This is a genomic window from Staphylococcus sp. GDY8P126P, from assembly GCF_017891965.1.
GTDB lineage: Bacteria > Bacillota > Bacilli > Staphylococcales > Staphylococcaceae > Staphylococcus > Staphylococcus saprophyticus.
This window is the reverse complement of record NZ_JAESKG010000004.1, coordinates 115,344-223,700: the sequence shown is the minus strand read 5'-3', so window position 1 is coordinate 223,700 and position 108,357 is coordinate 115,344. Positions and strand designations below refer to the sequence as shown.

The window sequence follows — 108,357 nt, the reverse complement described above, 5'->3', positions numbered from 1 at the left end:
TTCAGTTTTCAATGTTCATTTAAATAGTTGCTTCATTACTATATCATTTTTGTTGACAACTTGTCAACAAAAAATTAATATTTTTTAAATGAGTAATTAACATTACTTTAATAATATTAAATTATTATTAAGATTATTTCAAGTATATTTTTTACACTTTTTATAATTTCTTTAAATAATGTTGTTGCCGTTTTTGACGACTTTTAAATAATATCAATTCCTCAATGGAAAGTCAATATTTAATTTAAGATTTTGTGATTTCTTTCGTTCACTTATTTAGTAGCAATTGTTTGCCACAAGAAACAATTCTACCACCATTTAAAAAAATTGCAATAAAAAAATGGATAGAAATTAAAATAATCTCTATCCATTACTGAAATGACTTATTTTGTCGTTTTATCAATGATTTGTTGTGCCATGGATTGATAGATTTCACCGAGTCGATCATCAGCTTGATAAATTGAAGGTGCAAAGTCTTTTGGATTCCAAGATGGTTGTTCTAACGGGAGATGTCCTAGCAAGTCAGTTTGTAGTTCTTCTGCAAGTTTTTCTCCGCCACCAGTACCGAATACATATTCTTTATTCCCTGTTTCTTTACTTTGGAAATAAGACATATTTTCGATTACACCTAGAATAGAATGTTCTGTATGTTTAGCCATTGCACCAGCACGGGCTGCGACAAATGCTGCTGTTGGATGTGGCGTTGTCACTATAATTTCCTTACTTGAAGGTAGCATCGTATGAACATCTAATGCAATATCTCCTGTGCCTGGAGGTAGATCTAAGATAAGGTAGTCTAAATCTCCCCATCTAACTTCTACAAAGAAATTAGTTAACATTTTACCTAGCATGGGTCCTCTCCAAATCACTGGTGCATTCTCTTCTACAAAGAATGCCATTGAGATCACTTTCACACCATGACGTTCTACGGGAATGATTTCTTTGCCTTGTACACCTGGTTTCTCATCAATTCCCATCATATCTGGAACACTAAAACCGTAGATATCAGCATCTACTAAGCCTACTTTTTTACCTTCACGCGCTAATGATACTGCTAGATTAACAGCGACTGTTGATTTACCAACGCCCCCTTTACCAGAAGCAATAGCGATAAATTCTACTGGATTATCTTTTGAAAGTAATCCTTCAATGGTTTGATTTTCGTTTTCGCCAGAGCCACGATATTGCTCAACAACATCACTCGGCAATTCTTCAAATCTGATGCCAACCGTGTTTGCTCCATTTTCCTTTAATACTTCTACAATAGCCATTTGCAAATCTAATTGCGGTTGTCCACCTAATTGCGCCATTGCTACTTTAACACTAACGTGTTCTATCTCTTCTTTAATAGTAACTTCTACTATTCCATCTGTTTCTTTTAATGGTACATCTATTATTGGATCTTTTAATTCTCCAACAAGTTCTTTAACTTGCGCTATCGTTAACACAAAGCGTCCCCCTCTTATTTAAATATCAATTATATTTTAACAAACAAAACTAACATTTGCTTTAAATAGCTTAATTTAAGTATAAATATAATTTGTTCAATAAAAAAGCAGTTAGCTCAATCTATTCTTAATATTAGAATAATAAGCTAACTACTTTCACTTTAGATTAATGTATTTAAGTTGTTTGGAATTCAAAATATGCAATATCTTCCTTATGTTTAAGAATATAATGTTCACTTACATTATTTATTTTTTTGATTTAAATTTTTACTATCCGGATAAAATATTTCTTTACAGATGAATAATACGCCAATAATTAATACAATTACCCAAAAGTCGATGTCGATATAGGTATAATGTATGTGCACTATAAAATAAAACAACAATGTAGTTACTGAAAACGTAATTAATTGAAAGGTAAGTCCTTGAAAGTAAGGATTTTCAGGTAATTTTTTTCTAAAATAATCCATTAAATTTTCTACAATGAATAAATTGAAATAGCCTAATACAATATAACTACCATAATATATCAAGTTATCGTAAAAACTTTTATTATAACCAAAATATGCAAGATGAAAGTAGATTAAAATTCTACTTAATCCGTATAAACCAAATCCTAAAAAAGTTAAAAAAATCGCACCAGAAATAATAAATACAGAAAGCACAATAAGCGTTGTTAATAAATATCTTAAATATTTCATAGCTTACTGTCCTCCCTTTCTTAATCAATCATTGACTATATAAACATATATTTTCTTATATGTGATATGAATGCATTATATATCTTACCATTATAACTTTATATGACCAAACGACAGAAATTCAACCTACTATATTATCATTTGTTATTCATTTTAAACAAAAACACTTAGCAATGTTAAAACATGTTAAGTTAATGTATCTTGTTTTCGATATGTGATGGACCATAATATTATAAGTATAAACAAGATGACAAAGCTCAAAATTACAATGTTATGAATATGCAAACCAATAATTGGAATAGATAACGCATAGACATAGCCCATAATTGTCGATCCGACTGAATTACCCAGGCTCTTAGTCAAAGTGTATAATGACATCATACGCTTCATATTTTTAGGAGAGGTTTCTTCTTGTGTGATAACACTATTTTTAGTATAAACTGTACCAAAGCTTATACCTGCTAATAACAAACTACAAGCAATAAAAATTGGAGAGTTAGTTCCTATAAATACTAAAATGCCACAAAGCATTAAACATGTAAATGCAAATATATATAATGCCTTCCTAGTCATTTTTGCTTCTATTTTATCTAAATTAAAATTCAATACTAGCCACGCAAACGAAATTGGAAAAATAACAAACCCACTTTGTAATGGAGATAAGCCAAGATCTTCTTGTAAATAAATTGGCATATAGAGGTTATAACCCATAAGTATAGTTGCATATGCAAAATCAGTAAAAAATATTAAAACAATTGTTTTATTAAATTCTTGCACTGGTATAAAAGGTGTTTTTATTGTCTTTTCATTTCTATATAACACAACACCGACAACCGTAGCTAATATGATTGAAATGATATTTAAATAAATATTGGCTGTATACATCACTGCAAATATTAAAAAGAATACAAAAGTATAAAATAACGATAAGCCTTTTACATCTAATTTAGCACTAGTTGATGTACTTTCATTCTCGAAATGAAATGTAATCACTACAAGTATGATTGCAATAATTGAAATTGGAATATTCACGAAGAATAGCCAATGCCATGTAGCAAACTCTAAAATACCGCCACCTAAAACAGGTCCTATAATACTGGATATCCCCCATACACTTCCAACGATTCCCATGATTTTATAGCGTAAAGGTATCTCAAATGCCAGTTTTGGGACAATTTGGCTTAATGCCATCATGACACCTGCACCCAATCCTTGAATAAAGCGAGAGATGATTAACATGGTAAATGTGTCACTTAGCCCTGAAAATAAACTTCCTATTGTAAATAACATAAGCCCTAATAATGTAATATATATAATTTTAGTACGATCTAACAATTCCCCAACAATCGGGTTTGCAATAACAATTGCAATAAAATACACAGCAAATATCAATGAAATAGATGACGTTACGTTTAAATCATTTTTTATAGTTGGCAATGCTAAGGAAACGATTGAAGTTTCTATTGCAGACATAAACATAATTAATATTAACGCAATAATAATGCCTAATGATTTTATATTCATATATAACTTCCTAACCCTTAAATTTTCTAACAATATCAATATCTACTTAACCATTATTTATTTATAAGTTCAACACATTTTTCAAAAACGCTCTTCAGTGCATACAACATTTAAACATGCCATAAAAAAAGCTGCTAACAATGTCAATGAACACTGTTAACAACTTTAATTATCTTACATAAAATACATGATAGCTACAAAGTGAAATACGGATGCAACTACAATGAAGAAATGCCATATCATATGAAAATACGGACGGTTTTTTTGAGCATAAAACCAAGCTCCTATTGTATAGGCAAGTCCACCAAACAATATAAATAACATAAATAGTAAAGATGAATCAAAAATAATTGTTGGCAAAAATAGTACACCAATCCATCCCATAACTAAATACATAATCAAACTTAACTTATGATTAACATTTTTTGCTAACGATTTGTAAAGAATGCCCCAGATTGTAATGCCCCACAAGACAACCATGCTAGACCAGCCAATCCAACCACCGACCAAAGTAAGACATATCGGTGTATAAGTACCTGCAATCGCGACATAAATCATACTATGATCGATTATTCTTAATATGAATTTATGTGATGATTGATTTGGCATGGCATGATATACCGTTGATGAGATAAACATTAAAAAAATACTTATTACATAAACAGAGACACTAAAGGCACCTAACACACCATATTCAAGAAAACTATGTATCGCTGCATAAGGCAATGCACATAATGCTATAAAAGCAGCCACTCCATGTGATACTGAGTTGCCAATTTCTTCCCCAAAAGTCAGGGGAATAATATCTTTAAATGTTTTAACCAGTTTATTATCTTCAGCTTCTACTGAATGAGACATGAGTGTAACCACCTTTTTATATCATATTCATGCGTTTTAAATCAGCCGTAGCCGTTTCAACACTATCTTTACCTTCTTTATTCTTAAGTGGAGAGAATTCTTTCTCTCTAGGTACCTGTAATGTTACAAAACTATGCGCATATTGGAAGATATCAAAATAAAATAGTTCAAACTTTAATGTCGGTAGTTCAATTACACCAAAGTCTTCATCTAATTGTTTTAAGTTTTTAATCGCTAAATGATATGGTAAGTCGTAATCAACAACATTATTGATAAACGCCAGTTTAAATGAGTGGATTCCAATATTAGCATTGTTAAACTCATTAGCTATTTCTGGATCTAATTCTGAATATTCTAGAACCGTGTCTTTTTGATTCGCATTGACTAACCTACCAACACTTTCCCCATCCTTGGGTTGTATGGACTTAGTAGTGATGTCCATACTTTTCTGAAATGTGTATCCTGCAAATAATGGATCTAATACTTTAACTAACACATTATCAATATTATTTAAGAAAATATATTCGACGCCATTTTCAGTCATTTCATCTAAATAACCTGATTTTGCTAATGATTTAAATACACCACCATTACCGTTTGGCGTTTCAAGAATATTACTATCCACATCCAATACCAGTTTACCCTCTTCTGACAAAGCGACAATATTATCTTGCATAAAGAAGTGTACATGATCTCTGTCGTAACCAAAATAATTTTTCGACTCGAAATATAGTTGTGTTTCTTTATCATTAATTTTACTTGTCATAATATACCAGTCGATATACTGACCTGTTTGTTCTTTTAATGCCAATAATTGTTTCGCTTGAATTTCAAACAAACTCGTATCTTCAATTTCAAATGAACCTTTTGGACCTTTGTAGCCTAACCTTGTCCCTTGACCACCAGCCATTAATAAAACTGCAAATTTGCCTTTTTTAATCGCATCAAGTCCAATTTTTTCATATTGTTCGATTTCATCAACTGTAAATTCGCTTTTCACGTCATATTTGACTTCATTAACAGAAGAAACATCATCAATTACCTTTTTATTCAAGTATAAATCATTATATAAATTTCTAATATCAGCTAAATTTAATGATTCAAGTTTTTCAGATAAGTGTTCTTTCTCATTTGAACTCATTAATTTTTCAAACTCAATGAGATGTTCTTGATTAAACTTTTCTAGCGTTTTCTTATCTAACATGCTCTCTCTCCTTAATATCCATTTAATCAGATATAATTTATACCTTTTTTATAATATGGATATATCATTTCACTATATGTACTTTATATTATTATGATTCTTAGGACAACCATAATTATAACCAATTCAAGAATAGATTATTAAAAAATGGATGAAAAATCACATAAATTGCGCCAATGGTCAATGCACTTGCCAATGAGATATCAACTAGCCCACCAGTTTTAAATACAACTAGGAATTTCACATTAATTGGTATCGGATAAAATAACTTAACACCTCTTGGCGTTAGCATATCTAGTATAACATGTGAAAGCAATCCTAGAATAATCGTAACTAAATAGTATGATGGCGTTTGTATGACATATAGTAAACAAACAATAATTGCGATGAATAACAATGAATGTGTGAATGTCCTGTGCCCAAATATCATTCTAATGAAAAAACTAATCAGTTTAAATCGTCTTCCTATCTTGCTTTGGGTATGACAAATATCAGGTACTAAACTTGATATGACTGCAAGCGTAATAACTGTAATCGAAGTAAACAAATCTGTATGAAAATATTCTATAGTTAAAGCCCCGACTAATAAGCCGCATGATGCATGTGTTTTACCTGTCATTTTCACTTCTCCTTATCATTAATATTTTAGCATAATCACACGATTAATGCGAACATACTTTCGTAAAAACATATGAGTATAACCTTTTTCAAAAAAGTATCACACAATCGCTTGAAAACGATTGCAATATATTGTATGATATATCTACAAATTATTTAAAGGATGTGTTCGAGTTATGGCAATGACAGTAAAAAAAGATAATAATGAAGTAAGAATTCAGTGGAGAGTTGCAGATATCAAAATTCCAACAAGTGAAATTAAGAACATTTCACAAGATCAAAATATCCATGAAGTACCAAAACTCGATAGAGATAAAGTTTCGAGAATCGGTTCTACATTTGGAAAAACGAACCGCGTTATCATCGATACTGATGACCATGAATACATTATTTATACGCAAAATGATCAAAAAGTTTATAATGAAGTTACCAAGTAATTCATATAATAACTTCACTTAAATAAAATTAATAAAAAGAGGTATAACGAGTAAATTTAAATTTTACTCGTTATACCTCTTTTCTTCTATAACAAATGACCTAATGAGATTTTCACTTTGCTATAAATAGCTTGAACCATTTACCGCCTTTCAATTGTAATCTGCTCGCTAATTAATAAGCGTTCTCAATTACCTTCTTAAATCAACAATGCTATAATATATTTATATTAATGAAAGAAGGTGTGCAGCATGTACGTTGTAACAAATCGAATCGATGTTAAAAAAGGCTTCGCAGAAAAAATGGCATCAAAGTTTACTCAAGGTGGTAAAATCCAAGAATTAGAAGGCTTCCAAAAAGTTGAAGTTTGGCTTATTGATGATGAAGCAGATTACGATCAAATGTATATCAATACTTGGTGGGATTCTGAAGATGACTTTAAAGGTTGGTTGAAGAGCGATGCTTTCAAAGAAGCACATGAAGGTAAATCAAAAACTAAAAGTGACGATTCACCTATCCTAGGTAATAAAGTAGTTAAAGCAAATGTGATTTCAGAGCTCTCATAACTCTGACGTTATATTAGCGATACCAGTACCGGTAGTTTTTACAGTTCATACATTATATGACAAATTAAAAATAACCATAAAGTATCTATATTGATAGATTGCTTTATGGCTTTTTGTATGACAATACTTTAGTAATACAATGTGATATTTAATCTGTAAAGGCGCCTATTAATTGAAATATAAATGTGCCATCAATGAAATAATAGGTAACGCAATGATCGTTCTAATTAAGAAAATAACGAAAAGCTTAAAAATACTCACAGGTATCTTTGATCCTAAGATCACACCGCCTACTTCTGATAAGTATATTAATTGAGTAATACTTAATGCACCAACTACAAATAAAGTAATATCATTACCTACACCTTCAATTAAAATAGATGGTAAAAACATATCGGCAAATCCAATTAATACAGTCTCTGAGGCTTGTACAGCTTCAGGAATTTGTAGTAATTCTAAAAATGGTACAAATGGTTTACCAATAATTGAAAATAAAGGCGTATATGTCGCGATAATTGTAGCTAATGTCCCTACACTCATGACTACTGGCAAAATAACGAACCACATATCAATCACTGTTTTAAAACCTGATTTGAAAAATAATCTAAAACCAGGTGCTTTAATACCAGTTTCTGTAGCCATGTCAAATCCATGTCTTAATGGCGTTTTGTTTTCTGGTAGCTGCTCAGTTCTCATTTCCTCAGAAACTTCTTTTGCATATTCATCTTTAATAGATTTTAAAGGCCAAATCCTTGGTAAAATAAATGCACACACTAAACAAGAAATAATAACCGTTAAATAAAAATAAAAGAAATGGTTTTGCATGTGCACAGTTTCTGCAACAACAATTGCAAAGGTAAGAGATACAACACTAAATGTAGTTGCAATCACTGTTGCTTCACGTCTTGAGTAGAATCCTTCTTCATATTGTCTACTTGTAATTAAGACACCTACCGTACCATCACCAATAAAAGATGCTAAATTATCTACTGTAGAACGACCCGGCAATGTGAATAATGGTCTCATAATAGGTCTAAATACTGGTCCTAGTAATTCCAATAATCCATATTCCATAAGCAATGGTAAGAATAGTGCAGCAAAGAAAAATACCGTAACCAACGTCGGTAGTAAACTTTCAAATACAAGACCACCTGTGTCTGCAGAATATATGACTTCAGTGCCGACTTTTAAATATGTAATCCATACAAATACAACTGCTAATATTCTCAAAATGAGCCATCCGATTTTAACATTAAATGCGTTGTACATTAATCCTTCCGGTGCTAATTTATTTTTCAGTACTGTAGAACATAATACAGATAAAATACCTGATAGTGTAATAATAATCACAATAATTAAAGGCATTGCACCTCCGATAGTGTCTTTCAAAAGTCCAGCTAAAAATGCAACAGGTAAAGTTGTTTGTTTTTCACCATCTTCAGTCACGCTTATTGGCATTAAGAATAAAATTATGCCAATTAAAGACATGATAATAAACTTAAGTCGACCACGTACAATCTGGGCTTTACTATATTGATTCACTCTATTCACCCCTTAGGTGTATTAATTTGATTTTATTTTTAAAAAACAACAGCTATAATTATAACGTATAATGTATAAATATGTAAATCGGTAATTTTTGTCTATTTACTGTCATTTTAAAAAAGTAGAATCGATTCTATAAGCATAGAATTAATTCTACTTTAAATGAAAGCGATTACTTTTGCAATTTACATCCTATTTCTTTACTTAATTTAAATTAAATTTTTCTTAATAAAAATAAAAAGTATGGTACACCTACAATTGCCACAATCACCCCTACTGGAATATCAAGGGGCGGATGGACGCCTCTTGCAATGCAATCACTGATTGAAAGGAGTAAAGCCCCAATCAACCCTGACATTAGCGTAATATGAATGTGTTTATGACCTACAATTCTTCTTGCAATATGCGGCGCTATCAATCCTAGAAAACTCAATCCACCCACAATTGAAATAGATGCACCGGCTAAAATGACAGCTAATAATAGAAGAATCATTTTAATTTTTTTCACTTTTGTCCCTAATGCCGTTGCAATATCATCACCTAATGACAAAATATCGAGTTGATGACAATAATATAGAATAATCGGAAGTGCGATGATAAACCAAGGCAAAATAACCCAAACATTCATCATACTGTGACCATACAAACTACCTGTTAACCAAACTAATGCCGTATTTGCATCCATTGGATTTCGAATTAATAAATATTGCACAATTGCTGTACAAATCGCACCAATTGCTAAACCTATAAGTGCAAGTTTTGAGCCTTGAACATTAAACTTAGATATCAATACAGTTAATATGATACTAATACACAATGCTCCTGCAAACGAACCAAAAGGTAGTATGAACAACGGTGCAGAAGGAAACAACATAATAATTGTTACAGCAGATAAACTGGCACCTTTTGTAATACCAATAACATCTGGAGACGCTAGGGCATTTCTCACGACACCTTGTATCAATGAGCCAGATATTGCTAAACTACTACCAACAATTATTGCTAGAAACATTCGAGGTATTCTATATTCATTTAAAATAAAGTTATCATGATTAAATAAACTTTTAACCGCTTCAATTGGATTCATAAATACAGCACCGATAGACAATGATGCGATTGCAGAAATTATTAACAAAACTGTTACGATGCTATAACGCAAAGTTAATTTACCCATCATAATCTATCAACTCCTTTAATTGTTATTAATAAGAAGTATAGTGCGCCTACAAATGAAGTCACGATACCAACTGGTGATTCAAATGGAAAAGCAATTAATCGACTTAAAACATCAGATAACAATAGTAAATCTGCACCAATCACCATTGTCAGTGGAACCATTAATCTATAATCTGCACGTATATAGTGTTTTACAATATGAGGTACAATTAATCCTACAAATCCAATTGGTCCTGCAATTGAAACGGATGCCCCTGCAAGTACAATGACCAATAAACCAGTGGCTATTCTTACTAATTTAACATTTTGTCCTAAAGACGTAGCTAAATCTTCACCAAGTTCCATGATTGTTAGTTGCTTAGCAATCGCAATGGCCCCTATAAATGCGAGCACAAACCATGGTATGACACCTATAATTTGTGGCCATTGTATTGTAGATAATGAACCCACAAGCCAAAACATTACCGTTGAAGTTGCATCTTCATTTAAAAGGATAATGCCTTGAGTCAAGCTAGAAAAAAATAGATGGATTGCCATACCAGCTAGTGCTAGTTTAACTGGCGTCATGCCCTTAGTGGATCCAGATAGAAAATATACTGTAAGTCCGCCTATAAATGCGCCTATAAATGCAAGTATTGTTGCGAATTCAGATAAAGCAGGTACAATCATAGTGATAAAGACGATAACAAATGAAGCACCGGCATTCACACCAAAAATTTGAGGTGATGCCAATGGGTTTCTCGTCATTGCCTGCATTAACAGACCTGCTACACCCAGGGCAGCACCAATGAATAAGGCTGCCAACATGCGTGGCATACGCACATTATGTATTAAAAATGTTTGTTTCGTGTCGGTATGATGCCATATGTAATCCATGAAATCGTTAAACGTAATATGCGACGACCCAACACTTAAATTGAAGTATATAATGACAAAAAGCGCACACACACTCACAATAAATGTGAGTGCTGTGCGTTTTCTTGTTTTTTTCTCTATTAATTTGGTTGGGTCAATGCTATTTGATTTAGTCATTTACCTGTCACCCTACTTTTGTTGATTATCCTTTTTTTCCTCTTTAGAAATATCTACTAGTTGCTTAGCAATTTCCTCAGAAGAAATAATGCCACGTGCACGTGCCCATGTATTTCGATCTACTACAGAAACACGATTATTTTTCACTGCATCTAAATCTTGCCAAACTGGATCGTTTTCTTGTTTTTTAAGATTTGGATCGTTTTCACCTTTGTCTGCCATAATAAACATACGTCCAGGATTAATATCTGACAGTACTTCGGCATTTAATTGTAAGTAAGGTCCTTTTAAGTATTTAGATAAGTTATCTGTTTTTGTTTTATTTAATGCATTATTAAAGCCTAATTCTTTTAATAATTGACCTACGTATGTGTTTTCAGGATGTGCAAGTAGTCCTGATTTCGCTACTACTGCAGGTAACACGGATTGTTTTTTATCCATAGTAATTTCTTTACTATATTTATCCATTAATTCATCGTGTTCTTTAAGTCTTTCTTTACCTTTATCTTCTTTACCGACTGCTTTAGCAATTGTTTTAAAGGCTTCTATATTATCTTTATAATCACTATCAAAGCTTGGTAACATAATCGTTGGTGCAATTTTTTCTAAATCTTTTTGAATACCTTTATGTCTATTCGTATCTGCAATAATGACATCCGGTTTTTGGTTGCTGATTTCTTCTAAGTTTGGTTGTTTACGTGCGCCTACAGATGTATAATCACCAATTTCTTTTCGTATTGGTTTCAAAATTCTATTCTTGTCACCATCATCAGCTACGCCTACTGGTTTCACATTTAAAGCAGCTAATGCATCAACAAATGAGAATTCAAGTGCAACAACACGTTTAGGATCTTTGGCAACTTTAGTAGTACCTCCATCATGTTTAATCGTCACACCCTCTTTATTGTCATCACCTTTATCCGATTTACTCGAATCATTATCACTGACACTACCACAGGCAGCCAGTATGACTAGTGTTAAAGTTAAAAACAGGATACCCATAATTTTATAACTATGTTTCATCGTTTTCACTCCTTAGATATGTATAATTACATATTTAATTCTATTGATAATGATTATCGGTGTCAATAAAAACTTTTAGTCTTTTTATTAAAGCTTAAAACGATTTGATTTTTCAACATTAAAATTGTTACACAAATTTTCTATGATCTCATCGTGATGATAAGCTTTTTTTAAATTAACCATATACATACTATGGGCTAATGCTTTATAACCTAAACTGAATTGTATTTTATCACCTACTTGATAGTAATCTTGATTCAATAAATCAAGCATGACATGATCACTCGTAGCACCTGCAATGCTTATATGGTGATGTAACGGTTGGATATCTTCAACAGCTGTATCTAAATTTCCTATATCCACAATCGCTTGTAAGTATTGATGTCCGGTAGCAATATTCATTCGAGGTTTAATTTCTACAATTTCCGCTTCTAAGGTTATTGCATTTTGATATAAAGAAGCTATGGATTGATTTGTTGTTGTTTCTACACCTCTAAATAAAGTTTCACCTATTCTTAACTCATTAATTCTGCCAAAATCTCTATAAAGCATTTGGGGAATCATACTCGAATTGCCACCTGAAATAATTGAAAATTTCATATTTGTCTCACGTTCCACTGAATCTACAAATTGATTGATTAAAGCCACATCTTCTTCTGTAGGTATGACTGATTGAAAACACATAAAATTAAACGCAAGACCAACGATTAACACATGGTGCATGTACAAAATTTCATTAATATAATCAATGATGTCATAGGTAAGAATGCCCTCTCGACCGTCTTTCCAATCTACCATCAACAATATTTTATGTTTTGTACCTTTTTCCCTAGCGATATCATTTAATCGTCGAATCGTTGTTATTTCAGTTTGGATACTGATATCCGTTTGCTGCACGACATCGTTTAATTCGCTTCGACTTGGCGTCCTAATCATCATAAAAGATAGATCTTCATTTTTACTTTTAGTAATGTTCTCAATACGGGCATCTGCAAAGTGTGTCAATCCGATTTCTTTGAGTGTTTCTACAATTCTATTATCACCACCAACACACTTAATTACGGGTGTAAATCGTATATGATTTTGATTAAAAATAGACGATAGCACTTGAGCATTGTATTTTATTTTTGATAAATTTATTTTTACTTGCGCCATACGTTACACCTCTTTATATATCGGATTCCTCAAATCTATTGTTACATATTGTTTCACTTTGCTTTCCATTCTCATTCTTAATAAAGCTTTAACAGTAATTGTCGGCCCAAATAGCACATTTCTTAATTTTTGGGCATGTGGTTTATGGGGATCAATTGCTTGTTCTACAATTTCACTTACAATCTCAAATAGCTGTGTTTCTTCAACCCCATCATATTGAGAAAAATGATGAATCAGTTCCGCAATTTGATTTTGAATTACAGCATGTTGAAATTTAGCAATGACTGATTCTATATTTTCTGCTATTAAACTTTTATTTGTAAGCGTGATATTGGGCAATTTTTGTTGTAATGTTGATAAATCAATTCTTGAACCACCTAAATCTCTAATAATAAATTGCATTTGATAATTAGGACCTAAATTAACAATTGTATTTTGCATATGTGCTTCTAACGCAATACCATAATCTTGTATATAGGCTACTAAAGGATCAATCAATGTTTTGGTATAAACACTGAGAAATTTCTTAATCGTACCCTCTGTAATTTCATCATTAATCCAATTCAAATAACTATCTACTGTTATTTGGTTATCAACTGGATTTCTATTAACTAAACTCGCTGTCACTATAGTTGTACCATTATCAGCCAAATAGGGTTGATGTCTGACAATACAAGCCAAATGACGTGCAATATCAGGCTCCGTCTTAGCATGAATACCAAACGGCTCCATAGAAACATGCAGTTGAGGATATATATCTAGCATATCCTGTAATTCATAACTGAGTTTAGGCCCATCTACCGTTGTCACACTAGACACTGTACGTACTGCACTTGTGGCTTGTACATCAACTGGTAACTTGATATGGTAAGGTTTCCCTATTAATTGCATCGTTCTAAATGATAGTGTTGCTTTTGCTTCAACTTCAAAAGGTGTTGGTAATAAATACTTAGATTCAATCCATTCTGCAAATTGATGCGGAATAACCTTTTCATACTGCCAAGGGTGTACAAACATTAAACTATAATCATTTAATTCCAAGTCGTGAACATCCAAGAAGGCTTTTAATTTATAACGATATTCAGGAACAATCTCATCTAAAATGAAGTCCGTATCGTTTTCCATAGATGTTATGACACAATGTTGTTTATGTATAAGCATGATTGGCAAACCAATTATTTTTTCAAATTCTGGTGCATATTGTTTAATCTCTGCTTCTGATAAAGGTAACTTCGTCTTTGATAAAGGGTGTGTTGGATGACCTTCGATGACAAGACTTTCTGAATAACTTAAGTCATTAATTTGTTCAGTATCTGCCATATGTTGAAGCCATGAAAAGAAATTAATTGTTTCAGGCATTTTTGAAAATTTAAGTGTTGCATGAATTAGCGATTGTCTATGATTAAAGTGTTCATACGTTAATGCGAACCCTTCTCTACTGGATAGCAATTCTTCAGTTAATCTTTGACTAATTGGAATATCAAAATGAGTATCCAGTACAGTTAAAAGTTGTTCTAATGAAGCAATCTCAGTCTCTACTTTACCTTTGATATAGGAGATAGCACCATAAAATTCATATCTTTCCATAGCACTCTTTCTAGATTTTTGTAATTTCAACACTTGGCCATGAATTTGCAATTCAACAAAATGCTCATACTCGTTAAAAAACATGTTTTCAGGAAAAATTTGTTCTTTAATAATTGCATTAAAAATACGATATTGTACATTTCTATCTGCTAACTGCCACGTTTGATGCATCATGCAATACTGCCTCCATTTTTTCTTTGTCTACTAATCACACTAAATACGAATGCGATGATAAATGTACTTATACCCATGATGACGAAAGTTTCAATAATCCCGATAAATTCTGCCAAGAAACTCATGACCATTGCGCCTAAAGGAATCATTCCTCTGTCCATCATTACGACGCTGAGTATTTTACCTCTATGTTCTGCTTTCACTCGATGTTGGAAGTAAATTCTATTTGTAGTGCGTGCCCATTGGCTAAAAAGACCTATAAAGAATATAGATGTAAATAACAACCAAGTTTGACTGCTAATTGTACAAAGCAGTGATACTCCGAATAAAATCGAACTCACGTAATACATTTTCACCATTGATACTTTCTCTAAAATATTAGGTAAAATCATGGTTGCAATAATACCACCTATCGCACAACACGTCATAGCACTCCCAAAAATAGTCACTTGGTTGGGAAATGTTTTATCCGTTAATACTGGTAATAACGTTGTATAGGTAAATCCAGTTGCCATAATCAATAATGACGTCACAAAGATTCTAGATCCTTCTAAATTTTCTTTAAAATATGTCATCACATACTTTATGCTTACATCTGTATTTTCCTTAGCTATTATATGCTCACTAAAGTTCAATGGCAAACAAAGTATGAGTGATACAAGATAGCAAAACGCTTGAACGCCAAAACTTATTTCTGCATTGTAAGTAGCCATGATAAAACCTGCGATGGCGGGTCCAATCGATCTACAAATATTAATAATAAATGAGTGATAAGCAACAGCCTGAGTCGTCGTTAATCTTTGAGTTAAATCTGGTAGCACTGCTTGACGTACTGGTGTTTCTATAGCGCTCATTATTCCCCGCCCAAGCGCATAAATTAAAAATACAACAATAGGTAGTTTTGCATGTTGAAATGTTAAAATACATAGTATAGTAGTTAATATGCAAGACGCTGATACAGTTATTTTTAAAAGATTACCTTTTTCATATTTATCTGCCAAACTGCCCGCCCATACACTTATGAGCAAAATGGGTACGAGTCGGAAAAAATTAATTAATCCGAGATAAATTGCGTTATGATATAAAGTAAATACATACCAATTCAGCGTAATTTGTCCAATCCAGTTCCCTAAAAACAGTAAGAATGAACTTGGAAAAAAATACTTTGCCATGTAATTCCTCCTGTTTTTTTAATTGATAATAATTATCATTATCGATAATATGGATTATACAAATATCTTATACGTTTGTAAAATAATTTTTTTAGAGGTGCATTATGAATTCCAAAATAAACGACAACAATTTAATTAATAAACTTACTAATGATGAACAATACGCGCTGTCTTATATACAATCTGTAAACCCTTCTTGGGCAGAGGTATTTAATTCTATATTATTAGAAAGTCGAGATAAAATTTCACAAAGATTGATAACTTCAATGCATCGGGAGAATTTAGTTAATTGCCGAGATTACAGTGAAATCATTGATACTAAACAGTTATCTTTCACAATAGCTACACCACATACGAAAGTATTAACAATTTCATTCCCACATGCACAAAGAAAGTTATATGCGCCTATTTTAGGACAACATGCCTTCGACAGAATTAATGTGACAGGGCCATTTTATTTTGAACAAAATAATGAATATCATCGTATATTACATCCAAGTGAAATATTATCGTGTATTTTATTAGAAGCACCTCACTTAGATAATGAGGCAAGTATGCAGTTCAAAGAAGATATGGATAATAGCGTAGCTAATATGGCCATAGCATTAAGTTATCAGGCGTATACACTGACTGATGATAGCGAACCATTGTGTGAACTCATTTACGCATCGGCCGATCCGTATTTAAGGTCTGAGCAAGCAGTTGTCGAAGGTCATCCATTACATCCAGGTGCCAAATTACGTAAAGGTATGACACCTGAAACTGCAATTGCTTATTCTTCTGAATTTGCAAATAACATCAAATTGCAATTTATATTAATTCATAAAAATATCGCTAAAACACATGCTTTAAATAATAATTATAATGACTTAGTCTACAATTGCTTTGATGGTTTACATGATTCAGCAGTTAAAATACTCGGTAATGACAAAGTTGATAATTACTACGCGATGGCTGTACATCCATGGCAATATGATGAAATTTTAAAACAAGATTATATTCAAGAACTTGAAAAAGGACTCATTATCCCTGTTGACTACGAATTAGATTATTTTGCAGGTTTATCATTTAGGACGCTGATGCCTGAATTACCAGAAACATTACCACATATCAAGTTATCCACTAATGTTCACATTACTGGTGAAATTCGTACTTTATCTGAACAGACAACAATTAATGGGCCACAAGTTACAAGAATATTAAATAATATTAAAAGCACAGATAGTCTCTTTAAAAATATTAAGGCAGATACGATTGATGAGCTCGCAAGTATACATTTTTATAATCCGCAAGACGCCGAATCGATACAAACCATTAAAAGTGAACAATTAGGTACACTATTTCGTGAAAACATTTATAAATCTATTCAAAGCAATACCATACCGATGATTCCATCAAGTCTTGTTGCTAACTATATCAATAATAGTGAAACACCTATATGGACATTAATTAAAAAATACAAAAAAGCACATCAATTCGAGAGTTATGATGAGGCGAGTATCCAATGGATGCAATCGTATGCTCAAGCATTAATAGATTTAGCATTACCGTTATATGTAAAATATGGCATCGCTTTAGAAGCTCACTTACAAAATTCAATTGCGACATTTAAACATGATGGTTCTATAGATAAGCTCTATATTAGGGATTTTGAGGGTTTACGTATTGATGAGCACTATCTAAATAGCATGGGTTATTCTACCGATACATTTCATGAAAAGTCATTAATATTAACTGATCAATCTCAAACCGTATTTAACAAAGTCTTCTATTCAAGTATCCAAAATCATCTCGGTGAACTCATCGTATCCATAGCTCAGGCTAGTGAAAGTAAAGACTTGGAGACTTCAATTTGGTCTATGATTAGCAATATGCTTCATGAAAAACTTCAAGTAATCTCACAAACTATGGATGATACGACTAGAATCAAATCAATTAAATCCATTTTATTTGCTTCGAAAATTGATTATAAATGTGTAACGACAATGAGATTAGAAGATGAAGCAGACTATTATACGTACATCAAAGTCGATAACCCACTTTACCGTCCGCTAGATTAAAGTAAAAATAGATTGAATGAATGCGTTTATATTAATTTTAAATACGAAAAAAGTACCGATAAAGCCTAGGCTTTATCGGTACTTTTATTAGATTCTCAATTAATTATTGTAAACCTTTGTCCTCATTGTTTGAGCTTTGGTTTTTTTCATTTTTTTGAGACCATTCTTTTTTAGTCATTACATCTTCAACGCGCATATTAACTTCAACTACGTCAAGACCAGTAATATATTTAACTTGTTCTTTAACTAAGTCAGTTACTTTACGGAAGATTTTTGGAGCTGATTCGCCATATTCTAAAACAACTTTTAAGTCAACAGCAGCTTGTTTTTCACCAACTTCAACACTAACACCTTGTGTTACATTGTTGCTGCTACCGAATGAGCTAGAAATGTTGTCGACAAATCCGCCTTTCATTTCTAAAATACCACTAACTTCACGTGCTGCAATACCAGCAATTTTTTCAATTACTTCATCAGAAAATGATAATTTATTAGTGAACTCAGGTTGTTGATTTTGTTGCTCTTGTCTTTGTTCTTGTTCTTTCTCATTTACACCTGTTTGGTTGTCATAAGCTTGTTTAGCTTTGTTGTTATCTACTGCCATAATACATTCTCCTTTGTTAAATAAAATTTATTTTATAAATACTTAATAATCACTACTACTTTGTTAAATAAAATTTATTTTATAAATACTTAATAATCACTACTACTTTGTTACATCATTTTAATAGATTAACTCCATCGATTAAGGAAATTTAAAAAGTCTTGCTTACGGTCTTTAATGTACCCGATTCCTATTCCAATCAAACATAATACTAAAATTAAAATTGTACTCCAAAAACCTAAAGTTAGGAATAAAATCGCAATGATTAAGAATGTCAAGAAGCCGATAATTCTCCATTTAAAAGTTTTGAAAAAATCAACCACTTCTTGTGTAGAATCTTGTCCATTTTGGTTATTATTGTTAGCCATGATAACCCTCCCTTACAACACACGTTTGCCTGAAGTTTTTTGATCTCTAACGTTAACCTCTAATTTTGAAACAGGTAATTCTGTAAAATGCTCAACATTTTGCTTGATGTCATTTCTAATTTCTTCTGTTAAAGATTTAACCTGAACATCACCAGGAACAAAGAAATCTGCTTTTAAAGCAATGTGAGATTTCTTCTTCTTGTTATAAAGTTTTGCAATGACGTTTGGTTGACGTATTTGATCATATTGTGTAAGTGTATCGTAAGCTGATTTTTCAACCGCTTTTCTAGATACATAAATATGACCATCTTCAAAATCTTTATAAAGTCCAGGTTTTCTATACGTAGGTTTAAACAAGCTGAATACTAAAATGAGACCAATAATAATAAGTAATGCGGCTAATCCAATAAGTGTTGGTTCAAACCAGTTAAACTGAGTAAAATAATCTTGATACTGAGTTATTCTGGAATCTTTTATATACATAAAGAGTAAAAAGCCAACAATTACTACGATTAAAAGACCAAGGATAAAATTCTTAAGTCGTTTCACCTCGTATGACACCTCCTATGCTTTGATAATATGTACTTGTCATACAGAATACATACCCTTAAAAAAATTCTTAAAAACATTTTTATTGAATTTTATTTTTAACAATTTTGACAAAACAAATTGAGACTCACTATTAAATTTTGCTTATTTACTATTTTGTTCAAATTTATCTTCCTGATTTGCTTTACGATATTGTAAAAGCTTATCATCTGAAATCATTAATTTATTACTAGGCCTTGGTTTTTCAATAGATAATGATTTAAAAAGTGACCAAATCATAAATATAATAACAATCGAGAATGGCAAGGCTGCGATGATTAATAAGTTCTGAATAGATTGCGTGCCGCCAGTATAAATCATAATCATAGCGAATAATGCTAAAATAATGCCCCAACTTAATTTAACAAAACCTGAAGGATTGATACTGCCCTTCGAACTAAGCATACCTAAAACATACGTAGCTGAGTCAGCTGAAGTTACAAAGAAAATCATAATAACGACTAATGTCACTATACTGAGTACAAACCCTAATGGAAAATGTTCTAACGTCGCAAATGTCGCTGTTTCGGTTGCTTCTTTTGCAATATTGGCAATTCCATTTTGTTGTAAATAGATGGCAGACGCACCAAAGACTGCAAAAAATAAGAAACAAACAACTGCTGGTACAAATAGTACCCCCAGTACAAATTCTTTAATCGTTCTACCTCTAGAAACACGTGCAATAAATATACCTACAAATGGTGCCCATGAAATCCACCATGCCCAATAGAATATCGTCCATTGTTGTAGCCATTGGAATTTTTCTCCGCCTGCTTGTGGGATACGTAAACTCATATTAAAGAAATTCGCAATGTAGTCTCCCAATGAATTGGTAAACGTATTTAAAATATTCAATGTTGGTCCAACACAAAATAGAACAAGTAATACAATAAAAGCTAAAATCATATTGATATTACTTAGATTTTTGATCCCTTTATCAATACCAGACCACGCTGACCATGTGAATAATACGGTTGCTATCACAATAATAATGACTTGTGTTACAAAATTCGACGGAATATCGAATAAGAAATGCAAGCCTTCATTGATTTGTAAAGCACCAAATCCCAATGTTGCTGCAACACCTGTAACTGTGGCAATGATAGCTAAGACATCTATCGAACCACCTATAGGTCCTCTCATCATTTTAGTTCCTAAAATAGGTGTTAGTGTAGCACTTACTAAACCTGGATAACCTTTATGAAAATTAAAATAAGCAAATACAAGTCCAACTATGCCATATACAGCCCAAGCATGAACGCCCCAATGGAAAAATGAGAATTGCATAGCTTCATTTATGGCGGTTTGTGTACCTGCCTTATGTAACGGTGTTAAAGTGAATGCATGGCTAATAGGTTCTGCAGTTGTCCAAAATACTAAACCGATACCCATACCTGCACTAAATAACATGGCAAACCATGATTTTAAAGAGAATTCAGGATCTTCTCCTTCTTTCCCTAAAGTAATAGATGAATACCTTGAAAATAATAAATAAACACAAACAATCAAAATAAATAATACAAGTAATAAATAATACCAGCCAAAATTGACTGCAATAAAATTCGTAATATTTTGCGTAACTATTTCAAGTTGCTTAGGTAAAACTGCACCATACACCACAAATAGCGTACAGATTAGTAATGCTACCCAAAATACCAATGTTAATTTATTTAGACGCATATCAAATTTACACACTCCCTATACTTTATGTATGATACATACCCTATCTTTTTGCATATATTCGTATACAGCGAACAGTGTTACAGATAATTAAACATTAATAATCACGCTTCAAAATTAAAAAAACATCTTTTAAATTAACCATTGCTAAGTGGCCTAATTTAAAAGATGTTTATAATACGTTTATATTGCATGTTTAAATAAAATGACTTTGTTTACACTTATAGTTTAATAACCAGTTTGCCTATCATTCCTTGGTTTTCAAGTTTAACATGCGCCTCGTATAAATGATCGACAGTTAAACCTTCAATCACTTCTGTAACAGTTGGTTTATAAATACCCGCTTCGATTTTTTCAGTTATATCTGTTAAATAATCACGATGTATTTGCATATCTTCTGTTTCATGAATTGGACGGGCTGACATGAATTCATGTGTGAATGTAATACTTTTAGGTTTGAGTAAGTTTAAATCTTGCTTATTGTTAAAGGCTACAATCGTAACTATCGTGCCTCTAGGTTTTACTAATTCAATCATCTTTTCATAGTACATATCCGTATCAAATGTACAGAAGATATAATCTACTTCACTTATTTCATATTTCTTGAATTCTTCAGCTAAATCATTTTTATGGTTAAGTACAATGTCTGCACCCATATCTTTGGACCAATTAATTGTTTCTTCACGTGATGCTGTTGTAATAACATTTAAACCGTAATGCTTTGCGATTTGCGTAGCGATACTTCCTACACCGCCTGCACCATTAATAATTAAGATAGATTTACCTTTGTTTTCTTCTGGATTAAATGAAATTTTAAAAACATCAAATAATGTTTCATATGCTGTAAGTCCTGTTAAAGGCAAGCTTGCCGCTTCTACATTTGATATATTCTTTGGTTTTTTAGCAACTAATCGTTCATCTACTAATTGCAAAACTTGGTTAGACCCTTGATATTTTGGAGATCCAGAATAATATACCTCATCACCAACATTAAAATGGCTTACATCTGGTCCTACCGCCTCAACAATACCTACACCATCATAGCCCAATATGCGTGGTGCATGCTCTACTGGTGTTTTTCTTATTTTTGTATCTACCGGATTCACACTGATTGTTTTAACACGAACCAGTAATTCATATTGCTTTGGTTGTGGCGTTTCAGTATCAAACTCGTAAAATAAATTACCTTCATCTAAATTAAAATTTTTATCTGCACCGATCGCTTTCATAACATGCATCTCCTTAATAATTAGTTATTATCCGAAACTTGAACGACTTGTTTACCAAAGTTATCACCTGTAAATAAGTTTCTAAAGGCTTCTGGTACATTATCGAATCCTTCCATTACTGAAGTTTTTGTTTTAATCTTATCTTCTTGTACCCATTGCGCAAGTTTTTTACTTGCATTAGCAAAATCATCGGCATAATTTGCCACGATAAAGCCTTGCATTAAGGCCTGTGATTTAATAATAATTGGCTGAATACGTGGGCCATATTCTATTTCTGTATTATTGTAACCTGAAATAGCACCGCACACAGGTATACGTGCAAATTGATTTAAGTGTTTCATTGCTTCATCTCCGACAGTACCGCCAACATTTTCAAAGTAAACATCTACACCATTAGGTACTGCTTTGGACAGTGCTTCTGAAAAGTTATCTGCTTTATAGTCAACAGCCTCATCAAATCCTAAAGAGTCAGTTAAATAGTTCGTTTTTTCTTTGCCACCAGCAATCCCCACTACGTGTGCGCCTTTTAATTTAGCTATCTGACCCACTACTGAACCTACCGCACCTGAAGCGGCTGATACTACAACCGTTTCTCCTTCTTGGGGTTGTCCAATTTTTAATAAACCATGATATGCCGTTTGTCCCGTCATACCTAGTACACTTAGATATAAATATAAAGGGATATTCGTTTGCGTAACCTTAATGGCATGCTTTGCTTTTACATTCACAACTTTTTGCCAAGGGAAAGTACCTGTAACAATGTCACCTTTATTGAACCCATCCGCATTGGATTCAGTTACTTTACCAACGATGTGACCATTCATTGCTTCATTTAATTGGAATGGTGTAATATATGATTTACTATCATCCATTCGACCTCTCATGTATGGATCTACTGAAATATAGAGCGTCTCAATTTGTATTTCTTCACTATCTGGCATACCAACTTCAACTGTTTCATACTTGAATACATCATTAGAAGGAATACCTTCTGGTCTTTTGGCTAATACGATTCTTTCTGTTTTCATTATATTGCCTCCATTCACTCTTTTCTTATATTCTATAGAGATAGTTTTGTTCTATCAATCAAATCGCTTATTTAGACTTATCCGCTCATGTTATGATTTGGCTATATTATACAAATTAAACTTAATATTGAAGATAGGGGAAATCTATTGTGAAACTAAGTATATTAGATTATGTTCCAATATTTGAAGGACGTAGTGCAACCGACGCAATCAATCACGCTGTAGCTTTAGCACAATTATCCGAACAATTAGGTTATCAACGTTATTGGATTGCAGAACATCACCAAGTATTGTCTGTTGCTTCTAGCGCACCTGAAATGCTAATGATGTCTTTATTAGAAAATACGACATCGATTAAAATTGGCAGTGGCGGTATCATGTTGCCTCACTATAGTGCCTATAAAGTCGCTGAAATATTTAAAGTTATGGAAGCACGCCATCCAAACCGTGTAAACATAGGTACTGGTCATTCTCCAAGTTATAAAAATGTCAATCAAGCACTAAATGAATTTAAATCAGAGCAACCTGACTACTTAACGCAAATTAAAGATTTAATACATTATTTTAATGATGACACAGATAGTAACCACCGTTATAAGGATTTACGTGCCACACCGATAATAGAAACCAAACCGGATATGTTCATCTTAGGTACAAGTAAAACAAGCGCTACACTTGCGGCTAAACAAGGGCTCTCTTTTGTCATTGCGAACATGGGGCAAAATAAAAATCAAATACAATCAGTGATTAATCATTATCGTTGGTTGTTCAAACAATATCACCCAGCAAAACAGTCATATGTAATTATGTCTTCTTTCGTCATAACAGCTACCGACGCAAGTCAGCGTGAGTCATTAGCACATGCTTTTCATCTATGGTTATTGCGAATTAACTACTTGGATCAACCTAAATTTTATCCATCGACCTCTTATGCAGCACAACGAAAATATTCGTCCCGCGAATTAGAAAAAATAGAACAACATCAAAATAGAGTTATCGTAGGTTCTCCAGATGAAGTCATCTCAAAATTAAAATTAATGATGACAGATTTTGATATTGACGAAATCATGATTCAACCACACGTATTTGGTGAAGAAAATCGTAAATCATTATTAAATTTATTATCTCAAGCTAATGCTTAAATAAGCCAGTGCTACCAACATGATGATTGGGTAGACACTGGCTTATTTTGTTAATGCTTTTCATTTCCCCATAAAAATGTGTTGATTTTATCTATGACAGTTTGATTATCATGTAATTCACTATGTTCTGCTTGAGGACCCGTCACTTTAAAGGTTTCATAACTTGCTATGTAATCTCCTAGTAAATATTCCAACGATTTTGAAGATACATTTGTTACACGTCCATCTGAATGTGTGCCATCGCCAATATCACCATAAATATTTAACACATGAGCATCTTTAGGATATTCATGCTTCATTGGTAATATATCTTTATAATCTTTTAACATTAAATTAGGTTTTCCTTGATTGTTCAATGTTATATTTAAATCTAAACCATTGATGTCTACTTCGCCGTTAAAATTTCCTGCTAAACTAACTTGTTTATTTAGTTTTGGTAAATGCAGATCATCACCATAATTCAACATATAATAACTGAAAGATTGATTACCCATGGAGTGTGCTACAAAATTAAATTTATTAAAATGATACTGTGCCATGGTCGCAATGATGACATTTCGAATCCACTGTGCATTTTTGTTTAAATCTTTATTTGTATTATCTTCTAAAATAATGTCAATGATTGGATTTTTCGCATTAAAATTTAAATCCCCTTCAAATGTCACCATTCCATTTCGAGATACCCTTGCCCTAACAACATCTTTTTCATTATCTAATTGGTAAGCAGCGTTCACTAATAACTTCATTGAGTTTCCTGTACCTGCATAACCATGTAAATAAAACGTGGGTATATGACTACGATCGTTATGACTAATTTTTCTATTGTCGTTAAATTTAAAAATTGAAATTGTAATGATGACAAATAAAATAATCATCATTACGATAGTTGTATATATCGCTGTTCTCTTTTTCATATTCGTACTCCAAATTAAAAAATTGTGTACTACTATTATAGATTAAATGACTCAAATAAGCATCATTTAGTAGTCATTGTGATATCTATAATAAATAAAAAAAGCTCCAGCTTATGCTGGAGCTTTAAAACGATGATTAATTTGAACACAAATTGCTGTTGCAACTCGTGTAGCAAATCTGTAAGCGAACAATAGATTCGCAACAGTTTCGGTAATATTAACGTTTTGAGAATTGTGGTGAACGACGAGCTTTTTTAAGACCTGGTTTTTTACGTTCTTTCATACGTGGGTCACGAGTAAGTAATCCAGCGCGTTTTAAAGAACCTCTGTATTCAGGATCAGCTTCTAATAATGCACGAGAAATTCCGTGACGGATTGCTTGAGCTTGTCCAGTAAATCCTCCACCTTGAACGTTAACTAATACATCATAGTTACCTTTAGTTTCTGTTACATCGAATGCTTGGTTAATGTCTAAAATTAATGATTCGAATGGTAAATAGCTACGTACATCGCGACCGTTTACAGTAATATTACCTTCGCCTGGTACTAAACGTACACGTGCTACTGAGTTTTTACGACGGCCTGTGCCTCTATATTCAACTTGTGCCAATGTAATTTCCTCCTTTTAATTAACCACGTAACTCGTAGTTTTCTGGTTGTTGTGCAGCGTGTGGATGTTCAGCGCCACCATATACAAATAATTTTTTACCTTGTTTTTCACCTAAACGAGTGCTTGGTAACATTCCTTTAATTGAATTTTCAAGTAAACGTTCTGGGTTATTCGCTTTTAACTCACCAGCTGAAATTGATTTAATTCCGCCTGGGTGGTTAGAGTGACGATAGTACATTTTATCGCGCTCTTTATTACCAGTGAAATGGATTTTTGAAGCGTTGATGACGATTACGTAATCACCTGTATCAACGTGTGGTGTATAAGTTACTTTATTTTTACCGCGTAAAATAGCTGCTACTTCTGATGATAAACGACCAAATGTTTTACCTTCAGCATCAATAACATACCATTTGCGCTCAATGTTTGATTCATTAGCCATAAATGTTTGACGCATATAATTGTCCTCCTAGAATGAATAAATGTTTCTCGTTTAATAGTTTATACTTTTTAAAACTTAGATTTCATTTATTTTATTAATTGTTTGTTTCTACGTGCTTCTATATCGTGTTACACAATAAGATTCCGGGGCTTATCGTGGGTGATATAAAACAATACCGTTAGTAATCGTATAATTTTTCTGTCGTTTTGTCAATCTAATTTAAAGATTTTGTGATGATTTTTTTTGATGTATTTTTATATTATTACCAAAGTCTTGAATTAATTCATTGGGTATTAAATAAATCTTCTCTAAGTACAATCCTTCAGCCGGCGCGGTAAAGGGAACTTGATTACGATCTCTTGCTTCTAATAACTGTGGGACCTCTTGTGGTTCTCTCTTGCCTTTACCCACTTCTATTAAAAATGCAATTAACACACGTACCATATTATATAGGAATCCAGAGCCTGTGACAATATAGTCAAAGCCACTTTCTGTCTTTTCTATGCGACTTTCATATAATGTTCTTATCTTACTTTCAACCTCAGTCTTCTGAGAACAAAAGCCTGTGAAATCATGTGTTCCTATAAAATGTTGCGCTGCCATATTCATCTTTTCAATATCTAACTGTTCAGGCACATAAGTTTTTAATCCACAAAGAAATGGATCTTTATGGGCTGATTGATAAATCTTATAACGGTAAGATTTTCCAACGCAATCATATCTACAATGAAAATCATCATTAACAAAAGAAACATCATTGACATAAATATCATCTGGTAGCGCACGGTTCATTGCATATTGCCATTGCTGTTCTGGAATATTTAATTCTGTATCAAAATGAAAATACTGTTCAATCGCATGTACGCCTCTGTCGGTTCTACTACTTGGATGTATTCTTACCTCATGCTTATGCATGCGTTTTAATATCTTTTCAAATTGCTGTTGAATGGTTCTTCCGTGTTGCTGAATTTGGAAACCAAGAAACTGGCTCCCTTGGTATGAAATATTAACTAAGACTCGCATCTGTTATTACACTCCTAAATATTTTAAACCAAATAATATAATGGCAATGGGTATAATCAAAATTAATGTAATTGTATCCTTAAACTGCCACTCTAATCTGCGATAGCTGGTACGTATTTTTTGAGTATCGTACCCTCTTACTTCCATGGCTATAGCTAAATCTTCTGCTCTTTGGAAAGCTGAAATAAATAATGGGATAAGTAAGGGTATAAATGCTTTGATTCTGTTAATAAGTCCACCTGAACTTATTTCTGAACCACGTGATTTTTGCGCTAAAATAATTTTATCTAATTCATTCATTAATGTTGGTATAAATCTAAGTGCAATGGACATCATCATACTCAATTGATGTACTGGTATTTTAACAATTTTAAGCGGTGATAATAATCGTTCAAACGCATCAGTCAAATCTATCGGACTTGTACTTAAGGTCATAATCGTTGATATCATGATAATAAACATCAGTCTAAGTACAATATAGATACCTTCTAGAATACCCTGTATATCTATAGAAATAAATCCTATTTCAAATATGCGTGAACCACCTTTAGTTAGAAATAAATGCATAAGAAAGGTAAATATTAAAAATATCCATATTGGTGTTAATCCCTTAATTAAGAACCAAAATTTTATATGTGCTAATTTCATAATGCTAATTATCAAAATAAATAACCATAAATATGTTCCAAATGAGTGTGCAAAAAATATTAACACAATAAATAAAAATACAAATATTAATTTAACTCTAGGATCCAAATGATGGATAATTGTATTTAAAGGAAGATAGCGTCCAATTATAAACTTATCTTTCATCTTCTTGCCACTCCTTATACATATCAATAAATTCATCTTCTGTTAATGCTATTTTATTGAAATAATATTGATATTTATCCTCAATATCTCTTTGCAATTTTACAACATCTGGAACATCTAAATGCAATTGATTAACATAATTCGTATCACTAAACAACTTTCTAGGTGAGCATGCTTCGACGAGTTGACCTTGTTTCATTATTTTTATTTCATCCACATATTTTGCAACATCATTCATTTCGTGTGTCACAAGTATGATTGTTTTATTTTGTTCTACTTGCAGTTTTTTAATCATTTTCATTATTTGATCTCTACTTTTTGGATCAAGTCCAGCCGTAGGTTCATCTAATATAACGATATCTGGATCCATAGCCAATATAGATGTTATAGCAATTTTTCGCATCTGACCACCAGACATCTGAAAAGGTGATTGCTGCAATATATCTCTACTAAAACCAAAATCGATTAATAGCTTATATGCACGTGCTTTTACTTCATCTATAGGCATATTAAAGTTTTTTGGACCAAACAATATTTCTCTTTCTACTGAATCTTCAAAGAGTTGTGATTCAGGAAATTGGAACACAACACCGATACGCTTACGAATTTGTTTCAATACTTTATCCTTAGTTTTATGGGTAATGGTTATATCATCGATTTGCAATTTACCGGTAGAAGGTTTAAGTAAACCATTAAAATGCTGGATTAATGTCGATTTACCAGAACCAGTTTGACCTATGACTGCGTAATATTTCCCTTGCTGAAATGTAGTTTCAATATCCCTTAAAGCTACATGTTCAAATGGGGTGCCCTTTTGATATACATAACTTACTTGATTAAATTTGACTGTCATATTTTTTTTACCAGCCCTTCATAAGTTATAAAATCCGTGCTCCCCAACAAAGTACGTGCCATGCGAATAGAAAAAGGTAAATCTAATCCAATTTCCGTCAGACCGTCTCCATCATTAAATACATGTTGCGGCTTACCTGTTTGATATACTTCACCATCATTTAAGACAACTAAATAATCTGCTTCTGCAGCTTCAGTTAAGTCATGTGTAATAGAAATGATTGTAACCTCTTTTTCTTCTTTCAAGCGATGGATTAAACTAATAAGTTCTTTTCTTCCTGCTGGATCTAACATAGACGTTGCCTCATCCAATATAATTACATCTGTATTTAATGCAAGAACACCAGCAATTGCAACCCGTTGTTTTTGACCACCAGAGAGTGACTGTGGCTCATAATCTGCTCTATCTAACATTTCAACGTCTTCCAACGCTTTGGGCACTATACGTTGCATATCGTCATATGAGACGCTATTATTTTCAAGTCCAAAAGCGACATCGAACGCTACTGTAGAACCCACAAACTGATTTTCTGGATTTTGAAAGACAATGCCTATATGCTGTCTCAAATCACTCAAATTTTGTTGGTTAATACATTGATTACGAAAATAAATATGCCCATCACTAGGTTTTTCAATACCGACCATTAATTTTGCAATCGTAGATTTACCAGAACCATTATGACCAACAATTGAAGTCCATTTCCCTTTTGGAATGCCAAAAGATACATCATTTAACGCAAGTGGCTCATCACTATTATATTTAAATCTAACATGGTTAAATGTAATAATATTGTCATGCGTATCCATATCTCTAGCCTCCCAATTAATCATAACGTTTTTTATATACCTTATCTATTTTACATGAAAAGGTAATCTAAAGAAAGTTTAGATAGTTAATCATTGTGACAAAATCAATCCGTATTCTAATTTAAAAACGTGTTTATGTTCCAATAATTAATGTTTACTATTGCTCCGCAATTGCATAAGACCCCCTAAATTCCTTTGGAATTATGGTTCAGTCGATTACTATTGCTCCGCAATTGCATAAGACCCCCTAAATTCCTTTGGAATTAAGGGGGTCTAATAATATAAAAAAGCGCGCACCCCATCATCATTTTTGAGTTCACGCTTTAAAGTTTTATTTAGTTTTGATGGGGTACTCTGAGCTAGACAATATTTGTATGTGGCAAACATTATCGTTGCACTCATTTGCTTTATATATAGTAGTACATGTATTTAAATTAAACTAATTCAATAATTACTGATTCAGCACCATCGCCGCGACGAGGACCTACTTTAAGAATACGAGTGTAACCGCCTTGACGTTCTGTATAACGTTCAGCAACTTCACCGAATAATTTTTGTAATGCAGTTTGTACTGTTTCATCTTCGTTTAAGATTTCAACATTACGTAAAGTTTTAGCTGCTTGACGACGTGAAGCTAAATCGCCTTTTTTACCTAAAGTGATTAATTTTTCAACAACACTACGTAATTCTTTTGCACGCGCTTCTGTAGTTTCAACACGTTCACTAACGATAAGTGAAGTAGCTAAGTCACGTAACATCGCTTTACGTTGATCAGAAGTACGACCTAATTTTCTGTAACCCATGAGTTAACCTCCTTTATATTAATCTTCTTTTCTTAAACCTAAACCTAGGTCTTCAAGTTTATACTTAACTTCTTCTAAAGATTTACGACCTAAATTACGTACTTTCATCATATCTGCTTCAGATTTATCAGCTAATTCTTGAACAGAGTTGATACCTGCACGTTTTAAGCAATTGTATGAACGTACTGATAAGTCTAATTCTTCAATAGACATTTCAAGTACTTTTTCTTTTTGATCCTCTTCTTTTTCAATCATGATTTCAGCATTTTGTGCTTGATCAGTTAATCCAACGAAGATATTCAAGTGTTCAGTTAAGATTTTTGCAGCTAATGAAACTGACTCTTGTGGTGTGATTGAACCATTTGTCCAAACATCCAATGTCAATTTATCAAAATCACTACTTTGACCCACACGTGTGTTTTCTACAGTGTAGTTAACACGTTCAACTGGAGAATAAAGTGAGTCGACTGGAATTACACCAATTGGTAAATCACTAGTTTTGTTTTGTTCTGCTAATGCGTAACCTCTACCCTTGTTAGCAACTAGACGGATTTTTAAATGTCCACCTTTTGAAACTGTTGCAATTTTAATCTCAGGATTTAAAATTTCAACATCACTATCATGAGTAATGTCACTTGCAGTTACATCGCCTTCATCTTTAACATCAATTTCTAAAGTTTTATCTTCTTCAGAATAGATTTTCAATGCTAGTTTTTTGATGTTCATAATAATTGTAGATACATCTTCAACGACATTGTCTATTGCTGAGAATTCGTGTAATACGCCTTCGATCTCAATGTACTTAACGGCTGCACCTGGTAATGAAGATAGTAGGATACGACGTAAGGAGTTTCCTAGTGTAGTACCGTAGCCACGTTCTAGTGGTTCAACAACGAACTTACCGAATTTAGCATCTTCACTAATTTCAATTGTTTCAATTCTAGGTTTTTCGATTTCAATCATTTACAAATATCCTCCTTGTTTACGTCGATTGATTTTTACTGTATTTCTCAGTGACCTGCGACAATAACAATAAAATTATACGCGACGACGTTTTGGCGGACGACAACCATTATGTGGTACTGGAGTAACGTCACGGATTGCAGTTACTTCTAATCCAGCTGATTGTAACGCACGGATAGCTGATTCACGACCAGGACCTGGACCTTTTACAGTAACTTCAACAGATTTTAAACCATGTTCCATAGCTGTTTTTGAAGCAGTTTCTGATGCCATTTGAGCTGCAAATGGAGTTGATTTTTTTGAACCTTTAAATCCTAATGCACCTGCTGATGACCATGATAACGCATTACCAAATTCATCAGTAATAGTTACGATTGTATTATTGAATGTTGAACGGATGTGTGCCACACCATTTTCAATATTCTTTTTCACTCTACGTTTACGAGATACTTGTTTACGTGCCATTTAAATTTTGCCTCCTTTACCTATTATTTTTTCTTGTTAGCTACAGTTTTAACTGGGCCTTTACGAGTACGAGCATTGTTTTTTGTTTTTTGTCCGCGAACTGGTAATCCACGACGGTGACGGATACCACGGTATGATGAGATTTCCATTAAACGTTTAATGTTTAAGTTTTGCTCACGACGTAAGTCACCTTCTACTTTATAGTTGTCAACAACTTCACGGATACGACCTAATTCATCATCAGTTAAATCTTTAACGCGTGTTTCTGGTGATACGTTAGCTTCTTCAGCAATTTTGTTAGCTGTAGTAGTACCGATACCGTACACATAAGTTAATGAAATAACAATACGTTTTTCACGTGGAATATCTACTCCTGCAATACGTGCCATAATTATTTACACCTCTCTTTATTAACCTTGTCTTTGTTTATGTTTTGGGTTGCTACAAATTACCATTACTTTACCTTTACGTTTAATGACTTTACATTTTTCGCAAATTGGTTTTACTGATGGTCTTACTTTCATTTTTAAACCTCCCTATATTATGGAGTGACGATTATTTATAACGATACGTAATTCTTCCGCGTGTTAAATCATACGGAGACATTTCTACTGTTACTTTGTCGCCAGGTAGAATACGAATATAATTCATTCTAATTTTACCACTTACGTGAGCTAAAATTTCATGACCATTTTCTAATTCTACTTTAAACATTGCATTTGGTAAAGTATCTAATACAGTACCTTCTAATTCAATTACATCTTGTTTAGCCATTAATTAACTTCCCCCTTTATGAAATAGTCGGTTATCGTCAAAAATCAACTCTAACCATACGTGTCTATAAGTGTTGTTAATCAGTTTAACAAATATAATGAATTACGTAATCGCATTGTCACTCTTATTTAATTATACCTTTGACATTACATAGACCGTACAAAGTTGATCTTATTTTAAATCTTCTAAGATATCAATGACGTCGTTTGTAACGACTTTAATATCTCTAGAACCATCAATGTTTTTCAAAACATTTTTATTATCATAGAATTCTAAGATAGGTTTAGATTGTTTTACATTGACGTTTAAACGATTAGCAACTGTTTCTGGGTTGTCATCTTCACGTTGATATAATTTACCACCGTCAAGATCACAAATACCATCAACTTTTGGAGGATTGAATACAAGATGATAAGTTGTTCCGCATTTCTCACAGATTCTACGACCAGTGAGGCGGTTCATTAATTCTTCTTCAGGTACCTCTATATTGATAACAGCATCAATTTCTCTATCTAATTCTTTCATGATATTACTTAATGCTTCAGCTTGTTCAATAGTACGAGGAAAGCCGTCAAGTAAGAATCCTTTTTTCGCATCGTCTTCAGATATTCTATCTTTAACGATACCCACAGTAACTTCATCAGGGACTAATTCTCCACGATCCATGTACGATTTAGCTTCTTTACCTAAATCCGTTTCATCTTTAATCGCTTTTCTGAACATGTCACCAGTAGATATGTGTGGAATTGGGAATTTCTTAACAATTTCACTCGCTTGAGTTCCTTTACCTGCACCAGGTAAACCCATTAAAATGATATTCATAAATGCCCTCCTACAATTTATCTACCACCAAAGCCTCTATAATCTTTTTGGCTCACTTGAGCTTCTAGACTTTTCATTGTTTCAATCGCTACACCAATTACAATTAGTAAGCTCGTACCACCAACCTGAATAGACTGTGGTAAGCTCATTACTTTCGTTGCAATAATTGGCAGAATCGCTATTACAGCTAAGAATATTGATCCGACAAAAGTTAAACGATAGAGAACTCTAGTAATATATTTTTTGGTTTGTTCGCCAGGTCTAATACCTGGAACATAACTTCCTTGTTTCTTCAGGTTATCTGCCATCTTTTCAGGATTAACTTGTACAAATGCATAGAAGTAAGCAAATGCTATGATGAGTACAACGTACACAATCATACCAATGTTATTCGATGGATTTGCCACGTCTGATACCTTTTGCGCCCAACTTGCGTCAGGGAAAAACAATGTCAATGTTCTTGGTAACAAGAAGAATGCCATTGCAAAGATAACTGGGATAACACCTGCAGAGTTAACTTTCAAAGGTAAATATGTTGCTTGTGAACCTAATCGTTGTGCTGATTGTTTCTTCGCATATTGAATTGGAATTTTACGAATAGCTTGTAGTACATATATTGCACCAACCGTTAATAATATCATTCCAATAATTAAGCCAATTACTTTCAACCAAGCCATAGAAGTATCATCTTGGCCAACAAAGGCCTGTTGATAAAACTGGATTAGTGATGAAGGTAATGAAGACAAAATACCAGCGAAGATGATAATGGAAATACCATTACCAACACCGAATTGAGTGATTTGTTCACCTAACCATATTAAGAATGCTGTTCCAGCTGTTAAAACAACAGCGATTAATAAATAACTAAGAATCGATTGATCCATGATCAATTGACCTTTTAAATAATTATTAAATTGGAAAGCCATCCCAATAGATTGGATAAAAGCAAGTACAATAGCAAAATAACGCGTTACGTTATTAAGTTTCTTTCTACCTGCATCACCTTGTTTTGCCCACTCTGAAAACTTCGGAACAATATCCATTTGTAATAACTGCATTACGATTGACGCAGTAATATAAGGCATTATACCCATGGCAAAGATAGAAAAGTTCTTCAAGGCTCCGCCACCAAATGTATTTAACAAGTCAGTGACACCTTGAGAACCTTGTTGACTGTCAAAAGCAGCTGGGTTAACACCAGGTGCTGGAATATAAGTACCTATTTTAAAAATAACTAACATTGCGAGAGTAAAAAAGATCTTGTTACGAACTTCTTTTGTTTTAAAGAAGCTCACAAGCGTTTCAAACATTAGATCACCTCGTGTGCTCCGCCTTTTGCATCAATAGCTTCTGCTGCAGATGCAGAGAATTTGCTAGCTTTAACTGTTAGTTTTTTATCAAGAGAACCAGTACCTAGTATTTTAATACCAGATTTTTCACTCTTAACTACACCAGATTCTACTAATAAAGCAGGAGTTACTTCAGTACCATCTTCAAATTTATTAAGTTGGTCTAAGTTAACAATAGCATATTCTTTACGGTTGATGTTAGTAAAACCTCGTTTTGGTAAGCGACGGAATAATGGTAATTGTCCACCTTCGAAGCCTGGTCTTACACTACCACCTGAACGCGCTTTTTGTCCTTTTTGTCCACGACCACTAGTTTTACCGTTACCAGTAGCTGCACCACGTCCAACGCGGTTACGAACTTTACGAGAACCTTCTGCTGGTTTTAACTCATGTAATTTCATATCGGCACCTCCTTAAAATTATTTTTCTTCTACTGTCACTAAGTGACTTACTTTGTTGATTTGCCCACGAATAGCAGGGTTATCTTCAACAACTACTGAAGAGTTTGTTTTTTTCAAACCTAAAGCTTCAACAGTTTTACGTTGTGTTTCTGGACGACCTATAACACTACGAGTGAGGGTAATTTGTAATTTAGCCATAACTTATTTTCCCTCCTTAATTGTATAATTCTTCTACTGATTTGCCGCGTAATTTCGCAACATCTTCAGCATTTTTAAGGTTTTTTAATCCATTGATTGTAGCACGAACCATGTTAATTGGTGTATTTGAACCTAAAGATTTACTTAAGATATCAGTGATACCCGCTAATTCTAATACCGCACGAACAGGGCCACCTGCGATTACACCAGTACCTGGTGCAGCTGGTTTCATAAATACACTGCCTGAACTGAAACGTCCAGTAATTGTGTGAGGTGTTGTACCTTCAACACGTGGAACTACAACTAAATCTTTTTTAGCTGCTTCAACTGCTTTTTTGATTGCTTCAGGTACCTCTTGTGCTTTACCAGTACCGAAACCAACGCGACCGTTCTTATCTCCAACTACTACTAATGCAGTGAAACGGAAACGACGACCACCTTTTACAACTTTCGCAACACGGTTAATTGTAACAACGCGTTCTTCAAATTCTTTCGCTTCTTCTCTACGAGCCATGTAAATGTCCCTCCTTTAAATTAAAATTCTAAACCATTTTCACGAGCTGCATCTGCTAAGGCTTTAACACGGCCATGGTATAAATATCCTCCACGGTCAAATACAATTGTTTTTACGCCTTTTTCGCTAGCTCTTTTAGCTACAGTTTCGCCAACTTTAGCTGATAATTCAACTTTTGATCCAGATTCATTTGCTAAATCTTTTTCTTGAGTTGAAGCTTGTGCTAATGTTTTACCATTTACATCATCAATGACTTGTGCATAGATGTGTTTATTTGAACGATAGATGTTCAAACGTGGTTTTTCTGCTGTGCCAGCTAATTTATTACGTACACGCGCATGTCTTTTAAGACGCACTTTGTTTTTATCAATTTTGCTGATCATCTTAATACTCCTTTCTTCTGAAAGTTATTTATTATTTACCAGTTTTACCTTCTTTACGGCGAACGTATTCACCTTGGTAACGAATTCCTTTACCTTTATAAGGTTCTGGAGGTCTTACTGAACGAATGTTTGAAGCGATTGCTCCAACTTGTTCTTTAGAAATACCAGCAACAGTTACTGTTGTGTTTTTCTCAACACCGAAAGTAATACCATCATCAGCTTTAATTTCAACTGGGTGAGAGTAACCAACGTTTAAAATTAAGTCATTACCTTGCATTTGAGCACGGTAACCAACACCAACAAGTTCAAGTGTTTTTTGGTATCCTTCTTTAACACCTTGTATCATATTGTTAATTAAAGCACGAGTTGTACCATGTACTGTTCTATCATCTTTAGAATCAGTTGGTCTTACAACTTCTAAAGTGCTTTCGTCTTGTTTATATGTCATTCTTTCATTCATTGTTCTTGATAATTCACCTTTAGGACCTTTAACAGTGATTGTGTTACCTTCAACACTTACTGTTACGTCGCTAGGGATGTCAATAATTTTTTTACCAACACGACTCATGTTATCGCACCTCCTTATTATTTATTATTACCAAATGTAACCTAGGATTTCTCCACCGATGTTACGTTTTCTAGCTTCTTTATCAGTTACAACACCTTCAGAAGTTGAAACTAATGCAATACCTAAACCATTAAGTACTTTAGGTACTTCGTTAGCTTTAGCATATACACGTAAACCAGGTTTTGAAATACGTTTTAAACCAGTGATAACACGTTCATTGTTTTGACCATATTTAAGGAATAAACGGATAACCCCTTGTTTATCGTCTTCAACGTATTCTACGTTTTTAATGAAACCTTCACTTTTTAAAATTTCAGCAATTTCTTTTTTAATGTTTGAAGCAGGTAATTCTAACTTATCGTGACGCACCATGTTTGCGTTTCTTACACGAGTTAGCATATCTGCAATTGGATCGTTGATTGTCATTGATTGTTGCCTCCTTTCAGACTATTTTCTATTACCAGCTAGCTTTACGAACGCCAGGGATTTGGCCTTTATAAGCTAATTCACGGAAACAAATACGGCATAATTTAAATTTACGATATACAGAATGTGGACGACCACAGCGTTCACAACGAGTATACTCACGTACTTGGAACTTTTGTTTTTTTTGTTGCTTAGCAACCATTGAAGTTTTAGCCACTTAATTAGCCTCCTTTAGAGATTATTTGTGAAATGGCATACCGAATTGTGATAACAATTCACGAGCTTCCTCGTCAGTGTTAGCAGTCGTTACGATAACGATATCCATTCCTCGTACTTTATTTACTCGGTCATAGTCAATTTCTGGGAAAATTAATTGTTCTTTAACACCTAAAGTGTAGTTACCTCTACCATCGAATGCAGTTTTAGATACACCTTGGAAGTCACGTACACGTGGAAGTGAAACAGCAATTAATTTATCTAAAAAGTCATACATTCTTTCACCACGTAGTGTTACTTTCGCACCGATAGGCATACCTTCACGTAAACGGAATGTTGCTACTGATTTTTTAGCTTTTGTAATTAATGGTTTTTGACCAGTGATAGCTTGTAATTCTTCTACAGCATCATCTAATACTTTAGTATTTTGAACAGCGTCACCGACACCCATATTTACAACGATTTTTTCTATTTTTGGAACTTCCATTACTGAACTGTAGTCAAATTGCTTAACTAAGTTTTGAGTAACTTCAGAATTGAATTTTTCTTTTAAACGGTTCACAGTGGATCCTCCTTTCAATTAATTATTAATTATTAGATTTGATTTCTTCGCCAGATTTTTTAGCGATACGAACTTTTTTACCATCTACGAATTTATGACCTACGCGTGTTGGTTCATTCGTTTTAGGGTCTAATAACTGTACATTAGAAACATGGATTGCTGCCTCTGTTTCTAAGATTCCACCTTCAGGATTAAATTGAGTTGGTTTTTGGTGCTTTTTAATTATATTGACACCTTCCACAACGACACGGTCTTTTTTAGGTTCAGTTGAAACAACTTTACCTTCTTTACCTTTGTCTTTACCTGCGATAACTTTTACGTTGTCACCTTTTTTGATATGCATGTGTGGCACCTCCTTAAATTTATATATTTATAAATGTTTTATTAAAGTACTTCTGGAGCTAATGATACAATTTTCATGAAGTTGCCTTCACGTAATTCACGAGCAACAGGTCCAAAAATACGAGTACCACGTGGGCCTTTGTCGTCACGAATGATGACACATGCATTTTCATCAAATTTGATATATGAACCATCGTTACGGCGTACACCTGATTTAGTACGAACTACAACAGCTTTTACTACTTCACCTTTTTTGACAACGCCACCTGGTGTAGCATTTTTAACACTTACAACGATAACGTCACCAATGTTAGCTGTTTTACGACCAGATCCACCTAATACTTTAATTGTAAGAACTTCACGCGCACCAGAGTTATCTGCTACTTTTAATCGTGTTTCTTGTTGGATCATGAGTTAAACCTCCTTTATCTTCACTATTTAATTAAATAATTACTGATTCTTCAACAATTTCTACCAAACGGAAACGTTTAGTTGCTGATAAAGGACGAGTCTCTTGTATCTTAACTGTGTCCCCTAATTTAGCTGAGTTGTTTTCATCATGAGTTTTGTATTTTTTAGAGTATTTTACTCGTTTACCATATAACTTGTGTGTTTTGTATGTTTCAACAAGTACAGTTATCGTTTTATCCATTTTATCGGAAACGACTCTACCTACATAAACTTTACGATTATTTCTTTCGCTCACTTTAGTAACCTCCTCTTTCAATTGAATTATTGATTCGCTTTACCTTGTTCAATTTCTCTTTCACGAGCAACAGTTTTTAGACGTGCAATCGTTTTTCTTACTGTGCGAATACGTGCAGTTTCCTCTAATTGACCTGTAGCTAACTGAAAGCGTAGGTTAAAAAGCTCTTCTTTTGAAGATTTGATTTGTTCTTCGATTTCTGAAGTGGTTAAGTCTCTAATTTCCTTAGCTTTCATTTGTTTCACCACCCAATTCTTCACGTTTTACAAACTTAGTTTTAACTGGAAGTTTGTGACTTGCTAAACGTAATGCTTCACGCGCAACTTCTTCGTTTACGCCTGCGATTTCAAATAAAATTCTACCTGGTTTTGCTACTGCAATCCAACCTTCTACTGCACCTTTACCAGCACCCATACGTACTTCTAAAGGTTTTTGAGTGTAAGGTGTATGTGGGAAGATTTTAATCCAAACTTTCCCGCCACGTTTCATGAAACGAGTCATTGCAATACGAGCTGATTCGATTTGACGAGATGTGATCCAAGACGTTGTAGTTGCTTGTAAACCATACTCACCAAATGTTACATAGTTACCGCCTTTAGAACGACCAGTAGTTTTAGGACGATGTTGACGACGATATTTTACACGTTTTGGTAGTAACATTACTATTTTCCTCCTTCACTAGTGTTCTTAGTAGGAAGAACTTCTCCACGATAAATCCATACTTTGACACCTAATTTACCGTAAGTAGTGTCAGCTTCTGCATGTGCATAACCAATGTCAGCACGTAGTGTATGAAGTGGAACAGTTCCTTCTGAATATTGTTCAGCACGAGCGATGTCAGCTCCGCCTAAACGACCTGAAACTTGTGTTTTGATACCTTTGGCACCAATTTTCATTGCTCTTGTAATAGCTTGTTTTTGTACACGACGGAATGAAGCACGGTTTTCTAATTGGCGTGCAATATTCTCAGCAACTAATTTAGCATCTAAATCAACTTTTTTGATTTCGATAACGTTGATGTGTACTTTTTTGTTTGTTAATGAGTTTAATTTGTTACGTAATTTTTCAATTTCTGAACCGCCTTTACCGATAACCATACCTGGTTTACCAGTATGAATAGCGATGTTGATACGATTAGCAGCACGTTCAATTTCAACGTGTGAAACTGATGCTTCTTGTAATGCGTTATCAATATACTTACGGATTTTTAAATCTTCGTGTAATAATGATGCGAAGTCTTTTTCTGCATACCATTTAGCTTCCCAATCACGGATTACACCAACACGAAGTCCGATTGGATTAATTTTTTGACCCACAGTGTACCCTCCTTAAAAAATATATTAAGCTTCTTTAGCTTCTTCTTTACCGTCACTTACGACGATTGTAATGTGGCTTGTACGTTTGTTAATTGCACTTGCACGACCTTGTGCACGTGGACGGAAACGTTTTAATGTTGGTCCTTCATTAGCATAAGCTTCTTTAACTATTAATTCATCAGTGTTCATGTCATAGTTATGTTCAGCATTAGCTAAAGCGGACATTAATAATTTTTCTACTACTGGTGATGAAGCTTTGTTTTTTAATTTTAAAATTGCAATAGCTTCTCCAGCGCTCTTACCTCTAATTAGATCTAATACTAATCTAACTTTACGAGGTGCGATTCTTATTGTTTTAGCAACCGCTTTTGCTTCCATTCGAATTTCCTCCTCTACCTGTTAGAAATTATCTTCTAGTTTTTTTGTCGTCTGCAGCGTGTCCTTTGAAAGTACGAGTTGGTGCGAATTCTCCTAATTTATGACCAACCATATCTTCTGTTACGAATACAGGCACATGTTTACGTCCATCATATACAGCGAATGTATGTCCGATAAAATCAGGGAAAATAGTTGAACGACGTGACCAAGTTTTGATTACTTGTTTTTTCTCGCTTCCGCTTTGAGCTTCAACTTTTTTCTTTAGATGATCGTCAGCGAAAGGTCCTTTTTTAATACTACGAGCCATAGTGGCGCCTCCCTTCTTATTGTGTGCGTGCAGCTATTAAGCCGCACACGCAAATAAGTTATTTTTATTTTTTCTTACGTCCACGAACGATAAGTTTGTCTGAAGATTTTTTACCACGACGAGTTTTCTTACCAAGCGTAGGTTTACCCCAAGGTGACATTGGAGATGGTCTACCGATAGGTGCACGACCTTCACCACCACCGTGTGGGTGATCGTTAGGGTTCATTACAGAACCACGAACTGTTGGGCGAATGCCTTTCCATCTAGAACGTCCTGCTTTACCAACGTTTACAAGTTCATGTTGGATGTTACCAACTTGACCAATAGTAGCACGGCAAGTTGAAAGAATCATACGTACTTCGCCAGATCTTAATCTGATTAATACATATTTACCTTCTTTACCAAGTACTTGTGCACTAGCACCAGCTGAACGAGCAATTTGTCCACCTTTACCAGGTTTTAACTCGATGTTATGGATTACTGTACCTACTGGAATGAATTGTAATGGTAATGCATTACCTACTTTAATATCTGCTTCTTCACCGCTTTCAAGAACTTGACCTACTTTTAGGTTTTTTGGAGCGATGATATAGCGTTTTTCACCATCAGCATAAACTAATAACGCAATGTTTGCTGAACGGTTTGGATCATATTGTATTGAATCAACTTTAGCATTGATCCCATCTTTATTACGTTTGAAGTCAATAACACGGTATTGACGTTTGTGTCCTCCACCGTGGTGGCGAACTGTCAATTTACCTTGGTTATTTCGTCCCGCTTTTTTCGGTAGCGGTTGTAATAATGACTTTTCAGGTGTAGTTTTCGTGATTTCAGCGAAATCTAAACTAGTCATATTACGACGACCATTAGTAATTGGCTTATATTTTTTTAGAGCCATTGTCGTTTACCTCCTTATTGGTAATGTTTTTTAGTTGAAAAGATCGATTGATCCTTCTTTTAATTTAACGATTGCTACGCGTCTTTTGTTTGTATAGCCTTGGTAACGGCCCATACGTTTTTTCTTTGGTTTGTAGTTAATGATGTTTACATTATCAACTTTTACATCAAAGATTTCTTCAACAGCGATTTTAACTTGTGTTTTATTAGCACGAGTATCAACGTCGAATGTGTATTTGTCTTCAGCCATAGCAGCTGAAGATTTTTCAGTGATTACGGGGCGCTTAAGAACGTCTCTTGCTTCCATTATCCGAGCACCTCCTCAACTTTTTTAGCAGCTGATTCTGTAATTACTACACTGTCAGCGCTTGTGATATCTAGAACGTTTAAACCTTGAGCTGTAGTTACTTGAACACCAGGGATGTTACGTGCTGATAAAGCAACATTCACATCTTCAGATTCTGTTACTACTAATACTTTTTTAGGTTGTTCTAAATTAGAAAGTACAGTTTTGAACTCTTTTGTTTTTGGAGCATCTAGGTTTAATGCATCAACAACAGTTAAGCCTTTCTCTTGTACTTTGAAAGATAATGCTGAGCGTAATGCTAAACGGCGCATTTTCTTAGGCATTTTGTATGAGTAGCTTCTTGGTGTTGGTCCGAATACGATACCACCACCACGCCATTGTGGAGCACGGATTGTACCTTGACGCGCACGTCCTGTACCTTTTTGTCTCCATGGTTTACGTCCACCACCACGTACTGCTGAACGGTTCTTAACAGCGTGAGTACCTTGGCGTAATGAAGCACGTTGTAAGTTAATTGCTTCAAAAAGAACGTTGTTGTTTGGTTCGATTGCAAATACTGCATCGCTTAGTTCAACTGAACCTGATTTAGTTCCATCTACTTTTAATACATCATAATTAGCCATTATGCAATTCCTCCTTTCGTTGTATATTATTTATTACCTTTGATTGATGATGTGATTTCTACAAATCCTTTTTTAGGACCAGGTACATTACCTTTTACTAAAATAACATTGTTTTCAGCGTCAATTTGTACAACTTCTAAGTTTTGAACTGTTACAGTGTTACCGCCCATACGTCCAGGCATTTTTTGTCCTTTAAAGACTCTTGAAGCATCTGATGCCATACCTACAGAACCTGGGGCTCTGTGGAAATGAGAACCATGTGACATTGGACCACGTGCTTGATTATGACGTTTAATGGCACCTTGGAAACCTTTACCTTTAGATACGCCTGTTACATCAATTACGTCTCCAGCTTCAAATGTATTAACTGAGACTTCTTGACCTACTTCGTATTCATCAACATTAACGTTTCTGAATTCACGAATGAAGCGCTTAGGTGCTGTGCCTGCTTTTTTAGCATGTCCTTCAGCTGGTTTGTTAGCATATTTGCTTGATCTGCTATCTTTTTTATAAGCTTGTTTGTCTTCATAGCCTACTTGGATAGCGTTATATCCATCAATCTCTTCAGATTTCTTTTGTAATACAACGTTTTGGCTTGCTTCTACTACTGTTACAGGGATTAAATCACCGTTTTCTCCGAAAACTTGTGTCATCCCGATTTTTCTTCCTAAGATTCCTTTGGTCATCGAAAGTCCACCTCCTAATTTTTTCTATTATAATTTGATTTCGATGTCTACGCCAGATGGTAAGTTTAAGCCCATAAGAGCATCAACTGTTTTTGGTGTAGGGTTAACAATATCGATTAAACGTTTATGAGTACGTTGTTCGAATTGCTCACGTGAATCTTTATCCTTATGCACGGCACGAATAACAGTATAAACTGATCTTTCAGTCGGTAACGGAATTGGTCCAGAAACATCTGCACCAGAACGTTTCGCTGTTTCAACAATTTTTTCTGCTGATTGATCGATTACTCTGTGATCATAAGCTTTTAATCTGATTCTGATTTTTTGTTTTGCCATAATTTTCCCTCCTTATATCGTCTACATTTAAGTGATAGACTTCTCCACGAAAACTATCTCACACAGCGCCATGGCAAAGCGGCCGGGTGTGTCAGTAACCTTTCGCTTCATCGCGTGTTCTTAAAGTCCAACATTAGATATGATACATGATAAACAGTGATTTATCAAGCTTTTCTGCAAAAGTTTTGAAACTTTTTGTCTAACACATACTTTGTTATTGTACTTTATTAGGAAACGCACTTCAACCTCTTTTGTATTTTTTTTAGTTCTTTGTAAAATTTTTATTAATCTCTCTTCATATTATTATTCTAATAGTTTACTTTCCTTTATAATTAAAAACAGTTAGGTGGTGAATTATATGAAACGTGGTATACGTATGACATTGTTAGTATTATCTGTCTTACTCATAGTTAGTGAATTGGTTTACGGAATTCCATTCTTAGGTGGAAGCATTGTTTTAAGTTTTGGTTGGCAACCTTTACTTATTAACGCGCTACTCTACTTTATAATGATGATTATATTAATAGTAGATAAACAAAATTCTATTAAGCCAATGATGTTTATTCCTTTATTAGGTGTGATTGGTTCTTTCTTGGCTTTCATTCCACTTGTTGGTATGGTTATCCATTGGATTTTATTCTTTTTAATGCTATTTTTCATTTTCATTTTATTATCTACACCACTATATGTACCAAACAAATACGCAAAGGTAATTTATACGGAAGATCGACGTAAGGATCATTAATTATTATCGTAGGATACCTGCCCAACTCAAATGTAATTAGCGCAATCCAACGGTATGTGTCATAAATTCTTCTAAGCATTTTGATCTGGTTATCCGCTTAAACTACTATAACTTTAAAATATATATAATGAAGAAACTCGATTTTAGTTATTTATGTAAGAACAAAACTAATTCCTAAACACTTATACTTTCATTCAAATAATAAAATTAAAAGCACATTGTTCAATGTCTAAATGACAGAACAATGTGCTTTTATTTCGTTTTGTTATCCGTGAACAAAGATAAAGTACAATATAAATAAAATCATCAGTGCATACATTATTGGATGTACTTCTTTATGACGTTTTGAAATTAACATTGTAATTGGATAAAAGATAAATCCACAAGCAATACCTGTTGCAATAGAATAAGATAAAGGCATCATAATAATCGTTACAAATGCTGGAACTGCTACTTCGAATTTTTTCCAATCAATTTCAGCAAAGTTAGCTGCCATTAAGACACCTACTACTACTAACGCAGGCGTAGTCACCGCACTGGTTACTACCTCCATCAATGGACTAAAGAAAATAGCTAACAAGAAGCAGAAACCTGTAACCACACTCGCAAAGCCGGTTCTTGCACCTACTGCCACACCTGAGCTTGATTCAATGTATGAAGTCGTCGTAGTTGTACCAAAGATTGCACCAACGATTGTTGCTAGTGAGTCAGAGAACAACGCACGTCCTGCTCGTGGTAATTTATTATTTTTCATAATCCCAGCTTGAGTTGCCACAGCAACGAGTGTACCAGCTGTATCAAAGAAATCAATGAATAGGAAAGTTAATATAACGATTAAAAATTGAACCGTTAATAATTGACTAGGATCCTTAAATGCTTCAAACGCAGCGCCAAACGTCGGTTCAATACTAGGTACTTGTCCAACGATACCACTAGGTGTATGTATCAGCCCTGTGAACATACCTACGATAGATGTTAAAACCATTCCTATAAAAATCGCGCCAGGTACTCTAATAGCATAAAGTATTACTGTCACAACGATACCGAAAATAGTAAGTAATACAGGTCCGTCTGTGATATGTCCTAATGTAACTAGTGTAGAATCATTTTTAACAATTATACCTGAACTTTGTAAGCCGACAAAGGTAATAAATAATCCAATCCCAGCCGAGACAGCCATTTTCATTTGATAAGGTATGGCATTGATGATGACCTCTCGAAGCCCCGTCATCGTTAACACTGCGAAAACTAATCCTGAAAATAATACGCCTGTAAGTCCGACTTGCCATGGTATACCCATTGTTAAAACAACAGTAAATGCGAAAAATGCATTTAATCCCATACCAGGTGCTAATGCAATCGGATACCTTGCTATTAATCCCATAAATAACGAGCCTACAAACGCCGCTAATGCTGTAGCTACAAATATTGCGCCTTGGTCCATTTTCATATTTTCAGAAACACCATCGACGCCGGCTAAACTAAGTACTTGAGGGTTAACAGCTAAAATATAAGCCATCGACAAGAATGTTGTAAGCCCGCCAAGTATCTCTTTCTTATAGTTTGTTTCGTGTTTATCAAACTTGAAGTACTTTTTCACGGTTAGTTCTCCTTTTTTTAAAATACTTACATATTTTAATACCAAACGAACTATTTTACAATAGCAAACACGAACCTTACTTAAAATTTTTAACTATTTGTTCGAATTATTTAGAACTTTAAACCCTTCAAAGCATCTTGAAACGGGTTATTTTCAATACCTTCATCATTATTCATATATTTTTTCAGATCTTTTTTATTTACTTTATCTGATTTTTTATTTTTGTGTCGTTTATCCATTTGAGCTTGTGTTTCAGTATGTCCACAAACACAACGATATACTGCGTCTTTGCCTCGACCAAACAGCGTCATTTTTTTATGACAGTTTGGACAACGTGCGTTTGTTTTACGTTGTACATTTTTTTTAGTTTTACACTGTGGATCCTGACACACTAACATTTGGCCGTTTTTCGTCTTGACTTTAATCATAAATTTGCCGCACGTAGGACATTCAGTCGTTGTTAGGTTGTCATGTTTATAATTTTGTTCACTTTCTTTAATCTCATTGACTACCTGATTTGTAAAAGCTTTCATTTCAGAGATGAATTGGCTCGCATTATATTTCCCTTGTTCTATGAGTAGAAGTTTTTCTTCCCATTCTGCTGTTAATAATGGAGAAGTGAGTTTTTGTGGCGCTAATTCCAATATTTGTTTCCCTTTTGACGTAACTTTTATTTTACCATCACGAGCTTCAATAGCGTTCATATTAAATAGCTTTTCTATGATATCCGCTCTCGTTGCAACCGTACCTATACCGCCAGTATCTTTTAATGTTTTATCGTGTTTTTTATCGCTTAAATCAAAGAATTTTTGTGGGCTTTCCATCGCTTTCAAAAGTGATCCTTCATTAAAATAAGGTGGTGCCGTTGTCTCATGTTCTTCTATTAGAATTTTAGTTACATTAAACTTTGTACCCTTCTGTAACTGATCTATCTGAGTATTTATACTTTCTTTATTTTCATAAATTGCTTTAAACCCTAATTTAGTAGTTACTTTGTCCTTAAAAGTAAATGTATGCTGCCCTACTTTGAGTTCAATGGCGATCGCTTCGTATTCATGTGGTGGCATTAGGTTTTCTAAATATCTCTGAGCAATCATCATATAAATTTTAGATTCCCTTTGGCTAAGTTGATTGATATCTGGACGCACTTCTGTGGGAATAATTGCATGGTGATCAGATACTTTATTATTATTAACAAATCTTTGTTTTGATGAAAATGTTTGTGACATTTGTGCTTTAGCCATATCTTTTAATGAAGTGGCCATAATCGCTTTCAATCTATCTTTAAGCGTATCAACCATATCATCTGTTAAATAGTTAGAATCAGTACGTGGGTAAGTTACTAACTTATGACGTTCATACAACGTTTGCAAGGTATTCAAAGTTTCTTTTGGTCCAAGATGAAATCGTTTATAAGCATCTTGTTGTAAATCCGTTAAATTATATAATTGTTGTGGATATGCTTTTTTATGTGTCTTGCTAATCGATGCAATGTGCCCGGATTGCCCATCGATTGCTTTTTTTATACTTTCCAAAACAGTTTTATCAGGATGCGACTGTGGCTTAGTACAATGGAAAGTTAAACCAGCCGCATTGAGTTTCATTGTATAATAGGTCTGAGGTTTAAAGTGATTGATTTCATTTTGTCTCATTTGAACTAATTGTATGGTCGGAGTCTGTACACGACCCAATGAGAGTTGTGCATCATATTTTGTAGTCAGTGCACGTGTAGCATTAATACCAACTATCCAATCTGCTTCACTTCGTGCTAAGGCAGCATGATATAGATTATTAAACTTACGTCCATCTTGCAGTTTATTGAAACCTTCTTTGATTGCTTTATTGGTTACAGAACTAATCCATAAACGCTTGATCGGTTTTTTATTATGCGCTTTATCCAATATCAAACGAGCAACCAGTTCTCCTTCTCGTCCTGCATCTGTCGCAATAATAATATCTTTTACTTTATTATTATTAATTAATGATTGCACTGTCGAAAATTGTTTTCTCGTTTTACTTATCACAATTGTTTTCATTTTATTGGGTATAATCGGTAAATCATTCAATTTCCATTCTTTATAACTTGCATCATATTGTTCTGGTGTCGCATTTGTTACTAAATGCCCTAATGCCCATGCAACAATATATTTATTATTTTCAAAATATCCATTACGTTTTTCATTAATGTTTAGCGTATTGGCAATGTCTCTACCAACTGAAGGTTTTTCAGCTATAATCAGTGATTTCATAATTTCGCCCTTTCAAATTCAGTATTATATTTATTGTAACATGTATGTAGCACATCAAAACTTCCATTTACATCGAAAAGTTCTTATAATTAACTTAATAGATCATTATACGGAGGTATTGTTATGAAAATTGTTCAATTAAATAACTATGATCAAATTGTAAAGTTTATAAATGAAGCCGATTACCATTACACATCGTACTTATACAAGCTGCCACAAGCACACGATGATGTTGAAGCAACGATTAGACAATCCTTAGAGGATCCAGGCGTATTTGCACAAGTTGATGACCAAGCACAAATTGAAATGCTCATGCTTGCATTTAAATATGAAGAAAATAAATATAAAGTGCTCGGTCCTTTTGTCAGGAAATCACTTTCACTCACTGAAGAAAATTTTAAAACTTTATTTGAAGCTTTGGTTCAAAGCAAACCGGAGACTGCGAATTTTAATTTTTCATTCGAGGAAACGGAACAAGATTACATGCCTTTTATGAAAGAAATTGAAGCTTCCTATAATTTTACGGATTATCATCTCATATCTACACAAGATATAGGCAAAATTGATCATGCTCAAAACATTACCACCTACCAACCTGCTTATTCTCGACTATTCGAGAAGTTACACCATGATACCTTTAAACACAATGTGATGACTGCAGAAGAAATCATTGAATCGTTAGATAGTCACAATAAATTATTTATATTTATGTCTGAAGGCTTATTAAAAGGTTATCTTTATTTACAAGTTTTTGAAAATACGAAAAAAGCTGAAATCAAATATTTTTCTTCACACACTGACTATAGATTTATGGGTATTGCTTTTGATTTATTATCTTACGCGCTTCAATATACATTTTCAAATTATGATGTTGATAAGATTTATTTCAAAATTCGCAGTAAAAATAATACACTCGTGGAACGATTTCATGAATTAGGCTTCAACATCAATTATGAATATAAAAAATTCAAATACGTTGCTGCACATATTGGCTGATTTTTAATTAAGAAGCAAGCAAAACAAGTTCGTTAATACACAAATAAAATGTATGTTTAAAACATAATAAACAAAGAAATCGTTCTTTTTAATTTAATATTTTTTACTAACGTAATATTTTGTTTTAAACTAGAAGTTCAGGAACAACCAAAGATGGTTATTCTCGAGGGACAATATAATAGAAAGAGTGAGTATATATATGGATTTGTTAATTGCGTTATTGCCTGCATTATTCTGGGGTAGTGTTGTTTTAATTAACGTGCTTGTTGGTGGTGGCCCATATAATCAAATTAGAGGGACAACATTAGGTACATTAATTATCGGAATTATTTTACTACTTACAGGTAATGCAAAATTTGATGACCTCGCCGTCATTATTGTTGGTTTAATCTCAGGTGCATTTTGGGCGCTTGGTCAGGGTTATCAACTTAAATCAATTAGTCTAATTGGTGTTTCAAAAACGATGCCAATCTCTACTGGTTTACAATTAGTTGGTACGACATTATTCAGTGCTATTTTTCTTGGAGAATGGAGTACAGGAATTCAAGTTACATTAGGTTTAGTTGCTATGGTGTTATTAGTAATTGGTATCGCATTAACTTCAATTAAAGGTAAAAATGAAGCTTCAGGCGGTAACAATAAATTCGGCAAAGCAATTCCTATATTGATTATTTCTACAGTAGGTTACGTTGTTTATGTAGTCGTAGCACAAATATTTGGTGTAGATGGAATGAATGCCCTCTTCTTCCAATCAATAGGTATGGCTATTGGCGGTTTAATACTTTCTGCTAAACATGAGACATCAGTAAAAAGTACTATGTGGAATATTATCCCAGGTGTCATTTGGGGAATTGGTAATTTATTTATGTTCTATTCACAACCTAAAGTTGGTGTAGCAACAAGTTTCTCATTTTCACAATTATTAGTAATTGTATCTACACTTGGTGGTATCTTCTTACTAGGAGAAAGAAAAGACAAACGCCAAATGATTGGTATTTGGGCTGGGATTGTATTAATAATCATTGCAGCCTTTATATTAGGTAATTTAAAAGGTTAGGCATCATTTAATATATTACACATCATTAAGTTTAGAACATCGACATAGCGTTCAACGTTAATTATACTATTCCAAATTAACAACACGTCTGTTCTAAACCTTTTTGTAGGAATAACTTTTAAGGAGGCTTCAATATATGTTTACAGATTTAGAAAATAAAGTAGTTGTGATTACAGGTGGTAGTAGCGGTATTGGTAAAGCAATGGCAGAACAATTCGGTAAAGAAAAAGCAAATGTTGTCATTAACTATCGTTCAGAAAGTAGCTTAGATGCTGTTGCCGAATCTATAAAACTAATAGAAGACGCTGGTGGTAAAGCGATTAAAGCATATGCTGATGTTTCTAAAGAGGCAGACGTCGAACAATTAGTCAAAATTGCAGTTGATACATTTGGTACTTTAGATATCATGATTAACAATGCTGGTTTTGAAAAACCAATTCCTACGCACGAAATGCCCTTAGATGAGTGGCAAAAAGTCATTGATATTAATTTAACCGGTGCATTCATAGGTGCTAAGGCCGCTGTTAATCAATTTTTAAAAGAAGATAAACCAGGTATTATCATTAATACATCAAGTGTTCACGATAAAATTCCATGGCCAAACTATGTGAATTATGCTGCAAGTAAAGGCGGTTTAAAATTAATGATGGAAACAATGTCAATGGAATATGCACAGTATGGCATTCGCATTAACAATATATCTCCTGGTGCTATCGTAACAGAACATACAAAAGAAAAATTCTCAGATCCGCAAACGCGTGCAGAAACACTTGAAATGATTCCAGCCAAAGTTATAGGCGACGCACAACAAGTGGCTAATGTTGCAAGATTCCTTGCTTCAGATTTAGCAGACTATATTCACGGTACAACAATATATGTTGATGGTGGTATGACAAACTATCCTGCATTTATGGGTGGTAAAGGCTAATCTCATTGCTATCAACAAAAGACAGAAAGCGAATGCTATCACGCGCTTTCTGTCTTTTTATTTATCTATATATTAATTGCATAAATTAATACTTATTAAGAAACAAAACATGACCAATAATCGTTTTATATTGATCATGTTTCTTTTTATTATTAAATTTTAGAGCACTTTAAACAAACAACATCTGATAAATATACAAGATAATAATACTAATCACGATTGTTAAATTAGTAACCATCCCTACTAGAGGCAATGTTTTATATTTAAACTGAATTGAATAAGGTATAATCGCTACACCTACTGGTAAGAGCCATGCTACTTGTAATGTAGTCTTTATCATTTCATCATTCACTGGCAAGAAAAAGTGAACAAGTAAGCCAGCAATGATACCAAGACCATAATGCGCTACTAAATACTTAATAGCAATTGGTAAAAAGCGTTTATCTATACTAAAATTCAACATTAACCCTAGAAGTATCATTGATAATGGCATATTTGCACCTGATAATACAGAAAAGAAATCAATGACTGGGTCTGGAAAATGAATATTCATCATATTTAAAATAAACATAATAATATATGTCATAAGTGGTACAGACTTCAATAAATTTTTTCCTAAATATTTAAAATCAAAACTGTCTCCACCACTGCTAAAATAGCTTCCTACAAAATAAGTCACACCAAACATAATGATTGCGCCACCAATATCGGCCATACCAAAATAAATCATACCAGTTTCTGGCCAAATCGCCTCAACCAGAGGGTAAGCAAATAAGCCAATATTTAAAGAAGCCATCATCATACCTGTTGCACCACGAATTTGATTATCATATTTTATAAAGAACCATACAATTATTACTTTTGTAATGACACCATATAAAATCATCATAATAGGTAAAATAGATAACGAGACATCCAATTTAGCTTCATTCAAATTCACGATAACTAAAGAAGGCAACGTGACATTTAATACTAATGTCGACAGTACCTGGCTATCATTTGCTTTAAAGTAATTGATTCTTTTAAGCGTATAACCTAATGCAATGAGTAAAATAATTATGATAAATTGTTGTGTCACAATAATCCTTCTTTCACTAAGTTATTTCGTTTTCATTCTATTTTCATACCTTAACATATAAATTGGTTATTTTAGAAGCTTTCAATTTCATGTTATAATTCAATTCAAACTGGTGTAGGCGTTTTCTACCCGCAAAGGAGTGTGCGATAATGGATTTGAATGAAAAATTAGCTGAACTAAAATATGATTATGTTCGATTACAAGGTGACTTAGAAAAAAGAGAATCTGTTAATCAACAAGTCGACCCTTTAGTAAAGCAACTTGAAGAAATAGAAAAAGAAATTGCATCTGTACGTTCAGAAATTAGTCAAAAAGAACATAAATAACATCCTAGTAAATATTTTTTTTACATGCTAAGATTAAAGGCGAACATAGAAAGGATGTAACAATATGCTACTCTATCTTATCTTTTTACCAGTACTCTATCTAATCGTGTGTTACATAAGCATATTTAGAATGGATACGATTATCACGCGTATTTTGCGTATTATAATGGCCTTGCTCTTATTATTTGTTGTTGCAATTACGACATTATCATTCCCTGCAATTAATTGGTGGGTTTTCATCATATTATTATTATTAGTTGGTAATGTTGAAATCACTGCTTTCAAACATAGTAAGAAAGACCCAAAAGCGGTTCAAATCTTAAATATCATCAGTATTATATTATTTATAATCTATGCTATTTTAACATTAGTTTTATATTAATTGGTAATTCTGATACTCAAAAATATTTTAGCTATACGCTGTTTAATTAAAAGAGTCTGGGACATAAATTAGTTGTCTCAGACTCTTTTTCGTTTAGGCAGTAAATGACTGAATTGAAAATGTAAAGTATCACTGATTTAAAGAACTACTCATTTTCATAAATTGAAAAAGTAGTTCTTATGCAAAAATATATGAGGTATGTCACATAAAAATGCTAGTGAGACTTATGCATGAGCTTTAGCTCAGGTAAACATTTCAATCCTAGTCATCCTTGCCTTGATTGCATACGTGGGACTACGAAATCTCTATTTAAAAATTTGATTTCTGTCCCATTCCCTTATTTTTTATTTATTATGTTTTTGTCGATTCACTATTTTACGTTTAAGGGTAAACAATATTTCATATATAACCGGAACAACAATCAATGTTAGCAATGTAGATGAAATTAATCCACCTACAACCGTTGCAGCCATACCTTTTGAAATAATGATTGAACTATCTTCACCAAATAGCATTGGGGCTAGAGCACCGATTGTTGCAAGTGCCGTCATTAAAATTGGTCTGATACGCGTGCCACCCGCTTCTAATAACGCTGCTTTCATTTCAAGCCCTTGTTTTTCCTTATTAATCACTCTATCAATCAATACAATCGCGTTCGTTACTACGATCCCAATCAGCATTAACATACCTATCATACTTGTTACCGATATTGTCTCTCCCGTTATAACTAAAGCCACTACTACACCTATAATGGTATATGGTAATGAAAATAGAATTGTGAAAGGTGCCAGTGCGCCTTTAAATGTCAATACAAGCACTAGATATACAATGATAATAGCGGCTAACATAGCCATCGCTAATTGTGTTATGGCATTGCTAATATCTTCATTTGCACCACCAACGTTAACTTTTACATTGCTTGGTGTATCGATATGATTTACTTTCGACATTATTTTCTGTGATGTACCACCTACGTCATCATTTGTAATTTTAGCTGAAACGGTTGCGATTTCATCTCCAGCCTTCGTTTCAATTTTGTTTGGCGTTGTCGATTCTTCTAACTCAGCAATATCACTTAATTCCACAGACTGACCTGTAGGAGATTGCAACTCTGTGTTTTCTAACTTATCTTTTGACCAATCTGTTTGCTTATCTTCCTTAATTTTAACATCTATGGACTTCCCTTTTTCTTTAACAGTTGTCACACTTTCCTCAGGCGTATTCTGATTCAAGGTCATTGCTAACTGTGAAGCAGATAATCCATAACTTGCTGCCTTATTCTGATCTATTTTAATATTATATTGATCATAGGTTTGTGTTAAATCTGATTTAACATTTGCAGTCCCACTGACATCTTTTATTTCATCTTCAACTTTCTTCACTGAACCTTTAATTGATTCTAATGATGGACCACTAACAGTAATTTCTAAAGCATTATTACTGCCACCAGTACCCATATCTTGATTTGACCACTCACCAGGATGTTTGTATGTTTCAATATGCTGTAACACCTTATCGGGTTCTTCATCAAAATGAGGTGTGTTCGAATCGTACTCAACCATAATCGCCATACTATTAGAGTTACCAGTTGGATCATTAGGTGTTGGACCGCCAACTGAGTATTGAACTGTACGCACTTTATCTTTACTATTCAGATATTTTTGTACTTGCTCTGCATGGTCTAATACCCCTTTTTGCGTTTCTCCAGGTTTAGGCGTATAAGTTAATGCCATATATTTATCTTCACCCGTAGAAATAAAGCTAGTTCCTAGTTTAGCAGCCCCAAGTCCAATACTTGCAATTAATATAATTGTACTGATAATAATGACTATCCATTTATGATTTAATGACCAGTTCAAAACGGATTTATACTTTCTACCGATAAATCCTAACGATGTTTCCTGTTTATGCTGTATTACACCTTTTTTAAAGAAAGTAGCACTTAATGCAGGAACAATCGTAATAGATACAAGTAATGAAGCTAGTAAACTAAATGCGATTGCCAGTGCAAATGGTCTAAACATTTCTCCTACAGAGCCACTTACAAAAGCTAATGGCAAGAACACGACAATTGTAACAATCGTCGATGACATGATTGGTTTAAATACTTCGCTTGTAGCACTTACAATGAGTTGATCACCTTTAAGTGCTTCTGATTTATCAGATAATCGTCGGTAAATATTTTCAACAACAACGATAGAATCATCAATAACACGACCTATCGCAACAGTTAATGCTCCTAACGTTAAAATATTCAATGAAACATCTGATAATTTCAACGCAACCATTACAATTAAAATGGACATGGGTATAGATACAATTGAAATGGCAGTCGTTCTGATATTTCTTAAAAATAATAGAATTACGATAATCGCTACAATGGTACCTAGTGCAGCTTTCTCAATCATTGTATACAATGCATCTTCTATTGGTTTTGCTGTATCCATCACTTTTGTAGCAACCATTTTCGGATTGTCTTTTATAAATTGATCAATTTCTTTTTTTGTATCTTTGGCAACTTGAACAGTGTTTGCATCTTGTGCTTTTGTAATTTGAACATTAACTGCATCTTTACCGTTTGTTTTAGATATAGATGCCCGCTCATCGCCTGCAGATACTTGTGCAATTTCTTTTAATTTTACGGATGGTACTTCAGAATCACTTGATTGGCTACTCGATGCTGTAGTTGCAGATTGGGAAGCAGAAGCTTGTTGCTCAGCACCTTGACTTGACGCTCCGTCATCACCTTGAGATTGACTATCTCCTGCTGCTGCAGATAACGGAATGTCTAAATTTTCAAGTGCTTTAACGGATGTAAATTGACCATCAATAACGACAGATTTCTCAGTATCATTAAATTGAAATAGGCCTAGTGGTGTTTCACTTGTAGCACTTTTCAAATACTGTTGAACACGCTCTTTAGTTAACCCACTTGCTTCTAATTTATCTTGGTCAAATTTTATTGATACTTCTCGTGACGTCTGCCCATTAAGTTGCGCATTTTGGACCCCATCAATTGTTTGAAGTTTTGGTAATAACTGATTATTAATTTTTCGTGTTGTATCTTTTAAATCATTATCATTGGTAGTAAATGAATAAGCAACTATTGGAAAAGCATCTATAGAGCTTCTTGTTAACTCCGGCTCTTCAACATTCTCCCCAAATTTTATTTTATCTAACTCTTTTTTGAGGTCGTTCTCTGCTTTATCTAAATTAGTACCTTCATTATATTCAACCGTAACCATTGATGCATTCTGTATAGATTGAGCATTAACATTCTTAACACCTGCCATCGATCTAATTTGATCATCAATCTTATCACTTACATCTTCTTTTACTGTTTCTGGTGTAGCACCTGGCATGGAGGTTTGTACGGTAATCATTGGTGGCTCAACGTCAGGTAATAATTCTAATTTCATTTTGCTACTGGCATAAACACCGCCCAATATAACTAACAAAACCATTAAAAATATTGCAAATTTATTTCCTAATGAAAACTGCAATAATTTTTTTATCATGTGTTTTTCTCCTCTCACATATCCCTTTAACAGTTCTAATTTACCACAAGTATGGTCCTGAAAATATGTAGTTTATTAATTATAGACAATTTGTCCTGTGACATTTAGTTGAACTTTTAAATTTCAACATCACTATACGTATCATTATTCCATGGCAATCATAAAAAATGCGTGCTATAAAGTTGAATCAATGTATTCTAGCTCTATATAGCACGCGTCTATTTATTCTGAAATGCTTTATTTTTTTAATTTTCGAGACAGTTTAATTTTGGCTTTTGTAAGTTTTGGTTTAATATTCTCGATAATTTGATATAAAGGTGCATTTAACACATAGTCGAATTCACCAATTTTTTCACTTAAATATGTGCCCCAAACTTTTTTAAATGTCCATAAACCATAATGGTCTGAATCTTTATCAGGATTATTATCAGTTCCACCAAAGTCGTATGACGTTGCACCATGTTCTCTTGCATATTGCATCATAGCAAATTGCATATGGTGGTTTGGTAAGAAGTTACGATACTCATTTGATGAAGCCCCATATAAGTAGTAAGATTTTTTACCAGCAAACATTAATAAAGCACCTGATAAATAAATGCCTTCTGGATGCGTTGATTCTAAAGTAACCATTTCATCAATGAGTTCTTGAGTTTTGGTTATTTTATTATCAGCATCATTTATTTTATTAAGTGTCTTCTTATCCTGCTTTTTATCTGCAAGTTTTGCTTTTTCAACTTCTAGTTCATGCAATTCTTGTCTTAGATCTTCTAAAACAGGTTTAGGTTCTAACTTCACTAAAAACAACTCAGCATCCCCATCAGGGTGTAATGCATCATATATATTTTCAAAATAACTAATATCTCTAGTTAAAAAACCATCTCTTTCGCCTGTTATTTGCATTAAATTAGCAAATGTTTTCAAACCTTCTCTATTTGAACGTTCAACTGTAGTACCACGTTTTAAAGCTAATCTCACTTTTGAACGATTTCTACGTTCAAAACTTTGAATTAATGCTTCATCCGTTTTTTCTATTGGTGTAATCATAGTCATTCTTGGTTGAATATAATCTTTAGATAAGCCCTCTTTAAACCCTTTATGTTTAAACCCAAGCGCTCTTAAATTAGACAAAGCGTCTGCACCTTTATCTACTTCAACATCTGGATCAATTTTAATAGCATATGCTTTTTCTTCTTTGGCAATTTGCATTGCAGCTTCAAGTAAAGTTTCTAATGCCAACTTGTTACTATAATCTGTTACAAATCCTCTTGAAATATAGCACAGTGTATAAGGTAGTTTAGGTACTTTTTTAAATAGTAGTTGTGCTACCCCTACAATTTCATCGTCTTCTCCAACTGCGATACGTCTTGAGTACCATCCAGTTAATGTTTTAGTTTCTGCCCACTGCGTTAATTGTAATAAGTCACCTTGTGGGTGTGCTTTAACAAATGCATCATGTGCTTGATCTGTAATATTCATTTTTTCCATAAAAACTGATGTCTCCTTTATCAATTCAATACTTTGGTATTATACAATGCTTTTAGCAAACTTTCACATAGAATTCACTCATTTGATATACTATAATAAATTTAGAAATGAGGTGTAACTATGCGTAGTATTATTATTGGATTGTTTTTAATTATTAATTTAGTTTTCGTTATTCAAGCTTTTATTGAACCACTGACAATTTCATATTTAAGTCTAAGAATTATTTTAGCAGCATTAACTTTTGTTATATCTATTTACTTACTGTTATTGCGTACTAATAAGTTTTCCACTTATTTAACTATTTTAACACTTATTATTTCATTGATACACATATTCATTATCGCTCATAGTGCTTATATTTACATTTATTAATCTGCCTCAAATATATAACTTAACCCTCTTATAATTAAAGTATATGGAGAAGTCGTTTTACTATCTTTAATTGTTATTGATTTATATCCTGAGTTAGGACCATCACTTATTTTAAATATCAAATCATCATGTTTTAATTTAAGTATTGTGACTTTCTCATCTTCACTAACTATGTCCATATCAAACCAATGTTGCCATTTTTTCACAGTATGTGCGCGTTCGGTACTATGCAAATTAATGGATTTAATCATAAATTCTTTTTGGCGAAGTGCTTCTAATTTTTCATTCCTTTTTTGCTCGTTCTCATCCCACTGTATAAAGAACGGTGGCTTCACTCTATAGTCTGGATCTGCAATATATAATAATTTCCAGGATGTTTTATCACCTTTAATGTTTTCTCTGTGCATTTCAACCGGACCGATAACATCTATACCTTTTTCTTCTAAATCTTCCTTAAGTTGATTGATGTCAGCCGTACTTAAAGCTAATGTCTTCATTCCTTGACTATATTGGTCTTGCACAATTTTAGATGGGAATGATACACGCCCTTCATCCGATTTCACTATTTTTTGCAAAACTTCCGGTTTATAAACATCCAACAATTCTACGTAAGCATTTTCTAAATAAGCTAATCTATTAAATGTACCAAAACGCTCATGTTGTCCACCTTGGTTCAAAGTTAATAAATGACCTGGAAATTTAAAGTTCTCTAACTGATGAATATAATGGATAATATGATCTAATTTCAAATATTGCATTAATTTCTCTCCCCTAAGCTTCCTTTAGCTTCATCATAACAAATTGCATACGACTTTACTTCTCATAACACATCCATACAACTTTCTTTCATATTAAACTCACCAAATGTCGGCGCTTATTGTCACTTTTCCTCAACTATTTATACATTGACTCAATTACAAATGTGAGAAATGACAAATTTTCTGAAATTCCCACCAGCTTGCCCTCATTTCAATCACTATTTCTTCATTTATTATCAATGCATGATTTTTTATGTTCGCTTAAGTCTTTTTAACATCAAACAGGTTATAACTTGATTTTAAAAATAAAATACTATTGCTTTATCCTACAAAAAGGTTTACAATATTGTTTGTTGTTAAATAGGTTAGCCTAGCTAACTATTAAGGAGGATCTTATGGACTCACAAAGTATATTCAATCATCTAACAGCTATTTATAGACCCTACACTAAATTTTTCCAACCGGTATTTGAGGAATTTGATGTTTATCCCGCACAATGGTTGGTATTAAAAGATATTGCTCAAAACGCACCAACGACACTCGTTCAAATTTCAAAGCGTCGAGCAATTGAAAAACCAACTACAAGAAAGATTTTAAAAGTACTTTCTGATAAATCATTACTTACGATTGAACTTGGAGAAGATAAAAGAGAAAAATTATTATCTTTTTCTGAAAAAGGACAGCAACTTTATGGTGCAATCAATACACGTATATGTGATGTACAGGATAAAATTATTGAAAATACTGGTTTATCAGATGATGAACTTAACTATGCAATACAAGTCATTCAAAAGATCCATGAACAAATTATCAATATGGAGGAATAGTCAAATGAATCAATCCACTTCTCTGAAATCACCGATTTGGACAAAAAGTTTTAACATTAACTTTTTTACTAATTTTTTAATTAATCTATGTATGTATCTACTGATTGTTATTATTGCTAGTTATACAAAATCAGAGTACCACGCCTCAGATAGTGTTGCTGGACTAGTTACAGGGCTATTTATTATCGGCTCATTAATAGGTAGATTTACGACTGGTAAATATGTTAATAAAATTGGTCCTAAACGTATATTACTCATTGGTTTAGGCTTTTTATTAGTTACACAATTATTTTATTTTATAGAAGGTTCTTTAGCTTTCTTAATGGTAACTAGACTCTTTAATGGTATTGCTACAGGTATTACTACAACTGCTACAGGAACAATTGCAGCTTATGTCACACCAAATGACAGAAAGAGTGAAGGCATTAGCTTATTCTCCTTAAGTTTGGTCATAGGTGCAGCAATCGGACCATTCTTCGGTTTATTACTAATCAATAGCTTCCCTATTAAATTATTATTCACAATCTGCTTACTCTGTGGCATTATCAGCTTTATTATTTCTTTCTTTGTTAAATTACAATTTGAAGTAGAAAGTAACACAGAGTCTAAAAAGCAAACGACTCAATCTAAAAAATTCAATATTCACAATTATATTGCAAAAGAGGCTGTACCCGTTGCAATTATCATGTTGATTTCCGGTTTAACCTATTCATCAATTCTTACATTTCTTCAATTTTTTGCCCAAGAAATTAATCTTGTAACAATATCAAGTTACTTCTTTATATTCTATGCAATTGCTTCACTTATTACACGCCCAGTTGCTGGTCGATTAATGGATCAAAAAAACGAAAATGTAGTAGCTTATCCAGCATTCATATTCTTAATCATTACTTTCCTTACTTTAAGTATTACAAACAATGGTTGGTTACTCATAATTGCTGGTTTATGCTTAGGTGCTGGTTACGGCAATATTTCATCTTGTATGCAAGCCATTGCGATTAAAGTCTCACCGCCGGCTAAATATGGTATTGCGACTTCTACTTACTTTATTGGTCTTGATTTAGGTTTAGGATTTGGACCTTATGTATTAGGGTTCTTTACATCAGCTGTGAGCTACGCACAACTTTATGCAATAATGGCAATCATCGTTTTAATCACAGGGATCATTTACTACTTTGTACACGGCAGAAAAGTTAAAAATTTAAGTTCATTTTAATTAAAAAATTAGAGTCTGAGACACCGCTTGATGTCTCAGACTCTTTTTAGTTCGACAGTAAATAACTATAAAGTATATTTCCCTACGATATTAAGTTAGTAGATTTTCTGGATCAGTTAAGGTAATCCACTCCTAGCCATTCCTTATCGAATATAAACCCACAGAACTTTTATGGATATTTGATTGTAATCCTATCTGATTGTTTTAATTTATGTATATCACACTATTGTGCTATTTGAATTTTTTCAATTTCATTGATAATATCATCTAATAATTTACTCTGTATATCATTATAATAATAAAAAACTTGTCTTTCATCCGTTTCTGAACGCACTTTAGAAATGAGCTCTTTTTTATAAATTTTTCTAATAATAACGTCAATTTTACTCGTATCCCAAAGCATTTCAAAATGCAAGGTATCTCTTAACTCTTTACCGCTCATTTTCTTTGCTTCATACACTTTATACAATATGACAAATTCTTCTATTGATAAGCGATGTACAGATTTTAACCAATGTTTTAATTGACTTAATGCTCTTTCAGAATTTATAAAATATGATACTTTACTTTCCATAAAAAATGGCCTCCTTATTGACTACTCTCGTTGTGTTCTATGGCTTTATTTAATGAATAAGCTTCAAAAGTATTATATAACACTTTCTTCATTTAATCTATTATTTTTATTGAAACAGATAAATATTATCTTCAATTGAATATAATTTATATAATCTCAAATGAACATCTTAAAAAAATTTGTATTACTCAATATCTTTAGACATATATTAACAAATTTTATCTATTTTATATTTTGCGAAATTAAATATCATTAAAGGTTAAGCATCCTATCATTTTGACCTTGAAATTTATTAAAAAGGCAATTAAAATTAGGCATCTTTCCATTTTCAATTCAGTCATCTACTGCCTAAATGAAAAAAAATCTGAGACATCTATTTTGTCCCAGACTCATTTCATTTTTTATTATCCACCTATATAATTCATGTTTATTTTTTTACGTTTTCTATTTGCAACTGTTTGTTCAGTTCGTTCATCAGAATAGCGGTCATCTCTGATATTCCATAATGCTTTAAATTGTTCGAATAATTCATTATCAGTTGCGCCATTGCGCATAAATGACTTAACATTAAATCCATCTACAGTACTAAATAAACATCCATAAAACTTACCATCTGATGAAAGACGTGCACGTGTACAAGTAGAACAGAATGACTGAGAAACACTTGTTATCAAACCAAATTGTGCTTTATTATCTTTATGCTGATAATATTTTGCAACTTCACCATAATATTTCGGTGCCACTGGCTCAATATCAAAATTCTGCTCTATCATTTCAAGCATTTCGTCTTTTGACACAACTTTACTAAAGTCCCAACCATTATCATTACCAACGTCCATAAATTCAATAAATCGAATTTGTACATCTTTATCTTTAAAGTATTGCACCATAGGTACAATCTGGTCATCATTTACACCTTTTTGTACCACTACATTTACTTTCACTTGAAATCCTATAGCAACTGCATAATCAATTTGTTGTAAAATCGTAGAAGCCTTAATATTTCTATTGTTTATGGCTTGGAACACAGCATCGTCTATTGCATCTAGGCTGACATTGATACGTCTCAAGCCAGCATCGTATAATTTTTGACCGTGTTTTTTTAATAATAAACCATTTGTCGTTAAACCAATATCTTCTACACCTTCTAATTGATTTAACTGGTATATCAATTTATCTAAATCACGTCTTAGTAATGGTTCCCCACCTGTAATTCTTATTTTTTTCACGCCTAATTGCGTGTATACCTGTGCAATACGTACCATTTCATCAAAGGTAAGCAACTCATCTTTAGGTAAGAATACAAAGCCATCACCAAATATTTCTTTCGGCATGCAATAATCACAACGGAAATTGCAACGATCTGTAACTGACAGTCTTAAATCACGAATCGGACGTCCAAGTTTATCAGTTATTTGCTCTACCATAACATTAGGTCCCCTTATCTATTTAATATATCTTGTTGTAAAGAGTCCAAATCTTGTTGATAATTAATATTTTTGTACCAATAATCTGGTGATTCAATTAAATTTACATCTAACCAATCACTTTTCACTTTATTATAAACACTTTTCAAACTATAATCGTTTGAATTTAATGCATCATCAATATATGGCAATGTGTGCGGACTATAAAAAGCAATAGTCGGTATGGGTCTGCCCTTTTCCTTAAACCCAGCGATATCTAATTGGTCTTCTATAAGGTGTTCTACCATGAATTGATATAGTTTACTCACAGCTTTTTGAGAAATCATAGGTGTATCAACCGACACAACAAAGAACAGTTCCTCACTTTCATAATGCTGAATGACTGACTGAATACCTGCCAAAGGACCTTTATCCTTATTTTGATCTTCATCAATAATAATATCAGAATGATCAAATTGAGATGCTAATGTCTCATTTGTACTGATAATAACTTGATTAAACATATTTGTACCCTCTAAAACGTCAATAATACGCTTATAAAATGGTTGCGCATTTATTTGAGCAAAAGCCTTTGGTTCGCCGAATCTTTCTGATTGTCCTCCGGCAAGTATAATTGCTTTCATGTTTTTTTACCCTCCGCTAACTGGTGGAATTAATGCCACTGTATCATCTTGATGTACGATGTCATCACTTTTGACGAATTCTTCATTTACTGCAATTTGAAATTGCTTATCCTTGATTTGAGGATAACGTTCAAATAAATCTTTAGTAAAATCATCTACCGTAATATCATAACTTAAATCAATTGTTTCAGTCTGTTTAGCTAAAATTTCTTTTAATTCTGCAAAGTATAGTATTTTCATAATTACTATTCCCCCTCAACTGCATCATTGTGATTCCCATACTGATGCCCTTGCCATTGAGCGCCATCTTCCCATATTTCCTTTTTCCATATAGGCACAATTGCTTTGATTCGTTCGATGGCATATTCATTTGCGCGATATGCATCCTTTCGATGTGGCGAGGATACACTGATAAGTACAGCAATATCAGATATATTCAGTGGTCCAATTCTATGAACAATTGCTGTTTTTGTTCCAGGCCATTTCTGTGATATTTCGTCTCCAATTTGAGCGAGCTTCTTCTCAGCCATAGGAATATATGCTTCATATTCTAAGTATTCTGTTTTAACACCTTTCGTCCACTCTCTTACATGACCTGTAAAAACAACTACCGCGCCTTGATTTTCATCCAAGACATAATCTCTATATGGCTCAGTTTGTATCGGGTCACACTTCACTTCGAATTGCTTCATTTAATGCATTCCTTCTATTTTAAAATAATGAAATAGCCATTGATTATAAAGAGTCAATGCATCTGTTTCGGCCAAATTCACATAGTATTTTACATTCGTTAAATGGCTTAGACTTTGACGTTCTTTCTCATCTTGATAAACAACTACTTTATCGAATCGTGCAGATTTAAAGCCTTCTACGAGTATCACGTCACAATCTATTGTAACAGATTCGCTGATAATTTCCTCAAGACTTTGATTTTCTTTTCTTGTTACCGACTGTTGATAAGACTTACCTTGTACAATACTTTGATCAGCGCCTGCATTAAAATGTTTCATATGGTCAACTTGATCATTTTGTAATGTGATATCCGCTTCTTGATTAACTAATTGGTTAAATCCGTGATGTTTAACAGTTGCCACTGTTAACAAATGTGATTTTAAAAATTGGATTGTATGTGACATTAACGTCGTTTTTCCAGCGTTTTTATAACCCACAATTTGTAAAATCATATAAAACATGTCTTTTCGTATGTTTGTGATTCCGTCAATATGACGTTAACCGTATGTCCTTGACTATAGCCTCTCGTTCCACCTGGAAGCATAATCATAGCATTACTATGGGCTATCGCAACTACAGCGCCTGATTTATTAAACCCTGATGGTACTACCGTCATTTCTTTTCCATTCAACGTCGCTGTGGCACGTATAAATCTTGTAAATGGGTTCGCCTTTTTAAAATCTTCCATTAATGTCGCTTGTATTACTTGAGGATATATTGCATTAGCACCCATCATATGAAGTACTGCCGGTTTAACATATAACTCAAAACCAGTATAGCAAGCCGATGGATTCCCAGATAATCCAAATAGATAGGTTTCATTTGCAACTGCTACAGTCGTAACACTACCTGGTCGCATCGCTATTTTATTGAATAGTACTTCTGCATTTAATGCTTCATATATTTGTGGCAGATAATCGAAATCACCCACCGATACGCCACCAGTCGTAATGACAATATCATGTTTAGCCATTGCTTCTTTTACGACTTGAATACTACTGTCCAAATCATCTTCTTGAATTTGATATGCAATAGCACTTAACCCTAATTTTTGCGATAAGGCTGTAATCATAGGACCATTTGAATTCCTAATTTTCCCTGATTCTAAAGCATCATTCACATCCAATAACTCACTACCAGTAGCTATAACACCTACACTTGGCTTTTTATTTACTTTTACTTGTGTATAACCGTAAGTTGCTAATACAGCAATGGCACCGGAATTAATTAATTGTCCCTTTTGCAGTACGATATCTCCTATCTCTGTTTCCTCACCCTTTAAAGAAACATTTTCATTTGGCTCAAAGGGTTTTCTCAAAGTAAAACTATGTCCGTTTTCAACAGTTTGTTCTAACATAACCACTGCATCTGTACCTTCTGGTAGAGCAGCCCCTGTCATAATCCGAACCGCCTCGAAAGCGCCTACCGTTTTATCAGAAACAGATCCTGCACCAATATGATCAATCACATTAAAGCTTACACGTTGTTCACCACTAGCACCTACCGTATCCTTACTGCGAATAGCAAAGCCATCATAGGGAGATTTATTAAACCGTGGAATTTCATATGTCGCAATGATATCTTCGGCTAAAATATGATGGATACTCTCATTTAATGGAACTTCTACTTGTTGCGTATAAATCGATTGATTGACTACACGTTCAATTGCTTCACTTACAGGAATTGGCGTTCTTTTTTCTACTGGCATTTTAAATCTACTCCTTACATAAATTAATTTCGTGATATACTAAGAAACGATTAGGAGGGATATTTTGTCTGAATTTACGCATATAAATCACCAAGGCAATGCTAAAATGGTAGATGTTTCAGAAAAAAACATTTCTAAACGTACTGCAATTGCACATTCAAGTATCACAGTTAACTCGGAAATTTATAAACAAATTGTCGAACATACAAATCAAAAAGGGAATGTTTTAAATACTGCTCAAATTGCGGGGATTATGGCCGCTAAAAATACTGCAGATATTATTCCTATGTGTCACCCATTACCACTAACTGGCATAGATGTAACATTTGATTGGCAAGAAAATGAACAATCATACACACTTAATATACAGACGATTGTCTCTACTACAGGTAAAACTGGCGTTGAAATGGAAGCACTAACAGCTGCTACTACTGTTGCCCTTACCGTATATGACATGACAAAAGCATTAGATAAAAGTATGGTAATCGGTGAAACCTATCTGTTATCCAAATCAGGTGGGAAATCAGGCGACTATCAGCGCCAAGATAATTAAAGATAATGACTCCTTGAATTACCCAAAGTAAACTGAAGTCATGACCATCATTTTTTAGTAGAAACTATATAAACTGAGCGCGAAGTGTCGCAATTCTATTAAATAAATCAGAATTCAAGCTACACTTGGCGCTTTTGTTATTTAGTGATTTCATTCACTAGGTGATTTAATTCTGGTTTTATCAACTTGTTCAACGCTAATTTAACAGCGCCTGTTGAACCAGGAATGCTAAAAATCAACTTATCTCCAACTGCGCCTGCAATCGCTCTTGATAAAAGTGCGCGTGTTCCAGCATCTTCGGTATAACTCAAATATCTAAATAATTCACCAAAACCCTCAATTTCTTTTGTGATTAGTGCTGATACAGCTTCTATTGTAACGTCCCTCTGAGCAATCCCTGTACCACCAGTTGTAATAATGACATCTATATCTTCCTTTAACCATTCTTGTAGTTGTTTTTGAATTAAGTCTTGTTCATCTTTAACAATTCGATAATGCTCAGTAGCAATACTTACATTCAATTCAGAAAGTAGTGATTGAGCCAATTGGCCCCCCCTATCCGTTTCATAATCTCTTGTATCAGAAACGGTTAAAATAGCACATTTTATATCTTTGTCTAATTGCACATTTGTATGCACGATGCCCACCTCATTTATCCAAATAATTGATTTATTAATTTAATTGCTTCTTGTGGTTGCTTCATGCCATGTATCAGCATACGTCCACCTTTAAAACTGACGATACGATAACCTTTATATTGAAATTGAATGATATAAGGGTTACGTTTAAATGCGATTTTGTGTTGATTTAAAAATACACCTAGCATTTCCTGGGAAATATTAGGGTTTTCATATTGCACCGTATCTCTTCCACACAAACTAACATACTGACGTTTGGTTTCATTTAAATGGGGATATGTTGGATTTTGACCACAAGTTGGACAATTTGTTCTATATAATTTACTAAATCCAAAGCTAAAATGTGTACCTTCCCATAAATCACCATAAGTCAATTTAGTATCAGGCGTATGTTCTATCAATAGTTTCAATGCATCGCGTACTTGTAAACTTGTCGTCATCGTTACAGCGGGTTGTATAACACCTACCGTATCACACGTCATATTGATGGTTGGCAATTGTGGTACCATGCAATTAAAGCACGGTGTTGTGCCAGGTATAAATGCAGCTTCTATATAAGTACTTTGCACTACACCACCATAAATCCATGGTATATTCTGTTGATACGCATAGTCATTAATTAATTGCCGCGTTTCAAAATTATCTGTAGCATCTAAAATCAAAGAAATATTTGTAGCATGCGCTTCTAAAAATTGACGATCAACATGTGCGATATGACTGTGTATGACGACATCTTTACGAATTGCTAATAATTTTGTTTCTGCAGCAATGACCTTAGGCAATGCTGCATCTGCATCCGCTTCTGAAAATAATGTTTGCCTTTGAAGATTACTGTATTCAATATAATCTCTATCCACAATCGTAAGTTCACCTATGCCAGAGCGCACTAAACCCTCTGCAAGATGTGTACCTAAAGCACCCATACCAACAATAAGTACATGCTGTCTCTTAATTTTATCCTGTCCGTTTGATCCAATATGTTTAAATAACATTTGTCTTGAATATCGATCCTGTGTCACACGAATAACCCTCTCTTCACATCATTATTTCTATTATAAATCTTGGTCTCCAATGTAACAACGGTTTAAAATTAATATTGTTATAAAGTAGTGTTTCCCCTTATCTTTATTCAGCTCTAATGCGTGTTTTTATTTTATCTTTCATTAATATAGACAAGTATTTTCAACATTCTGAACATATCCTATTATCTTAACTTCATGGTACAATGAATCAAATATTATTTTGAGGTGAATTCATGGCGCGATCAAAAAACTTTGAACAACTATTAGAAGAAGCGAAAGATATCGTAATTAACTCTATTGGAGAAACAATGGATCTTTACGGTGTCAATCGGAGTGTAGGTAATCTTTATGGCACGATGGTTTTCGAACAAAAAAGCATGACATTAGATGAAATGCGTTATGAGTTACAAATGAGTAAACCAAGTATGAGTGCCGGTGTTAAACGACTACAAGAATTTGATGGTGTAAAGCAACAATTTATTAGAGGTAGCAGAAAACAACACTTTACAGCAGAAAAAGATTTCTTTACGTTTTTCGGTAATTTTTTCTCGCAAAAATGGAATCGTGAAATCAAATTAAATTTAGAAGCCATTCAACGAGCAGAAAAATTACTCTTCCCTATTATTGATTCTGAAGATGCAGAACCAGAATGGATTGAAGATGCCAATAAAATGTTAGAACAAATTGAACATTCCAAAGTCTATTATGCTTGGCTATCTACACTTTCCGAAGCACTACATTCCGGAGAAATTTTTGATTATTTTCCTATTCCAAATCAAACTAGCGCTTCACAAAGCTGATCAATATTTAACTAAAAAAGTACCCTTCTCCATTTCACTTTGTTGTGTAGGCTTTGAAGGGTACTTTATTAATGGTTGTTGCCATATTTATTCTATTGTAATTTGTAAACCATCGTAAGCAATGGTAGTCAACAATCCTTCCTCTTTTAATTGCTGTTCTAATTGTTCAATGTGTGTTTCATTTAAGTTTTCCGTTGCTTCTATGTGTGTAAAGTAAGTGTGTGTTGCATTGATTTCACGCGCGATAGTCACACTTTCTTGAAAAGTAATTTCACCTAACGCTGCTAGCATACCATTTTCGTGAATTCGTTCTTTGGTAACTGGATTAACTTCATTACTACCAAATGGTAAAATCGCAACATCAACGTTCTTCAATTTTTCTATTGGGTGATAACCTTTAATTTCATCCGGGATAATTAAAATGCGTAATGTGGATGTCGTAATATAAAATCCAAATGCAATGTCTTCTGCTAGCTGAATCCACTCTATAGTCGTTTCACCTATCTTTATTTGACCATTGTTAGGAATAATCTCTTTTTCAATTACACCTAAATCACCTAGATAGTTTAAATGATCCCAATGACCAAAATATTTTTTAAAATCATTTACATGTTGCTCTGTAAGGATTATTTTCGATTTTTTGGATTGTGGTACTTTATTTATAAAATCAAAATTTAATGTTTCCCAAATTCTTATACCCATCGTATGATCAGGATGCCAATGCGAATATATGCCATATTTTATATCATAAATTTCTGAACGGCGTAATTGATAAAATATATCCTCAGAAGTATCAATTAATAATTGGAGGTCATGTATATAAATAGCTGGTCCAGTTCTATGTATTGCTTGTAAATGTTGCGAATGGGACTTATAAAGTGACGGAAACCCACCTGCTGTTCCTAAAAATTCTATCTTCATATATACACCCCTTCTAAAATAAAATGATGCTTATTATCATTTGAATTTATCAAAAAATACATTCATATTATAGATGTTTGTCTTATACTTTTAAAAAAACCTGTATAGCTATTATCTATGTCATACAGGTTTTTAAGTATTGAAGTTTATATTTGGAAAATGATTTTAGCCAATAGTGATGATTTCATGCGCTAGTGAGGTGGCCTCATAATTTGAATGTGTAACAAAGATAATAGAAATTTGCCACTTTTCAAATATACGTTGCACAAGTTGGATACTTTCATGCTTAGTCGAATCGTCTAGACTTGAAAATGGTTCATCTAACAGAATCAAGTCTGGCTTTGTACTCAGTGTTCTAGCTAAAGCCACGCGTTGTGCTTCTCCACCTGATAAACGCATAGGATATTGATCTTTTAGGTGATCAATATTTAGTTGTTTCATCAATTTATCGATATGATCAGAAGGTTGTGCCATGAAAGTAATATTTTGATAGACATTCATGTTAGGAAAAAGTTGGTAATCTTGGAAAAGATAGCCAATATTTCTTTTTTGAATTTTCACATCAATCGCATGTGCTGAATCTGAAATAATACGTTTATTCACTTGTATAAATGCGTTGTCAGGTTGCCTTAAACCCGCTATCATATTTAATATTGTCGTCTTGCCAATACCGGAGGGCCCTTTAATTGCATATATCTTTGGTTTATCATCATTAATTTGTATGCTTAATGGTGTTGCTTTAAGCTGATGTGTCAGATGTATATGTAACAATTAATCTACCTCCCGATAACGATCTTTATTTAATAAATTAATTGTACCTATAACAGTTATCGCAAATGCTACCAATACAATCACCCATAACCATGCTTGATTTTCCTTACCTTGTTCAACCAAGAAATAAATCTCTAATGGTAATGTATTTGTCTTGTTTGGAATATAGCCAGCCACCATAAGCGTAGCGCCAAATTCACCAATTGCTCTTGCAAAGCTCATCATTACACCAGATAATATTGCACGTTTAGATAGCGGTAGAATTAATTTAAAAAATATTTTACTTTCACTGGCTCCCATTGTCCTAGCTGTATTTAGCATCTTATGATCTATACTGCGGAAACCTTGTACAGTATGTTGGTACATCAATGGAAAACTGACGATCACAGAGGCAATGACTGCACCAGTCAATGTAAACACTACGGGTAAGTGTAATACATTAGCAAAAAATGCCCCAATATAACTTCTTGGTGAAAACACTATGAGCAAGATGAACCCCATCACAGTCGGTGGTAAAACAATAGGTAAGACTATGATACTTTCTAAGATTCTAGCAATGATACCATGGCGTCTATATAACCATTTTGAAATGACTACGCCAATTAAAGTTACTATGATAGTACTTATAACGGCTACTTTAAGTGATATCCAAAATGGTGTAATATCTGGCATTGCTAAATCCTCCTATGCATCAAATTGATATTTTTTCAAAATATCTTTGGCCTTATCTGTTTTTAAGAAATCTATCCATTCTTTCGCTAACTTTTTATCTGTTGTAGTAGCTGCTTTATAAGTAATTGGTTTTTTCAAATCGGCTGTATTGATTTCTTTCACTTTACTACTACCATTTTGTTGTGATTGATATAAATCTGTTTTATACACATAACCTAATTGTGCATTACCTTTTTCAACATAGTTTAATACTTGACGCACATCTTTGGCATAAACTAAATTTGGTTTCACTTTATCGAATAAATGATTATCTTTTAAATATTGCTCAGCATATTTACCTGCAGGTACTGATTTTGCTTCACCAATGGCTAACTTATCATCGCCTTGTATATCAGTTACCGAATGATAGTTGCTATCTTTTTCACCAATTAATACTAGTTGGTTTTTAGCATACTCATATGTATTTTGTGCTTTGTCTTTATCAACTAGTCCGTCCACATCTTTTGTATTTGCAGACATAAATACATCTACTGGTGCACCTTTTTCTATTTGTTGTCTTAAAGCACCTGAACCACCATAATTAAAAGAAACGTCTACATCTTTATGATCTTTTTTAAAAGCTTTTTCTAAATCCTTAGTGACATCCGTTAGACTTGCTGCTGCAGAAACATGTAATTCTTGTTTTGCTTTTTCATCGCTTTTCGTTTTACTATTATCCTTATTATCACCATTTGAACATCCTGCTAACACAAGACATAAAACAATAAATGAAATAATTAAATATTTAAATTTAATTTTCAAAATAATCACTCCTATTTTCTTTTATTATATGCTTGTAATCAAGAAAATAAAAGAGCGGAGTGAAGAAATCAATGAGTCCAGTTTGATTTCTTCACTCCGCCTTGAGACAAAAATATTTTCAGTTTATAACATGTCATAAAATATAGCGCGTTTTTAAACATAGCCTAATCAATTCGACATGCGCTGCTTTTATTATAAATGTTTGATAAAGCGTTTAAATGCTTGGCGTCCAGTATCGGTATTTTTAAAAACACCTGCATCTTCTAACACACGTTTAAATTTATAACCGACTTCTTTATCAACGATGTCGTCAACATTTTGTTTATTGATATCATAAGTGCGCTTCATATTTTCAGCCCATTGTTGGTGCATACCGAAATCTAATTGGTTATCACCCACAAGATACGTTTTTACTTGTTGTAATTCCTCTTTTAAGCGCCCTGGTAATATCGCCGTACCCATCACTTCTATTAAACCGATGTTCTCTTTTTTAATATGTTGTACATCCTCATGTGGATGGAATATGCCATCTGGAAATGCTTCGGAAGTTTGATTATCTCTTAAAACGATATCTAATTCATATTGTGATTGTCTATAACGTGCAATCGGTGTTACAGTATGATGTCTTTCACCATCATTACTAAATGCCCTTACATCTATCGTTTCATCTGAGTATTGATTCCACGTATTCATCACATATGTTGCTGCATTAATTAATTCATCGCGATTTTCGCTTTTTAATCGAATCACACTCATTGGCCAATTCAATGTACTCGCTGTTACCGATGAAAATTCATTCATTGTAAACCGCTCTATTTCTGCCGCATTATCCATAGGAAATACATGTTTGCCAGCCTGATAATGATTATGTGATAAAATCGATCCACCAACTAATGGAATGTCTGCATTAGATCCAATAAAATAATGTGGAAATTGTTCAATAAACGCTAACAAATTAACAAATGTTTGTTTATTAATTTCCATAGGCACATGATGTTCAGATAACACAATGCTATGCTCTGGAAAATAAGCATATGGTGAATATTGGAATCCCCACGACTTTCCGTCTAATTTCAATCGTATAATACGATGATTCGTACGAGCTGCTTGTGTAACCGAACCTTGGTAGCCTTCATTTTCAATACATAGTGCACATTTAGGATAATGTTTAGCTGGTTCAGCTTTAGCTTTCGCAATTTGCTTTGCATCTTTTTCAGGTTTAGATAAATTGATTGTAATTTCAATATCACCGTATTCTGTTTCTACTTCATAATTAATATTATTAGCAATAGCATCTTCTTTTACATAATGATTCCGTTTAGTTATTTCATAAAAATAATTAGTAGCTGTTTCCGGTGATTTTTTATAGGCTTCTACAAAATTTCGATTAATAACTGAAGGTCGAGGTGTTATTAAATCTAATATTTGTGCTTCAACGATTTCTTTTTTATATAATGCATCTTCTAGGCAGTTTTCATTAACTGCTTGTTCAATCCAATACTGAGCAATCGCATTTGCAGTGGCATCTTGGTTTAGTGGTGATTCATTATCAACATCAATACCTATTGCATTTAAAATTCGGAGCAGTTGATTTTGAATATAAATGTTATCTTCTTGTTCATAATCACCAAATGCAATTGCCTGTGTGACAAATTGCTGTACTAATTGTTGATTTAATAACATGCCTTATACCTCCGTATCTTCTTGATAACCGTTTGGATGTTGATTATGCCAGCGCCAAGCTGAATCAATAATGACATGTATATTATCATGTTTTGGTTTCCAACCAAGTATTGATTGTGCTTTATCACTTGATGCAACTAATTTACTAGGGTCTCCAGCTCTTCTAGGTCCAACCTTCGCTTCAATTGGTTTGTTTGTCACCTTTCGAGCCGCTTCTAATATCTCAAATACTGAGTACCCTTGACTACTTCCTAAATTAAATGCGCCAGATTCCCCACCATTTTGTAAATGTTGGTAAGCTAAAATATGTGCATCTATTAAGTCGACAACGTGAAGGTAGTCACGAATACATGAACCATCTTCCGTATCATAGTCATCACCAAATATCGTTAATGCTTCTCTTTGTCCCAATGCAACTTGTAATACAATTGGCACTAAATGCGTCTCTGGACGGTGGTCTTCACCTATAGTGCCCTCTTCTTTTGCACCCGCTACATTAAAGTAACGCAAGGCTGCATAATTAACACCGTAAGCATTGTGACTCCAATGCATCATTTTTTCCATCATTAACTTACTTTCACCATAAGGACTCGTCGGTGTTTTAGAATCTGCTTCAGTAATAGGCACTGTATCTGGTTCTCCATATACTGCTGCAGTTGAGGAAAAGATAATATGTTTTACTTGATGATCATACATGACTTCTAATAACACTTGTAAACCATTCACATTATTGTTGAAATACGCTAACGGTTTCTCAACAGATTCACCTACTAACGAATATGCACAGAAATGGAAGACACCTTCTATTGTTTCAGTTGTAAACACCTGATCTAAAAATGGCTTATCACGTATATCGCCTTCATAAAATCGTGCATCTTTATTTACAGCTGCACGATGACCTGTCCCTAAATTATCTACAACAACGACGTCGTAACCTCTACTTATTAATTGATCCACCGCATGACTACCAATATATCCAGCGCCACCTAATACTAAAACAGACATATTCAAAATCCTTTCTTTTAATCATTTTGTATTGCTTACAAAGCCTTAACGCCATCACTTATACCCACATGATAAAACGAAGGTGCATAACCAATTTTATCAATATATGCTTTTGATACTTCATCTTCTAACTTCTGTATACTATTTTTATCCACTAAAGCAATGGCACATCCTGCAAAACCAGCACCTGTCATTCTTGCGCCTAATACACCCTCTACTTGCTGAGCTGTTTCAGCTAAGGTATCTAATTCAATACCTGTAACTTCGTAGTCTTCTTTTAATGATTTGTGTGATGCATTGAGTAATTGCCCAAATTGTTCAAAGTTATTATCAGCCAATGCTTTATGTGCAAGCTTCGTTCTCTCATTTTCTGAAATCGCGTGTTTGGCACGTCTACATACGACCTCATCAGTAATAAGTGATTGGTACTTCTCAAATTGCGCTAAAGATAATTCACCTAAAGATGTGATTTCTAATTGCTGCTGTAATTGTGAGAGTGCGTTTTCACACTCAGATCTACGTTCATTATATTTACTTTCAGTTAGTGAACGTCTTTTATTTGTATTCATAATTGAGATGACATAATCTCCAAATTTAGCAGGTACATAGTCAAAATCAAGTGTAGCGGTGTCTAATAATATGGCATGCTCTGCTTTACCCATACCAATAATAAATTGGTCCATTATACCTGAATTCACACCCATAAATTTATTTTCAACGACTTGTCCTAATTTAATTAACTGTAAGCGCTCTAAATGCAAATTAAATAATTGTTTAATTAGCCAGCCAGTTAGTAATTCAATAGAAGCTGATGACGATAAACTCGCACCATTCGGTATATTTCCTTCAACTAAAATATTGAATCCTTGATTGATATCATTAAATTCTTCTTTTAAATATTTAACGACACCCTTAGGGTAGTTTGCCCAATCGTGTTGCTCATTAAATTCAAGTTCATCTAATGTAAAAGATACAATACCTGTATCTTCAAAATTATTTGAATATAATTGAATGATACGATCCGTTCTTTTAGATGCTAAACCATATGTCCCCAGTTCTATTGCAGCTGGAAATACATAACCACCGTTATAATCAGTATGTTCCCCAATTAGATTAATTCGTCCCGGTGCAAACGCCCTCACATCTGCTTTTACATCAAATAAAGATTCAAACTTTTTGTGCATTTCCTGTAACATAAGCTTGCCACTCCTTTTTCTAAACCATCTCACATACCTATCGGCCCTTTAGTAAACACAATTAAAGTTTACTTGTTTACTAAATGTTTTGTCAATAAAGTTAACTATACTTTAAATGTGTTTCTTGCTTTGAGTTTCGCTTCTACAACAACATGAATTGCGATTTGCCTTGTGTTATTGATACGTTCTTCTGCCATTCTGACAGCAGTTCTCCCAAATTCATCGACAGGAATATGCACGCTACTAATTGAAGGCACTGCATATTGAATCACTTCTAAATCATTAAAACTAATTAATTTCACTTCTTCAGGGATTGCTTTTTTATTTAGTTGCAATTGTTGTAAAATACCGATTGCAATCATATCGTTGCCAGCAATAAATACTTGAGGAAACGCATGATCACTTTCTAAATAAACTTTCACTGCATCCTCTCCCTGTGTTTTTCCCCATCCATTGAGTAACACTATTTCTTCGACGTCATGTTTTTCACACCATGATTGATATGCTTGGTATCTAACATCTGCTGCGTTAGTAGTTGTTATACCATTCAACTCTCGTATTGTATGGTGCCCACCAATATATGCAATTTTCGTTAGACCTTTATCTAAAATGCGATTAAGCAGTTCTGTCATTGCATCATCCAAATCAGAATACACAGCATCAATAGATTTAGGTGTATTTGGATTATTAATGACCACCATGTTAGCGTTGTGCGTTTTCAATTTGTTCAATGCATCTACAGAAAAATTCCCAATTACAATAATGGCGCCTGCATTTTCAATTTTGTTTAAATCGATATGATCTTGTTGCCCATCAATTCTAATTGTTCGCTTAAGGGATAAGTTTAATCTTTTAACTTCTGCTTCTATCGCTAATCGGATTTCTCTATAATATGGATCCGACATTTCTTTCTCTCGAGAAGCGTATGTAATAATTTGGATACGTTTATTTTTTCTAGTAACTTTTTCGTATTGTAACGCTTGTGCGATTTGATTTATGCGTGTCCGCGTTTCTTTAGCAACGGATAAAGTTGGATCATTGTTTAAAACACGTGAAACAGTACCTGGACTTACTTCAGCTTGACGTGCAATATCCCTAATACTTGCCATTCATGTATCACCTCTATTAGTATTGTTTACCTTAAGTTTACTTCTCACTTTATGTTAAATCAATTGTGACGTAACTAAATCTGATTAATCGTTAAAAGCAACTTATAAACAGAATCGTGTAATGATAATACCTTTATAAACCGAATCATTTTTTTACAACTAAAAATAAGCTAAAATAATAATAGAATATGAAATGAGGTGCTTGTATGCATGAAGATGTTTTGACAAATCAAACAATTGTACGCTTTGAAGATGGTAAACTGATAGAAAAAAAAGATCACTATGTTACTGAATTTCCATTAACTATTATGGTGAATGGTGAAGAATTTGCTACAGTTATTTGTAGTCCAAATCATATGGAAGAACTTACACTTGGTTTTTTAGCTTCTGAAGGTGCTATATTAAGAAGCGATGATTTAAAGTCTATTCAAATAGATGATAGTAAGGGGTTTGCGCACGTTGAGTTAACAAAATCCTTAGGAGAACGCTTCGAGTATTCTACTAAACGCATGATTGCATCCTGTTGTGGTAAAAGCAGAGAATTTTATTTTCAAAATGATGCAGCAGTAGCAAAGACGTCAATGTCAAATATTGAATTAAATCCTCAACAAGTACTGAATATGATGACACGTTTACAAAGCGCTAGTGAAGTATTCAAACAAACAGGTGGTTTACACAATGCAGCCATTAGTGATGGAGATACGTTTTTCGAACATCGTCAAGATATCGGACGCCACAACGCACTGGATAAACTTTATGGTTACTGTATCGAAAGACATATACCAGTACGTAATAAAGTACTTATATTTAGTGGTAGAATCTCTTCTGAAATATTAATTAAAGCCGCTAAAATCGGTGTGGGCGTTATTCTTTCTAAATCCGCGCCAACCACGCTAGCCATAACACTCGCACAAGATTTAAATATTACAGCCATTGGTTTTATTAGAGAAGGAAATTTTAATATTTATAGTCACCCTGAACGCATAAAAATAGCGGAGATGTAATTAGTTGATAAATCAACAAACTACGTCTCCGCTTTACTCCTATTATAATAGTATCGTTTGATATTATTTTAAATATGCTCTTTTAGTATTTGATAACAGTAGCTAATAAAGATATAACCTTGCTTTATATACATATCTTTCGCGCTATCCTCACCATCAGCTATCAATATTATCGTTTTGTCTTTCGCAATCTGTGCTACAAATGATTGCATCACACTGCCTATGCCTTGCCTTTGATATTCATCCAACACGCCAAATCCATCTATTTCCATCGCCGATGCGGACACAATTAAATCTAATATACCTACTGGGACTTCACCCTTATATGCTAATATTCTCAATTTATTTTCTTGTGGAAATTGATTACGAATCATCTGTATACTTTCTTGTGCATATGCTAGCCCATACGGTTCAGCAAACCTACGATAAATAGCTATATAATCTTCAAGTGTTTCATCGTTCACGATTGTAACATCTATTTCTGAGTTTATAGCTTGATGGATATGCTGAGGTTCGATAGCGTAAAGCTCCATAATCCCTAACTCAAATTCTAATGCTTTTATTTCATCCAACCATTGTTGATCTAGGTGCTCATTTTCAGGAAAAGTAAATGCAAGGTGGGAAGATCCTTGTTGTTTATGCATAAATTGTTGGTAAGCCATATCTAATTTCCAAGAATTAAGCGTAGGCATTCGCTTATATATCCATTTGTTTGTATCATATACTAACGGTTCCTCAGGTGTTAAATAAATGGTTTTACTATTATCATCTTGATAAACCGTGCCTTGTTGAAAAATATCATTCATAGAAATGACCAATTTATACACCTTCCCTATATGTTTTTACTTCATTAATTGTTTGAATTGACTATGGTTTAACATTGTATTGCCTATTAAACTCGCAATAATCGCTTTTAATAAATCTCCAGGCATAAAGACGAATGAAAGCATTACTGACTTAGATATTGGTAAATGTGTTATCCACCCCATAATGATAGTGCCTACAATATCCAACAGTAATACACCGAACACAATTGTTGTACCTAATAATACAACAAAATTCATTTTATTAAAATATAAATCTCTCACTAAACCAATCAGGTATGTAATCACTGGATACATAAATAAAAAACCTGCTGAAGGTCCTGCAAATACACCAATACCGCCACGGCCGCCAGATAATAATGGTAGACCTGTTGCTACTAGTAATAGTAAAACAATGACACTTAAAGTCCCATATTTACGTCCAAGAAGTATCGCTGCTAGAAATATACCTATATTTTGTAAAACAATGGGTACTGGCATTACCGGCAATGGTATCGCAGGCACAAAGCCTAGTACCGCTATCATTGCTGTCATCAATGCTGTATATACTAATCTTTTTGTTGTCATAGTTATTCCTCCTCGATGAAGAAATTATATCACGAATGTAAACTTTAAAAAATAAAAAGTTTACATTAGGTTGCATTTTTAGTATTTTAACCATTAAATCATCACAAGCATAAGACCACATAAACTCTTTAATAAAATAAATATATTGCACCCATTTTATAACATGCTGATGTTTAATATCATATTATGAATGAAAAACTACATATTTATACCTTACCCTTAGCATATACATGCAGCGCCTTCCTCTTTGAAACTATAAAAATAGCTATGAAAAAATCTATTGTAAAGATTTCTTCATAGCTAATCTTAGAATGTTTTAAAAATGAGTCTTTCTGTCCTAAAGCACTTATTATTTACTACATACAATCAAATTGATTTAGCGTACTGATAATTTAGTTTAATTGTTTAAAAATTTTTCTTTTAAATCTTTTCTCATAAATTCTAATGTGTATGGATCATTGTACCAATATGTCTCAGCTTGAACTTTAATTACATGATCTTGTTGTACCGCTGGAATATTATTCCATAAGTCTGTTTTTTCATAAGCAGGTGTTGATTTACCTTCACTTGTTGAAACAATATAGTCGCCGGCATAATAAGCAATTTTTTCTTGTTTAACTTCTGCCCATCCTTCTTTTTTAACTAAATCATTTAGTTTATCAGGTATCTTCAGACCAAATGCTTGATATAATACTTCGCCACCACGACCCCAGTTAGGACCATAGCTATATAGTTTTTTATCAAATTCATCAAAGATTGAAACAGTAGCATCTTCGCCTATTTTATCTTTTATTTCTTGTCCATCTTTTTTAGTTTGTGATTTCCATTTATCTTCCCAAGATTTTACTTCATCTTCTTTACCTAATAATTTCCCTAATTCTCTTTGTTGATCTAAATACTTATGTTTACCATAGTCATACACAACTGTAGGTGCAATTTTTTCATATTTTTTAATATTTTTATCTGTTGAATAAACAACGATTAAATCAGGTTTTGTTTTTGCAACCTTTTCTACATCATTTTCCCCAATTTTTTCTACACCTTTAAATTTATCTTTAAGTAATTTGCTGTTATCGACTTGTTCATTTACTGCCACAATCTTACCACCAAGATATTTAATACCACCGGCATATGTAGGCGCCACAACGGCAATACGCTCTGGATTTTTAGGAATATCGATACTTTTTCCACTATCTAATTTATATGATTTTGTTTCTTCCTTTTTGTCGCTATTTGAGTCACTATCTGATTTATTACCACATGCGGCTAAAATAAGCATTAAAGCAAGTAACGGAAACAATAATTTTTTCATAATTCTCCTCCATTGAAAATGATTATCAGTACCAATTGATTATATAATGACTCTAGTAATTTTACAATAGTAAAAAGTCAATTTTTAGCTTTTTAAGTTATTAAAAAAATGCATTCAGACACTATGTCTAAATGCATTTTAATTACAACTATTAAATGAAACTTTCTCAAGTCTTTATACTTTCTAAAATCTATCTAATACACTCTTAGCAATATTAGTATATGCCATATCTTCCATTGGTGGATTGTGTAAACCTGCTCTCATATCTCGATAATAACGTTGTAACGGACGTTCCATTTCAAGGCTCTTAGCACCGACAATACGCATGGCAATATCAATTACTTCGAGTCCTTGATTCATGACTAACACCTTACTAGCAGATGTTTCATTCCATATAGCTTTATCTGAATGGGTATTTGAATATAATGACGCTGTACTCCATAAAAAGTGACGCGCAGATAATAGCAAGGATTCCATTTTGCCAATATTTTGCTGAACGGTTGTTATATCTCCTATCGTACCTTCTATACTATTAGGGCTATAAGTTTTAGCAAAGTCAACAGCATAATCTCGTGCTGCTTGCGCAATGCCTAAATAAGTACTTGGGATATGTAGAATCCAGCCGTTTGGTTTTTTACCACCAGCGCCTCTAATTTCTACAAAATTCTGTTCTGGTATTTGAACATCATTTAATATTAAATCGTGACTTTCTGTAGCTCTCATTCCTACCATATTCCAATTATCTGCAATTTCTACGCCTGGTGTATCCTTTTCTATAAGATAAAATCCTACTTGCTCAATCGTTTCATCATATGCACTCACAATAAAATGCGTGAGCCCCTTACTCATAGAAGTAAATGTTTTAACACCATTTAATATATAGCCATTTTCATTTTTAATTGCATTCGTAGCAGGTCTACCACCTCGTGTAGGACTCCCTGTTTCCGCTTCACTTACAGCTCTATTAACCAGTGCACCTTTTCTGATAGATTCCGCAAATTGATTTAACATGGATTCATCCCACATCTTTTGTTCATATAATTGACCCACAACACTAAGATGCCAGCCAATTGAAAGTGCCGTTGCACCATCAATAGAGCCTAAATAGGTTTGAATAATAACCATATCTTCAACTGAGGCACCTTCGCCACCGTATGCTTTAGGTAAAGTTAATAATGTATAACCTTCATTAACTAACCACTCAATATTTTCATATGGAAACCTAGAATGTTGATCATTATAGACTGCATGTGATCTAAATTTATCTTTTACTGTATTCAATTTTGCTATCCATTTTTCTTGAATATCTGTATGTATTAATGCAGAATCTTCCATTTTTTCCACCTCGTCCATTATATTTCTTTCTATATAAGTATAAGTTTAACACTCGATATGGCTTAAATAAAGGTTTCTACCCCAAATCCTTACTTTACCGATAAGATTTATTATGATAATTTATAATTATTGGTATATTGGGGGGACACATATGATTACAGTTAATCATCTTATACATAAATACAATGAGAATACGATACTGAATGACGTCAGTTTCTCACAGGATAAAGGTACAGTCACAGCTATTATCGGACCCAGTGGTTCTGGTAAAACAACACTCTTACGCACACTAAATGCACTTGCTTTAGCGAAATCAGGGACTATTACTATTGGGGATACAAGCTTTGATGCTTCTAAACATAATAAAAAAGATATATTCAAATTACGTCAAAAATCCGCGATGGTTTTTCAAAATTATAATCTTTTTAAAAATAAAACAATATTAGAAAATATTACTGTCGGTTTAAAATATGGGGAAAATTATAGCCATGCTGAAGCCAATGACATCGCACTGTCTTATTTAAATAGAATTGATTTATTAAAACAAAAAGATAAATATCCAAGTCAATTATCTGGTGGGCAAAGTCAACGTATCGGAATCATTCGTGCACTTGCCTTAAATCCTGATGTACTACTGCTTGATGAACCAACCTCAGCCTTGGATCCAGAATCTATACAAAGCGTACTCTCTCTAATCAAATCGATTGCCCAAGAAGGTATGACAATGGTCTTAGTTACTCACGAAATACAATTTGCAAAAGCAATCGCTGACCAAGTGCTATTTATTGATGATGGACACATTATTCATCGTGGTACACCACATGAAGTATTGGAAAACACTAAGTCAAAAAGAATCCAGCGTTTCTTAAATCATGTTGGCACGGAGCGTGATGTTTAATGCTACGACACAAAAAATATTTCTTCATGATGTTATGCGCTTTATGTTTCTTATTGTCTGCTTGTAATGCTACTCATAATGATGATACTTCATCACACAAAAAGGAAATTAAAGTCGCATTGTCAGCAGAAGTTAATCCACCCTACTTATACACTACGAAAAACAACGAATTTATTGGACTCGATATGGAATATATGAAATTACTTGAAAAAAAATTACCACAATATGATTTCAAATATGAAGTAGGCGAAGAAGAATCCAACTTGGTAGGCATTGGTGCTGGAAAGTTTGATATGGGGATTAACTGGTTCTTCAAAACACCTGAACGTGAAAAACAATTTCTATATCAAGATGAGCCATATAGTTATGCTTTACCTTTGCTCGTTGTTAACCGTGATAACAACGACATACATCATTTAGATGATTTACCAGGGAAAAATATTACACCAATGGCTCCTAGTGGTGGCTTGTATTCTATCTTATCTGAATATAATAAAAATCATACAGATAAGATTCAAGTCAATACGATACAAGAACCTTCGAATGGCGATAATTTAAAAATGGTTAGTCAGCAACGTCGAGACGCCATGCTTTTGAATTGGAACACTTATAAAGCCATACAATCTCAAGTCAAAGAAGATGTAAAAATCGGTGGTATTGTTAAAAAAGAACCATTACACATCGTTTACAATAAAAAGCATCAACAATTACATGATGACATTGACCAGGCTACGATTGAATTGAAGAAAGAAGGCAAACTACAAGCGCTTTCAAAAAAATATTTTGATATTAATGTCTTTGAAGATTTAGATGATATTAATAAGAAAAAATCACAATTGGAGGTGCATCGCTAATGCAATCAGTAAATTGGTTGGATTTATTATATCAAGTCTTGCAACAATTACCTTTGACATTATTGATGATTGTTTTATCGCTCATTTTTGCACTGATACTCGGTTTTATTTTAGCAACCATACGAATACAAAAAATTAAATTATTGTCACCTGTCGTCAAAGTCTATATTTCTTTTATTCGTAGCACACCTTTACTATTACAACTTTTCTTAGTTTATTTTGCTTTACCTCAGTTATTGTTGTTTGTACATATTGATATCAATCATTTCAGTAGATTATTTTTTGTGATTTTAGCTTTCACATTACACACTGGTGCTTATTTATCTGAAATTATTCGCGCAGGTTACCAATCTGTAGACTACCGACAAATTGAAGCAGGTTTATCCATAGGTTTAACATACCCTAGAATATTAAAAGAGATCATCTTACCACAAGCGCTGCGCAATAGTATTCCAAATTTAACAACACAAATCATCGAACTTGTAAAAGATACTTCTTTGGCTTTTACTATCGGAATCATCGACATGATGGGACAAGTCAAATTAATTATTGGTAATAATTATGGTTTAGGTATGTTAGAAGTATATATTGTCATTTCTGTTGTTTATTGGCTCATCGCTTTAATTATCCAAGGCGTATTTACAATCATTGATAAACGTGCCCAAAAACCATACCAAATTTAAGGAGGACAGACCTATGTCATTTATTTTTTATACTATATTTGAAGTACTCAAAGGCGTGCCAAATACAATCATGATTTCACTTGTTGCCATTATCATTGGTCTGTTCATTGGATTAATCTTCGCAATGATTCGCTTAAAACGTATACCTGTATTATCTCAGTTCATTATAATATACAATTCTTTTTTCAGAAGTACACCGCTGATCGTTCAGTTATTCATTGTCTATTATGGTCTACCAGCCTTTATTTTATTCTTAAACGAGCATTTGCAATGGCATATAAATCCTGATATTTTTTCTCCATTAATCATTGCATTTATTGTATTTTCATTACATGCTGTTGCCTACCTTTCAGAATCTATTAAAAGCGGATTGCAATCTGTCGATTATGAACAAATAGAAGCTGCACAATCTGTAGGGCTTACGAGATTTCATATATATAAAGAAATCGTGCTACCTCAAGCATTTGCTTATGCGTTACCTAATATTGAAAATCAATTCATCATTTTAATCAAAGGAACTTCCCTAGCGTTTGCAGTTCAAGTCACTGAAATTATGGCAGTCAGTCACATTATTGCCAATGAAGGATACCGTTTCATAACAGTCTACACTGTTGCTGCAATGTTTTATTGGTTATTAGCAATGATTTTAGAATATATATTTAATAAAATGGAAACAAGCTCATTACGTTATATGCAAACGAATGCGTCATAAAATTTTTATTCCAGAAGTTATATTAAAACGCGCCAGTTGAAATTCGAACATTCAACCGGCGCGTTTTTATTTTATAAGTATACATAACAAATGCTAGATTTTCGTCAATAATTATCTACTACTTGTTACAGATGAATGATTACTAGTTAAATAGGAAGAAACTAGATTTTTTTGTCCTTCAACAATAATCATAGAAGATCAATTTTTTATGAATTATGACAGACCCATAGGGCGTCGTCTCATTTTTCTATAATAATTTCGTGATTTCAATCCCTGTTTTATTATGCTAAGCTTTCTGCACATTGTTTTTTTTAATTTATAATATTGTTTAAGTTTTTTGGGCATTGTACCATTTTGCAATTCGTACTTTGTAATAATTGGATAGTTTTTAAATACGAGTGACCCTAAATAACCACAAATTGCACTGCTTAATGCACACATCAATGCCACTGTAATCACAGTAAGTGCATTGTTAAACCCAAACATTAACATCAGTCCTGCAATTGGCGTAGCTGTTCCAGTTGCTTCATTCACCAAACCAAATGAAGCAATGATTACGCCTGATATTGCGCCACCAACAAAATTTGTAATATAAACAGGTACTGGGTTTGCAGTTACGATATCTGCTTGTGACAAAGGTTCAATTGCAACTGAAATGGTTGTTTTGCGATCACCAAACTTCATTCTTTTGAATAATACAAAATTCATGAATGACGAACCAAACACTGCTAATGCTCCGATAGCCATAGGTGTACCAGTTAATCCAAATAAAGCAGTTAATGCCATTGAACTTAATGGTGCAGTAGCTACAACCGTGATAATACTACCTAATACCACACCCATTAGTATTGGACTCGAAGTTGTAGACTCTTTAATGATATTACCGATTTGCATTAAAGAAGCATCTACAACTGGCGTCATACCCGTTGCAATCAATCTTGTAATAGGTGCGATGACAATGATTGCCGCTATTAAATCAAGCCCATCAGGTAACTTTTCTTCCATCCATTTCATACCAAAACTTGCAATATAAGCCGCAACAAAACCTGGTAACAAGTCCATATTGCCACATGAAACTGCAATAACAAATGCATAAACAGGAGACACACCCATAGCTAGTGCTACTAACCCTGCTGCTGCAACACCACCAAGCCCACCTGCCGCTTCACCAAGTTGACCTAAAAAAGGTAACCCAATTAAATCACCGCCGACATATTTGTGAAATGCTTCAACTAAAAATGATGCAATGGCAGCATTGCAAGTGCCCCCATCGCTTTACTACCATTTGGTGCTTTGCTTGTGAATAATGTAAATAAGCATAACACGATGCCCAAGAATATAATCCCTATAAGTAAATTCATAATAACACCTTTCCCGCTTTTATGCATGCGCTTTCATTTAACAAATATAAGTATACCACAGTTAATTTGTTTTCAAAAACATATTATAGTACAATATATAACTAATAATATAAAATTGCATTTTCAAAATATTAGTCTTGTTATGGCTTACGCAAAATTTTTCATTTTATAGGGATTCTATCATGATTATAATGAGCGTTGTAATGCTTCAATCATTTCATTAATGCTTTTACGTTGTTGCTCATTCACATAAACTACAACTGTTCTTTCGTCTATTTCACTCCTTTTTTTACTTAAGAAATTCATTTTTATTAATTTTTGCAAAGCTTTCGTTAAATAATACGGTTGTAGTTCTGAGTGTTTTGCAATATCTTTTGCAGTAATTTCATTATCTTCACAATTATAAATATAATTTAAGATAAATATTTCTTCATAATTTAATTTATACTCTCGTTTACTGAACTTAAAAAATTTTTTCCCCTGTTGATACGTAGATATAAGCTCATTTAATGATTTAAATGTTTGTGAATTCATACAACCACTCCTTATGTTTTTTCTTGATGTTAATATCTGTTTTAGTGATGCTTAACAATATTAATACATTAATTTTATCCCATTTTCTAAAACGAATTCAATATGACCAACTATGTGAAATATTAAAATTTCATACTATTTTTTTAATATTTACTTTTCATTTTCAAATTTTATTAAGCTATTCATTCTTTTTATTACTAAAAAAAGAATGTGTTATCCATTGTAAATATCAAATCTTCTAACTTACAAAATGCATAGTGTTTTTGTATGAAAATTTTTCAATAAAAAAAGGCTATTTACTTTTCGTTAAAAACGCAAATAGCCATTAGCATATAGAGAAAAACACTAAATAAATTTGTAGTGAATTTGCCTATTTTTATATTTTTCTTTATATGCATGTGTCATCAATAAACGATCTAAAAAATTTTTCTGTAATACTCAATATGCTTAACTCAAATTATAATTTATTAGCGACATACTAATGATGCGCTAAATGACTGAATTGCTTTTTAATTTATCAAACATCCTATTTTTCATATCCTATCGACAGCAATTTAAATTGACTCTAGTGAGAAAAGCATTAGCCGAAGACTGTTGGCTAAGACCGTACCTTCGGAAAATGGGCATAAAAAAACTGCCAACAAGGTCGGAGACTTTGTTGGCAGTCTTAGGTTATTTATCTTTCATTAAAAAAGTAAGTAACTTCTAGTATCTAGATATACCAATGTATGGTTACATCCTTCACTTTATAGTCAAAAATGAAGCAACTTATTTTTTCTTACAGTCAAATGTGTCTAAGAAGCTTAATGCTGCTAATCCAGTTAAATCTAAAGCATGTTTAGCGCCTGCTTTACCATGACCTGCTTCAAAGTGTTTATATGCTGCTACACCTAATACTGCGATTGTTAGCAATGAACCAAGACGTGATAATCTTTTACTTGCAAAACTTAATACGAAGAATACTGCACTTAACGCTTCAACAGCACCTGCTAATGGTACTGCATTTGCTGGTAAGTTGAATACTTCAACAAACGTATCTTTCATAGATTGGTCACCTTTTATTTTAGGTTTTGCCGCACCATATAATTCTTTAGCTAATTTTAAATTTGTTAAATAACGTAATATCATTACAAAATCTCCTTTTATTTGTTTTCAAAATATTTATCTACAATAGGTTTTACACGTTCAGCCAATAATTTAATCGTATTGATTGTTCTTTCATGAGGAATAGATCCCACTGGGGTATGCAACATAAAACGTGTAATGCCTAATGCTTCAACTGTTTCAATGATTTTATTTGCTACAGTTTCTGGACTGCCAACATACAATGCACCTTGTGATCCAGCCTCACGTTCAAAACTATTTTCATCATACATTGGCCAACCACGTTCTTTTGCCAATATATCATGACTTGCCTTTACTGATGGGAAGAATTCACGTTTAGCTTGTTCATCGGTTTCAGCAATATAACCCCATGAATGTGTTGCAATAGGTAAAGCTTTAATATCATGTCCATAAGATTCTGCTATAGATTTATACATATCTATATTTCTTTTGAACCTTTTTGGATCACCACCAATTATAGCATAAGTTATTGGTAAACCTAACGCTCCTGCTTTTAATGAAGATTCTGGTGTACCACCTGTTGCTATTGTAATTGGTAGGGGTCGATGTTCTGCCCTTGGATAAACACCTAGATTTTCTATAGACGGTCGGATTTGTCCTTCCCAATTAACAATTTCATTACGATTAATGTGCATTAATAAATCAATCTTCTCATTAAAGAGCTTTTCATAATCTTTCAAATTATAACCAAATAATGGAAAAGACTCTATAAATGAACCTCTACCTACCATTATTTCAGCACGTCCATTAGAAACTGCATCTAATGTAGAAAAACGTTCATATACACGTACTGGGTCATCCGATGACAATACAGTTACAGCACTACTCAGTTTAATATGATGTGTATTTGTTGCAGCAGCTGCTAACACAGTAACTGGATCTGATACAGCGTAATCTGGTCTATGATGCTCTCCTAAGCCATAAACATCAAGTCCATATTGATCAGCGGTTTCAACTTCTTCTATTATGTTACGAATTCTTTGCGCATTTGATATACCAGGTTGAGTACCTACTTCTGTGTGCAAATCCATATTATCTGCAAAAGAAGTTAAACCTAATTCTATTTTCATTCATTCACCTCTCAAATTAGTATAATTTTTATACTCAATATCATAATCTCTTCTCCATTAAGTGTCAATATCATTGCTCAAACAAAACTAAAACATTTATTTAGGTACAAATTACATTTAACTTAATATAATTAGTAAATCATAAAATGGTCGCAAAGTAATTTTTTGTTATTTTAAATATATAAATAGTCTCATATTCTCCCATTTGTAATTTTCTGTTATTTTACAGCTTTGTAATATAATAAAGTGCTATTTTACACTTTATTATACTAAAACATGATACCACCGGTCTTTAGTCCTATGTCACACCTCGATTTATTTGTTACATAAAGGGGTTAATTATTAGAACTAAATTACAAAATGATAACAACGCACACAAATCACTTATTTTTTGGTAAAGTAATTCTTGTCGTTGAAACAGCGAATAAAAATTATAAAAATTGTCGTTTAGAGACTGGGATAAAATTAAAACTAAATTTTAAATTATTTACTATTCTTAGGAGGATATTTAACAATGAAAAAAATCGCTACAGCTACTATCGCTACTGCAGGAATCGCTACTTTTGCTTTTGCACAACATGATGCAGATGCAGCAGAAAACAACAATAGTGGGTACAACCCAAATGACCCAAGTTCATATAGCTATTCTTATACTATAGATCAACAAGGTCAATACCACTACACTTGGCAAGGTAACTGGAACCCAAGCAACAGTGACCAAGGTCACACTAGCAACGGTTACAGCAATGCTAACTCAACTAACAATAATGCAACTCAATCATATACAACTAATAACCAAGGTACTGGTGGTAAAGGTGCAGTTTCTCACTCTACTTCAAACAGCAATGTTAAAGTAAGTACAACTAGCGCGCCATCAAATTCAAATGGTTCAAACTCAATTTCTAATACTTCAGGTTCTTCAAACAACTTATACACAGCTGGACAATGTACATATTATGTATATGACAAAGTTGGCGGTAAAATTGGTTCAACTTGGGGTAACGCTAACAACTGGGCAAGCGCAGCTGCTGCTTCAGGTTACACAGTAAACAACTCACCTGCTTCAGGTTCAATCTTACAATCAACTGCTGGTGGATATGGCCACGTAGCATACGTTGAAAATGTAAACAGCGACGGTTCAATCAACGTTTCTGAAATGAACTATGGCCAAGGTGCTGGAGTTGTTACTTCACGTACAATCTCTGCAAGCGAAGCTTCAGGTTACAACTACATTCACTAATTTTAGTGTCATCAAAAAGACAATCCATATGGATTGTCTTTTTTTGTTATCCATTAAACCTTGAACTTTAATTGTTTTTTATCTCAACCACATTCAACAGTACTTTTTTAATATAAAGTGAACAGAAATCAAATCTTCTAATAAAGATTTCGTAGTCCTACCTGCCCCTCAAGAATGACTAGGATTGAAAAAGAGTCTAAAACATCTATTTATGTCCCAGACTCTCGTTTTCATTATATTTTATTCAAGTCTTTATGTTGACGCAGTTGCCATCATATTTATAATAAATTAAAACTATATTTTCTATAATCATCAATCCATATTAACTAAATTTGAAATTAGGATTTCTAAACTAGAAACTTAAATATATGGTCGCGTTAATAAATCGGTTCTATAATGTAATATCGCTACAATATACAGAACAAAACCGATTATAAAATAGATAATAGAAGGATATTTAAAATCTTTATCTACATTAGTAGGATTAACGATGCCCTTTGTATATAAGTAATATCGCTACAATGATTACTATGTACAATTCGGACTCATCTCATCCTTATTTATGTATAGCCTAATTATATATTTTTAAACCTCTTATTTAAGATTCATATAAATAATTGTTCATGTTTTATTAAAAGCAGTCTTTTTATACCCTTCATTAATTTTTAATTAAATAACTTTATTTAAAAGTTATTACTTTCATACAGCAAGTATCATATGGCTACTTATTTATAATAAAAAAACAGCTCGATGACTCACAATATGACATCGAACTGCTTTAAATCATTGCATTTTAATTACCATACTCATATTACATTATTCATTTGGCTGTGCTTTTTTAATTCCTATTCCACTAAATCCATAGAATATCGCAAATACGATACATAGATAACATGGTACTGTCCATATAAAGAATTGATCAACTGTAACACCTAATTGTTGGGTATAATAAATACCTGATGTTCCCCATGGAATTAAAGGTATAATCATTGTACCTGAGTCCTCTAATGTTCTAGATAAATTAGATCTATCAAGTCCCATTTTATTATACATTTCCATCATTAATACACCGACCATGATAATCACTACAGATGCTACGCCTGCAGCAAGTACCATCATAAGTCCACCTAAAACAGTTGCAAGCACTAATTGGCCGACTGTATTAATATTTTTAGATATTTTTTGTAAAATGACATCTAAACAACCTGCCCTTTCGACAATACCAGCAAATGCATAACCACAAAATATGGTAACGATAATTTCGGTCATACTCATAATGCCGCCTTGTTCTATTAAACTCACTGCACTATTCGTTAAATCCCCACTATTCACTGACACCATTTCTTTATTAAACCCATCAAATGTTGCTTTGAAACCGTCGACAATTTTAAATCCATTGTTAAAAGCACCAACAATGATGGCACTTAATGCTGAAATGAGCATCGCTGGTACAGTTGACATTTTCATCAGCAAACAAATAATGATTACAATTAATGGAATCCATACAAAGAAATTAATATTGTATATTTGTGACAACTCTTTTAACAATGCGTTAACTTGAGCTTTGTTCGTATTACCTCCAAATTGTCTTCCAGCAAAGAACCATACGACAAGACCTATAATAGAAGCTGGTACAGTTGTCCAAATCATGGCTCTTATATGAGAAAAGATATTCACTTTCGTAACTAAAGCTGCCAGATTGGTTGTATCAGATAAAGGCGACATTTTGTCACCGAATACTGCGCCAGCAATAATTGCACCAGCTGCCATACCGGGTGTGATATGTAAATGTGTTGCGATGGCCATCAATGCAATACCCGCAGTAGAGGCAGAACCCCATGCTGTTCCAGTCGCAACTGAAGTAACAGCGCAAATAATAAATGCTGAAACTAAAAAGTAGTTAGGATTTAAAAACTCTAGACCATAATAAATTAATGCCGGAACAGTGCCAGAATACATCCATGTACCAACAATAATACCCACTGCTAAGATAATGAATAATGCTGGCATTGCAGTAGATAAACGCTTCGTTATTCCTTCTTCTAAATCCTGCCATTTTAATCCTACTCTTCTAGCTATTAAAGCAGCATAAGCAGATGAAAGTATCAATAGTGGTTGTATCGGTATATCAAATACTACAAAACCTGTAATAACGATAATAATCATTACTAGTATCGTTGAAATTGATTCCAAAAATGTTGGTTGTCTTTTCATACACAAGTCCCCTTTGTCATATGATTCATTATTCAAACCCTAGTTTATCTTTACCTAATTCATCGATTGTTAGACCTTCTTCAAAAAAGTCACGCTCTAATATTGTTGATGCAAGCACAATGATCGCATCAATATTAGGTGTTGCAACGTCAATTTCACGCCCTAGGCTAGACCACAATACTAATCCAAATGCAATGTCTTCAGTTAAATAACGATTTTTCACATGATTTGGGCCTTTAATCTGTGAAAATACAGGACTCGTATTAAATAACCTATTCAATGGTTCGTCTTCATCTTGTCTTTCTAGATAACCTCTTTCAATACGTGCCTCTTTTGCAGTAGATAATTCAAAACCTAGCTTACGCCCTAAAGTTAGTCTTTCTAATTCAACTGCATGTAATAATCTAACCGTATGCTTCGTAATACCTTCTTCATATAAAGCAAAACTATCCGCATAATCGATGCGACCAATATTTAATAAAGTTGGTCCCGGATGTACCTCTGGGTTACCATTCTCTAAATTTGTTTTCCATAAACTTTCTTCTTTGACGATATTTGGATATAATTTTTCAATTTTATCGAAACACTCACTCAAATACTCTTTATCATAGGTTGAAAAATGTACTTTTCTAACATTTAGTGATAAATCTACACGTGCTTCTTCAAAATTAACTCGCGTACCATAAGTTAATGTATTTACTTCTGCAAAATGAGGTAACACGTCTATATGCATATCTTCAAGTACATTCATAAATCGAATAGACCCCATAGAAGCTGCAATATTAAAGAAAATAAGTTGTTCTTTTTTAACAAAAGGTGCCATTGTTTGTGCATAGTGTTCAATGAATGAAGATGGAATCACAATTTGGATCACTTCAGCATCCTGAAGGACATATTCCATATCATCACTAATATCCGTAAATTCAACAAAGCTCTCTTCACCTTCATTATTAAAAGTGAATCCACCCTGTTCAAATGCTTTATCAAATTTATTGATTGATTGGTTTCTACAATATAGCTTAACTTCATGTCCCTTACTAATCATATCTAATGCAGCCGTCACTGCACCATTACCTGAACCCACGATAGCTATTTTCATAATTTACCTTCTTTCTTTTTATTTTTGAATACTGTCCATTTTAGTCATTACTTACAACTATAGCCTATAAGGAAATTTAATAAACACTGGTTTACAATTTAAATTTCCGGTTATAGTTAAATAAGGATGCGATAAATCACATTATCATATTTTAACAAGTATACACATTGCGTTACAGTCATATTTAAAATTAAATGAAAAACTCAAGCGATATACTATTATTTTTCAAAATTTGATATAGTTAATCTATCTATAAGTCTTAGGATAAAGGAGGTTTAACTAATATGGCAGAAACAGATTATAATCAACAAACTTATACAAATGTAAACCAAGAGCCTAATTCAGATGCGAGATTAATGGCAACATTAATTTATGTATTAAGTTTCTTTACTTCTTTAATCGCACCATTAATTATTTGGTTAATTAAACGCGAGGATTCACCGTTTGTCGATAGAGCAGGTAAAAATTATTTCAACTTCTTACTTTCATACGTTATTTGGTCAATAATTGGAACTATCACGATGTTGATATTAATAGGCTTTGTATTACTACCAATTATTGTAATACTGAACTTTATTTTTACAATTGTAGCTGCAGTAAAAGCGTATAATGGAGAAGATTATTTACCGCCACTATCTATAAGATTCTTTAAATAATCTAAACACAATTTTGTGATTCTTTACAGCTACTGTAATAATGATAGCTTTTTGAAATACAAAAAATTTGTAAAAACCTTATATTAACGCGTTTTATTTCGTATTACGACTTGATACGATTCTGTAACCTTACATCTCGTTTATTACAACGATATGTGAGGTTTTTTTAATTGTTTTACAAAAGCGTAACAATCCACACAAAGCTTGATTCATCTGTTAGAGTATTACTTGTCGTTGAAAGCAAACCGCAAAATTAATCAACATTCAAATTCAACACAAATGAATTGAATCACATATAACTATTTATAATCTTTGGGAGGATTTTTTAATTATGAAAAAATTAGTAACAGCAACAACTTTAACAGCAGGTATTGGCGCAGCAATCGTAGGTTTAGATCACGGAAATGAAGCAGACGCAGCAGAACAAACACAACCAACTAACCAAAGCACAACACAATCTACTTCAGGTTCAAGTGCTAACTTATATACAGCTGGTCAATGTACTTGGTACGTATACGATAAAGTAGGCGGAAACATTGGTTCAACTTGGGGCAATGCGAACAACTGGGCTTCAGCAGCATCTTCAGCAGGTTACACTGTAAACAACTCACCTGAAGCTGGTTCAATTTTACAATCTACTGCTGGTGGTTATGGTCACGTAGCATACGTTGAAAATGTAAATAGCGACGGTTCTGTAGAAGTTTCAGAAATGAACTACAACGGTGGACCATTCTCAGTTAGTGAACGTACTATTTCTGCTGGTGAAGCAAGTTCTTACAACTATATCCACTTAAACTAAGTCTTTAAATGACTTTAAAATATAATATTGAATGATGTAAGAGCCCGGGACATTTTGTTTCGGGCTCTTATTTTAGTATTGCGGATAAATGCGTCAATTCAAGAAATATATTTTTCTAATAATATGATTGTAATACAATTCTGCTTTCACATCTTATAACATTGAACTCTATCCAAATATTTGAGAAAATATAATAATTTAGTGATTATAAGGAGGCACATCAAATGCAGTGGTTCAAAGTGATCTTAGCTGGACTCATTGAAATTGTATGGGTGACTGGTTTAAATACTGCCGACTCATTACTTAGTTGGACAGGAACGTTTATTGTAATTATTATCAGTTTCTTTCTTGTTATATCTGCTTGTAAATACTTACCCGTTGGTACCGTATACGCTGTATTCGTTGGTATCGGTGCAGTAGGTACAGTAATTGTAGACATGATCTTTTTTGGTGATCCATTCGATTTAGTAAAAATCAGCTTAATTATCATATTAATTATTGGCATCATAGGGTTGAAATTAACTACAGAGGAGGCTGATGGCTAATGGCATGGATTATTTTATTAATCGCCGGACTATTAGAAGTTGTTGGCGTAGTTATATTAAATGAAATTTCACGCACCAAAAAGAAATGGCTTGTCATTCTATTAGCAGTTGCATTTATCTGTAGTTTCAGTACTTTGAAGCTTGCTATGAATGATATACCTATGGGCACCGCTTATGCTATTTGGAGCGGCATTGGTACTGGTGGCGGTACTTTGGTAGGGATGTTTTTATATAATGAGTCAAAAAACGCAAAAAGAATCTTCTTTATTGCTTTAATCATCCTATCTATTGTCGGTTTAAAAATCGTTAGTTAAATCTTTCAACAACCGTGGTATAGCACTATTCTCAGTCCTGTACAATTTGACAGTTTTTAACTATTTAGAGTGGTAAGTTAAGGTCTAATTATATTTTAGTCCTAACTGACACTCTTTTTTATTTATTAAAATGTACTTTAACACCCCTATTATTAAGCGATTTTTTCTATTTAAAGTCGACTTTTTTATAATTCACAATATTATTATTTGTTTGCACAATAGAATTTTACTATACTTGAGTGTAAAGGAAGTGATTATACATGGTAAAAGTTTATATTGCAGGTCCAATACCTGAAGTGGGTCTTAACTTATTGAAAGACCAAGGCTTTGAGGTAGATATGTATGAAGGAACAGGTATCATTGATAAAGAAACACTTAAACAAGGTGTTAAAGATGCTGACGCATTAATTAGCTTGCTGTCTACTTCTGTAGACAAAGAAGTGATTGATGCAGCTAACAACCTAAAAATCATCACAAATTATGGTGCGGGTTTCAATAATGTTGATATTGATTATGCACGACAACAAAATATCGATGTTACCAATACACCTAAAGCATCTACCAATTCTACAGCCGAGTTAACTTTTGCACTTGTACTCGCAGTGGCAAGAAGAATTCCAGAAGGCGACAAGTTATGTCGAACAACTGGTTTTGATGGATGGGCGCCACTATTTTTCCGCGGTAGAGAAGTTTCTGGAAAAACAATTGGTATCATCGGTCTAGGTGAAATAGGTAGTGCTGTTGCTAGACGTGCCAAAGCTTTCGACATGAACATTTTATATACTGGACCACATCAAAAAGTTGATAAAGAGCGAGAGATTGGTGCTAAATATGTTGATTTAGAAACATTATTAAAAAATGCAGACTTTGTTACAATTAATGCTGCTTATAATCCAAGCCTTCATCACCAAATTGACAAAGCGCAATTTGAAATGATGAAACCAACGAGTTACCTAATTAATGCTTCAAGAGGACCTATTGTTCACGAAAAAGCTTTAGTACAAGCATTGAAAGATAAAGAAATTGAAGGTGCCGCTTTAGATGTCTTCGAATTCGAACCGGAGATTAATGATGAACTTAAAACATTAGATAATGTCGTTATCACTCCGCACATAGGTAATGCTACATTTGAATCACGTGATATGATGTCTAAAATCGTAGCTAATGATACAATTAGTAAATTGAACAATGACCAACCTAAATTTATTGTGAACTAAAATACTTCAATCACAAAAAACCCCGAAACAACAGTCAAACTGTGTTTCGGGGTTTTATTTTTATTTGTTTTTCGATTTGTATATAAACTTAGTTTGCGCTGCAACAAGACGATTAGGCATGATTTTAGCTATGCTATTTCTTAATGAAATAACGATTTTATTGCTTCTTTGAGCTAATTTGCCAATTTTTCTAGATCGCTTAATGACTTTTTTGGTATGCTCCACACGGATTTTATCGTATCTTTGTAATGCTGCTTCAAATGGATAAGCTTGTAAACAATTAGCTAGTACGATAGCATCTTCCATTGCTTGACCAGCGCCTTGTCCCATATTTGGCGTTGTTGCATGTGCCGCATCGCCTAATAAAATCACGCGCTGATAGACGAAAGTTTTTAGTGGTTGTAAATCATAAATATCATGTAATAGAATATCTGTTTCACTTTGTTTATCTAACACTTTTCTAACTTCATTTGGAAAATGATTAAATCTAGCTTGTAAATGTGGCTTACCATAGGATTGCATTGTCGCATCATTTTCTTTCGCATTGATTGAAATAAACCAATAAGCTTGATTATTTATTAACGGTACGACACCTACTCTACCTTTTGCAGACCAATACTCTTTTGCAACATTATCAGACTTAATATCGATATCTTCTACAAGACCTCTAAACACCGTATATCCTTGATACTGTGTTTTACTATTAGGTGCTACAGTATGTCTTATGTTCGAATGAAGTCCATCAGCACCAATACATAAATCAAATGCTTCTGCTTCTTGTGCTTCAAAATGCATCACAACTTTTAAAGCATTATTATCAACATGCGTAACATGGTGATTAGTATAAATAGCAGATTCAGGAACGTATGATTTAATTACATCAATTAAACTTTGACGCGTCATTGTTAAATTCACTGTGTTTTTCTTCAATTTTGCTTTACTTAACACATTATCTTTATCATCTAATATTTCCATAACATTGATAACTTGACCTATGTTTTTAATACCTTTTGCTAAATCATGTTTCCCAAGTTTGTCAATGACATTACCACCGATACCAATGCCTGCACCGACTTCTGTAATAGTGCTATTTTTTTCAAAAACTTTAACTTCGTGTCCTTGTTCACACAATAATGCTGCAGCTGTTAATCCACCGATTCCAGCACCCACTATAGCTATTTTCATCTTTTAATTCACTCCAAATTTCCCAATTTCTTCATTATTAATATGACTCTCTTTCAAATGTTTTGTTATATCTTCATTTATAGATAGTAGTCTTTATTAATATGATCTTTTTTTATACCTAGTTGATGATAATAATGTTTCATAAACGTAGCAATGTTCTCATCCCATTCAATATCACTTGCATATTGATGTTCTCCTGGTGACTTAGGATTCCAGCGCATTTGGTACAAGGAGAGTTGATTATTTTCAAAGTAGTTACCTCTCACAAAGCGCGCACCACCCATAATTGCCTTTTCAGGTGATGTCCATTTTTGTTTTTTTGCAAAACTGCTACCTGTATGAACTGCATTCTCATCAAAAGCACCAATGCCGTAAAAATTAAAATATGTTTTACCATCATCTTCAATGCCCTTAGCAAGCTCTGATTTGCCATTTCCTGTCTCAACAAGTGCATGACTTACAAGGTACAAGACATTCACTTCATATTTATCTTGAGCATCTAAAAATGCTTGCCCTTTATTTTTTAAAATACCTTTATCTTTTAAAATACTATTGAGTTCTTCTTCAGACATGGACACTTTTTCAGAAATATCCATATGATTTAAGTTATCTTTGTCACTATTTACATCCATTGCTTTTTCTACATCTTTTTTAGACGCTTCAACAAATCGCCCATTTTTCTCTGTCATATTTAATGTACCAGCACCTACTTGTTTTTCAACCGCTTCATCAAAAGTATGTGTTTTTTCGTCATCAAATAAACGGGTTTCATTAACAATAAATAAGATTGCAAAAACAACTAATATTAAAATTATAATAAACATAGGTATTTTACCCTTTATGTTGTCATTCATTTCGTGAAAAACTCCTCATCTTGCACTTATTTTGTTAATGTAACATAAGCAAATATAATAGCAATTAAAACTATTACAAATGAAATATTGATTATAATTTTCATCGCTGTTCGCTCTCTAAATAATGTATTAAATATGGTTAAGCTTATTGCAAGAGACGCAACAAACATGGTTATTGCCATTGCTATATTTAAAGTGATCAAAAATACTATACCAATCACTAATAATACATTTGAAATAATAGCTAAGATTTTTACCATTTTCGGGCTGATAAGACTTCCACTCCTTGCTATAAATAATTGATTAAAAATTAATACCGACATTAGAAATTGTATCACATTTAGCTTTGTTTCAATATGTCATTTTATAAAACAAAAAAAAGGAACGTGCTAGAAACCAAAATGATTATTTGATCTCTTATGCACATTCCTCATTATTGAACTTATAAATTGTAACGCTCATTAAATATCTAATGAATTATGCTTTACAAGGCCCATGGTTAATCTCTAGACATACCTCTTAACATATTTAACATATACGTTAAACTACGGTTCATTTCATCGTCTTTCAAGATACCCATCAATCCAGTAATTGACGTTTTTTGATTTGGATTTGCCTTATTAGCAACACTTAATCCTTTGTTTACTTTATTTAACATTGTTGTTAAATCATCCACATTTAAATCACCAAGTAAAAATACAAGTGATGCCATGTTTGAAATTAAACCAGTGTATTGCTCTTTATTTAATTCTACAGCGAATTTATTGGCAATCACACCTCTACTCTTAACCGCACCAGACATTGCATCTAATAGCTTAGCATCGTCTAGTGTACTAATGATATTGATTGCTTTTAAAATACTATCCTTATTAGCAACAATTGCATCTGTCACTTCAGTTAAACTTTCTTCCTTGAGTTCTGCTTCTGATTTTTGCATGCGTTTAATCTGTGTGATTCTCTCAGCCATTATCTATCCACCTGACTTCCTGGGAAAGTATAATCTTCACGCTTCCATTTATCTTGAACACGAACACTATATTGCGGTTGACGTTGCTTATTAACACGGAAGTTCGTAGGATTCAATGGTGATTTACCTCTACGTGTCTTCACTTCCATACGACAACTTGTACGTTTATATGATGGTGTATCTGTATCTTTATCAACATCACTATTAGTTAATAGATTAATCGCACCATGATCACCATGTGCCATTGCATTGTTATTTAACGGAATATAAATTTCTTTGCCTTTTACTCTATCTGTGACATGTGCTACAAGCTCAACTTCACCCGTTTCAGAAATCAATTTAATTTCTGCACCTTCATGGATACCTCTATCCTCTGCAAGCTCTGGTGAGACTTCAACGAAAGCATTAGGTACTTTATATTCAAGTCCAGGTACTTTATAAGTCATATTACCTTCATGGAAATGTTCTAATAATCTACCATTATTTACATGCAAATCATATTCTTCATTCACTTTAAAGAAATTATCAAATGTTAATGGATAGAAATTAGCTTTCTTATCTTCAAAATTAAACCCTTCAAGATAAAGTATTGGCTCATCCGTACCATCTTCAGCTACTGGCCATTGTAAACTATTGTATCCTTCTAATCTATCATAATTCACACCAGAATAAAGTGGTGTTAGACGTGCAATCTCGTCCATGATTTGACTTGGATGTGTATAATTCCAATCATATCCCATTGCCTTAGCAACTGCTTGTATAATTTGCCAATCTGGTTTTGAATCACCTTTTTGTTCTAGTGCTTGGAACAAACGTTGGATACGGCGTTCCGTATTCGTAAAAGTACCTGTTTTTTCTAATGATGGGCTTGCTGGTAATACGACATCTGCATAAGTAGCAGTGAATGTAAAGAACTCATCTTGTACAACTAGGAAACCAACTTTCTCTAAAGCAGCTTGTACAAAGTTAATATTAGAATCAACAATACCCGTATCTTCACCATATAAATATAATGAATCAATTTCGCCATTGTGGATACCTTCCATCATTTGATGGTTATCTTTTCCTACTTGTTTTGGTAATGTTTCACCATATTCACGTTCGAATTTAGCTCTAATTTCATCATCAGTCACTTTTTGATAGCCAGGGAATTGGTCTGGCATGCTTCCCATATCACTACATCCTTGTACGTTATTATGTCCACGTAAAGGATACGCACCTGAACCTGGTTTTCTGTAGTTACCTGTCGCTAATAACAAGTTAGAAATCGCAGTCGATGTATCACTACCGATATCTTGTTGTGTAACACCCATAGCCCATGCTATAGAGACAGATTTAGCATCTGCAACTTGATGTGCAAAATCAATTAACGCATCTTTAGAGATACCTGTTGTTTCTTCCGCAAATTCCATTGTGTATGGCGCTAATGATTTGTAATATTCATCAAAATGATTTACCCATTCATTAATGAATGCTTTGTCATGTAAATCTTCATCGATAATATATTTTGTCACTGCTGATAACCATACTAAGTCTGTACCTGGTTTTGGTTGATAGAAATTATCAGCACGTTCCGCCATTTCATGCTTACGAATATCAAATACATTTAATGTATTATTATAAAGTTTATGACCACGTTTAATTCGTGACGCGATAACTGGATGTGCTTCAGCTGTATTTGTACCTATCAAGACGACCATATCAGCTATTTCAAGATCTTCAATTGAACCAGAATCACCACCATGACCGACTGTTCTAAATAAACCTTTAGTAGCAGGCGCTTGGCAATAACGTGAACAGTTATCCACATTATTCGTACCAATGACTTGTCTAGCTAATTTTTGCATTAAATATGACTCTTCGTTCGTTGCTTTGGATGATGAAATAAATGCTAAACCATCTGAACCATGAGTTCCTTTTACTTTATTAAAGTTTTCAGCTACTACTGCGAGTGCTTCTTCCCATTCCACTTCTTCAAACTGACCATTTTTACGCACTAATGGCTTTGTTAAACGTTCATCAGAATCAACATAATCCCAACCAAATTTACCTTTAACACAAGAAGAGATTTTATTTGCTGGTGATTCATGTTGTGGTTGCACTTTTAATACTTCACGATCTTTTGTCCAAACATCGAAAGAACAACCTACACCGCAATATGTACATACAGTTTTAGTTTTTTCGATGCGTTCCTCACGCATTGCCGCTTCTGAATCTGAAACAGCAAATAATGGACCGTATCCTGGTTCTGCTTTTTTCGTTAAATCAATCATTGCCGCTAATGAACCAGGTTCTAGGTCAGTCATATAACCTGCATTACCTTCCATATTAACTTCCAACATCGCGTTACATGGACAAACTGTTGCACATTGTCCACATCCCACGCAAGAAGAATCATTTATAGAAGTATCGTTATCCCATATAACGCGCGGTTGTTGACGTTCCCAGTCAATTGTTAAAGTTTCATTTACTTGTACGTCTTGACATACTTCCACACAACGTCCACACAGGATACATTGATTTGGATCATAACGGTAGAATGGGCCATAATCTTTTTCGTATGGCTTCTCTTTATATTCATATGTTTGATGTTCAAGACCCCATTGGTCCATCGTATTATGAATTTCACAATCACCATTGTTGTAATCACACACCGTACAATAAAGCATATGTTTTTCTAAAATGCGATCTAATGCTTCTTTTTGGCTGGCTTGTACTTTGTCATTTTGCGTATTAACAATCATTGGTCTATCAATTGTGGTACTACAAGCACGTTCCATTTTACCGTCGATTTCTACAGTACAGGTATCACATGTTTGGATAGGACCTAATGATTCGTTGTAACATATTGAAGGCACAAATGTATCTTGTGATTTAATAAACTGTAGTAAATTGGTTCCAGGTTCAACAAGATAATCTTTGCCGTCTAACGAGACAATCAAATGTTCTTGCATAGTCTTCACCCCTATTATATATTTTCGCCCATGTATTTAACTTCATAAGATGTTTTGTAACATTACATCTAAAAGCCCCACACTTTTTAAAATAATGTTAATACTATTGTATAGGTATTTTTCTCAATTGTTAAGGTATTTCATTATATTCTTTATTTTTTTATTAAATAGCACAATGTTTAACAGCGCTATGCATCAGATTCTATTCAATCTACAATCTCATTGATTATTAAAATAGCTTTTTTGTACTCAATTAAAAACGCGTGAAAAACCACTCTGATTTTTAAATCAGATTTGATTTCTCACGCGCTATTCTTATATTAAATACCTAAATTATCTTTTATGTTTGTCTCAATTTCATTTAATGAATTTTCACTAGGTACAAAGTAATATAGTCCGTCATCTTGAATGCCACCTTGGCCTTCTAATTGATGTCTATTTACATTGTCATTTGCATCTTTATAATTACTTCTTACTTTATTTAATTCACCGACTGATAAATCTGTCTTCACATTATCTTCAACATGATTCATTAAAGAATTAAAATGCGTAATAGAACTCACACTTGTAAGTTTATTGGCAAGGCCTTGAATAACGAGTTGTTGACGTTCTTGACGTCCAAAATCGCCACCAGCTCCATCTTCTTTACGACTTCTGATAAACGCCATGGCTTCTTTACCATCCATTTTAGACCGTTCACCTTCAGTAAATTGATAACCGTCATAAGAGAAAGTTGCGTTACTTGTTACTGTAATACCACCAACAGTGTCAATCATATCTTGCATACCATCCATATCAATTGTTGCGTAATGGTCAATCGGTACATTTAATAATTTTTCTAGAGACTTCACTGCCATGTCAGGCCCACCATATGCATATGCGTGGTTAATTTTTTCAGTTGTCCCTTTACCAACAATATCTGCTTGTGTATCTCTAGGTATACTAACGATTTCAGTTGTTTTCTTTTCTGGATTAACGGATAGTACCATAATCGTGTCACTACGTTGTCCACCGCCGTTAGCATTTCTTTCGGCATTAGAATCTACGCCAAATAATGCAATAGTAAATGGATCTCCATCATCCAAATTCACATTTTTATCTCTTAATGATGATTTATCTCTATCAAGAGGGTTATGGATAGATCCTCCAACAGAAAATATTTTATAGCCAAGATATATGACTGCAATTAATGCTAGCATCACTAATATGCCTATAAACCACAAGAAAACTTTTGTCGGTAAGCCCATTTTTTTATTTTTTTCAGAACGATTCACTCTTATCATTCTCCATTTCTATGTCAATTTTCTACTCTATTTAATAATACATTATATAGTAATATAATAAATAAGACATAGTTCTTTAGACCTATTATTTATTTAATAAATAATAAAACTAAAACATTTTTTGTGATTTCCTAATTTTTATATCCATTACCTGAATTAAGTACATCTAACATATGTGTATGACAAGCTTTATTACTAATAATAAACGGACCTGCTGTTGAAAAATCTAACTTTGTATTATCCAATGTGGTCATTTTCAAGCCAAGTTCACTTGCAAATAAAAATTGTGCTGCTATGTCCCATGGCTTCGGATTCGTGTTGACATGTGCACCAAACTGACCTTTAATTACACGTATTGAATCTAGTCCACATGAGCCAATACAACGGTATCCAAATGATGCCTCGTTCAAATCTTGAATCGTTTCATCATTAATTACTAATGGATTATAAGAAATAATCGCATCTTTTAACTCGATATCTTCTGGCGATGATAATGGCTCGCTATTTACATAAGCTCCGAATCCTTTGACTGCTTTATAAAGTTTGCCATGTGGATAATCATAAATATATGACAGCATAGGCTCACCTTCTACAAAATACCCTAAGATAATACAATAATCTTCTTGTTGCTTAACTAAGTTGGTTGTACCATCGATTGGATCCATAATCCAAACATGACCTTCTTTAGCATTGATTTCACTATTAGACTTCTCTTCTGCAAATAACTGATGACTAGGATAATGTTCTTTTAAAAATGACTCGAACTTTTGTTGAATGGATTTATCTACATTGGTCACTAAATCAAACCTGTTTTTTTTAGTACTTGTAACCATATCATTGATTAACTTTGGAATAATGTCATCTAACGTATTAAACCAAGCATGAATTGAATCATCTATTTTAATAAGTTGTTCTTTTTCCATATGAGATACACCTCTTCATTTAAATAATATAAACCGAACCTATATACGCTATATAATTGTTTTATTTTATCACAGAATCCGCATTGAAATACATGTTATTTGGCTACGATTAAAATACAGTTAATCAAAATACCATTTATATACTCAATAATTACAAAATAAAACCGACTAGCGTCGCTAGCCGGTTAAATAGAAAGGAAAGTAAGTAATAAATATTGAAGATGTTTGATTAGTAACTCGAACAAATAGATGTTAACAAAACTATATGTAATAGCCTACCCCTTTGCCATCTATTCGCTACCCCTTTGTTACTAATTATATACTAACATAACCTCCTCATAAATGTAAGCGTTTTCTTTAAATTTCTCGAAAAAATTTTTCTAAATGTCGTCATTGTCACTTTTGTGATATAATAAATGTAATATGTAATCATTTGGGAGGTAACTTTCTAATGAATAAACGCGAAAGACAAAATAAACTTGTTCTAGCTATTCAAGAGAATAGACAGATTACTGCTTCAGAATTAGCGACGGATTTAAATGTATCTAAAAGGACGATTTTAAGAGACATTCAAGATTTAGAAGATCAAGGTGTTAAGATTTTGGCAAAACATGGTAAGTTGGGTGGTTACCAATTGCAAGAAACACCAAATAGTTATGAAATTGAGCTAACTGAAAACCAATTATCTGCTTTATTCCTAGTTTTGAATGAAAGTCAATCTTATTCAACACTGCCTTATAAAGAAGAAATAAATGCAATTATTAAAAAATGCTTAAATTTACCTTATACAAAAATGAGACGTTATTTAAAAAAATTAGATCGTTATATTAAATTTGATCATAGTGAACATCTCAATTTACCCCATATATTCTCAGAGGTACTCATCTACTGTACAGAAAGAAATGTGATGGCCGTGGAATATAATAATCGTACTGATATTGTAACTGAAAATGTTATTTTCATTGGATTACTTTGTGATGAAGGACTTTGGAAGGCTGTCATTTTTGAAATTGGACTTGGTAAAACAAATGAAATACCGATTGTTGATATTCATGATATTTCGTATTCTTTTGGCAAAACAATCAAAACACAAGATATTACCGTCAATAATTATCAACAATTTTTAAATCCAACTGAGTCCTAATGTTCAGTTGGATTTTCTTTATCCATATATTTAATAAAATATAATTATCTATACCTCCACTACTCAGTTAATTCTGTACTCTACTTCTTCTAATTAACCTACTTTTAGACACTACTAAAAACTTCATCTATAATTCTGCCATCGCATTGTAAAATTTTAAAAACCCTTCGCTTATTTATTGTTTATTATGCC

120 protein-coding genes and 1 pseudogene are annotated in these 108,357 nt (G+C 33.3%); 26 read left to right on the top strand and 95 right to left on the bottom strand.

Annotation, left to right across the window (positions count from 1 at the left end; translation table 11 throughout):
• Positions 1–383 precede the first annotated feature (383 nt).
• The 6 genes from KA893_RS09375 to KA893_RS09350 all read right to left on the bottom strand — a co-directional run bounded on the left by KA893_RS09375 (position 384) and on the right by KA893_RS09350 (position 6,354).
• Entirely contained in the window at positions 384–1,448 is a 1,065-nt protein-coding gene (locus KA893_RS09375) for a P-loop NTPase (protein WP_002482667.1), read from the bottom strand.
• A 242-nt stretch (positions 1,449–1,690) separates the two neighbouring features.
• Positions 1,691–2,149, bottom strand: a complete 459-nt coding sequence (locus KA893_RS09370; protein ID WP_041080835.1) for a SepA family multidrug efflux transporter — start codon at positions 2,147–2,149, stop codon at positions 1,691–1,693.
• Between the two features lie 186 nt (positions 2,150–2,335).
• Positions 2,336–3,673: a multidrug efflux MFS transporter SdrM gene (gene sdrM, locus KA893_RS09365; RefSeq protein ID WP_041080834.1), complete on the bottom strand. Its 1,338-nt coding sequence runs from the start codon at positions 3,671–3,673 to the stop codon at positions 2,336–2,338.
• 174 nt (positions 3,674–3,847) lie between these two features.
• Entirely contained in the window at positions 3,848–4,531 is a 684-nt protein-coding gene (trhA, locus tag KA893_RS09360; protein WP_002482665.1) for a PAQR family membrane homeostasis protein TrhA, read from the bottom strand.
• A 16-nt stretch (positions 4,532–4,547) separates the two neighbouring features.
• Positions 4,548–5,735, bottom strand: coding sequence for a UTP--glucose-1-phosphate uridylyltransferase (locus KA893_RS09355; RefSeq protein WP_194375795.1), 1,188 nt, complete (start codon positions 5,733–5,735; stop codon positions 4,548–4,550).
• Positions 5,736–5,850: 115 nt separating this feature from the next.
• Positions 5,851–6,354 (bottom strand): metal-dependent hydrolase, encoded by a 504-nt coding sequence (locus KA893_RS09350; RefSeq protein WP_041080830.1) that lies wholly within the window; start codon positions 6,352–6,354, stop codon positions 5,851–5,853.
• A 175-nt stretch (positions 6,355–6,529) separates the two neighbouring features.
• Between KA893_RS09350 and KA893_RS09345 the strand changes: the two genes are divergently transcribed.
• Both KA893_RS09345 and KA893_RS09340 read left to right on the top strand, forming a co-directional pair.
• Positions 6,530–6,790, top strand: coding sequence for a SunI/YnzG family protein (locus KA893_RS09345; RefSeq protein ID WP_002482662.1), 261 nt, complete (start codon positions 6,530–6,532; stop codon positions 6,788–6,790).
• Between the two features lie 249 nt (positions 6,791–7,039).
• Positions 7,040–7,354 carry a heme oxygenase gene (locus KA893_RS09340; protein WP_041080828.1) on the top strand — a complete coding sequence of 105 codons (315 nt, stop codon included), beginning with the start codon at positions 7,040–7,042 and terminating at the stop codon, positions 7,352–7,354.
• Between the two features lie 168 nt (positions 7,355–7,522).
• Here the strand turns inward: KA893_RS09340 and KA893_RS09335 are convergent, their stop codons facing one another.
• The 7 genes from KA893_RS09335 to KA893_RS09305 all read right to left on the bottom strand — a co-directional run bounded on the left by KA893_RS09335 (position 7,523) and on the right by KA893_RS09305 (position 16,218).
• Positions 7,523–8,896, bottom strand: a complete 1,374-nt coding sequence (locus tag KA893_RS09335; protein WP_041080826.1) for a YjiH family protein — start codon at positions 8,894–8,896, stop codon at positions 7,523–7,525.
• A 217-nt stretch (positions 8,897–9,113) separates the two neighbouring features.
• Positions 9,114–10,076 (bottom strand): FecCD family ABC transporter permease, encoded by a 963-nt coding sequence (locus KA893_RS09330; RefSeq protein ID WP_011302626.1) that lies wholly within the window; start codon positions 10,074–10,076, stop codon positions 9,114–9,116.
• On the bottom strand, positions 10,073–11,107 hold the full coding sequence (locus KA893_RS09325; RefSeq protein ID WP_041080824.1) for a FecCD family ABC transporter permease: 1,035 nt from the start codon (positions 11,105–11,107) through the stop codon (positions 10,073–10,075). The genes KA893_RS09330 and KA893_RS09325 overlap by 4 nt, the downstream gene beginning before the upstream one ends.
• A 12-nt stretch (positions 11,108–11,119) precedes the next feature.
• A complete protein-coding gene (locus tag KA893_RS09320) occupies positions 11,120–12,130 on the bottom strand; it encodes an ABC transporter substrate-binding protein (RefSeq protein WP_145437460.1) in 1,011 nt (336 codons plus the stop codon).
• An 87-nt stretch (positions 12,131–12,217) separates the two neighbouring features.
• Positions 12,218–13,285: an alanine/ornithine racemase family PLP-dependent enzyme gene (locus KA893_RS09315; RefSeq protein ID WP_041080820.1), complete on the bottom strand. Its 1,068-nt coding sequence runs from the start codon at positions 13,283–13,285 to the stop codon at positions 12,218–12,220.
• 3 nt (positions 13,286–13,288) lie between these two features.
• Positions 13,289–15,046 carry an IucA/IucC family protein gene (locus KA893_RS09310; protein WP_041080819.1) on the bottom strand — a complete coding sequence of 586 codons (1,758 nt, stop codon included), beginning with the start codon at positions 15,044–15,046 and terminating at the stop codon, positions 13,289–13,291.
• Positions 15,043–16,218, bottom strand: a complete 1,176-nt coding sequence (locus KA893_RS09305) for an MFS transporter (protein ID WP_069821512.1) — start codon at positions 16,216–16,218, stop codon at positions 15,043–15,045. The genes KA893_RS09310 and KA893_RS09305 overlap by 4 nt, the downstream gene beginning before the upstream one ends.
• Positions 16,219–16,322: 104 nt before the next feature.
• Here KA893_RS09305 and KA893_RS09300 point away from each other — a divergent pair, with 104 nt between their 5' ends.
• Complete coding sequence (locus KA893_RS09300; protein ID WP_069838141.1) at positions 16,323–18,278, top strand: IucA/IucC family protein; 1,956 nt, start codon at positions 16,323–16,325, stop codon at positions 18,276–18,278.
• 103 nt (positions 18,279–18,381) lie between these two features.
• Here the strand turns inward: KA893_RS09300 and KA893_RS09295 are convergent, their stop codons facing one another.
• The 6 genes from KA893_RS09295 to KA893_RS09270 form a co-directional block, all read right to left on the bottom strand.
• Complete coding sequence (locus tag KA893_RS09295; protein WP_041080815.1) at positions 18,382–18,882, bottom strand: Asp23/Gls24 family envelope stress response protein; 501 nt, start codon at positions 18,880–18,882, stop codon at positions 18,382–18,384.
• Positions 18,883–19,010: 128 nt separating this feature from the next.
• On the bottom strand, positions 19,011–19,250 hold the full coding sequence (locus tag KA893_RS09290; RefSeq protein ID WP_037537971.1) for a DUF2273 domain-containing protein: 240 nt from the start codon (positions 19,248–19,250) through the stop codon (positions 19,011–19,013).
• A gap of 12 nt (positions 19,251–19,262) precedes the next feature.
• A complete protein-coding gene (amaP, locus tag KA893_RS09285) occupies positions 19,263–19,799 on the bottom strand; it encodes an alkaline shock response membrane anchor protein AmaP (RefSeq protein ID WP_011302617.1) in 537 nt (178 codons plus the stop codon).
• A 144-nt stretch (positions 19,800–19,943) separates the two neighbouring features.
• Positions 19,944–21,518, bottom strand: coding sequence for a BCCT family transporter (locus tag KA893_RS09280; protein WP_069838142.1), 1,575 nt, complete (start codon positions 21,516–21,518; stop codon positions 19,944–19,946).
• Between the two features lie 221 nt (positions 21,519–21,739).
• The gene (locus KA893_RS09275) at positions 21,740–22,747 is read right to left on the bottom strand and encodes a zinc-binding alcohol dehydrogenase family protein (RefSeq protein ID WP_069838143.1); all 1,008 of its coding nucleotides are present in this window, start codon (positions 22,745–22,747) and stop codon (positions 21,740–21,742) included.
• 20 nt (positions 22,748–22,767) lie between these two features.
• Positions 22,768–23,775, bottom strand: coding sequence for an NADP-dependent oxidoreductase (locus tag KA893_RS09270; protein ID WP_069838144.1), 1,008 nt, complete (start codon positions 23,773–23,775; stop codon positions 22,768–22,770).
• Between the two features lie 149 nt (positions 23,776–23,924).
• On the opposite strand from KA893_RS09270, the gene KA893_RS09265 reads away from it, so the two are divergent.
• The gene (locus KA893_RS09265) at positions 23,925–24,917 is read left to right on the top strand and encodes an LLM class flavin-dependent oxidoreductase (protein ID WP_069838145.1); all 993 of its coding nucleotides are present in this window, start codon (positions 23,925–23,927) and stop codon (positions 24,915–24,917) included.
• Positions 24,918–24,967: 50 nt separating this feature from the next.
• Here the strand turns inward: KA893_RS09265 and KA893_RS09260 are convergent, their stop codons facing one another.
• From KA893_RS09260 to rpsJ, 36 genes are all read right to left on the bottom strand, one after another.
• Complete coding sequence (locus KA893_RS09260; protein WP_069838146.1) at positions 24,968–25,831, bottom strand: alpha/beta hydrolase; 864 nt, start codon at positions 25,829–25,831, stop codon at positions 24,968–24,970.
• 217 nt (positions 25,832–26,048) lie between these two features.
• On the bottom strand, positions 26,049–26,441 hold the full coding sequence (gene rpsI / locus KA893_RS09255) for a 30S ribosomal protein S9 (RefSeq protein ID WP_002482644.1): 393 nt from the start codon (positions 26,439–26,441) through the stop codon (positions 26,049–26,051).
• A 19-nt stretch (positions 26,442–26,460) separates the two neighbouring features.
• Complete coding sequence (gene rplM, locus KA893_RS09250; protein WP_002482643.1) at positions 26,461–26,898, bottom strand: 50S ribosomal protein L13; 438 nt, start codon at positions 26,896–26,898, stop codon at positions 26,461–26,463.
• A 204-nt stretch (positions 26,899–27,102) separates the two neighbouring features.
• Positions 27,103–27,906: a tRNA pseudouridine(38-40) synthase TruA gene (truA, locus tag KA893_RS09245; protein ID WP_069838147.1), complete on the bottom strand. Its 804-nt coding sequence runs from the start codon at positions 27,904–27,906 to the stop codon at positions 27,103–27,105.
• A 6-nt stretch (positions 27,907–27,912) separates the two neighbouring features.
• On the bottom strand, positions 27,913–28,719 hold the full coding sequence (locus tag KA893_RS09240) for an energy-coupling factor transporter transmembrane component T family protein (RefSeq protein WP_002482641.1): 807 nt from the start codon (positions 28,717–28,719) through the stop codon (positions 27,913–27,915).
• Complete coding sequence (locus tag KA893_RS09235; RefSeq protein ID WP_002482640.1) at positions 28,709–29,572, bottom strand: energy-coupling factor transporter ATPase; 864 nt, start codon at positions 29,570–29,572, stop codon at positions 28,709–28,711. The genes KA893_RS09240 and KA893_RS09235 overlap by 11 nt, the downstream gene beginning before the upstream one ends.
• Positions 29,569–30,378: an energy-coupling factor transporter ATPase gene (locus tag KA893_RS09230; protein WP_069821517.1), complete on the bottom strand. Its 810-nt coding sequence runs from the start codon at positions 30,376–30,378 to the stop codon at positions 29,569–29,571. Before KA893_RS09230 ends, KA893_RS09235 begins: the two co-directional genes overlap by 4 nt.
• A gap of 434 nt (positions 30,379–30,812) precedes the next feature.
• Positions 30,813–31,181, bottom strand: coding sequence for a 50S ribosomal protein L17 (gene rplQ / locus KA893_RS09225; RefSeq protein WP_002482638.1), 369 nt, complete (start codon positions 31,179–31,181; stop codon positions 30,813–30,815).
• An 18-nt stretch (positions 31,182–31,199) separates the two neighbouring features.
• The gene (locus tag KA893_RS09220) at positions 31,200–32,144 is read right to left on the bottom strand and encodes a DNA-directed RNA polymerase subunit alpha (RefSeq protein WP_002482637.1); all 945 of its coding nucleotides are present in this window, start codon (positions 32,142–32,144) and stop codon (positions 31,200–31,202) included.
• A 75-nt stretch (positions 32,145–32,219) separates the two neighbouring features.
• Positions 32,220–32,609, bottom strand: a complete 390-nt coding sequence (gene rpsK, locus KA893_RS09215; RefSeq protein ID WP_002482636.1) for a 30S ribosomal protein S11 — start codon at positions 32,607–32,609, stop codon at positions 32,220–32,222.
• A 23-nt stretch (positions 32,610–32,632) separates the two neighbouring features.
• Entirely contained in the window at positions 32,633–32,998 is a 366-nt protein-coding gene (gene rpsM, locus KA893_RS09210; RefSeq protein WP_002482635.1) for a 30S ribosomal protein S13, read from the bottom strand.
• A gap of 21 nt (positions 32,999–33,019) precedes the next feature.
• Positions 33,020–33,133, bottom strand: coding sequence for a 50S ribosomal protein L36 (rpmJ, locus tag KA893_RS09205; protein WP_002482634.1), 114 nt, complete (start codon positions 33,131–33,133; stop codon positions 33,020–33,022).
• A 31-nt stretch (positions 33,134–33,164) separates the two neighbouring features.
• On the bottom strand, positions 33,165–33,383 hold the full coding sequence (infA, locus tag KA893_RS09200) for a translation initiation factor IF-1 (RefSeq protein WP_001118443.1): 219 nt from the start codon (positions 33,381–33,383) through the stop codon (positions 33,165–33,167).
• 171 nt (positions 33,384–33,554) lie between these two features.
• Positions 33,555–34,205: an adenylate kinase gene (locus KA893_RS09195; RefSeq protein WP_011302604.1), complete on the bottom strand. Its 651-nt coding sequence runs from the start codon at positions 34,203–34,205 to the stop codon at positions 33,555–33,557.
• A 17-nt stretch (positions 34,206–34,222) separates the two neighbouring features.
• Positions 34,223–35,515, bottom strand: a complete 1,293-nt coding sequence (gene secY, locus KA893_RS09190; protein WP_037537939.1) for a preprotein translocase subunit SecY — start codon at positions 35,513–35,515, stop codon at positions 34,223–34,225.
• A complete protein-coding gene (gene rplO / locus KA893_RS09185) occupies positions 35,515–35,955 on the bottom strand; it encodes a 50S ribosomal protein L15 (RefSeq protein WP_002482631.1) in 441 nt (146 codons plus the stop codon). Before rplO ends, secY begins: the two co-directional genes overlap by 1 nt.
• An 18-nt stretch (positions 35,956–35,973) precedes the next feature.
• Positions 35,974–36,153 (bottom strand): 50S ribosomal protein L30, encoded by a 180-nt coding sequence (gene rpmD, locus KA893_RS09180; protein WP_002482630.1) that lies wholly within the window; start codon positions 36,151–36,153, stop codon positions 35,974–35,976.
• 16 nt (positions 36,154–36,169) lie between these two features.
• Positions 36,170–36,667, bottom strand: coding sequence for a 30S ribosomal protein S5 (gene rpsE / locus KA893_RS09175; RefSeq protein WP_011302602.1), 498 nt, complete (start codon positions 36,665–36,667; stop codon positions 36,170–36,172).
• 20 nt (positions 36,668–36,687) lie between these two features.
• Positions 36,688–37,050: a 50S ribosomal protein L18 gene (rplR, locus tag KA893_RS09170; RefSeq protein WP_002482628.1), complete on the bottom strand. Its 363-nt coding sequence runs from the start codon at positions 37,048–37,050 to the stop codon at positions 36,688–36,690.
• A 31-nt stretch (positions 37,051–37,081) separates the two neighbouring features.
• Positions 37,082–37,618 (bottom strand): 50S ribosomal protein L6, encoded by a 537-nt coding sequence (gene rplF, locus KA893_RS09165; protein ID WP_002482627.1) that lies wholly within the window; start codon positions 37,616–37,618, stop codon positions 37,082–37,084.
• Between the two features lie 27 nt (positions 37,619–37,645).
• Positions 37,646–38,044, bottom strand: coding sequence for a 30S ribosomal protein S8 (rpsH, locus tag KA893_RS09160; RefSeq protein ID WP_002482626.1), 399 nt, complete (start codon positions 38,042–38,044; stop codon positions 37,646–37,648).
• Positions 38,045–38,075: 31 nt separating this feature from the next.
• Positions 38,076–38,261, bottom strand: a complete 186-nt coding sequence (locus tag KA893_RS09155; RefSeq protein ID WP_002482625.1) for a type Z 30S ribosomal protein S14 — start codon at positions 38,259–38,261, stop codon at positions 38,076–38,078.
• A 21-nt stretch (positions 38,262–38,282) separates the two neighbouring features.
• A complete protein-coding gene (gene rplE / locus KA893_RS09150) occupies positions 38,283–38,822 on the bottom strand; it encodes a 50S ribosomal protein L5 (protein ID WP_002482624.1) in 540 nt (179 codons plus the stop codon).
• 25 nt (positions 38,823–38,847) lie between these two features.
• Positions 38,848–39,165: a 50S ribosomal protein L24 gene (gene rplX, locus KA893_RS09145; RefSeq protein WP_002482623.1), complete on the bottom strand. Its 318-nt coding sequence runs from the start codon at positions 39,163–39,165 to the stop codon at positions 38,848–38,850.
• Between the two features lie 41 nt (positions 39,166–39,206).
• On the bottom strand, positions 39,207–39,575 hold the full coding sequence (gene rplN / locus KA893_RS09140; RefSeq protein WP_002482622.1) for a 50S ribosomal protein L14: 369 nt from the start codon (positions 39,573–39,575) through the stop codon (positions 39,207–39,209).
• Positions 39,576–39,606: 31 nt separating this feature from the next.
• Complete coding sequence (rpsQ, locus tag KA893_RS09135; RefSeq protein ID WP_129303593.1) at positions 39,607–39,870, bottom strand: 30S ribosomal protein S17; 264 nt, start codon at positions 39,868–39,870, stop codon at positions 39,607–39,609.
• 26 nt (positions 39,871–39,896) lie between these two features.
• On the bottom strand, positions 39,897–40,106 hold the full coding sequence (gene rpmC / locus KA893_RS09130; RefSeq protein ID WP_002482620.1) for a 50S ribosomal protein L29: 210 nt from the start codon (positions 40,104–40,106) through the stop codon (positions 39,897–39,899).
• Positions 40,096–40,530, bottom strand: a complete 435-nt coding sequence (gene rplP / locus KA893_RS09125; protein ID WP_002482619.1) for a 50S ribosomal protein L16 — start codon at positions 40,528–40,530, stop codon at positions 40,096–40,098. The genes rpmC and rplP overlap by 11 nt, the downstream gene beginning before the upstream one ends.
• Before the next feature lie 2 nt (positions 40,531–40,532).
• Entirely contained in the window at positions 40,533–41,186 is a 654-nt protein-coding gene (gene rpsC / locus KA893_RS09120) for a 30S ribosomal protein S3 (RefSeq protein WP_002482618.1), read from the bottom strand.
• A 24-nt stretch (positions 41,187–41,210) separates the two neighbouring features.
• Complete coding sequence (gene rplV, locus KA893_RS09115; protein WP_002482617.1) at positions 41,211–41,564, bottom strand: 50S ribosomal protein L22; 354 nt, start codon at positions 41,562–41,564, stop codon at positions 41,211–41,213.
• A gap of 28 nt (positions 41,565–41,592) precedes the next feature.
• Positions 41,593–41,871 carry a 30S ribosomal protein S19 gene (gene rpsS / locus KA893_RS09110; protein WP_002482616.1) on the bottom strand — a complete coding sequence of 93 codons (279 nt, stop codon included), beginning with the start codon at positions 41,869–41,871 and terminating at the stop codon, positions 41,593–41,595.
• A 64-nt stretch (positions 41,872–41,935) separates the two neighbouring features.
• Positions 41,936–42,769: a 50S ribosomal protein L2 gene (gene rplB / locus KA893_RS09105; protein ID WP_002482615.1), complete on the bottom strand. Its 834-nt coding sequence runs from the start codon at positions 42,767–42,769 to the stop codon at positions 41,936–41,938.
• Positions 42,770–42,799: 30 nt separating this feature from the next.
• Complete coding sequence (gene rplW / locus KA893_RS09100; RefSeq protein WP_002482614.1) at positions 42,800–43,075, bottom strand: 50S ribosomal protein L23; 276 nt, start codon at positions 43,073–43,075, stop codon at positions 42,800–42,802.
• The gene (gene rplD / locus KA893_RS09095) at positions 43,075–43,698 is read right to left on the bottom strand and encodes a 50S ribosomal protein L4 (protein WP_002482613.1); all 624 of its coding nucleotides are present in this window, start codon (positions 43,696–43,698) and stop codon (positions 43,075–43,077) included. The genes rplW and rplD overlap by 1 nt, the downstream gene beginning before the upstream one ends.
• A 26-nt stretch (positions 43,699–43,724) precedes the next feature.
• Complete coding sequence (gene rplC / locus KA893_RS09090; protein ID WP_037537923.1) at positions 43,725–44,384, bottom strand: 50S ribosomal protein L3; 660 nt, start codon at positions 44,382–44,384, stop codon at positions 43,725–43,727.
• Between the two features lie 27 nt (positions 44,385–44,411).
• Positions 44,412–44,720 carry a 30S ribosomal protein S10 gene (gene rpsJ, locus KA893_RS09085; RefSeq protein WP_194375799.1) on the bottom strand — a complete coding sequence of 103 codons (309 nt, stop codon included), beginning with the start codon at positions 44,718–44,720 and terminating at the stop codon, positions 44,412–44,414.
• A gap of 358 nt (positions 44,721–45,078) precedes the next feature.
• On the opposite strand from rpsJ, the gene KA893_RS09080 reads away from it, so the two are divergent.
• Positions 45,079–45,465, top strand: coding sequence for a hypothetical protein (locus tag KA893_RS09080; protein ID WP_041079114.1), 387 nt, complete (start codon positions 45,079–45,081; stop codon positions 45,463–45,465).
• A gap of 265 nt (positions 45,466–45,730) precedes the next feature.
• Here the strand turns inward: KA893_RS09080 and KA893_RS09075 are convergent, their stop codons facing one another.
• Entirely contained in the window at positions 45,731–47,065 is a 1,335-nt protein-coding gene (locus KA893_RS09075; protein WP_011302596.1) for an NCS2 family permease, read from the bottom strand.
• A gap of 110 nt (positions 47,066–47,175) precedes the next feature.
• Positions 47,176–49,314, bottom strand: a complete 2,139-nt coding sequence (locus tag KA893_RS09070; RefSeq protein ID WP_210125755.1) for a DNA topoisomerase III — start codon at positions 49,312–49,314, stop codon at positions 47,176–47,178.
• A 123-nt stretch (positions 49,315–49,437) separates the two neighbouring features.
• Between KA893_RS09070 and KA893_RS09065 the strand changes: the two genes are divergently transcribed.
• From KA893_RS09065 to KA893_RS09055, 3 genes are all read left to right on the top strand, one after another.
• A complete protein-coding gene (locus tag KA893_RS09065; protein WP_129335011.1) occupies positions 49,438–50,310 on the top strand; it encodes a GNAT family N-acetyltransferase in 873 nt (290 codons plus the stop codon).
• Positions 50,311–50,509: 199 nt separating this feature from the next.
• Positions 50,510–51,367 carry a RhaT/GlcU family sugar-proton symporter gene (locus KA893_RS09060; protein WP_011302593.1) on the top strand — a complete coding sequence of 286 codons (858 nt, stop codon included), beginning with the start codon at positions 50,510–50,512 and terminating at the stop codon, positions 51,365–51,367.
• A 136-nt stretch (positions 51,368–51,503) separates the two neighbouring features.
• Positions 51,504–52,295, top strand: a complete 792-nt coding sequence (locus KA893_RS09055; RefSeq protein ID WP_002482605.1) for a glucose 1-dehydrogenase — start codon at positions 51,504–51,506, stop codon at positions 52,293–52,295.
• 169 nt (positions 52,296–52,464) lie between these two features.
• On the opposite strand, the gene KA893_RS09050 is transcribed toward KA893_RS09055, so the two are convergent.
• A complete protein-coding gene (locus KA893_RS09050) occupies positions 52,465–53,373 on the bottom strand; it encodes an AEC family transporter (RefSeq protein WP_002482604.1) in 909 nt (302 codons plus the stop codon).
• A 149-nt stretch (positions 53,374–53,522) separates the two neighbouring features.
• On the opposite strand from KA893_RS09050, the gene KA893_RS09045 reads away from it, so the two are divergent.
• Both KA893_RS09045 and mspA read left to right on the top strand, forming a co-directional pair.
• Positions 53,523–53,699, top strand: coding sequence for an SE1832 family protein (locus KA893_RS09045; RefSeq protein ID WP_002482603.1), 177 nt, complete (start codon positions 53,523–53,525; stop codon positions 53,697–53,699).
• 64 nt (positions 53,700–53,763) lie between these two features.
• Positions 53,764–54,081: a membrane stabilizing protein MspA gene (mspA, locus tag KA893_RS09040; protein ID WP_037537921.1), complete on the top strand. Its 318-nt coding sequence runs from the start codon at positions 53,764–53,766 to the stop codon at positions 54,079–54,081.
• A 344-nt stretch (positions 54,082–54,425) separates the two neighbouring features.
• On the opposite strand, the gene KA893_RS09035 is transcribed toward mspA, so the two are convergent.
• The 3 genes from KA893_RS09035 to KA893_RS09025 form a co-directional block, all read right to left on the bottom strand.
• Positions 54,426–57,599 carry an efflux RND transporter permease subunit gene (locus KA893_RS09035; protein ID WP_210125753.1) on the bottom strand — a complete coding sequence of 1,058 codons (3,174 nt, stop codon included), beginning with the start codon at positions 57,597–57,599 and terminating at the stop codon, positions 54,426–54,428.
• A 237-nt stretch (positions 57,600–57,836) separates the two neighbouring features.
• The gene (locus KA893_RS09030) at positions 57,837–59,084 is read right to left on the bottom strand and encodes a lipid II:glycine glycyltransferase FemX (RefSeq protein ID WP_002482600.1); all 1,248 of its coding nucleotides are present in this window, start codon (positions 59,082–59,084) and stop codon (positions 57,837–57,839) included.
• Positions 59,085–59,452: 368 nt separating this feature from the next.
• Positions 59,453–60,214: a VOC family protein gene (locus KA893_RS09025; protein ID WP_210125751.1), complete on the bottom strand. Its 762-nt coding sequence runs from the start codon at positions 60,212–60,214 to the stop codon at positions 59,453–59,455.
• A gap of 395 nt (positions 60,215–60,609) precedes the next feature.
• Here KA893_RS09025 and KA893_RS09020 point away from each other — a divergent pair, with 395 nt between their 5' ends.
• Both KA893_RS09020 and KA893_RS09015 read left to right on the top strand, forming a co-directional pair.
• Positions 60,610–61,041 carry a MarR family winged helix-turn-helix transcriptional regulator gene (locus KA893_RS09020; protein WP_037537915.1) on the top strand — a complete coding sequence of 144 codons (432 nt, stop codon included), beginning with the start codon at positions 60,610–60,612 and terminating at the stop codon, positions 61,039–61,041.
• 4 nt (positions 61,042–61,045) lie between these two features.
• Positions 61,046–62,257, top strand: a complete 1,212-nt coding sequence (locus KA893_RS09015) for an MFS transporter (RefSeq protein WP_069821520.1) — start codon at positions 61,046–61,048, stop codon at positions 62,255–62,257.
• Between the two features lie 223 nt (positions 62,258–62,480).
• Here the strand turns inward: KA893_RS09015 and KA893_RS09010 are convergent, their stop codons facing one another.
• The 7 genes from KA893_RS09010 to KA893_RS08980 form a co-directional block, all read right to left on the bottom strand.
• Entirely contained in the window at positions 62,481–62,831 is a 351-nt protein-coding gene (locus tag KA893_RS09010) for a transcriptional regulator, SarA/Rot family (protein WP_002482596.1), read from the bottom strand.
• Positions 62,832–63,235: 404 nt separating this feature from the next.
• Entirely contained in the window at positions 63,236–64,258 is a 1,023-nt protein-coding gene (gene moaA, locus KA893_RS09005) for a GTP 3',8-cyclase MoaA (RefSeq protein WP_069821521.1), read from the bottom strand.
• Positions 64,259–64,272: 14 nt separating this feature from the next.
• A complete protein-coding gene (gene mobA, locus KA893_RS09000) occupies positions 64,273–64,881 on the bottom strand; it encodes a molybdenum cofactor guanylyltransferase MobA (RefSeq protein WP_002482594.1) in 609 nt (202 codons plus the stop codon).
• Positions 64,882–64,887: 6 nt separating this feature from the next.
• On the bottom strand, positions 64,888–65,121 hold the full coding sequence (moaD, locus tag KA893_RS08995) for a molybdopterin converting factor subunit 1 (protein ID WP_002482593.1): 234 nt from the start codon (positions 65,119–65,121) through the stop codon (positions 64,888–64,890).
• Positions 65,122–65,126: 5 nt separating this feature from the next.
• Positions 65,127–65,573, bottom strand: coding sequence for a molybdenum cofactor biosynthesis protein MoaE (locus KA893_RS08990; RefSeq protein ID WP_069821522.1), 447 nt, complete (start codon positions 65,571–65,573; stop codon positions 65,127–65,129).
• Positions 65,574–66,065: a molybdopterin-guanine dinucleotide biosynthesis protein B gene (mobB, locus tag KA893_RS08985; RefSeq protein ID WP_037537907.1), complete on the bottom strand. Its 492-nt coding sequence runs from the start codon at positions 66,063–66,065 to the stop codon at positions 65,574–65,576.
• Positions 66,062–67,321, bottom strand: coding sequence for a molybdopterin molybdotransferase MoeA (locus tag KA893_RS08980; protein WP_002482590.1), 1,260 nt, complete (start codon positions 67,319–67,321; stop codon positions 66,062–66,064). The genes mobB and KA893_RS08980 overlap by 4 nt, the downstream gene beginning before the upstream one ends.
• 64 nt (positions 67,322–67,385) lie before the next feature.
• On the opposite strand from KA893_RS08980, the gene moaC reads away from it, so the two are divergent.
• A complete protein-coding gene (gene moaC, locus KA893_RS08975; protein ID WP_210125749.1) occupies positions 67,386–67,874 on the top strand; it encodes a cyclic pyranopterin monophosphate synthase MoaC in 489 nt (162 codons plus the stop codon).
• A gap of 137 nt (positions 67,875–68,011) precedes the next feature.
• On the opposite strand, the gene KA893_RS08970 is transcribed toward moaC, so the two are convergent.
• On the bottom strand, positions 68,012–68,512 hold the full coding sequence (locus KA893_RS08970) for a MogA/MoaB family molybdenum cofactor biosynthesis protein (RefSeq protein WP_069821523.1): 501 nt from the start codon (positions 68,510–68,512) through the stop codon (positions 68,012–68,014).
• Positions 68,513–68,526: 14 nt separating this feature from the next.
• On the bottom strand, positions 68,527–69,531 hold the full coding sequence (locus tag KA893_RS08965; RefSeq protein WP_069826091.1) for a ThiF family adenylyltransferase: 1,005 nt from the start codon (positions 69,529–69,531) through the stop codon (positions 68,527–68,529).
• Between the two features lie 236 nt (positions 69,532–69,767).
• On the opposite strand from KA893_RS08965, the gene cudC reads away from it, so the two are divergent.
• Entirely contained in the window at positions 69,768–70,334 is a 567-nt protein-coding gene (gene cudC / locus KA893_RS08960) for a choline uptake/conversion transcriptional regulator CudC (protein ID WP_002482586.1), read from the top strand.
• Positions 70,335–70,421: 87 nt separating this feature from the next.
• Here the strand turns inward: cudC and KA893_RS08955 are convergent, their stop codons facing one another.
• From KA893_RS08955 to KA893_RS08920, 8 genes are all read right to left on the bottom strand, one after another.
• Positions 70,422–71,255 carry an MBL fold metallo-hydrolase gene (locus KA893_RS08955; protein WP_069821525.1) on the bottom strand — a complete coding sequence of 278 codons (834 nt, stop codon included), beginning with the start codon at positions 71,253–71,255 and terminating at the stop codon, positions 70,422–70,424.
• A 165-nt stretch (positions 71,256–71,420) separates the two neighbouring features.
• Complete coding sequence (locus KA893_RS08950; RefSeq protein ID WP_002482584.1) at positions 71,421–72,026, bottom strand: ATP-binding cassette domain-containing protein; 606 nt, start codon at positions 72,024–72,026, stop codon at positions 71,421–71,423.
• Complete coding sequence (gene modB, locus KA893_RS08945; protein ID WP_002482583.1) at positions 72,027–72,698, bottom strand: molybdate ABC transporter permease subunit; 672 nt, start codon at positions 72,696–72,698, stop codon at positions 72,027–72,029.
• A gap of 12 nt (positions 72,699–72,710) precedes the next feature.
• Positions 72,711–73,493, bottom strand: coding sequence for a molybdate ABC transporter substrate-binding protein (modA, locus tag KA893_RS08940; protein ID WP_037537991.1), 783 nt, complete (start codon positions 73,491–73,493; stop codon positions 72,711–72,713).
• 198 nt (positions 73,494–73,691) lie between these two features.
• On the bottom strand, positions 73,692–75,182 hold the full coding sequence (gene galT / locus KA893_RS08935) for a UDP-glucose--hexose-1-phosphate uridylyltransferase (RefSeq protein WP_210125747.1): 1,491 nt from the start codon (positions 75,180–75,182) through the stop codon (positions 73,692–73,694).
• 3 nt (positions 75,183–75,185) lie between these two features.
• Positions 75,186–76,187, bottom strand: a complete 1,002-nt coding sequence (gene galE, locus KA893_RS08930) for a UDP-glucose 4-epimerase GalE (protein WP_129303597.1) — start codon at positions 76,185–76,187, stop codon at positions 75,186–75,188.
• Positions 76,188–76,222: 35 nt separating this feature from the next.
• A complete protein-coding gene (locus tag KA893_RS08925) occupies positions 76,223–77,383 on the bottom strand; it encodes a galactokinase (RefSeq protein ID WP_011302569.1) in 1,161 nt (386 codons plus the stop codon).
• Between the two features lie 104 nt (positions 77,384–77,487).
• Complete coding sequence (locus KA893_RS08920) at positions 77,488–78,492, bottom strand: LacI family DNA-binding transcriptional regulator (protein ID WP_115338414.1); 1,005 nt, start codon at positions 78,490–78,492, stop codon at positions 77,488–77,490.
• 206 nt (positions 78,493–78,698) lie between these two features.
• Between KA893_RS08920 and fdhD the strand changes: the two genes are divergently transcribed.
• Positions 78,699–79,496, top strand: coding sequence for a formate dehydrogenase accessory sulfurtransferase FdhD (gene fdhD, locus KA893_RS08915; protein WP_002482577.1), 798 nt, complete (start codon positions 78,699–78,701; stop codon positions 79,494–79,496).
• A 68-nt stretch (positions 79,497–79,564) separates the two neighbouring features.
• Here the strand turns inward: fdhD and KA893_RS08910 are convergent, their stop codons facing one another.
• The 4 genes from KA893_RS08910 to KA893_RS08895 all read right to left on the bottom strand — a co-directional run bounded on the left by KA893_RS08910 (position 79,565) and on the right by KA893_RS08895 (position 83,534).
• Positions 79,565–80,302: a GNAT family N-acetyltransferase gene (locus KA893_RS08910; protein WP_002482576.1), complete on the bottom strand. Its 738-nt coding sequence runs from the start codon at positions 80,300–80,302 to the stop codon at positions 79,565–79,567.
• 36 nt (positions 80,303–80,338) lie between these two features.
• Positions 80,339–80,887 (bottom strand): biotin transporter BioY, encoded by a 549-nt coding sequence (locus tag KA893_RS08905; protein WP_011302565.1) that lies wholly within the window; start codon positions 80,885–80,887, stop codon positions 80,339–80,341.
• Positions 80,888–81,284: 397 nt separating this feature from the next.
• A complete protein-coding gene (locus tag KA893_RS08900; protein ID WP_041079134.1) occupies positions 81,285–82,199 on the bottom strand; it encodes an ABC transporter substrate-binding protein in 915 nt (304 codons plus the stop codon).
• A 183-nt stretch (positions 82,200–82,382) separates the two neighbouring features.
• On the bottom strand, positions 82,383–83,534 hold the full coding sequence (locus KA893_RS08895) for an acyl-CoA dehydrogenase family protein (protein WP_037537889.1): 1,152 nt from the start codon (positions 83,532–83,534) through the stop codon (positions 82,383–82,385).
• Positions 83,535–83,685: 151 nt separating this feature from the next.
• On the opposite strand from KA893_RS08895, the gene KA893_RS08890 reads away from it, so the two are divergent.
• The 4 genes from KA893_RS08890 to KA893_RS08875 are packed head-to-tail and all read left to right on the top strand — an operon-like array spanning position 83,686 to position 86,681.
• Positions 83,686–84,432, top strand: a complete 747-nt coding sequence (locus tag KA893_RS08890) for an amino acid ABC transporter ATP-binding protein (RefSeq protein WP_069821529.1) — start codon at positions 83,686–83,688, stop codon at positions 84,430–84,432.
• 26 nt (positions 84,433–84,458) lie between these two features.
• Positions 84,459–85,286 carry an amino acid ABC transporter substrate-binding protein gene (locus KA893_RS08885; RefSeq protein WP_370874424.1) on the top strand — a complete coding sequence of 276 codons (828 nt, stop codon included), beginning with the start codon at positions 84,459–84,461 and terminating at the stop codon, positions 85,284–85,286.
• Positions 85,286–85,969 carry an amino acid ABC transporter permease gene (locus KA893_RS08880; RefSeq protein WP_037537886.1) on the top strand — a complete coding sequence of 228 codons (684 nt, stop codon included), beginning with the start codon at positions 85,286–85,288 and terminating at the stop codon, positions 85,967–85,969. Before KA893_RS08885 ends, KA893_RS08880 begins: the two co-directional genes overlap by 1 nt.
• Positions 85,970–85,982: 13 nt before the next feature.
• Positions 85,983–86,681: an amino acid ABC transporter permease gene (locus KA893_RS08875; RefSeq protein ID WP_210125745.1), complete on the top strand. Its 699-nt coding sequence runs from the start codon at positions 85,983–85,985 to the stop codon at positions 86,679–86,681.
• 351 nt (positions 86,682–87,032) lie between these two features.
• Here the strand turns inward: KA893_RS08875 and KA893_RS08870 are convergent.
• The 4 genes and pseudogenes from KA893_RS08870 to KA893_RS08855 all read right to left on the bottom strand — a co-directional run.
• Positions 87,033–88,042: pseudogene (locus KA893_RS08870) on the bottom strand (PTS sugar transporter subunit IIC); the annotation flags it as partial.
• Between the two features lie 186 nt (positions 88,043–88,228).
• On the bottom strand, positions 88,229–88,576 hold the full coding sequence (locus KA893_RS08865; RefSeq protein WP_002482566.1) for a transcriptional regulator, SarA/Rot family: 348 nt from the start codon (positions 88,574–88,576) through the stop codon (positions 88,229–88,231).
• Positions 88,577–89,344: 768 nt separating this feature from the next.
• Positions 89,345–89,704, bottom strand: coding sequence for a hypothetical protein (locus KA893_RS08860; RefSeq protein ID WP_011302556.1), 360 nt, complete (start codon positions 89,702–89,704; stop codon positions 89,345–89,347).
• Positions 89,705–89,718: 14 nt separating this feature from the next.
• Positions 89,719–90,771 (bottom strand): LLM class flavin-dependent oxidoreductase, encoded by a 1,053-nt coding sequence (locus tag KA893_RS08855; protein WP_002482564.1) that lies wholly within the window; start codon positions 90,769–90,771, stop codon positions 89,719–89,721.
• A 514-nt stretch (positions 90,772–91,285) separates the two neighbouring features.
• Here KA893_RS08855 and KA893_RS08850 point away from each other — a divergent pair.
• Positions 91,286–92,011 carry a CHAP domain-containing protein gene (locus KA893_RS08850; RefSeq protein WP_002482563.1) on the top strand — a complete coding sequence of 242 codons (726 nt, stop codon included), beginning with the start codon at positions 91,286–91,288 and terminating at the stop codon, positions 92,009–92,011.
• 816 nt (positions 92,012–92,827) lie between these two features.
• Here KA893_RS08850 and nhaC read toward each other — a convergent pair.
• Both nhaC and KA893_RS08840 read right to left on the bottom strand, forming a co-directional pair.
• Positions 92,828–94,225 (bottom strand): Na+/H+ antiporter NhaC, encoded by a 1,398-nt coding sequence (gene nhaC, locus KA893_RS08845; RefSeq protein ID WP_210125743.1) that lies wholly within the window; start codon positions 94,223–94,225, stop codon positions 92,828–92,830.
• 28 nt (positions 94,226–94,253) lie between these two features.
• A complete protein-coding gene (locus KA893_RS08840; RefSeq protein WP_037537878.1) occupies positions 94,254–95,324 on the bottom strand; it encodes an NAD/NADP-dependent octopine/nopaline dehydrogenase family protein in 1,071 nt (356 codons plus the stop codon).
• 284 nt (positions 95,325–95,608) lie between these two features.
• Between KA893_RS08840 and KA893_RS08835 the strand changes: the two genes are divergently transcribed.
• The 5 genes from KA893_RS08835 (at position 95,609) to KA893_RS08815 (ending at position 98,855) form a co-directional block, all read left to right on the top strand.
• Positions 95,609–95,980, top strand: a complete 372-nt coding sequence (locus KA893_RS08835) for a DUF4870 domain-containing protein (protein WP_002482560.1) — start codon at positions 95,609–95,611, stop codon at positions 95,978–95,980.
• 331 nt (positions 95,981–96,311) lie between these two features.
• On the top strand, positions 96,312–96,779 hold the full coding sequence (locus KA893_RS08830) for a CHAP domain-containing protein (protein WP_002482559.1): 468 nt from the start codon (positions 96,312–96,314) through the stop codon (positions 96,777–96,779).
• Positions 96,780–97,003: 224 nt separating this feature from the next.
• Entirely contained in the window at positions 97,004–97,324 is a 321-nt protein-coding gene (locus KA893_RS08825; RefSeq protein ID WP_069821530.1) for a DMT family transporter, read from the top strand.
• Entirely contained in the window at positions 97,324–97,638 is a 315-nt protein-coding gene (locus KA893_RS08820) for a DMT family transporter (protein WP_002482557.1), read from the top strand. Before KA893_RS08825 ends, KA893_RS08820 begins: the two co-directional genes overlap by 1 nt.
• A gap of 260 nt (positions 97,639–97,898) precedes the next feature.
• Complete coding sequence (locus tag KA893_RS08815; RefSeq protein ID WP_002482556.1) at positions 97,899–98,855, top strand: 2-hydroxyacid dehydrogenase family protein; 957 nt, start codon at positions 97,899–97,901, stop codon at positions 98,853–98,855.
• Between the two features lie 60 nt (positions 98,856–98,915).
• On the opposite strand, the gene KA893_RS08810 is transcribed toward KA893_RS08815, so the two are convergent.
• The 7 genes from KA893_RS08810 to KA893_RS08780 all read right to left on the bottom strand — a co-directional run bounded on the left by KA893_RS08810 (position 98,916) and on the right by KA893_RS08780 (position 107,021).
• Entirely contained in the window at positions 98,916–100,040 is a 1,125-nt protein-coding gene (locus tag KA893_RS08810) for an FAD-dependent monooxygenase (protein WP_037537876.1), read from the bottom strand.
• Positions 100,041–100,117: 77 nt separating this feature from the next.
• Positions 100,118–100,894 (bottom strand): N-acetylglucosaminidase, encoded by a 777-nt coding sequence (locus KA893_RS08805; RefSeq protein WP_037537874.1) that lies wholly within the window; start codon positions 100,892–100,894, stop codon positions 100,118–100,120.
• 26 nt (positions 100,895–100,920) lie between these two features.
• A complete protein-coding gene (locus KA893_RS08800) occupies positions 100,921–101,154 on the bottom strand; it encodes a hypothetical protein (protein WP_011302547.1) in 234 nt (77 codons plus the stop codon).
• 239 nt (positions 101,155–101,393) lie between these two features.
• Positions 101,394–101,861, bottom strand: a complete 468-nt coding sequence (locus tag KA893_RS08795; protein WP_002482553.1) for a helical membrane plugin domain-containing protein — start codon at positions 101,859–101,861, stop codon at positions 101,394–101,396.
• Positions 101,861–104,815, bottom strand: coding sequence for a formate dehydrogenase subunit alpha (fdhF, locus tag KA893_RS08790; RefSeq protein WP_002482552.1), 2,955 nt, complete (start codon positions 104,813–104,815; stop codon positions 101,861–101,863). The genes KA893_RS08795 and fdhF overlap by 1 nt, the downstream gene beginning before the upstream one ends.
• Before the next feature lie 320 nt (positions 104,816–105,135).
• A complete protein-coding gene (locus KA893_RS08785; protein WP_037537872.1) occupies positions 105,136–106,089 on the bottom strand; it encodes an LCP family glycopolymer transferase in 954 nt (317 codons plus the stop codon).
• Positions 106,090–106,229: 140 nt separating this feature from the next.
• The gene (locus KA893_RS08780) at positions 106,230–107,021 is read right to left on the bottom strand and encodes an inositol monophosphatase family protein (RefSeq protein ID WP_002482550.1); all 792 of its coding nucleotides are present in this window, start codon (positions 107,019–107,021) and stop codon (positions 106,230–106,232) included.
• A gap of 451 nt (positions 107,022–107,472) precedes the next feature.
• On the opposite strand from KA893_RS08780, the gene KA893_RS08775 reads away from it, so the two are divergent.
• Positions 107,473–108,165, top strand: coding sequence for a helix-turn-helix transcriptional regulator (locus KA893_RS08775; RefSeq protein WP_002482549.1), 693 nt, complete (start codon positions 107,473–107,475; stop codon positions 108,163–108,165).
• Positions 108,166–108,357 lie beyond the last annotated feature (192 nt).

Excerpts from the sequence above, each read along its gene's own strand:
- KA893_RS08890 (WP_069821529.1), top strand. The coding sequence starts at position 83,686 with ATGATTACAGTTAATCATCTTATACATAAATACAATGAGAATACGATA.
- KA893_RS08825 (WP_069821530.1), top strand. The coding sequence starts at position 97,004 with ATGCAGTGGTTCAAAGTGATCTTAGCTGGACTCATTGAAATTGTATGG.
- modB (WP_002482583.1), bottom strand. The coding sequence starts at position 72,698 with ATGCCAGATATTACACCATTTTGGATATCACTTAAAGTAGCCGTTATA.
- fdhF (WP_002482552.1), bottom strand. The coding sequence starts at position 104,815 with ATGCAAGAACATTTGATTGTCTCGTTAGACGGCAAAGATTATCTTGTT.
- rplN (WP_002482622.1), bottom strand. The coding sequence starts at position 39,575 with ATGATCCAACAAGAAACACGATTAAAAGTAGCAGATAACTCTGGTGCG.
- KA893_RS08880 (WP_037537886.1), top strand. The coding sequence starts at position 85,286 with ATGCAATCAGTAAATTGGTTGGATTTATTATATCAAGTCTTGCAACAA.
- KA893_RS09275 (WP_069838143.1), bottom strand. The coding sequence starts at position 22,747 with ATGAAAGCGATCGGTGCAGATAAAAATTTTAATTTAGATGAAGGTAAT.
- rplC (WP_037537923.1), bottom strand. The coding sequence starts at position 44,384 with ATGACCAAAGGAATCTTAGGAAGAAAAATCGGGATGACACAAGTTTTC.
- rplM (WP_002482643.1), bottom strand. The coding sequence starts at position 26,898 with ATGCGTCAAACATTTATGGCTAATGAATCAAACATTGAGCGCAAATGG.
- KA893_RS08885 (WP_370874424.1), top strand. The coding sequence starts at position 84,459 with ATGATGTTATGCGCTTTATGTTTCTTATTGTCTGCTTGTAATGCTACT.
- mspA (WP_037537921.1), top strand. The coding sequence starts at position 53,764 with ATGCTACTCTATCTTATCTTTTTACCAGTACTCTATCTAATCGTGTGT.
- KA893_RS09195 (WP_011302604.1), bottom strand. The coding sequence starts at position 34,205 with ATGAATATCATTTTAATGGGTTTACCTGGTGCAGGTAAAGGAACTCAA.
- KA893_RS08980 (WP_002482590.1), bottom strand. The coding sequence starts at position 67,321 with ATGCCAGTAGAAAAAAGAACGCCAATTCCTGTAAGTGAAGCAATTGAA.
- KA893_RS08835 (WP_002482560.1), top strand. The coding sequence starts at position 95,609 with ATGGCAGAAACAGATTATAATCAACAAACTTATACAAATGTAAACCAA.
- KA893_RS08820 (WP_002482557.1), top strand. The coding sequence starts at position 97,324 with ATGGCATGGATTATTTTATTAATCGCCGGACTATTAGAAGTTGTTGGC.
- KA893_RS08830 (WP_002482559.1), top strand. The coding sequence starts at position 96,312 with ATGAAAAAATTAGTAACAGCAACAACTTTAACAGCAGGTATTGGCGCA.
- fdhD (WP_002482577.1), top strand. The coding sequence starts at position 78,699 with ATGCATGAAGATGTTTTGACAAATCAAACAATTGTACGCTTTGAAGAT.
- rplD (WP_002482613.1), bottom strand. The coding sequence starts at position 43,698 with ATGGCTAATTATGATGTATTAAAAGTAGATGGAACTAAATCAGGTTCA.
- rpsK (WP_002482636.1), bottom strand. The coding sequence starts at position 32,609 with ATGGCACGTAAACAAGTATCTCGTAAACGTAGAGTGAAAAAGAATATT.
- KA893_RS09270 (WP_069838144.1), bottom strand. The coding sequence starts at position 23,775 with ATGAAAACAGAAAGAATCGTATTAGCCAAAAGACCAGAAGGTATTCCT.
- truA (WP_069838147.1), bottom strand. The coding sequence starts at position 27,906 with ATGCGAGTCTTAGTTAATATTTCATACCAAGGGAGCCAGTTTCTTGGT.
- KA893_RS08850 (WP_002482563.1), top strand. The coding sequence starts at position 91,286 with ATGAAAAAAATCGCTACAGCTACTATCGCTACTGCAGGAATCGCTACT.
- KA893_RS08840 (WP_037537878.1), bottom strand. The coding sequence starts at position 95,324 with ATGAAAATAGCTATCGTGGGTTCAGGTAATGGTGCAGTGACGGCTGCA.
- mobB (WP_037537907.1), bottom strand. The coding sequence starts at position 66,065 with ATGATTTTACAAATTGTGGGTTATAAAAACGCTGGAAAAACGACGTTA.
- moaD (WP_002482593.1), bottom strand. The coding sequence starts at position 65,121 with ATGAAAATACTATACTTTGCAGAATTAAAAGAAATTTTAGCTAAACAG.
- KA893_RS08875 (WP_210125745.1), top strand. The coding sequence starts at position 85,983 with ATGTCATTTATTTTTTATACTATATTTGAAGTACTCAAAGGCGTGCCA.
- rpsM (WP_002482635.1), bottom strand. The coding sequence starts at position 32,998 with ATGGCACGTATTGCAGGAGTAGATATTCCACGTGAAAAACGTATTGTT.
- secY (WP_037537939.1), bottom strand. The coding sequence starts at position 35,515 with ATGTTTGAAACGCTTGTGAGCTTCTTTAAAACAAAAGAAGTTCGTAAC.
- KA893_RS09320 (WP_145437460.1), bottom strand. The coding sequence starts at position 12,130 with ATGAAACATAGTTATAAAATTATGGGTATCCTGTTTTTAACTTTAACA.
- rpsJ (WP_194375799.1), bottom strand. The coding sequence starts at position 44,720 with ATGGCAAAACAAAAAATCAGAATCAGATTAAAAGCTTATGATCACAGA.
- KA893_RS09325 (WP_041080824.1), bottom strand. The coding sequence starts at position 11,107 with ATGACTAAATCAAATAGCATTGACCCAACCAAATTAATAGAGAAAAAA.
- trhA (WP_002482665.1), bottom strand. The coding sequence starts at position 4,531 with ATGTCTCATTCAGTAGAAGCTGAAGATAATAAACTGGTTAAAACATTT.
- KA893_RS09260 (WP_069838146.1), bottom strand. The coding sequence starts at position 25,831 with ATGAAAAAGAGAACAGCGATATATACAACTATCGTAATGATGATTATT.
- KA893_RS09055 (WP_002482605.1), top strand. The coding sequence starts at position 51,504 with ATGTTTACAGATTTAGAAAATAAAGTAGTTGTGATTACAGGTGGTAGT.
- rpsE (WP_011302602.1), bottom strand. The coding sequence starts at position 36,667 with ATGGCTCGTAGAGAAGAAGCGAAAGAATTTGAAGAACGCGTTGTTACA.
- KA893_RS09370 (WP_041080835.1), bottom strand. The coding sequence starts at position 2,149 with ATGAAATATTTAAGATATTTATTAACAACGCTTATTGTGCTTTCTGTA.
- infA (WP_001118443.1), bottom strand. The coding sequence starts at position 33,383 with ATGGCTAAACAAGATGTAATTGAATTAGAAGGTACTGTATTAGATACT.
- rpmJ (WP_002482634.1), bottom strand. The coding sequence starts at position 33,133 with ATGAAAGTAAGACCATCAGTAAAACCAATTTGCGAAAAATGTAAAGTC.
- rpmD (WP_002482630.1), bottom strand. The coding sequence starts at position 36,153 with ATGGCTAAATTACAAATTACCCTCACTCGTAGTGTTATAGGTCGTCCA.
- KA893_RS08990 (WP_069821522.1), bottom strand. The coding sequence starts at position 65,573 with ATGAAGCAATTCGAAGTGAAGTGTGACCCGATACAAACTGAGCCATAT.
- KA893_RS09065 (WP_129335011.1), top strand. The coding sequence starts at position 49,438 with ATGAAAATTGTTCAATTAAATAACTATGATCAAATTGTAAAGTTTATA.
- KA893_RS08805 (WP_037537874.1), bottom strand. The coding sequence starts at position 100,894 with ATGAATGACAACATAAAGGGTAAAATACCTATGTTTATTATAATTTTA.
- KA893_RS09305 (WP_069821512.1), bottom strand. The coding sequence starts at position 16,218 with ATGGCAAAGTATTTTTTTCCAAGTTCATTCTTACTGTTTTTAGGGAAC.
- KA893_RS08780 (WP_002482550.1), bottom strand. The coding sequence starts at position 107,021 with ATGGAAAAAGAACAACTTATTAAAATAGATGATTCAATTCATGCTTGG.
- rpsS (WP_002482616.1), bottom strand. The coding sequence starts at position 41,871 with ATGGCTCGTAGTATTAAAAAAGGACCTTTCGCTGACGATCATCTAAAG.
- KA893_RS08810 (WP_037537876.1), bottom strand. The coding sequence starts at position 100,040 with ATGAAAATAGCTATAGTGGGTGCTGGAATCGGTGGATTAACAGCTGCA.
- KA893_RS09300 (WP_069838141.1), top strand. The coding sequence starts at position 16,323 with ATGAATTCCAAAATAAACGACAACAATTTAATTAATAAACTTACTAAT.
- rplB (WP_002482615.1), bottom strand. The coding sequence starts at position 42,769 with ATGGCTCTAAAAAAATATAAGCCAATTACTAATGGTCGTCGTAATATG.
- KA893_RS08900 (WP_041079134.1), bottom strand. The coding sequence starts at position 82,199 with ATGAAAAAATTATTGTTTCCGTTACTTGCTTTAATGCTTATTTTAGCC.
- KA893_RS08925 (WP_011302569.1), bottom strand. The coding sequence starts at position 77,383 with ATGTTACAGGAAATGCACAAAAAGTTTGAATCTTTATTTGATGTAAAA.
- KA893_RS09060 (WP_011302593.1), top strand. The coding sequence starts at position 50,510 with ATGGATTTGTTAATTGCGTTATTGCCTGCATTATTCTGGGGTAGTGTT.
- KA893_RS09240 (WP_002482641.1), bottom strand. The coding sequence starts at position 28,719 with ATGAAAGATAAGTTTATAATTGGACGCTATCTTCCTTTAAATACAATT.
- galT (WP_210125747.1), bottom strand. The coding sequence starts at position 75,182 with ATGTTATTAAATCAACAATTAGTACAGCAATTTGTCACACAGGCAATT.
- KA893_RS09330 (WP_011302626.1), bottom strand. The coding sequence starts at position 10,076 with ATGATGGGTAAATTAACTTTGCGTTATAGCATCGTAACAGTTTTGTTA.
- KA893_RS08815 (WP_002482556.1), top strand. The coding sequence starts at position 97,899 with ATGGTAAAAGTTTATATTGCAGGTCCAATACCTGAAGTGGGTCTTAAC.
- nhaC (WP_210125743.1), bottom strand. The coding sequence starts at position 94,225 with ATGAAAAGACAACCAACATTTTTGGAATCAATTTCAACGATACTAGTA.
- rplP (WP_002482619.1), bottom strand. The coding sequence starts at position 40,530 with ATGTTACTACCAAAACGTGTAAAATATCGTCGTCAACATCGTCCTAAA.
- KA893_RS09045 (WP_002482603.1), top strand. The coding sequence starts at position 53,523 with ATGGATTTGAATGAAAAATTAGCTGAACTAAAATATGATTATGTTCGA.
- rplX (WP_002482623.1), bottom strand. The coding sequence starts at position 39,165 with ATGCATATCAAAAAAGGTGACAACGTAAAAGTTATCGCAGGTAAAGAC.
- KA893_RS08865 (WP_002482566.1), bottom strand. The coding sequence starts at position 88,576 with ATGAATTCACAAACATTTAAATCATTAAATGAGCTTATATCTACGTAT.
- rplV (WP_002482617.1), bottom strand. The coding sequence starts at position 41,564 with ATGGAAGCAAAAGCGGTTGCTAAAACAATAAGAATCGCACCTCGTAAA.
- galE (WP_129303597.1), bottom strand. The coding sequence starts at position 76,187 with ATGTCTGTTTTAGTATTAGGTGGCGCTGGATATATTGGTAGTCATGCG.
- cudC (WP_002482586.1), top strand. The coding sequence starts at position 69,768 with ATGGCGCGATCAAAAAACTTTGAACAACTATTAGAAGAAGCGAAAGAT.
- rplQ (WP_002482638.1), bottom strand. The coding sequence starts at position 31,181 with ATGGGTTACAGAAAATTAGGTCGTACTTCTGATCAACGTAAAGCGATG.
- KA893_RS09350 (WP_041080830.1), bottom strand. The coding sequence starts at position 6,354 with ATGACAGGTAAAACACATGCATCATGCGGCTTATTAGTCGGGGCTTTA.
- KA893_RS08910 (WP_002482576.1), bottom strand. The coding sequence starts at position 80,302 with ATGAATGATATTTTTCAACAAGGCACGGTTTATCAAGATGATAATAGT.
- rplF (WP_002482627.1), bottom strand. The coding sequence starts at position 37,618 with ATGAGTCGTGTTGGTAAAAAAATTATTGACATCCCTAGCGACGTAACA.
- KA893_RS08775 (WP_002482549.1), top strand. The coding sequence starts at position 107,473 with ATGAATAAACGCGAAAGACAAAATAAACTTGTTCTAGCTATTCAAGAG.
- KA893_RS09310 (WP_041080819.1), bottom strand. The coding sequence starts at position 15,046 with ATGATGCATCAAACGTGGCAGTTAGCAGATAGAAATGTACAATATCGT.
- KA893_RS09035 (WP_210125753.1), bottom strand. The coding sequence starts at position 57,599 with ATGATAAAAAAATTATTGCAGTTTTCATTAGGAAATAAATTTGCAATA.
- moaA (WP_069821521.1), bottom strand. The coding sequence starts at position 64,258 with ATGGTAGAGCAAATAACTGATAAACTTGGACGTCCGATTCGTGATTTA.
- KA893_RS08860 (WP_011302556.1), bottom strand. The coding sequence starts at position 89,704 with ATGATATTACGTTATTTAACAAATTTAAAATTAGCTAAAGAATTATAT.
- KA893_RS08895 (WP_037537889.1), bottom strand. The coding sequence starts at position 83,534 with ATGGAAGATTCTGCATTAATACATACAGATATTCAAGAAAAATGGATA.
- rpmC (WP_002482620.1), bottom strand. The coding sequence starts at position 40,106 with ATGAAAGCTAAGGAAATTAGAGACTTAACCACTTCAGAAATCGAAGAA.
- KA893_RS09230 (WP_069821517.1), bottom strand. The coding sequence starts at position 30,378 with ATGGATACGCATGACAATATTATTACATTTAACCATGTTAGATTTAAA.
- KA893_RS09345 (WP_002482662.1), top strand. The coding sequence starts at position 6,530 with ATGGCAATGACAGTAAAAAAAGATAATAATGAAGTAAGAATTCAGTGG.
- KA893_RS09280 (WP_069838142.1), bottom strand. The coding sequence starts at position 21,518 with ATGCGTCTAAATAAATTAACATTGGTATTTTGGGTAGCATTACTAATC.
- KA893_RS09070 (WP_210125755.1), bottom strand. The coding sequence starts at position 49,314 with ATGAAATCACTGATTATAGCTGAAAAACCTTCAGTTGGTAGAGACATT.
- KA893_RS09030 (WP_002482600.1), bottom strand. The coding sequence starts at position 59,084 with ATGGAAAAAATGAATATTACAGATCAAGCACATGATGCATTTGTTAAA.
- KA893_RS09010 (WP_002482596.1), bottom strand. The coding sequence starts at position 62,831 with ATGGAAAGTAAAGTATCATATTTTATAAATTCTGAAAGAGCATTAAGT.
- KA893_RS09295 (WP_041080815.1), bottom strand. The coding sequence starts at position 18,882 with ATGGCAGTAGATAACAACAAAGCTAAACAAGCTTATGACAACCAAACA.
- KA893_RS09235 (WP_002482640.1), bottom strand. The coding sequence starts at position 29,572 with ATGACAGTCAAATTTAATCAAGTAAGTTATGTATATCAAAAGGGCACC.
- KA893_RS08855 (WP_002482564.1), bottom strand. The coding sequence starts at position 90,771 with ATGAAAATAGAATTAGGTTTAACTTCTTTTGCAGATAATATGGATTTG.
- KA893_RS09355 (WP_194375795.1), bottom strand. The coding sequence starts at position 5,735 with ATGTTAGATAAGAAAACGCTAGAAAAGTTTAATCAAGAACATCTCATT.
- sdrM (WP_041080834.1), bottom strand. The coding sequence starts at position 3,673 with ATGAATATAAAATCATTAGGCATTATTATTGCGTTAATATTAATTATG.
- KA893_RS09025 (WP_210125751.1), bottom strand. The coding sequence starts at position 60,214 with ATGCAATATTTGAAATTAGATCATATTATCCATTATATTCATCAGTTA.
- KA893_RS09340 (WP_041080828.1), top strand. The coding sequence starts at position 7,040 with ATGTACGTTGTAACAAATCGAATCGATGTTAAAAAAGGCTTCGCAGAA.
- KA893_RS09020 (WP_037537915.1), top strand. The coding sequence starts at position 60,610 with ATGGACTCACAAAGTATATTCAATCATCTAACAGCTATTTATAGACCC.
- KA893_RS08905 (WP_011302565.1), bottom strand. The coding sequence starts at position 80,887 with ATGACAACAAAAAGATTAGTATATACAGCATTGATGACAGCAATGATA.
- rplW (WP_002482614.1), bottom strand. The coding sequence starts at position 43,075 with ATGGAAGCAAGAGACGTTCTTAAGCGCCCCGTAATCACTGAAAAATCT.
- rplO (WP_002482631.1), bottom strand. The coding sequence starts at position 35,955 with ATGAAATTACATGAGTTAAAACCAGCAGAAGGTTCTCGTAAAGTTCGT.
- KA893_RS08920 (WP_115338414.1), bottom strand. The coding sequence starts at position 78,492 with ATGGCAAGTATTAGGGATATTGCACGTCAAGCTGAAGTAAGTCCAGGT.
- KA893_RS08795 (WP_002482553.1), bottom strand. The coding sequence starts at position 101,861 with ATGGCTGAGAGAATCACACAGATTAAACGCATGCAAAAATCAGAAGCA.
- mobA (WP_002482594.1), bottom strand. The coding sequence starts at position 64,881 with ATGAAAGCAATTATACTTGCCGGAGGACAATCAGAAAGATTCGGCGAA.
- rpsH (WP_002482626.1), bottom strand. The coding sequence starts at position 38,044 with ATGACAATCAACGATCCAATTGCAGATATGCTAACTCGTGTAAGAAAC.
- rplR (WP_002482628.1), bottom strand. The coding sequence starts at position 37,050 with ATGATCAGCAAAATTGATAAAAACAAAGTGCGTCTTAAAAGACATGCG.
- KA893_RS08955 (WP_069821525.1), bottom strand. The coding sequence starts at position 71,255 with ATGAAGATAGAATTTTTAGGAACAGCAGGTGGGTTTCCGTCACTTTAT.
- KA893_RS09290 (WP_037537971.1), bottom strand. The coding sequence starts at position 19,250 with ATGGCTAACAATAATAACCAAAATGGACAAGATTCTACACAAGAAGTG.
- KA893_RS08800 (WP_011302547.1), bottom strand. The coding sequence starts at position 101,154 with ATGGTAAAAATCTTAGCTATTATTTCAAATGTATTATTAGTGATTGGT.
- KA893_RS09080 (WP_041079114.1), top strand. The coding sequence starts at position 45,079 with ATGAAACGTGGTATACGTATGACATTGTTAGTATTATCTGTCTTACTC.
- KA893_RS09015 (WP_069821520.1), top strand. The coding sequence starts at position 61,046 with ATGAATCAATCCACTTCTCTGAAATCACCGATTTGGACAAAAAGTTTT.
- KA893_RS09220 (WP_002482637.1), bottom strand. The coding sequence starts at position 32,144 with ATGATTGAAATCGAAAAACCTAGAATTGAAACAATTGAAATTAGTGAA.
- KA893_RS09315 (WP_041080820.1), bottom strand. The coding sequence starts at position 13,285 with ATGGCGCAAGTAAAAATAAATTTATCAAAAATAAAATACAATGCTCAA.